The following is a 113,456-nucleotide window of genomic DNA, read 5'->3' on the forward strand; positions in this document are numbered from 1 at the left end:
GAAGATGCCGGCCTCGTCACCCGTGCCAAGGACGCGCACGACGCCCGCGTCGTCTACGTCGAACTCACTCCGGAGGGTGCCGCGCTCGTCGATCGCATCGCCGACGAGCATTTCGCGAAGCTCCAGACGATGCTTGCCGGGTTGTCCGAGGACGAGGCCGTCGAGCTCGCGCAGTTGCTCGGCACGTTGGAGCGTTCGGCGCGTTCGGCGATGCTCGGTGACGGACTGGATCCCGGCGAATCGGACCCGATCACCGCCGGCGGGTAACTTTTCCGCAGAAGAATTTTCGGCGCAGTGATCGCCACCACATGCAGTGTGACCTGCATCTCTACGATTTCCGACGTGTAAATCGCTCGTTACAAACGCCTGTGCAGCCATTTCTGGCCTTGACCTCTTAGCGCTAAGACATTAGAACTGTCTTAGCGCAAAGATAAATGTTTCGGAGCGCGGAACCAGTCGAAGAAGCTTCCCGTCGGAACGGACACCACGCATGTCGCTCGTCGCGAATACCCCGTACGCCTCAGACCTCGCGTCGCAGGGCATCGATACCGGTATCGACCTCGTCGATCGCATCTGCGTCGCCGGCCGTTGGGAGATCGGCACCGGGGACCTGATCGAGTCGGTGGACCCCGCTACCGGCCACATCTTCGCGACCCTGCACGGCGCAACGCCCGAGACCGTCGACACCGCAGTGCGCGAGGGGCTTTCGGCCGCGACCACGAGCGGCTGGGCCACGATGCTCCCGCACGAACGGGCGGCCGTTCTGCATCGGATCGGCAATGCGATCGACGCCTCTCGCGAGCGGATCGCTGCGCTGCAGACCCTCGACACCGGCAAGACCCTCGCGGAGACCCGCGCCCTTGCGTCCAGTGCTGCCAACACCTTTCGCTACATGGCGGCAGCGCTGGAGACGATGGACGGCGCGCTGACGACGCCGCGTGGACCGTGGATGACGATGTCGACGCATCGGCCGATGGGAGTGGTCGGGGCCATCACCCCGTGGAACTCGCCCATCGCCTCCGATGCACAAAAACTCGCACCGGCACTTGCCGCCGGCAACGCCGTGGTCAGCAAGCCTCCGATGTGGGCACCGTGGGTGACGCTGTTGCTGGCCCGACTCTGTGAGGAGGCGGGTCTGCCGCGTGGAGTGCTGTCGGTCCTGCCCGGCCCCGGACGCAGCGTCGGTGAGGCGCTCGTCCGGCATCCGCTGGTCGCCAAGGTCAGCTTCACGGGCGGCACCACCACCGGCCGTCATCTCGCGCACGTCGCCGCGGACAAGCTGATGCCGATCACCCTGGAACTCGGCGGCAAGTCGCCGACCATCGTCTTCGACGACGCCGACATCGAACGAGCCTTGCAGGGTGTGTTGTTCGGCATCTTCTCGTCGAGTGGCCAGAGCTGCATCGCCGGATCCCGGATCTTCGTGCATCGCAGCATCGCCGACGCGTTCACCGACGAGTTGGTGGCGCGTGCCGGGCGACTGCGACTGGGCGTCGGCACCGATCCGGCCACCGATGTGGCGCCGATGATCGCCGCCGCACATCGTGATTCGGTCGCCGCCATGGTCGACGACGCCGTCGCCGCCGGAGCCCGAGTGCGTTGCGGCGGAGCGATTCCCGACGATCCGCGGCTCGCGGCGGGTACTTACTACCCACCCACCATCCTCACCGACGTCACCAACGCCGACACCATCTGTCGCGACGAGGTGTTCGGACCCGTCGCCGTGGTCATCCCGTTCGACGACGAGGCCGACGTCATTGCGCAGGCCAACGACACCGTCTACGGGCTCGCCTGCGGCATCTGGACCGAGGACTACCGGCGAGCACTGCGTGTCGGGGAAGCCATCCATGCCGGGACGGTCTGGGTCAACACCTACAAGCAGTTCTCCATCTCCACCCCGTTCACCGGGCTGCGCGACAGCGGACTCGGCATCGAGAAGGGGCGCGACGCCGTCCGACAGTACGCCGACCAGAAGAGCTTCTATCTCGATCTCAGCGACTCCCCCCTCGCCTGGGGATCGCCCCGGTAGCCACCGGCCCGGACCCGGTAACCGACATCCAGAGCATCCAACCACCCCATCAAATCGAAAGGACGTCACACATGACCATCGCCGTCGACGCGGACCATCGCGCAGCGCATCCCTACAGCCCCGCCTTCGCGGTGGCCGGATTCGGATTCGTTTCCGGCGCACTGTCAGTCGACCAGAGCGGGCACGCCGTGGACGGGGTCGAGCCGGCGTTCGACGCCGCGATCGCCCGGCTCGCCGAGCGTCTCGCGACGATTGACATGACTCTCGCCGACGTCGTCAAGACCACCTACTTCGTGACCGACGTCTCGCTGCGGGACGCGGCAAACCGTCACTACGAGAAAATCTTCGACGATCCGCGGCCGGCTCGGTCGTTCGTCGAGGTCGCAGCGCTCCCGTACGGCGCAACCGTCGAAATCGAAGCCATCGCGCACGCCGCCTGACCCCCGACAGATACAACCCACCCGAAAGGACGTCATCATGACCGCACCGGAGAAGACCACCGTGGACCTCGACCAGCAGATCGACGCCTGCATCGCGAGCCGCGACACCCGCTACGAGGACTGGGACACCCTCGGATTCCAGGCCGCCAAGGGCGGAGATCGATTCAAGCGCGCGCAGATCCGCTATATCGGATCGGGTGCCACCGGCAACCATGACGGCGACAACCGCACGCTGCCGTCCGAGCACTTCACCTTCTCGAACATGCGCCTGCCAGCCGGCGCGGTCGGACCCGAGCACACGCACCACGACGTGGAGGAAGTGTTCTTCGTCCTCGAGGGCGAGCTCGAGGTGGCCGTCCACGACGTCGAGGACGGCACCAAAAAGGCGGTGCGCCGCCTCGGATACCGCGACCTCATCCGCGTGCCGGCCGGTGTGCCGCGCAGTCTCGCCAACGTCGGGGACACCGACGCGCTGTTCTGCGTGATCATCGGCGCCCCGAAGCCCCAGCTGCCCACCTACCCGCCCAGCTCGGAGATGTACGGCGTCACCCGCTGACCCGTCACCCGACCGACCGGAAAGGATCGCCACCGATGTCCGCAGCGCACACGAGCTCAGACACGTCGAGAATCCTTCGCGTCCAGCAGAAGACGTGGGAGGCCGACGGCATCACCAGCGTCACCTTCGTCGATCCGACCGGGGCCCCGCTGCCGAGTTGGGACCCGGGTGCTCATGTCGCGCTACACCTTCCGGGCGGACTGATCCGCGAGTACTCCCTCTGCTCGGACCCGCGCGACACGGCACGCTGGACGGTCGCCGTGCTCCGCGCCGAGCAATCGAGGGGTGGCAGCACGCTCGTCCACGACCGGCTGTCGGTCGGCGCCGAGATCCGGATCGACGGTCCCCGCAACGCATTCGCACTGGAACCTGACGCGACGGAGCATGTGCTGGTCGCCGGCGGTGTCGGCATCACCCCGATCGTGGCGATGATGCGCAGACTGCAGGACAGCGGGAGTCGCTGGCGGATGCTCTACGCCGGCCGGTCACGCCGGACGATGGCCTTCGTCGACGAGGTGACCGCCCACGGTGACGTCGTGACGATCCACGCCGACGACGAGGTGGGCGGCCTACCCGACCTGGAGGCCGCAGTCGGTGTCGCGCAGCCGGGTTCGGTGGTCTATTGCTGCGGCCCGGCGCCGCTGCTGGACGCGGTTGCCTCGGCCGTGCCGGACGGTGTCACAGTCCGTACCGAGCGGTTCTCGGCACCCGTCGCTGTCACACCCGTCGGCGACGATCCGGCCTTCGACGTCGTGCTCGAACGCAGTGGCCAACGGGTCCATGTCGCACCGGACATCTCGGTGCTCGACGCCCTCATCGACGCGGGCGTCGACGTACCGAGCTCCTGCACCGAAGGAATCTGCGGTACCTGCGAGGTGGGTGTCGTCAAAGGCGACGTCGACCACCGGGACTTCCTGCTCAGCGAGACCGAGCACGCCGCGAACACCACGATGTTCCCGTGCGTATCACGCTGCCGCTCCGCCGAACTCGTACTCGATCTCTAGAAGGAACCACCGTGCTCCACGCCCCGATGTCACCGCTCGCCGACGGGCCGGTCTGCCGCCTGCGCAGCCTGCGTTCGGTCGCGCTGACCGTGCCCGATCCGATCGCCTCCCGTGACTTCTACCACGAGGTCTGGGGGCTGTCGACCGTCGATGAGGACGGCGACCGATTCTGGCTGCGCGCCACCGGCACCGAACATCATGTCCTGGATCTGCGGGCCGGTGATGTGAATGCTCTGGGCCGCATCACCTTTGCGGTCGCGACTCCTCGTGAGGTGGACGACGCGGCCCGTGTACTCGAAGCGCTGGGCATCCCGCTGCTCCGTGCGCCCGGGCCGCTCGACGACGCGGGCGGCGGATACGGCCTGCAGCTCGTCGACCCCGAGGGGCGGACGATCGAACTGTCCGCGGACACCTTCGCGGTCCCGACGGATGAGCCGGCCGGACGTCGGGCGGTGCCGCGGAAGATCGCCCACGTCGTCCTGAACACCACCGACATCGAACGCACCGCGTGGTTCTACACCCGTGTCCTCGGCATGCGTGTATCCGACTGGTCCGAACGGCAGATGGCGTTTCTGCGGTGCAACTCCGATCACCACGTCATCGCGCTCAACCAAGCGTCCTGGCCGTCGCTCAACCACATCGCGTACGAGATGACATCGATCGACCACTTCATGCGCGGCATCGGAAGTCTGCGGTCGCACGGCATCTCGCCTCAATGGGGACCCGGGCGACACGGGCCGGGCGACAACACCTTCTCGTACTTCACCGACCCCGCGGGCCTCGTCTGCGAGTACACCTCCGAGGTCGCCCAGATCGACGAGGACGCCTGGCTCTGTCGCACCTGGCGGCGCACCCCCGAGCTCTCCGATACCTGGGGGACGGCCGGGCCGCCGAGCAGCACCATCCGGTCGGCCATGGCCGGAATCCCTGACCTCGGTGCGCGGGCGCTGGTGGCGGCGCACGAGGACTACTTCTACGGGGCGCCCGAGACGGCGGGTGTCTCATGACCGTCGCAGCTTCCGCCGTCGACGGTCTCAACGTCGTCGAGCACCGATCGCACCGCGAGATCCGCACGGATCGGCCGGTGCTCCTACTGCACGGCATCGGCGGCTCGGCGGACTCGTGTGCGCCGCTGGCCGAGCGCCTCGCCGCGGCAGGTGTGCCGTCCTGGTGCCTCGATGCGCCCGGGTACGGCAGGTCCGCCGATCCGATGCCCGGCGTCGACGTGGTCGCCGCGGTCATCGATCTGATCGAGCGCACGTGGCCGGCGCAACCCGTCACTCTCCTCGGTACGTCGTGGGGTGGTGTCGTGGCCATCGCGGTCGCCCTCCGCCGCCCCGAGATCGTTGCCGCACTCGTCCTGGCCGACAGCACCCGCGGGTCAGGCACCACCGCCGGGAAGGCCGACGCCATGCTCGCCCGGATCGCCGAACTCCGCGAACGTGGTGCCGACGCCGTTGCGGCCGAACGCGCCCCGCGGCTGACCGCCCCCGGAGCGGCACCCATCGTGTGCCAAACAGTACGTCGATCGATGGCGGACATCCGGATTCCCGGTTTCACCGCGGCAGCAGAGTTCATGGCGACCACCGACCACGGCCCGGACCTGGCGCGGGTCGACTGCCCGACGCTGGTCCTCGTCGGCGAGCACGACGTGATCACCGGCGTCGACGAGTCGCGGGCGCTCGCGAACGGTATCCGCGGTGCGCAGTTGCACATCATCGGCGCCGCGGGCCACGTGGCCGTCCAGGAGCGGCCCGACACCGTCGCCGATCTCGTCCTCGAGTTCCTCGGTGGTCTGTCATGACCCCCGGCACCATCGTGGTCACCGGCGGCGGACGCGGCCTCGGCCGCAGCATCGCCGAACGCTGTTGCCGCGAGGGACACCGCGTCGTCATCGCCGAGCGCGACCCCGATACCGCCCACGCCGCCGAGCGCGACCTCCTCGTCGCCGGGCACGACGCCACCGCGATCGTCACCGACATCGCCCACATCGGGTCGGTGCGGGCACTCGCGGACCGCCTCGACGCAGACGGCCACCGGGTCGTCGGCCTCGTCAACAACGCCGCCATCGCCGACGGAGTCGGTGGTGCAACCTTCTTCGACCTCGCCGATGACGAGTTCGACCGGCTGTCCACCGTGAACGTCCGCGGCACCTGGTCGGTGACCAAATATCTGTGGCCCATGCTGTCCGCCGCGCAGGGCTCGGTGGTGAACATCGCCTCCGACGTCGCGCTGTACGGGTCACCCCGCCTGGTGCACTACGTGTCGTCGAAGGCTGCGGTCATCGGCATGACACGTTCGATGGCGCGCGACGCGGGCGAGTTCGGCGTGCGCGTCAACGCAGTCGCGCCCGGGCTGATCCGGGTCGAGGCGACCGAATCCGTACCCGACGAGCGGTATCGCACCTACGCCGAGGGCCGGGCTCTCAAACGCGAACAGACACCCGAGGACGTCGCCGGGGTGGTGCGGTTCCTGCTCTCCGACGATGCCGCATTCGTCACCGGCCAGACCATCGTCGTCGACGGCGGCTTCATCTTCCGCTGACCGACTCACGCCACCACCACACACCACCACACGAGGAGAACGCCATGGATCTGCAGCTCGACGGCCGCCGGATTCTGATCACCGGTGCGAGCTCCGGGATCGGACTCGCCACGGCGCGGCTGCTCGCGGAGGAAGGGGCGCGCCTCGCCCTGTGCGCACGCGATGTTCAGCGGCTGCGTTCCGCCACCGAGGAACTGGCCGCAGTCACCGACGTCGTCACGGCGGCGTGCGATGTCACCGACCGGTCCTCGGTGGACGACTTCGTCGACTCGGCGGTCGACCGACTCGGCGGTCTCGACGGCGTGGTCTGCAACGCGGGCCGGTCGCTGATGCGCACCCTCGACGAGACCAGCGACGAGGAGATCCGGGACGAGTTCGACCTCAAGATCTTCGGCGCCCTCAACGTGGTCAGGGCAGCACGCCCCGCGCTGGCCAAGTCCGATGCCGGGTCGATCGTGGTCGTCAACGCAATCCTCTCCCGCCAGCCAGAGCTCCGGCTCGCGATCACCGCTGCCGCACGGGCCGGGCTGCTCAACCTGTCCAGGTCGCTCGCCGGAGACCTCGCCGTCGACGGGATCCGGGTGAACTCGGTCCTGCTCGGGCTCGTCGACACCGGACAGTGGCAGCGGCGCTTCGTGGAGAGCGGTTCGCCCGCCGACTTCGACGAATGGAGCGCGGAGATCGCCCACGACCGCGGAATAGCGTTGGGCCGCTTCGGCACCGCCGACGAACTCGCCTTCCCGGTGACCACACTGCTGTCCCCACGAAACAGCTACATGACCGGCGCAGCCCTCGACGTCGGTGGCGGTGTCCACCGCTACGCCTGACACCGACGACCATCCCTCAGGAGACCACCATGACCACCCAGCCCGAGTCCCACCGCCAGACCGGCGGCGACGTCCTCGTGGAGGTGATGCGCCGCCACGGCATCACCACCGCATTCGGCGTCGTCAGCATCCACAACCTGCCACTGGTCGAGGCTGTCGACCGCGACCTCACCTTTGTCGAGATGCGACACGAGGCCGCCGCGGTCAACGCCGCCGACGGGTTCGCGCGAGCGTCCGGCGGGATCGGGATCGCGTTGACGAGCACCGGAACCGGAGCGGGCAACGCGGCCGGATCGATGGTCGAGGCACTGACCGCAGGGAGTCGCGTCCTGCACATCACCGGACAGATCGAGAGCGAGCACCTGGCACCGGGGCGCCCCGCCGCGAGTCGCGGCGTGATCCACGAGTTCCCGCGCCAACCACAGATGCTCGACGCGATCTCCGCGTACTCCGCGACGATCCGCGACGCGAAAGAAGCCGGGGCCGAACTGGAAGCAGCGATCGCGCGGGTTCTGGCCGCTCCTTCGGGCCCGGCCAGCGTCGAGTGGCCCACCGATCTGCAGTACCTTGCCTCTCCCGATCAGCAGCGCCCATCCGAGTCGGCACCGCGACCCGTCCCGAGCGTCGACGCCGACTCCGTCGCCTGCGCAGCGGATCTCCTCCGTACTGCCAGGTCGCCGCTGATCTGGCTCGGTGGGGGTGCGGCGGGTGCGGGCGTGGCCATCGGCGAACTCGCACACCGTCTGGGCGCGGGCATCCTCACCAGCAACTCCGGCCGGGGCATCGTGGACGAGGACGATCCGCTGGTGATCGGCAACTTCGCCACCACACCCGCCGCCCGCGAACTGATCGCCGACGCCGACGTCCTGCTGGCGATCGGTACGCATTTCCGCTCCAATGAGACGGCCTCGTACAGCCTTCCGTTGCCCGCGAATCTGATCCAGATCGACGTTGTGCCGGCGACCATCGGCCGGGTCTATCCGGCCACCGTCGGTGTCCTCGGCGACGCCGGTGAGTCGGTGCGTGCCATCGCCGCGCACCTCGACACCGGAACCGCCGAACCCGGATGGCGCGACCGGGTCACCGAGGTTCGCGGCGTCGTACGCCGCCAACTGACCTCGTACATCGGCGGCTACGCGGAGATCTGCGAGGCGATCCGCACCGCCGTGCCCGCCCGGTCGGTCATCGCCCGCGACGTCACCATCCCGTCGAGTCAGTGGGGTAACCGCCTGTTGCCCATCCACGAGCAGGCGACCAACGTGTTCCCTCTCGGCGGCGGGATCGGGCAGGGGCTGGCCATGGGTATCGGCGCCGCGCATGCCCGCCCCGACGTTCCGACGCTGGTCATGGCCGGCGACGGCGGCCTGGCCGTCCACCTCGGTGAACTGGCCTCCCTCGCCGGCTCCGGAGCACATGTGATCGTGCTGGTGTTCAACGACGGCGGATACGGAGTTCTGCGAAACATGCAGGAAAAGAACGGATTCCGTCGATCCGGAGTTGACCTGCACACCCCCCGCTTCGATCTGCTCGCGGCGTCGATGGATCTGCCGTACCGACTCGTCCAGGGCCCCGGATCCATATCCGCCGCACTCGACCAGGCCGTCGGTCGGCGGGGGCCATCGGTCATCGAGGTCGACGTCGAAGCGCTGGACCCGGTGCCGGGACCGTTCGTGCCGCCGGTGCACGTGCCCACCGCAGATCACCAGAACGGTGGACGGTCGTGATCGCCCCGAAGCTCTGGTGGGACGACGGCGCCCTCGCCGCCGTGGCGGCGGGCGAGCAGACTCACGTCTTCGCCGCCGGGGACCACGTTGCCGACGCCATCCGGCTCGCGGTAGCGCACCCCGAGGTCGTGTTGAGTCTTGTACTGGCCGAGCCGGTTCCGGTGCCTGACGACGTCGTCCCGTTGCTCGCACAGGTCGTCGTACCGACTCTCGTCCTGGCGTCGGCGCCATCATCTGACGCGGATCTCACTGCCGCCCAAAAGCTCGCGGGTGAGATCGACAACGGCGTGTTCGTCGTCATCGATGGTGCGCCGCGACCGGTCCACACCGAACGGCGGGAGTCGTTCGCCGAGTGGTCCGCATCCTTCGTCGCCATCGCCGAAGGTCTGGCCGCCCGCGACGGGCGCCTGCTCACCCCACCCACCCCACTCATCGAAGGAGCTCTCCGATGAACACTCGCACAGCGAAATTCCCTGTCGATGCGCTCGGCCGGGCGACGTTCCGCGAGCCCTATCTCGAGACGCATCAGACCCACCCGGAACCGATCACACCCTACGAGGACAAGCTCGCCGGCTCGTTGTCCGAGGTGTTCGCCGACGGTGCAACGACTCTCGACGATGTGGTCGACGGCCTGAATGCCCTGGGACTGCACGGACCCGATGGTGGCCCGTGGACCGACGAGACCTTCCGCGCCGAGATGCGCAGATTGGGGAAATGACATGACCACCACCGAAACCCGCACCACGCCCCGGCCGACACCACGAGGACGACCGACCTTCGCCGTGGGCACCCGGCGTCACCTGGACGCCGACGAGATCGCCGCCACCGGTCTGCGCGACCGCTGGTACCCGATCCTGCCGTCGCACATGGTCGAGGCCGGGGCGATGGTCCCGGTCCGGCGTCTCGAGGTCGACTGGGTGCTGTTTCGAGACGCCCATGGCGTTGTGCACATGCTCGAGGACCGCTGCCCGCATCGCAGCGCACCCCTGTCGGTGGGTCAGCACCTCGGCGATCGGATTGCATGCGCCTACCACGGTGTCCAGGTGGATGGCGGCGGCACCGTGGTCTCCGTTCCCGGGATGCCGGGCTGCGCACTCGAAGGGCGGCGCGCGACGGCCTCGCTCGAGGTCGTCGAGGCCGCCGACACCATATTCGCCTATATCCCGCTGACCGCGGACTCGGTGCCCACGCCGTTCGTGCTCCCGGACCGGCTCTCCGATCCGGAGGTCTCGTGGTTTCCCAACTTCGCGGAATGGGCCGGACCGTGGCGGTTCTACATGGACAATGTGCTCGACCCGATGCACGGCGCATTCCTGCATCGCAATTCGCACTCGATGTTCGGAGGTGACACCTCCGCTCGATTCCGCATCCGCGAGACCGACCGCGGGTTCTTCTTCGAGAAGACCGATCAGTGCGGCGTGAACTTCGACTGGGTCGAGTTCGTACGCGGTTCCATGGATTACGTCGATCTGGAGATCCCGTACGGACCCGCCGCCGGTCCCGGCGGGGTGTTCGGCATCGTCGGGATGAGCACACCCATCGACTGCTCGACGTCGGCGATCTTCCACTGGCGTACCCGTCGAGTCAGCGGATGGGAACGCGAGGCCTGGCGGTTCCTCTACCGGACACGGCTCGAGGAGAAGCACTGGGAGGTGCTCGAGCAGGACCGCCTCGTCCTCGAGGTGCTGGCGAACGACGCCGATCGCGAGGAGCACCTGTACCAACACGATCTCGGAGTGTCCCGCATCCGGCGCATCTATCGGGCCGATGCCGTCGCGCAGGCCGCCGCTCTCGCCGCGGCGAACGGTGCGGGGTTGGCGACGTGAGCGGCATCGACGGTGGTATGGACGACACGATGCTGCTGACGGTGGTTCTGCGGCATGACCAGTCGCAGAATCTCGCGCAGCTACAGGGCCGGCTCGACGAGAACGACTGGTGGCACGGCTTCCCTCCCGAGGGCTGCGAGATCGTGTCGTGGGTCGTCGCGATGGGGCTGGGGCAGGTAGTCACGCTGCGCCTGCCCGCCGATCGACTGGCCGCCGTCAACGTGGAACTCGAGCGCCGCGCCTGGGGCACGTTTCAGACGGACTTCTACCCGACGTACGACTTCGCCCCGGTCCGCGTGCGGCTCACCGAGGAGTCCGATGCACGACGCGCTGTGAGGGCGTCATGACCCGGGTGGTCGAGCCCACCGTCGCGGAACCGCCACGACGGGACATGTTCAGCAACGCCCGAATCGTCGGCGGTCAGTTCTTCCTCTCGGGAATGCACGCGGGTGGGCCGTCGGGACCCGGTGCCGCCGCCGACACCCACGCGCAGGCCGTCGAGGCCTTCCGCCGTATGCGGGCGCTCACCGAAGCGTGTGGCGCCACCGTCGACGACATCGTCGTCCTGCGCATCTACCTCACCGACATCGACGACAGATCCGCTGTCGGCCGCGCCCGGAGCGCGGTCTTCTCCGGCGATTTCCCGTGCTCGACCCTCGTCGAGGTGTCGGCCCTGGTGGAGCCGGGCCTCACCGTCGAGGTCGAAGCCCAGGGGTTTCTCCCCACGGCCGATCACCCCGGCCGGCCTTTCACCGCCCAGTAGAATCATCCACACGGCGTCAGCCACGCCGACAACCACAAGGACGCCATCATGAGCGGACCGCGCATGAGTTCCCCTCCCGTCAGCAGCCCGGATGCCATCACCCGGCCCAACTGGCCGGTACTGATCCTGGCCTTCGTCGCCGTCGTGCTCGACGGCTACGACACCATCGCCCTCGGGCTGTCTGTGCCCGCGCTGGCCGACGACTGGGGTGTCCCGGCCTCCCACTTCACTCCTGCCCTCTCGCTGACCAGCCTCGGCGTCGCCCTCGGTTACATCGCGGTCGGGCGCCTCACCGCGCGCTTCGGCTGCCGGCACGTGGTGCTGGTCGCTGTCGCGGTGTTCACCGTCGGCTGCCTGCTCACCGCATGGGCGGGCTCGATCCTCGAGCTGAGCGCGCTGCGGTTGATCACCGGATTCGGGCTCGGCGCGGTGATGCCCGCTGCCGTTGCGCAGGCCACCGCCCTCAATCCGGCGCGGTATCGACAATCGATCGCCGTCTTCGTGACGATGGGTATCTCGCTGGGCGCGCTCATCGCCGGAGTGTTCGGCAGCCAGGTGATCGGGACGTTCGGCTGGCCGGCCGTCTTCATCGTCGGCGCCGCCGCCTCGGCCCTGCTGTTGCCGTTCTTGTGGGTCTGGCTACCCGATGAACGTGCGGTGACCCGGTCGACGATCGCGCCTGCCGACGCCAAACACCATGCCTCGGTTGCGCGACTCTTCGATCCGGCGGTCCGGACCCGCACGATTCTGTTGTGGGGCTTCGCGTTCCTGGTGTTCTCGGTCTACTACATCTTCTCGTCGTGGCTGCCTACGCTGCTCACCAGTTACGGGTTCAGCACCGGCCTCGCCCCACTCGGCTCGGCCGCACTCGGGGTGGGCAGCATCATCGGCGCGGGCGTACTCATGGTGGGGGCGTTGCGCTTCCGGATGACGTCGGTGCTCGCGGGAACCACCGCGGTCGCCATCGTGTTCCTCGTGCTGTCCGCGTTTCTCGGTGCAGACAAGGCCCTGTTACTCCTGGTGTTCGGTGGTGTCGGGCTCGGCCTGCAGGCGGGGATGATCGGGCAGGCCGCCGTCGCGGTGTCGCTCTACCCACAGGCGACCGCGGCCACCGGCGTGGGCTGGACGTCGTCGATGGGCCGTCTGGGATCCGTTGTCGGGCCGATCGTCGGAGGAGCGCTCATCGGCCTCGGGATGTCCACCAGTGCGATCGTGCTGATCGCCTGCGTGCCGGTGGCTGCGGCACTGGTGCTCATCGTCGCGCTCGGACGGACGGCGACCCGACGCAGCCCGTCTCCGGCGGCGGAGCCGGTCCCGGCCGCTTCGTAGCAGATGTCTGCGGCACCTGAACGGCCGCCCGTCGGCGTCGCCTCACTCCAGCAGCTTCTTCTGCACCTTGCCCATGGCGTTGCGGGGGAGTGCGTTGACGAACCGGATTTCCCTGGGCCGCTTGTGATGTGACAGCTCGGCGGTGACGTGGTCGATGAGCTCGCTGTCGGGTATACGCTCGCCGACCACGTAGGCGACGATGCGCTGGCCGAGGTCGTCGTCGGGGATGCCGATGACCGCCACCTCGTCCACCGACGGATGACCCAGCAGCACGGTCTCGATCTCGCCGGCGCCGATACGGAAACCGCCCGACTTGATCAGGTCGGTGGCCCGCCGGCCGACGATGCGGTGCATACCGTCGGGATCGATCACCGCGACGTCGCCGGTCGCGAAAAATCCGTCGTCGAGCCAGGATTCGGCGGTCTTGTCCGGCTGGTTCAGGTAGCCGGCGGCCATCATGGGCCCCCGCACGTGGAGGTCGCCGACCGACTCGCCGTCGTGCGGGAGGTCGGCGTCGCCCTCACGGAGTCGGGTCTGCACGCCTGCCAGCGGGAGGCCCACCCAGCCCGGTCGGCGTTCCCCGTCGGAGCGGGTGCTGACGGTGATCATGGTCTCGGTCATCCCGTAGCGCTCGACGATCTCGTGCCCGGTCAGGTCGCGGATGCTCTCGAACACCGGGACGGGTAGCGGCGCGCTGCCGGACACCAGCAGTCGCGCCGACGACAATGCTTGCGCCGCAGTCGGATCGGCCGCCACGCGGTGCCACACCGTCGGGACACCGAAGAACATGGTCGCGCCACGTTGCATCGCGGCGGCGTAGTTCTCGGCCTTCGGTGTGATGGTGTGGATCAGCCGCCCGCCCCGACGCAGCGGCCCGAGCATGCCGAGGATGAGGCCGTGCACATGGAACAGCGGAAGACCGTGGGTGAGAACGTCATCCGACGACCATTGCCACGCGTCCGCGAGCGCATCGAGGCCGGCGGCGATCGACCGCCGGGTGATGGGTACGCCCTTGGGTAGGCCGGTGGTGCCCGATGTGTACAGGATGAGCGCGATCGACGACTCCGGCGGCTCGGGGTGGCGATGCCACGAGCGGGCATAGCGACGGACCGGGATCACCGGCAGCGTGGCATCGTCGGGCGCCGCGCCCAGCCAGGCCTGCGCGCCGGAATCGGTGAGGATGTGGTCGAGTTCGCGTGACCCGGAGTCGGGTGGCACCGGCACCGCGGCCACGCCGGCGATCAGACATCCGACGATCGCGAGCACAGTGTCGGTGGTCGGGCGGGCGAGCACTGCCACCGTCCGCGCGCCGGCGATCCGTTCCGCCACCGCGGTCGCCGCACCGACGAGATCCTCGCGGGACAGATGATCGTCGCCGACCGAGATCGCGTCGGGCAGATCGGGAGCATTGGGCGTCAGCGTCGGGAACAGCACCTGTCCAGCTTTCCAGACGACGATTCGTCGATCATCACGCCGGCCTGCTACGGTGGGGGTCACGTTCACGCGATGCTGTAACTCGCTTGTTGAACCAGAGGCCGGGGTGATTACAGAAACCCCCGGTCTTGTCCAAACTTCTGATTCCGGATTCCCCTTGTTCTGCCGTGGCCGCGTGGTGCGTGGCCGAGGCCTTGCCGACGTCGGCGTCCGGTGTGGCAACCAATGGCTCCACGGTTCCCGGCCGGCTGGCGAGTGCGGACAGCGACTGAGATCTGCCCCGACACGCCCTTCCGAGGGGATATCCCCTCGCCTGCGCCTCAGGGGGCCGATCTCAGTCGACACCCGAGGTAGACCCGCACCGAAACGCACAACTCCCGCCCAGATCGACGATCGAGGCGGGAGTCCTGGCGGAGGATAGGGGATTCGAACCCCTGAGGGCTGTTAACCCAACCCGCGTTCCAGGCGAGCGCCATAGGCCACTAGGCGAATCCTCCAACCTGGCGATGATAACGGTCGCGGGCCGCCGAACCCAAAACAGGGCTCGGCCGGACCGGCCGGTCCGCCCGGCCGTCGAGCATCCCGACCACCGGTTTGCGGTTCCGGTCAGCCCGCCCGCTACACTTGACGGCGGATCCCGCGCGGCGTGCATCCTGTGAACTCCCCCAGGGCCGGAAGGCAGCAAGGGTCAACGGGCTCTCTCGGGTGCGCGGGGTCCCCTATCTCAGATAGTCACCCAGTTTCTGAGCGTCACCGCCCACCGGCGCGGTGTCACTGGAGAGGTCCCCGCGTTGAACTATCACTCGATGAGTGCCGATCAGCTCCGCGAAACCCGATCCGATCTGCAGAAGCTCTACGACGCGTTGTGCGCGGCAGGTCTGAAGCTGGATCTGACGCGCGGCAAGCCGGCGCCGGAGCAGCTCGATCTGTCGAACGCGCTGCTGTCGATGCCGGGCGAGGACTACCGCGACGCCGCGGGCACCGACACCCGCAACTACGGCGGCATCAGCGGCCTGCCCGAGCTGCGCGAGATCTTCGGTGAGCTGCTCGCCGTCGACCCGAAGAACCTCATCGCCTTCGGCAACTCGAGTCTCGAGCTGATGCACGACCTCACGGTGTTCGGACTGCTCGGTGGGACCGTCGACTCCACCGAGCCGTGGAACTCGGGACGCGTCAAGTTCCTCTGCCCGGCGCCCGGCTACGACCGGCACTTCGCGATCACCGAGTCGTACGGGATCGAGATGATCCCGGTGCCGATGCTGCCCAACGGGCCCGACGTCGACGCCTGCGCCGCCCTCACCGCCGACGACCCGTCCATCAAGGGCATGTGGGCCGTACCGACCTACTCCAACCCGACCGGCGTCACGTTCACCGAAGAGGTGACCCGCGGGCTGCTGGAGATGCCGGCGGCCGACGACTTCCGTATCTATTGGGACAACGCCTACGCGGTGCACACGCTCGTGGAGGCGCCGCCCACCCCGCTGCCGGTGCTGGAGATGGCTGCGGCCGCCGGCAACCCCAACCGGGTCTACGTGCTCGGATCGACGTCGAAGATCACTTTCGCGGGTGCGGGGGTCTCGTTCTTCGGATCGTCGACGGAGAACCTCGACTGGTTCACCGGCCACCTGTCGTTCAAGACCATCGGCCCGGACAAGATCAACCAACTCCGGCACGCCAGGTTCTTCGGCGACGCCGACGGCGTGCGCGCCCACATGGCCAAGCATCGCGAGATCCTCGCACCGAAGTTCCGCCTGGTCCTCGACATCCTCGCCGACCGGCTCGCCGACTCCAAGGTCGCCGCGTGGTCGGAGCCCGAGGGCGGCTATTTCATCAACCTCGACGTCATCGACGGCACGGCTCGCCGGACCATCGAGCTCGCCAAGCAGGCCGGGATCGCGCTGACCGGCGCCGGTTCGGCGTACCCGTATAAGGAGGATCCGTTCGACCGGAACATCCGGTTGGCTCCGACCTTCCCGTCGACCGACGACCTCCGTCAGGCCATGGACGGGGTCGCCACCTGTGTCCTGCTGGCCGCGTCGGAGACCTTGTTGGCGTCGCGCGAATCCTGACGGTGAAGATCCGAACTGCGGGACGCATGACCGTGACAAACAATCGAGCGTGAAGACGAGGCGGGCGGCCCTGGTCGCCGTCGGCTTCGTCCTCGTCGGAATTCTCGCCGTCTGGTTGCAAGACGTCGTGGTGCCGTACACGACCCCGTTCTGGGGACTGTTCGACAATCAGCTCGACCTCGACGTCTATCGGGCGGGCGCGCAGACCGTGCTCGACGGTGGACGGCTCTACGAGGCCAAACTGCTGGGTCAGATGGACTACACGTACGCGCCCATCTCCATCCTGCTGTTCGCCCCGTTCACCTGGGTGTCCTTCGAGACCGCACGGATCATCTGGACCGCGGGGATCTTCGTCGCGCTGTACCTGGTGATCATGCTGAGCTTCAAGAGCCTCGGCCGAGCCGCGTCGTGGCCGCTGCGGGTGATCGCGCTGTCCCTGGTGGCGGTCACGCTGCTGCTGGAGCCCGTGCGCACCACCATCTGGTACGGCCAGATCAACGTGTTCCTGCTGCTGATCATCGTCGCCGACCTGGCCCGACCCGGTCATCGGGGAGTGCGTGGGGTCGGGACCGGCATCGCGGCAGGCATCAAATTGACGCCGCTGATCTTTGTCCTCTACCTCGCGTTGCTACGGCAGTGGCGCACCCTGATGGGTGTGCTGGCCGGCTTCACCGTGACCCTCGTGGTCGGGTTCGCGGTGCTGCCGCGGGAGTCCTGGTCGTACTGGACCGGCAAGTTGTTCGACTCCGATCGGGTGGGTGCACCGCAGACCCCGGGTAATCAGTCGCTGCGCGGTCTGCTCGCCAATCTGCTGCACTCCGACGCCCCCAACGGGATGCTCTGGATGGTCCTCGCGCTGGCCGCGCTGGCGGCGGGGATGTACGCGGCGATGCTCGCGCATCGGCACGGGCAGGAGCTGCTCGCGATCACCATCGTCGGGATGACGTCGTGCGCGGTGTCGCCGATGTCGTGGGGGCATCACTGGGTGTGGTTCGTGCCACTGCTGGTGATCGGGGTGCACATGCTGATGGCACCCGGTCGCCGGGCGATCGACCGCGTGGTCGTCGCGGCGGGTCTGATCGCGTTGCTCCTCATCGCTTTCCCGTGGCGGTCCTACCTCGCGTACCCGATCTGGTTTGTCACCAAGACCGTCCCCGACGCCTACCTCACCGGTTTGTTCTTCAAGAACGGCATCGTCTGGCTCCGCGTGTTCACCTACTACCCGTACAACGTGGTCTTCCTGACCACGATCGTCGCGACGATCGTGGTCTTCCGACGACCGGCCGGCCCGCCGTCGACGGTCGATCCCGAACTCCTCGACTCTCGCCCGGCGTCCTGACCCGGCGACCGCCGGGTCACGCTCTCGCATCGACTCGTATGCGTCGCTAACGGCAGGTGAGTGACCCACGACACACCGGACAGAGGGCGGGCACGGCCCGTGCGCGTGCACCACAGTGAGGAGACGGACATGCGACGTCGAACGATGGTGACCGCGGTGGCGATCGCGACGCTCGCCACGACGATCGGCGCGGCCGGGCCGGCCGACGCCGCGTTCCGCACACAGAACATCGGCATGAACTGCTGGAGCCTCAACCCGAACATCGCCGACGTCCCGTTCTACGCCGGCGTGTCGGTGCGGACCGACACCACCAGACCCGGCCTGTTCAGCATCTGGGCCGACAGCAAGAGCCTCTTCCCGTACACCACGGACTCGACCGTGACGGTCACCAGCCTCGCCACGAACCGGTCGCAGACGTTCCACCGCCGGTGGCAACACGGACTCGCCGACCTACCCGGGTACCGCATCGACGATCTCCGCGGCAGCGGGCCCATCAGGGTCACCGTGCGGTCGGTGAGTCATGGTCTGATCCCGACTCTGCCGGCTCCGGTCTGCAGCGGCACCGCCACCGTCTGAGGCCTCGTCGGGAACTCGCGCCGGGCCTGTGGGGGAGCGCGCCGCGGTGTCGCAGTCCGCCGGTAGTCTCGACGCGTGGCCCTGTATCGCACCTATCGCCCGGCTACCTTCGCCGACGTCGTTGGTCAGGAGCACGTCACCGATCCGTTGAGCCATGCGCTCGACTCCGGCCGGATCAACCACGCCTACCTGTTCTCGGGTCCGCGTGGCTGCGGCAAGACGTCGTCGGCGCGCATCCTCGCCCGCTCGTTGAACTGTGTGGAGGGACCGACCTCGACGCCGTGCGGGGTGTGCAGCTCCTGTGTCGCGCTGGCGCCGGGCGGGCCGGGCAATCTCGACGTGATCGAACTCGACGCGGCCAGCCATGGCGGCGTCGACGACACCCGTGAGCTCCGCGACCGGGCGTTCTACGCACCATCGGAATCCCGCTACCGCGTCTTCATCGTCGACGAGGCGCACATGGTCACCAACGCGGGCTTCAACGCGCTCCTCAAGATCGTCGAGGAGCCGCCGGAGCACCTCATCTTCGTGTTCGCGACGACCGAGCCGGAAAAGGTCCTCCCCACCATCCGCTCGCGGACGCATCACTACCCGTTCCGGCTGCTCGCGCCGCCGGTGATGCGTGCCCTGCTCGAGAAGATCTGTGCGAGTGAGCAGGTCACCGTCGCGGCGGACGTCTATCCCCTCGTGATCCGGGCGGGCGGCGGATCGCCACGTGACTCACTGAGCATTCTCGATCAACTCCTCGCCGGGGCCGGCGACCGGGGCGTCACCTACGACCGTGCGCTGGCACTGCTCGGCGTCACCGACGTCGCCCTGATCGACGAGGCGATCGACGCTCTCGCCGCCGCCGACGGCTCCGCACTGTTCGGGGCGGTGGAGAAGGTGGTCGACGCGGGACACGACCCGCGACGATTCGCGATCGACCTGCTCGAGCGGTTACGCGATCTGATTCTGCTGCAGGCTGTTCCGGATGCGGCCGATCGAGGACTGGTGGAGGCGCCCGGAGATCAGTTGCAGCGCATGCAGTCACAGATCGAGTCGCTCGGTCCCGCCGCACTGACGCGCTTCGCGGAGACGGTGCACGCGGCCCTCGGCGAGATGCGGGGGACCACCTCGCCCCGACTCCTCCTCGAGGTGATGTGCGCGCGCATGTTGCTCCCGGCGGCATCGACCGAGGACGCCGCGCTGCTGCAGCGGCTGGAACGCCTCGAGTCCGGTGTCGTCGTGGCGGGATCGTCACCGGTGAACTCCTCGGCCGCGCCGGGCGCGGCCCCCGAGCCGGAGTCGCCGCCGAAGTTCGTCCGTCCGTCGCAGCGCAAGGCTCAGGAGTCGGCGCCTGCAGCGCCTGCGACGCCTGCGGCACCTGCGGCGCCGCCCGAGCCATCACGTCCGGAACCCGTCGCCGCGACGACGCCGGAACCGGCCGCGCCCGCGACCCCTGAATCGGCACCGGCTGCCACCGCATCGCCGCGGGCCACCTCAGCTGCGCACGACCCCGAACCCGCTGTGTCCGAAGCGGTGTCGCAGCCCAAGTCCGAGTCCAAGTCCGAGCCCGAACCCGAGCCCGAACCGACCCCGACGCCGTCACCTGCGCCGGTCGAGCGTGCGCCGATGACCCCGACGCGGCCCGAGCCGGTCGGACGGGTGGACGCGTACGGTACCGACGACGACATCCCGCTGCCGGACGAGCCGTCGGACGAGTTCGGCGTGCCGGATCCCGAACCCCGCGCTGCCGCACCGGAGGCGGAGCCGGCGCCGCCGACCGTCGACATCGGCGTCGACGCCGACGAGCTGCGAAAGCGGTTCCAGGAGGTGCGCGCGGCCGTCCGCGAACGCTCGAAGAGCCTGGAGCCGATGCTGTCCGCAGCCGTCATCCACGATCTGCAGGACCGGACGGTGGTGCTGTCGCATCCGGTGGAGGTGCTGGTGGGCCGACTCTCCGCGGCGCACGCGACCGACATCATCCGCGCGGCGCTGACCGAGGTCTTCGGCACGGATCTCGACGTGCGAACGGTGCATCAGCCCCCGGGTGCGGCCGCGCCGGCCGCCACCGGCAGAAGCGCCGCGACCGAACAACCGGCACCGCGCCGCCAGACCTTCTCGCGGCCGAGCCGGGCGGGCGCGCCGGGTGGGGAACGGCAGGATCAGCCCGCCTCGGCGGCGTCCGACCTTCCGCCCGAACCCGAGGAGCCTGAGCCGCCACGCGCCGACGAGGAACTGACCGACGCCGAGCGCGACGAGATGGTCGCCGACGCACACTCCGGACCCCCGGAGCGGCGCCTCGATCCCGATCAGGTGGCGTTGGAGTTGCTCAAGTCGGAGCTGGGCGCGCGACCGCTGGAGTAGATCACCGTCGGTCGGGTGGCGGTTCGGCTCAGGCGTTCCACCACGGACGCAGTGGAAGGTCGTTGCCGCCCCTGTCGTCGAGCTTGGTGGCCAGCACATGGTGCAGCTGGATGATGTCGCGCTCGAAGCCGATCCGGCAGCCGGCCATGTAGAGGCCCCACAGGCGTGCGGTGCCCTCGCCGACCTCCGCGACGGCCTCGTCCCAGTGATCCACCAGGTTGACGTTCCAGTCACGCAACGTCAACGCGTAATGATCGCGGAAGTTCTCCTCGTGCACGACCTCCATGCCGCCGATGTCCTGCAGCTTGGAGATGATCTTGCCGGAACCCGTCAGCTCGCCGTCGGGGAACACATAACGGTCGATGAACGACCCGGCCCGGCTGCGGCTCGAGTTGTCCGGCCGGGTGATGCAGTGGTTCAACAACATCCCGCCGACGCGGAGCCGATCCCGGATGAAGCCGAAATAGGCGGGATAGTTGGCCACGCCGATGTGCTCGGTCAACCCGATCGACGAGACAGCATCGAACCCGGTCTCGGTGACATCGCGGTAGTCGCTGTGACGCACCTCCGCCAGGTCACTCAGACCCTCGTCCACGATGGCCTTCTGGGCCCACTCGGCCTGCTCGGCCGACAAGGTCGCACCGATCACCTTGACCCCACGATGTGCGGCGTAGCGGACCATTCCGCCCCAGCCGCAACCGATGTCGAGCAGTCGGTCACCCGGCTTGAGACGCAGCTTGTCGAAGATGAGCCGATACTTGTTCTCCTGCGCGGTCTCCAACGACGCCTCGAGATCCGGATACACCGCGCAGGTGTAGGTCATCGACGGCCCGAGCACCCACTCGTAGAAGGTGTTCGACACGTCGTAGTGGTGATGGATGACCTCGGCGTCGCGAGCCTTGCTGTGCCGGAAGCCTTCCGCGAACCGGCGCCACCGCGGCAGCGCTTCCTGGGGAGGTGGTGCGATCGGCTTGAAATGCTCGATGCCCAGAGATCGCGCGATGGTGGCCAGCGTCAGCGGCGACGGGCGGCTGAAGTTGAGATCCGAGGCGAGGGCCTGCAGCGCACCATAGGGATCGCCGGGATGTGCGCCGACGAGCTCGAGATCGCCTGCGATGTAGGCGCGGGCCAGACCGAGATCGCCGGGGGCGGTCACCAGATAGGTCGTGCCCCGCGGAGTCTTGAGCTTGAGGCCGAACTCGGCGTCCTCCGGGCCGGCCGCACTACCGTCGTAGGCGGTGATGCGGACGGTCAGGTCGCCGCCCATCAGCGATTCGAAGATCTGGGCCAACGTCATCCTGCCCGACGGGGTCTCGCCGCCGGCGTGCAAGGGGCTGTCCTTGAATGTGGTCATTGTCGTTTCACCGCTTTCGCATACAGATCCAGCAGACGGCCGCGGGGGTCGTACCGCTTCTTGAGCAGTCGATAAATCTCGCCCCCGTAGAGTTCGTCGAACTCGTCGGGGGAATAGAAGGATTCGGAATAGAGCGACTTGTGGCCGTCGAGCTCGGCCACCTTGCGTTCGATCACCTTGTTGGTGTGTCCCGGATCGCCCGGGGTGACCGGCACGGCCGACCAGAACCCGACGTTGACGTAGGTGCGGTGTGGCTCGAGCGGATAGAGCGGCCACGGCCGCACCTGATCACTACTCGGATCACTGCCCGCGTGCGTCGTTCCGGTCGAATTCGGCCCGCTCGCTCCGCTCCCGGCGCCGGTCAAATCCGGCCCGCTCGCCGGCTCCCGGAGGCGCAACGGGCACAACCAGATCGGCTCGATCGGAACGTTCTGCAGGAACCACTCCACGTAGGCGGTGGTGTTCTCGATCGGCACCTCGATGTCCTGGACCACGCGCTCGTTGGGTGGCTCACCCTTGCGGGCGCTGAGTTTGTCGCCGATGTTGTACCGGTGGTCGAGGGCGATGATCTTCCAGTAGAAACTGCTGCGCAGCAGTTTCTTCGGCCACAGGCGGCGGATGCGGGGGTTCTGCGCCCCGAATGCTCGGGAACACCAGAACCAGTCGGTGTCCCACCGCCACAGATAGTCGTGGATGGTGAGGCGGTCGGTGGTTCGTCGCTGGATCGACCGGTAGAAGATGTCCATCCCGGTGTAATCACTCGTCGGACCGGGTTCGTCGGTCTGACGCCCCAGCGTCAGGTACGACTCGTCGGCCGTGAACACCACGCCGTCGAGGTAGTCGACCCGCTCGCCGTCGTAGGAAGCGTCGGCGATGATCGTCGCCATCGTCTCCTGCAGGTCGACGATTCGGTCGAAGCGGACATGCCGTAGTGCCACAAACGGTTGTACCGCTTCGAGTTCGATCTTCAGCCGCACCGAATAGCCGAGCGTCCCATACGAATTGGGAAACCCGAAGAAGAGGTCGGCGTATTCGTTGGTCGGGGTCGCGGTGATGATCTCGCCGTCGCCGGTGAGGATGTCGATCTCCAGGACCGACTCGTGCGGCAGGCCGTTGCGGAACGACGTGCTCTCGATACCCAGTCCGGTCACCGCGCCGCCGAGCGTGATGGTCTTCAACTGCGGCACGACCTTCGGTGCGAGGCCGTACGGCAGCGTTGCCGCCACCAGGTTCTCGTACGTGCACATCCCGGCGACATCGGCGGTCTTCGCGTCCTTGTCGACCGAGATCACCCGATCCAGCCCGGAGACGTCGAGTCCGGGAAAGGGATTGTCTGCCCGCTTCCGGAAGAGGTTCGACGTCTTCTTCGACAACCGCACCGTCGCACCCGTGGGGATGGCACGGTAGCTCGCCAGGAGGGTGGCCACACCCTCGTCGAATGCCAGCGGCCCCATCTCCAACCGGTCCGAGCTCACTTGGATAGCCTAGGTCGTGAGTTTGCCCCCCGCCAATCAGTTCTAAGGAGTGCCCGCTGTGGGTCAGGTTTCCGCAACCCAGTCGATCGACATCGCCGCCGAGCCGGACGCCGTCGTCGCGGCACTGGCCGACTACACCGAGGTGCGCCCCGCGATCCTGCCGTCGCAGTACCGCGACTACGCGGTGATCAGCGGCGGAAACGGTGACGGCACCGTCGTGCACTGGATTCTGCAGGCCACCGAGAAGCGCCAGAGGGACGTCAAGGCGACCGTCAGCGTTGTCCCCGACACCGTCACCGAGAACGACGAGAACTCGTCGATGGTGACCACATACACAGTCTCGAAGTCCGGTTCGGGTAGTTCGGTCACCACCACCACGACGTGGACCGGGGCCGGCGGCATCGGCGGATTCTTCGAGAAGACGTTCGCGCCCAAGGGCCTCAACCGCATCCAGGCCGAACTCCTCGGCAACCTCAAGAAGCGTCTGGAGAGCTGAGCCGCCGACGTCGCCGTGACCCGGTCGCGCCGCTCCCACCGCGCGACGGGGTCGATGCCACCCGCGTCGTCCTGAGGTCCGGGCCGGAACGCACGGTCGGGGAGTGCCTGCAGGAGACGCGTTCGCTGGCGGGCCTGACCATCGACGCCCTGGCCGCGCGGGCCGCCCGCGGGGAGATCGTCGACGGTCGGGGCAGTCCCGTCGACCTGGATCGGCCCGCCCGGCGCAACACCTCGGTGTATCTGTACCGGGACCTGCCCGACGAGCCGCCCATCCCGTTCGATCTGCCGATTCTCCATGCCGATGAGCACATCGTCGTCGTGGACAAACCGCACTTCCTGGCGACCATGCCGCGCGGCCGCCACGTCACCCAGACGGCCCTGGTCCGCCTGCGCCGGGAACTGGGTACCGACCTGGTGTCGCCGGCCCATCGGCTCGACCGGCTCACCGCGGGTGTGCTGCTGTTCACGCTGCGGCCGGAGGTGCGCGCCGCGTACCAGTCGCTGTTCGCCGACCGGCTCGCGGTGAAGGAGTACCGCGCGCTGGCGCCGGTCCGCACCGACCTCTCGACGACGACCAGGGTGGCCGATCGCATCGAGAAGACCGCCGGTGACCTGCGCGCCTGCGTCGTCGACGGGGAGGTCAACGCGATCAGCGACATCACCCTCGCCGAGGAGACCGACCGCGGGGGCATCTACCACCTGCGTCCGCACACCGGCCGGACCCACCAGCTGCGCATGCACATGGCGTCGCTGGGCGTCGGGATCGTCGGCGATCCCCTCTATCCCGACGTCCGGCCCGACCTCGCCGAGCGACCCGATCGCGGAGATTTCAGTCGGCCACTGCGGCTGATCGCCCACTCGCTCGCCTTCGACGATCCGCTCACCGGTGAACCGCGACGGTTCATGAGCGGGCGGTCGGTGCTGGACGGGGAGTGAGCCCCACTGGCTACCCTGGCCCAATGGCCATACAGACGACCTACGAGCGTCATCCCGACCTCGGATGTGAGGCCGTCGTCTTCATCGACGACGAGTCGATGGCGTGTTTCCAGATCCAGCGTGACCTCGTCGGCGGACCGCGGGCCCACGAGTACTGCGTGACCACCGGCGCCAGTGCGCCCATCTACGGCGCCATCGTCGAGTGGCGTCGCGTCGACGACAGGTTCGAATTCTCCCTGACCAGGCGCGCCGGCCGGCTGTTCGGCGACGACGTCCTCTCGTTCGTCGTGACCCCCGGGCACGGGGAGACCGTCGACGAGCTCGCCGCGCATGTCGATCGGTTGCTCCGCTGACCTGGCGACTACCCTGGACACCGTGACTCAACCTTTCGACCCCAGCGCACTGTTCGGCGGCGGTGAAGGCGGCGACAACCCGATGGCGGGATTGCTCGCGCAGGCCCAGCAGATGCAGGAGCAGCTGCTCACCGCGCAGAACGAGATCGCGGCGGCCGAGGTGACCGGATCGGCCGGCAACGGCCTGGTGACGGTGACCGGAAACGGGACCGGTGAGGTCACCGCGGTGACCATCGATCCCAAGGTCGTCGACGCCGATGATGTCGAGACGCTGCAGGACCTGGTCCTCGGTGCGCTCGCCGATCTGTCGACCAAGCGTGAGGCGCTTGCTCAGGAGAAGATGGGACCGCTCGCCGGTGGGCTCGGCGGCGGTCTGCCCGGTCTCGGCTGAGTCGACGCCGCCATGTACGAGGGACCGATCCAGGATCTGATCGATGAACTGGCCAAGCAGCCGGGCCTCGGTCCGAAGGGTGCGCAACGGATCGCGTTCCATCTGCTGGGCGTCGAGAACAACGAGATCGATCGGTTGATCGCGGCCCTCGGCCGGGTGCGCGACGACGTCACCTTTTGCGCCGAGTGCGGCAACGTCTCCGCCAACAGGCTGTGCCGGATCTGCTCGGACGCGCGTCGCGATGCGACGAAGATCTGCGTCGTCGAGGAGCCGAAGGACGTCCACGCGATCGAACGCACCAAGGAATTCAACGGCCGGTACCACGTCCTCGGCGGGGCGTTGGACCCGTTGTCGGGGATAGGCCCCGATCAGCTGCGGATTCGCGAACTCCTGCGTCGCCTCGCCAACCAGGAGGACGGTGTCGACGTCACCGAGATCATCGTCGCGACCGACCCCAACACCGAGGGCGAGGCGACCGCCACCTACTTGCTGCGGATGCTCAAGGACTTTCCGGGGCTGTCGGTGACGCGACTCGCATCCGGACTCCCGATGGGTGGCGATCTGGAGTTCGCCGACGAACTGACACTGGGACGGGCGCTCTCCGGCCGGCGGGTGCTCGCGTAGGCGGCGATCGCGCCCGCGAGGGAGCGTCTGCTACAGATTGACCCGTGACCACACCGGGAATGACGCGAATCGGTCGACTGTCCGTGTTGGCGGTGACGCTCGCCGCGGCCGTCGGCATCGTGACGGTGCCGCAGGCCGCCGCGGCGCCGACCGAGACCCGGCCCGCCCATACCGGGCCCACGCAGACCCTGCGGTGGGGCCGTGCCCGGCGATCCACGGAGCCGGTCCGGACGTCCGCTGCGCGACCGTGCACGTGCCGCGCGATCACAGCAAACCCGCGGGTCCGACGATCGAGGTCACGGTCAGCCGTATCCCGGCCCGCGATCCCGCCCGCAGGCGCGGGGTGCTCATCGGCAATCCCGGCGGGCCGGGTGGTGACGGGATCGCCATGTTCTCCGCGTTGCCCGTCCCGCAGGCGATGCGTGACGAGTGGGATCTGGTCGCCGTGCAACCGCGCGGACTGCTGTCGGCCACGCCGGTGAGATGCGCACCGATCACCGAATCCGACACCGTCTCGTCCCTGGTGTCCTTCGGCGGCATGAACCGTGATCGCTGCGACAAGGCCGACCCGGGATACGTGCGCACCATCACCACCGAGAACACCGCACGCGACATCGAATCGGTCCGTCGCGCACTCGGCGTCGACAAGGTGAGTCTGTACGGCATCTCCTATGGCACGCTGCTGATGTCGACGTACGCCACACTCTTCCCGCAGCATACCGACCGCCTGGTACTCGACTCCGGCGTCGATCCGTCATGGGTCTGGAATGATGTGCTGGCCGGGCAGACGTCCTCCTACAAGCGTCGCACCCACGAGATGATGGCGTGGATCGCCCAGCGCGACAACATCTATCACCTCGGACGTACACCGCTCGCGGTGTACCGGTCGTGGAGTGCGAAGGTCACCTCCGAAGCCGGGGTACCGCCCTCGCTCGCCGCACCGCCCGCCCGGGTGGGCGACGTGCCGCCGGGTCTGCGTGCCGTGGCGCAGCAGTACATCGCCGGCGTGGATCTCACCGCGGATGCCCGTGCCCGGGCGGAGAACCTGGTGGCGACACTCCTCGTACCCGGTGGGGTGCAGGCGAACTCGTCGCTCTTGGGCCTGACACGGATGGCCGCACCGGACCGCAACGCCTGGCCGCTGGTGGCCCTGCGCACCGCCGGCCGGGCGCGGCCGCCCGGGCAACTGCCGCCCGACGTCGTGAAGATCCTGACGAATCTGCAGGAGATGCAGAACCTCATCATGTGCAACGAGAACCAGGCGCCGGCGCAGCCGGCGCAGGTCCCCGCGTCGGTGTTCGCCAACTACATCGTCGGCGACATCTTCGACGGTCCGGGCCTGATCTACCAGTCGGGTATGGCGTGCGCCGGCGCCCCGGCGGTCACCCGCCCGGTGGCCGTGTCCAATCGTGGACTCGCGGTGCAGCCCTTGCAGATCCAGAGTGTCGGCGATCCGCAGACGCCGTACCGTGGCTCACTCGAGATGCAACGTCGGATGCGCAGCCACCTGATCACCGTGGGCGGCGGTGACCATGCCCAGCTGGGACGTAAGAACGGTCCCTTGGACGGTGCCCTGGTCGAGTATCTGCGGACCGGCCGGACTTCCGTGCGTGCCGTACCCGAACCGCCGATCACCGCATCCCTCACCACGGCGCCACGCACCGTCCTCGGCCGATGATCGCTGCCACCCTCGACGATCAGCTCGACGAACTGGCCGCCGAGATGGTCTCGGGCATCGTCGCCATCGACGGACCGTCCGGGGCAGGCAAATCGACCGTGGCCGACGAACTGGTGGCGCGCCTTCGGGCCCGCGGCACCGGTGTACAACTCGTCCGCACCGATGATTTCGCCACCTGGGACGACCCCGTCGCCTGGTGGCCGGAGCTGGAAACCGATGTGCTGCAAGCCTTCATCCGCCGGCACGACTACCACTATCGCCCGCGCGTGTGGCGCGGCGGTGTACCCGAACCGGGCAAGCTCGTCTGGCTGCGCTGGGAGCCGTTGCTGATCATCGAGGGTGTGTCGTCGGCGCGGCGGCGGATCGCCGAACGACTCACGTACTCGCTGTGGCTCGACGGCGGTCCGTCGGCCGAACGTCTCGAGCGGGCGGTGGCCCGTGACGGCGAGGAATCCCGGCCGATGCTCGAGCGGTGGCAGCAGTTCGAGCGCGGGTGGTTCGCGGTGGATCGCACACGGGAGCGATGCCGGGTCCTGGGGTGACGGTCGTGCGGATCGTGACCTGATCCCGACGGGGTTACCGTGGGGTGTGGGCTACCACAGCATCGGCGAACTCGACGCCGATCTCATCGAGTGCCGGGCCTGTCCGCGGCTGGTCGCCTGGCGTGAGCAGGTGGCGCGGGAGAAGCGGGCGGCCTTCGCCGACCAGACCTATTGGGGACGCCCGGTGCCCGGCTTCGGCCCCGACGACGCGCGCGTGCTGATCCTCGGACTCGCGCCCGCCGCGCACGGCGCGAACCGGACGAGCCGGATGTTCACCGGCGACCAGAGCGGCGACGTACTGTTCCGCGCGCTCCACGACGTCGGGCTGGCCAATCAGCCGGTGGCGACGTCGGCGGACGACGGTATGGAGTTGTTCGGCGTGCGGATGACCGCACCGGTGCACTGTGCCCCGCCGCAGAACAAACCGACCGTCGCCGAACGTGACCGATGTGCGCACTGGCTCGATGCCGAACTCCATCTGCTCCTGCCGACGTTGCGGTCGGTGGTGGTGCTCGGCGCCTTCGGCTGGCAGGCCGGCCTGCGGTCCTTCGCCGACCTCGGCTGGGCGGTCGACCGGCCGCGGCCCAGGTTCACCCACGGTGCTCGCACGGTGATCCGGCTCGATGACCGGGAACTCGCGGTGTTCGGGAGTTATCACGTGAGCCAACACAATACGTTCACCGGACGGCTGACGCCGCAGATGCTCCGCGACGTACTCGGCGCGGCTGCCGACCACGCCGGCCTGACTTCGCGAACCCGTCGTTGACCAATCCCGACACGGGTAGGCTGCGATGGGCACGGCGATCGACGGGCGATCGGTGCGCGAAGGGAGTGGGAGGCGCCTGATGAGTAGTGCGCTCGCGCAGTGGTTGGGCCGCAGTCCTGATTCCCGATGCCGATGCGGGCACCCACGGGATGCCCATACCCACTACCGTGCGGGTACCGATTGCGCCATCTGCGGGCCCACCGTGTGCGCACGATTCCGGTTCGACCGCTTCCACCGGGGGTGACGTTCAGCCGCGTCGCCCGGCCGCGAGGCGTTCCTTGCGCAGTCGCTCCACCTGTGGAAGATGCAGCGGGGAAAGCGAATCCACACCCATCGCGCGTTGCAGGAGATGATCGGCGAGCTCAGGATTGCGGGCCAGCGCCGGTCCGTGCATGTACGTCCCGAGTGCCGTGCCCTGGATGACACCCTCGGTGCCGTCGCCGACCCCGTTCCCGACACCATGCCGGACGCGGGCCAGTGGCCGCGCGTCGGATCCGAGAGTCGTTCCGCCGCGGTGGTTCTCGAATCCGCTCAAGGGTGCCTGCAGGCCATCGACGGCCGGCTCGGTGACCAGCTCGCCGATGCTGCGCGTCGCCTGGGGTGCGGTGGTGAGGTCGAACAGCGAGATCCCTTCCACGCGTTCGCCGGCCGACGTCTCGTACCAGTGGCCGAGTACCTGGATGGCCGCGCAGATGGCCAGGACCGGCCGGCCAGCGGCGGCGGCCCGCTGGAGTCCTGGGTAGCGGGTGAGATGCCGCGTGGCCAGGCGTTGGGCGTAGTCCTCGGCACCGCCGAGGGTGTACACGTCCAGCGAGTCGGGCACCTCGTCGTCGAGGGTGATCTGCACGATCTCGGCGTCGATGCCGCGCATCAATGCGCGCTGGCGCAGGACCAACGCGTTGCCGCCATCCCCGTAGGTGCCCATGACGTCGGGCAGGACCAGGCCGATCCGGAGGGTCGATTCGCTCACTGCCCCGAACCTCTCTGCAGGTCGGCGCCCCGCGCCCGCTCGGCACGGTCGAGGGCGACGCCGAGGTCGCGAAACGCGGTGTAGTTGGCCAGGACCTCCACCCGCCCCGGTGGACAGGACTCGATCGCCTTCATCGGGTTCGGGATGGTGGTGTGTTCGGCGCCTGCGTAGAGCAGTCGTACAGACAGGTCCGCGGCGCGTTCGCCTGCCGCGATCACCTGCATCGTCTCGAAGGCCTCGAACCGGACGTCCCACAGCCAGGAGAGATCCTCGCCGTCGGGGACCTGCCCGTTCACCGCGATCACCAGGCCGTCGGCGTCCTGGTCGATCATCGACAGTGCCTCCTGCCATCCGGCGGGGTTCTTGGCGAGCAGGGTACGCACGGAGTGGTTGCCGACCTGATGGATGCCGTAGCGGCCGGCGACCTCCCCGACGGTGCCGACCGCGGCGACCGCCTTCGCGGGATCGGCGCCCATCGCGACCGCTGCGGCCACTGCCTGCGCGGCATTGCCCCGGTTCGCGCGTCCGGGTACCGACAGGGTCATCGGCGACACGAAACCATCTGGTCCATAGAGATTCTCGTCGTCGAACCACCAATCGGGGGCCGGCCTGCGGAACTGCTCGTCGCCGCTGGAGTGCCAGTCGTCGCCGTTGCGGATGATCGGTTCGCCGGTGCGTGGGCAACTCACCGAGTCGCCGACCCAGCCGGCGCCCGCGGCCACCCAGACGACCTTGGGTGCGTCGAAGGCGGCCGAGGTGATGAGCACATCGTCACAGTTGGCCACGACCGTCGTCGCCGGGTGCCGGGCGATGCCATCTCGCAGGCGCCGTTCGATCATGTTGATCTCGCCGACCCGGTCGAGCTGGTCGCGCGAGAGGTTGAGCATCACAAGGACTTCGGGGTCGACGGCATCGCTGACGTGGGGCACGTGCAGCTCGTCGACCTCGAGCGCGCAGATGGATGCGGGGCGATGCAGGGTGAGGGTCGCGATGATGCCGGCGTCCATGTTGGCGCCGTCGGCCTGGGTGGCGACCTCGCCCAACTCGGACAGCGCCGCCGCGGTCATCCGTGTCGTCGTCGACTTGCCGTTGGTGCCGGTCACCAGCGCGGTACGTTTGCCCGCGGCGAGGCGGCCCATGATCTTCGGGTCGATCTTCGCGGCGACCAGGCCACCGATCATCGAACCCTTGCCGCGGCCTGCGGTTCGTGACGCCCAGCGTGCCGCGGATGCGGCGGCCAGTGCGACGTTGGTGCGCATCGGTGTTCTCACGCGGTCGGGCATGGCATCGAGTCTGACACAGGCGGTCGGGGCCGGCGCGACCGTCTTCTTGGGTACGCTCACGTCGTGAGTCAGGCCACAGCGATGTCGCTCGAGTTCCCCGCCCGCGTGCAGCGGGCCCTGATGCGCGGGGCGGGTCACCTTCCGCCCGGGCTGCTGCGCTTCGTCGGTCAGTGGGGACGCGTGAACGCCGACGGGGACCGGTTGGCGCCGGAGATGGCGTTGACCGGCTGGGTGGCCGAGCGTCTGCCCGCCTTCGCGCTCGCCGGGAAGTCGGTGGAGCAGGCCCGCGCCGATGTGCGGGCGAACGCGTCCACGATGGCGGAGAAGCTGCCGCCGATGGCGGTCGAGGAGGATCTCGTCATCGACGGCCCCGGCGGTCCGATCCCGGCGACGCGATATCGGGCGGAGGTCGATTCGGCCGGCATCGTCGTGTTCTTCCACGGTGGTGGCTGGGTGGAGGGCGACCGCGTCAGCCACGACAACCTCGTGCGTCGTCTCGCGATCTCCACCGGCGCGGACATCGTGTCGGTGGATTACCGGTTGGCGCCCGAGCACCGATTCCCCGCCGCGGTGGACGACGCGCTGGCCGCCTGGCGTCACGCCGTCGCCACGGCACCTGCCTGGGGTGTGCCGACCGATCGCATCGCCGTCGCCGGGGACAGCGCGGGCGGCAACCTCGCGGCGGTGGTCGCCCAACAGGTCCGCGGCGACGACGTCACGCCGTGTCTGCAGATGCTCATCTATCCGGTCACCGATGCCTCGACGAAGCGGCCGTCGCGGCTCGAGTTCGCGACCGGGCTCTACCTGACCGACGAGCACATGGACTGGTTCCTGGACAACTACGTTCCCGACGTCGAACAGCGGACCGATCCGCGGGTGTCGCCGCTACTTGCCGACGACCTCGCCGGCCTCGCACCCGCCTATGTGATCGTCGCCGGCTTCGACCCGCTCCGCGACGAGGGCATCGCCTACGCCGACCGATTGAAGGAGGCGGACGTCCCGGTGACCCTCGACCGGGCGGGCAGTCTCATGCACGCCTTCGCGAACATGACCCTGATCAGCCCGGACGCCCGGGCGGCCGTCGATCGGATCGGTGCGGCGCTCGCCTTCGCCCTGCGCTGAGGCCGGCGTCGGCGGCATCGGCCGCGAACGTGGGGCGGCGAGGACACCCGCAGCGCAGCCCGCGATCACCGTGGCCGCGCCGAGGATCTCCAGCACGCCCGGGGTCTCGCCGAGCACCAGCCACGCGGCGGTGATCCCGACGACGGGTACCAGCAGCGACAGCGGCGCGACGCGGCTGGCCTCGTACCGGGACATCAGCATCGTCCAGAGTCCGGAACCCGCGACGGTGCCGAGGATCACGGTGTAGGCGAGTCCTGCGAGCGCCAGCGCTCCGGTGTGCGAACCGAGGGTCGTCAGCGATTCGATGCCGGCGGTCGGACCGTCGAACGCCAAGCTCATCAGCAGGAACGGGATCGGTGGGACCACCGACATCCAGAGGGTCATGCGGAGTGGATCACCCGGCCGTGCGGGCTGGACGCTCACCGCGAGTCTGCTACCGATGTTGCCGAAGGCCCAGCCCAGGCCGCCCAGGACGGTCAGGATCATCGGAATGATCGCCGCGACCCCGAGTGAACTGTGGGTGGCGCGATCGATCCCGATCAGGATCATGCCGATCACGGCCACCGCGATACCGATGACCTGGAGCGGGCTCATCCGTTCGCGCAAGAACAGCACACCGAGCAGCACCGTGAACGGGGCGGAGGTCTGGAGCACCAGCGACGCGAGTCCGGTCGGCATCCCGAGGTCCATCGCGAGGAAGAGGAACGAGAACTGCAGGACGCCGAAGCCGACCGCGTACAGCAGGAACCATCTGACTTGGACCCTGGGGAAGCGTACGAACAGCACCACCGGGATCGCCATCACCGAGAAACGGAGCGCGGCGCAGAAGAACGGCGGGAACTGATCGAGGCTGAATCGGATCGCGATGAAGTTCAGTCCCCACAGCACGACCACGCTCAGTCCGAGGAGCCGATCGCGAGTAGTCATGACGACCATCGTCGTGGCGGTTTTCGTACAGCACAATCGAAATAAATCGCATCAATGATGTAGCTGAACTACACAATCTCGGCGGTGCGGCCGACGTTGTCGTCGGCGGACCGGTGTCAGCGCCAGCCGAGCTCCGGTGCGACGTGCGTCAGGATCGACTCGATGACGTGCGCGTTGTACTCGACGCCCAGCTGGTTCGGCACCGTGAGCAGCAGGGTGTCGGCGGCGGCGATGGCCTCGTCCTCGCGGAGCTGCTCGATCAGCTTGTCCGGCTCGTCGGCGTAGCTGCGTCCGAACCGCGCGACGGTGTTGTCGATCACGCCGACCTGATCGTCCTCCGTTCCGCCCCGGCCGAAGTAGGCGCGGTCGCGGTCGTCGACGATCGCGAAGATGCTGCGGCTCACCGACACCCGCGGTTCACGGGCATGTCCTGCCTCTGCCCACGCGTCGCGGAAGCGCTGGATCTGCTCGGCCTGCAACTTGTGGAACGGCACCCCGGTGTCCTCGGTGAGCAAGGTGGAACTCATCAGGTTCATCCCCTGCTGCGCCGTCCATTCGGCGGTTGCGCGTGAACCCGCACCCCACCAGATGCGCTCCCGGAGACCGGGGGACCGGGGCTCGATGGGCAGTGGTCCGGGTGGATTCGGGAACATCGGACGCGGATTGGGCTGGGCGAATCCGCCGCCCTCGATGACCTGTAGGAACACATCCGCGTGCCGTCGGGCCATCTCGGCGTCCGATGAATCGTCCTCCGGCACATAGCCGAAGTACTTGTAGCCGTCGATGACCTGCTCCGGCGAGCCGCGGCTGATGCCGAGCTGCAAGCGCCCGCCCGAGATCAGGTCGGCGGCACCGGCATCCTCCGCCATGTACAGCGGGTTCTCGTAGCGCATGTCGATGACGCCGGTGCCGAGTTCGATGCGACTGGTCTTGGCGCCCGCGGCGGCCAGCAGCGGGAAGGGTGATGCCAGTTGCCGGGCGAAATGATGCACCCGGAAGTAGGCACCGTCGGCGCCGAGTTCCTCGGCGGCCACGGCCAGGTCGACGGACTGCAACAGCGCGTCCGATCCGGACCGGACCTGCGAGCCCGGCGCGTCCGACCAATGGCCGAACGACAGGAAACCGATCTTCTTCATACCGGGTTAAATGGAACTCGGGTCCGGTTAATTCCCGGGCATGGTCACACCAGGGCCGCGCGACCCTCCACGGCCGAACTCACCAGATTGCTCTTGGGGAGTGCGCTGCCCGAATCGAGCGCCGCCCGCCAGTCCGCGGTGGTCGCGACCGCGGCGAAGTTCGACTGCAGCAGCACCATCAGAGTCTGGTGCAGAGCTTCGGCGGACACCGTCCCGGCCTCGTTGGCGAGGTGGATCGCGCCGGTCGCATCCGACAGGATCTCGCTGGTCAGGCCGAGTCCCTCGGCCTCCACCGCGGTCGCGATGTCGCAGTTGTTGGCCATGAACCCGACGATGGTGATGGTGTCGACGTCGTGTCCGGCGAGCCAGGCGGCGACCTCGGTGCCGGCGAACACCGACCCGAACTGCTTGCGCACGTACTCAGCGGAGGTCGGGGCGGCCTCGACGATCGCCGGGTGCAGTTGCCACCCGGCGGTTCCCTCGGCGAACACCGGCGTCCCGTCGGGGTAGGTGTGCTGGACCACGGCGACCGGGATGCCCGCCGATGTCGCGGCGTCGAGCGCGGTCACGATGTTCGCGAGCGCGTCGTCGCGCGGCGGGTACTGGATCTGCAGCGGCCCGTCGAAATACTCCTGCTGGACGTCGACGACGATCAGTGCGCGGCGTGGTGTGGTCATGCTCGGTCTCCTCGGGTGTGCGGAACGGGTATGGCCAAGCCTGCGCCGGTGTGGTTCCGTTGGGGAGTGGCCCGCAGGCGTACCTGCGATGAGATCGGGCCACATTCGGTGCTCGAGGTGCCCACCGCTGACGGAGGATCATGCGTACCGCCATTCATGTCTTCGACGATGCCTCGCTCTTTCACGTAGCCGCCCCGCAGATGGTGTTCGGTGAGGTGGCGCGACTCGGTCTCGCCGAGGACTGGACCACGGCGCTGTGGTCGCTCGACGGCGGTGCGGTACGCACCGCCGAGGGCAACACGCTGTCGGACATCGCGGGCCCGTCGGCGACCGACGACGCCGACATCGTGGTCATCCCCACCTGGCCGGCCGAGTTGCCGCCGATCAGCGACGACCTCCGGACGGTGATCCGCGATGCGCACGCGCGAGGCGCGGTCATCGTCGGTCTGTGCCTGGGCGCGGTGGCCGTCGCGGACACCGGTCTCATCGCCGGTCGGTCCGCGGTCACCCACTGGCAGTGGATGTCCCGCCTAGCCCGACGTGATCCGAGCCTGCAGATGGACTCATCGGTGCTCTACATCGACCACGGCGATGTGATCACGTCGGCCGGTACGGCGGCGTCCATCGACGCCTGTCTGCACATCGTCCGGCGGTTCCTCGGTGCATCGACCGCCAATCGGGTGGCGCGCAGTCTGGTCGTTGCGCCGCATCGCGACGGCGGGCAGGCACAGTACATCGAACGACCCGTCGCCGATCATCCCGCCGGTGACCCGGTCTCGGAGGTGTGTGCCTGGGCGTTGGCGCACCTCGACCACGACCTCTCGGTCGACGAACTCGCCGTGCGGGCGCGGATGAGCCGTCGGAGCTTTGTCCGGAACTTCCGGGGAGCGACGGGGGTGTCGCCGGCGAAATGGGTTCTGGAACAACGTCTCGGCGAGGTCCGCGTGCTGCTCGAGCGGACATCCTGGGGCATGGATCGCATCGCGCACGCCTGCGGATTCGGCAGTGCGGTGACGATGCGGCAGAACTTCGTGAAGGAGTACGCGACCACGCCGTCGGCATACCGCGCGTCCTTCGGGGTCGGGGTCGCCGCGACGTCCCCCGCGTGAGACGGGATCTCGCCCGGTGACGATGTAGCCCATCTACATCGTTGTCACCCTTCGATAGAGTTCGTCCTCATGGATGTGAAGCGTCTGCGGTTGCTGCGCGAGTTCGCCGACCGCGGATCGGTCGGCGCGGTCGCCGATGCCATGCACATGACGCCATCGGCGGTGTCGCAGCAGCTCAAGGTGCTCGCCCGGGAGTCCGGCGTCGAACTCCTCGAGCAGGATGGCCGTCGCATCCGACTCACCGACGCGGGGCGGGCACTGGTGCTGCGTGCCGACGAGGTCATCGCCGCCGTGGATCGGGCGCAGGAGGAGATGGACGGCTATCGGTCCGGCCATCCCTCGGTGCGCCTGGCGATGTTCCCCTCCGGTGCCGCACTGCTGCTGCCCGGTGTGCTCGATCGGGCCGTACGGTCGGGAATCGACGTCCACGCTTCCGAACTCGACGTCGGCTACCCGGATGCGGCGCCGGCCCTCGCCGATTTCGACATCGTGGTGACTCATCGGGACGAGCGAACCGCGCCGGTGCGGGTGCCGCGCGTGGAGGTGACCGAACTCATGCGTGAGCCGGTCGACGTGGTGGTGGCGCGGGATTCGGCGCTGGCGGCACGCGACACCGTGGAGGTCCGGGAACTGGCCGAGCACGACTGGATCAGCGTGGAGGGTGGATTCCCGGTCGATGATGTGCTGCTGTCGATCTCGGCGGTGACCGGTGTCGCGGCCCGGGTCACGCAACGCATGCTCGATTTCTCGACGATCCAGGCCATCGTCGCCGCCGACCACGGGATCGCGCTGATCCCGCGGTTCGCGGTCCGCCACCCGGGTGTGAAACGGCTGGAGCTCAGAGGCGTTCGCGCGGCACGCGTCTATGAGGCGCTGACGCGACCACAATCACGAAACGCCATCACCCGCGTCGTGGGGGACCTGGTCGACGCGGCGGCGACAGTCCTACGCTCCTGAGTACCCGTACCTTGTACCGGCAGAAGGCGTGCAGGTCGTCGCGGTGCTGTGACGGAACGCGTGAAAGGAGCTCCGGCCGTTCCAGTTCCGACAGGATGCGGCGATAGAAGGTCGCGGGGGCAGTACCGAACTCGACGAAGATCTGGTCGTCGGCGCCGCCGAAGGGCATCCATGCCACCGCGTGGTCGATCATGTCGGACAAGTACCTGTCCGACGATTCCGGTGCCATCGATCGCGCCGGTTGCGCTGTGCCGGATTCACCGATGCTCATGCCGGGCTCCACCGTCGCAGTCCCAATGACCCGAAACCGACGACGTAGATCAGTGTCCACAGGACCAGCCAGTCGACGAATCCGAGTGCGTTGCCGCTGATGCCGGCCGCAACCGAGGGCTCGTGCAGGATGTGCTCGGCCGCGAAACGGTAGTAGAACAAGAATGTGCCGATGGCGAGTGCAAACGTGAGCACCGCGCGGACCGCTGGGCCGAATCGATTCCCGAAACCATTGGCCCAGAAGATCATCCAGAACGCCCAGCACACCCCGATCTGGGCCGGGAACTGGTTGATCACGCCACCGATCTCGGCGGGCGCGGTCGATCCGATCAGGATCCTGGCAAGTGGCAGCATCGCGAAGTAGATCGCGGTACCGAGGACGACGTTGCCGACTGTCGCGGCAAGGGCGGTACGTCCACCGCCGCCGAACATCCGCCACGGCCAGTTGTCCAGCGTCTGGCCGGTGAGGATGACCGCGACGACCATCGAATAGAACCAGCCGAGCACGGTGTCGACCGTCATCAAGGAGTGTGTTGCCGTGAGCGACACCGACGGCAGTCCGAACACGAAGTACAACGCAAGCGTCGGTACCGCCACGAAGGCGATCTCACACAACCCGACGAGGGGTTGCGTCAACTTCAACGCCGTCCACGGCCAGTGTTGCCAGTTCAGGACCACCATGACCCAGGTGGCGAAGCCGAAGAGCACGAACAACGCACCGGCGAAGTAGCCGAGGCCGCCCTCTCGCGAACCGGCGAAGTCGGGGTAGATGGACCCGAGGCCGCTGCCGAGCAACCAGGTGACCGCGACGGCGAACACGGCCGTCGAGGCCAGGATCGCGATGCCGCGCATCGGTTGTGCCAGTTTGTCGAATCCGGCGAACTCGCAGTTGAAACCGATGAACACGACGAACAGGATCGCCCAGAAGAGCGCGGCGTTGAACGGTAGCGGATAGAAGCTCCATGGACTGGTCGTGGGGTCCGCCAGCAGATACCAGGTGGCCAGCGAGAGTGCCACGACCACGACGAGGTTCGCGAGCCCGACGGCGAGCCATCGGCCACTCCGCGTGGCCGGCGGCGAAACATCTTGGAGCGCGGTCGGTTCCACGCCTGCGGTGGCGGTCATGGGCAATCTCCTCCGGTCGGGTCGATGGGGCGCTGTAACTATGGTCTGGATCACATCCGGCCGTCAGGGTTGCGGAGGGTTGCATCCTTCGGCGACAGGGTTGCAACGGATTGCAACCCTGTCGGATGTGCTCCGGGTCACATAGACATGGCGTATCGGCACGACGCCGAGGAATCAGGAGCAAAGACCATGTGTGCAACTGCGTACCGTCCGACCACCAGAAACTGTGGGATCGATCCGTCGGAGGTGCGCGCATGAGCGTCGCACTCGTCACCGGCGGTGGGCAGGGGATCGGGCGCGGGATCGCGCTGCGGCTGGCAAGGGACGGACACGACATCGCCCTGGTCGACGTCAACGAGGCGGGTATCGAGTCGGTGGCCGCGGAGGTCCGCGAGATCGGCACCAAGGCAACGGCCTTCGTCGCCGACGTGAGCGATCGGGACCAGGTGTTCGCCGCGGTCGATCACGCGGCGGAGGCGCTCGGCGGATTCGACGTGATGATCAACAACGCCGGCATCGCCCAGGTGGCCCCGATCGACGATGTCCGACCCGACGACGTCCAGAAGATCTGGGCGGTCAACGTCGACGGGGTGCTCTGGGGAATCCAGGCTGCCGCAGCGAAGTTCACGTCGGCGGGCCGGCCGGGCAAGATCATCAACGCATCGTCCATCGCCGGACACGATGGCTTCGCCATGCTGGGCGTGTACAGCGCGACGAAATTCGCCGTCCGCGCGTTGACCCAGGCCGCCGCGAAAGAGTATGCAGCCCGGGGGATCACGGTGAATGCCTACTGTCCGGGAGTGGTCGGCACCGACATGTGGGTCAGCATCGACAAACGCTTCGCAGAGCTCACCGGTGCCGGCGAGGGCGAGACCTACGACAAGTTCGTCGGCGGCATCGCGCTGGGTCGTGCGCAGACGCCCGACGACGTTGCCGCGTTCGTCTCATACCTCGCGGGCCCGGACTCCGATTACATGACGGGGCAGGCGGTCCTGATCGACGGAGGGCTGGTCTTCCGCTGATACCGGTCCGGGGTGTTCACTCCCGCGTCGGGATCACCACGCCGGCCTCATCGAGTGCCTGTTTCACGAGAGCCTGGAGAACCCACGCGAAAGTGTCTGGTGCCCGGTGTGTTCCGCTCTCGTATCCGACCAGGAGGTACATCGCCGCGGTCGCATAGCGGTCGGCGACCTCGCGGTCACCGAACACCGCGAAGTAGCTGTCGGAGATGAAGCGATGCCGCTCCTCGTCGGCCTCGATCTGCACGACCCGCACGTCCGCGTCGTGCTCGGCCCACACGCGGATCGCCGCCTCGGAATCGTGCGGAAGACGCAGGGCGATGTCGATCAGGAACTGCAGCCGTTCGACGGGATCGGTGACCGCGGAGGCCTCGGCGATGGGACGATCGCTCTCCTCCTCGCGCCAGTAGCGGATGAGCGCGGTCGTGTACTCACCCCAACTCGCGAAGGCGTGATAGAAGGAGCCGGTGGTGGCGCCGACGGTGGCACACACCGTCGCCAACTTGAGCCCCGCATGCCCCTTCTCTGCGAGCACCTGGAGTCCGGCCTCCAGGTATCGCTCCTTGGCCGTGCGGGAGGCCGTGGTGCGCTTCTTCGCGGGCGGGGTCACCTGTTCATAGTAGGTTGTGACCCCTTGCACAAGAACATAAGTAGACTTATGCTGACCTCCTACTCGCCGAGGAGGGTGACGTGCGCAAGCCGAACCGTAATGCCGGGCTCGATCCGGAGACCCACTACCCGGAGATCTACCGGAACCTGGCGACCTATGAGTTCCCCTGGGACATCAACCAGGCGCTGAGTTTCGCGTTGTTCCGGACGTATGCGGTGCCGACCATCGGTCGACTCCTCGACGACACGGGCGCGTTCACCGAGGCCACGCAGAAGCGGTACGACGACACCGCCATCCTGCTCGAGACCCCCCTCGTCGACGGAATCGACAGCGCCAGCGGCAAGGCCGCCATCCGCCGGATCAACCAGATGCACAAGATGTACGACATCTCCAACGAGGACTTCGTCTACGTGTTGTCGACGTTCGTCGTGGTGCCGGTCCGATGGCTTGCCGACTACGGATGGCGTCCGCTGGCCGACAACGAACTCGTGGCCATCGTCCGTTACTACCAGGACCTCGGGCGGCACATGGCCATCAAGGACATCCCGGAGACCTACGACGAGTTCGCGACGCTGATGGACAGCTACGAGGCGGCGAACTTCGCCTTCGATCCGGGGTCCCGCCGGGTGGCCGACGCGACGCTCGACCTGCTCGCCTCGTTCTACCCGGGTTTCGCCAAGCGGGGCGTCGACGTGTTCAGTCGCGCACTGATGGACGAGCCGCTGATCAACGCCTTCAAGCTCGACGATCCGGGACCCGTGGCCCGTACGATCTCGAGCGGCGCCCTCAAGGCGCGCGCTCGTCTGCTCGCCGTGTTGCCGCCTCGGCGCAAACCGGCGCTTGTACAGAACATGCCCCGGATCCGTTCCTATCCCGACGGTTTCGACATCGAACGGATGGGTACGTTCGCCGGTGGTTGCCCGGTGCACCACGTGACTGACGCCCAAGAACCGACGACGGCGACGTCGGTCGCTCCGAGCTGATCCCGCGCGGGAACCGGTTCGGCTACGAGGCAGACTTCGCGCGCGTGCGCGGCGCTGACTTCTTGGCGGGTGCCTTGGTGGCGCGGGTTCGCTTCGCGGGCTTGGACGTCTGCTTCTGCTCGTCGATCAGTCGGCTGGTGTGGTCGAGGATGCAGGTGAGTCCGTACTCGAAGATCTGCTCATCGGGCGCGCCACCGACGCGTCCCTTGCTCGCGGCCTCGGCGAGCAACGGGGTCTGCGCGGTCGTGATGATCAGGTTCCCGTGGTGGGCCTGCGCGCCGGCGTCCTCGGCCTTGTTCTTGTCGTAGAGGCGCTCGAGCACCACCGAACCCCGCACATGGAGTTGCACGGCCGAGTAACTGTCATACGCGTCCTCGAGTGAGAGGCCTTCTCGCATGAGGTCCTCCAGCGCGTGCTCGATCTCCGACGCGCCGAGTTGGGCGTTGCGCGGCCCGCGGGAGGAACGGATGAGGATGAGGTCGCAGAGGATCGGGTTCGTCAGGAAGGCACCGCGCATCGCGTGCGCGTGTTCGTAGAGTCGCTCACGCCAGTCGTCACTCGAGTACGTCAGTGCCGTGGCGAGGTTGTAGCGCTCGATGGCCCGGTCGGTCATCGCGCTGAGCAGGTCGTCCTTCTTGCGGAAGTACCAGTAGATGCTGGTGACTCCGACGCCGAGATGCCGGCCGAGCACCGGCATGCTGAGATTGTCGACACCGACCTCTTCGGCCAATTCGAAGGCGCCGTTGATGATCTCCTCGGGATCGATCGAACCGCGTTCGCGCCGCTCACGCTTCGGGGGATTCTCCTTGCGCGGCATGCTCGACCAACCTTCCTCACCGGTATGGGTGCGCGACCCCCGGACAGCCGCAACGCGGTCACCGTATCGCATCCGGAGTCGCCCATGCGGTATGCCCAACTGTAGCCATGCCGCGACGTCAGCCGGGGGAAGGGACGAATCGTCCCGGTCAGTACGCCATGAACAGGATCTCGTCCCGGCTGTACTCGTGGTCGGGGTGGTTTTCTGCCAGGTGCTCCTGGACCTTCTGCACGAGTTCGTCCTCGTCGGCGCCCTTCATCTGGTCACCGCAGGGGCAGGTCAACCTCGTCTTCATCGGCGCGCACTCCTCGTCGTCGGTACGTGGACGTCGGTCCCGGTCACCGATCGAGGGTACCGCCGCGGTGCGGCAGCCGGAAGGACTCGGGTCGCGTCGGGGCACACCCGCGCGGACGATCACCGGACGGCGTCGAACTCCACATCGGCGAATTTCACGTCGGCGAATGTCGCATCGGTGTCGTCGATGCGTACGGGCACGCGGTGGGCGTCGGCACGCGCGATGATCCCGATCAGGGTCCCGACTCCGACGGTGGCGAGGGTGAGCACCGCCACCAGGGCAAAGACGTAGGTCATCTGTAATGTATCCATGTCATTCCATTGTCCGGACGGAGGCACCCGTTGGCACGTCAACCGCAGGTGAACGTCGGCAGCCTCACAGTCGACGCGGTGATGTGATCCAGTGTCGACATCGTTGCGGCCCGGCCGGTCCGCCATCGTTCGCGGCCTCGTGGCAGGGGCCCTCGCGGCAACTCTGATCGCAGTATCCGCACTGGTCAGTGCGCCTGCGTCGGCAGGTTCACAGCAAACCGGACTGGCGACGGCGGTCTCCCAGATCGGTGGCGAATGGGGCGGCCTGACGGGCGTCTATCGCATCTCGTACCGAACCATAGACGCCCGTGGTGAGGACGTCGCGGCCTCCGGCATCGTGCGTCTGCCCAGCGGGCCCCGCCCGCCCGGCGGGTGGCGGATCGTCTCGTGGGCCCACGGCACATCGGGACTCGGTCCCGACTGCGGGCTGACCGGTTCCGCGGACCTGATCCGGGGGACCGCACCGGCGATCGCCGCGCTGAACCGTGCGGGCTACGCGGTGGTCGCAACCGATTACATCGGGCTGGGTCCGGGTTCGACGACCCCGCACCCCTATCTGCAGACGTGGTCGGAGGCCACCGCCGTGGTCGACATCGTGCGCGCGGCGCGGTCGGTGTTCGCCGGGCTGTCCCGCACGTGGGCGGTCGGCGGATCGTCGCAGGGCGGGCACGCAGCGCTCGGGGCCGGGCACATCGCCGCGCAGTACGCGCCCGACCTCGATTTCCGCGGTACCGCGGCCCTCGCGCCGGCCTCGAACTTCGAGAGCATCATCCCCCTCATGCGGCCGGGTATCCCGGCGCTGCCCAAGGGTATGTCCGGGCCGTTCGCCGCCATCCTGGCCGGCATGTCCGCCAACCAGGACGACGTCGACGTCGAGGCGTACCTGTCACCACTCGGCAAGCGGGTGGTCGACGAGGTCTCGCGTTCCTGCGGGCCGCAGTGGGAGGGCATCCTCGCCGGCGCCCGACCCGACAGCCTGCTGTCCAAACCGCTCGGCGACAATGCTTTCCGGTCCGCGCTGCGCGACTACATGAGTGTGCCGACCGCCGACTACGGGCGGCCCATCCTGGTCGTGCACGGGTTTCGCGACACCACCGTGCCGATCCCGCTCACCTACCGTCTGCTGGCCGGATTCCGTTCGGCAGGAACCGGTTACGAGTTCGAGACGATCAACGCGAACCACACCGATCTGCGAGCAAAGGGTGGCATGGACGACGCGGTGACGTTCTTCGAACGGGTCATGCCGGCGCAGTGAGCGCCGCTCTCACGCGAGCGCTTTGGCCTTGAGCGCCGCGAACTCCTGCTCGGTGATGGTGCCGCTGTCCAGCAGGGACTTGGCATCGGCGATCTGGTCCGCGGAGGATTTGCCCGCGACCGATTTGATGTAGTCGTCGGTCTGTTGCTGCGCCTCCGATCGCGCCTCGGCCGCGCGACGGGACATGCCGTGGCCGCGTGCGATCAGGTAGATCAATGCCGTTATCCAGGGCACGAAGATCAGGAACACGATCCACACCGCCTTCCACCATCCGGACAGCGCCCGGTCGCGGAACAGGTCGGAGATGACCCAGAACAGGATCATCAGATAGGCCAGGAACGAGAAGATCACCAGGGTGTACCAGATGAAGTCCCAGAATGAATCCCACATGTACGTCTCCTCGGGTGCTGCGGCACCATCGGTCGGTGCGCATGTTCGGTGTCCGGTCACATCATGCGTGTGGCCGGGTGCGGCGCGGATCATCCGGATCGGGTGACTTGCGCCGCGACGCCGCGACATTCATACCGTCCGGATGATGCTCCCGGCGAGGCCCGGTGACACTGTCATAGGCATGGAGACCGGAGTCGTGACCGACGGTGACGGGACGCGTGCCGCGGCCCGATACCCCTATCGGACCCATGTCGATCGTCTGGAGACCGGGCGCGCGGCCCGCAACCGGGTGTCGCCGGCCGACCTCGGTGAATTACCCGACGGACTGCTCGCCGGTACATCCGATCGCGATGCGACCGGATTGTTGCTGCAACAGGCCCACTCGCGTGTCGCCGACCTGGTGCCGATCCGCCACGGACGGATGGCACGGACGCCGTTCACGTTCTACCGTGGCGCCGCGTTGGTGATGGCCGATGACCTGTCCCGGTCCCCGCACAGCGGGTTGACCGTCCAACTGTGTGGTGACGCGCATCTGAGCAACTTCGGTTTCTTCGCGAGCCCGGAGCGACGACTGGTCTTCGACGTCAACGATTTCGACGAGACCTATCCGGGCCCCTTCGAGTGGGACGTCAAACGCCTCGCGGCGAGTCTCGCGGTGGCCGCATTCGACAACGGATTCGACCGCAAGGAGGCGAAGAAGGTCGCCCGGGCGTGTGCCCGTGAGTATCGGGAAACCATGGGGAACCAGGCCGGTCTGGGTACCTTGGCGAGCTGGTACACGCACGCCGAGCCGACCGACAAACTCGACGAGATGCGGCGCATCGTCGACGCCCCGACCTCCGACAGCATCCGCCGGCAGATCAAGAAGGCCTGGCGTCGCGACAGTCTGCAGGCGTTGTCCAAGCTGACCACGGTGGTCGACGGTGAACTCCAGTTCATCAGTACGCCACCGCTGATCGTGCCCGTCGAGGAACTCGCGGTGGACCGGGACGTCTCGGCGATCTACGGCGAACTGCTCGAGCGACTGCCGGCGTTCCGCGCCACGATGTCCCCGCACCACCGCGTGCTGCTCGACAAGTTCGAGTTCCTGCGTATGGCGCGCAAGGTGGTCGGTGTGGGCAGCGTCGGCACGCAGGCGTGGGTTCTGCTCTTCCGTGGCAAGGACAACGGCGACCCGTTGTTGTTGCAGGCGAAGGAGGCCCAGGAGTCGGTGCTGGCCCGCTACCTCGACGGTCCCGAGTACGCGGACCAGGGGGAGCGGGTGGTCAACGGGCAGCGACTCACCCAGGCGGTCAGCGACGTGTTCCTCGGATGGAACTCCGGGCCCGGTTTCGACGGGATCAGGCGCGACTTCTACCTCCGGCAGTTGCGCGACGGCAAGGGGTCGGTGCTGATCGAGGCGCTCGATGCGGCCGCGTTGTCCGCGTACGGCCGCGTGTGCGGACGCGTGCTGGCCTACGGCCACGCCCGGTCCGGCGACGCCGTGTCGATCAGCGAGTATCTCGGGACGGCCGACGAGTTCGACCGCGCCATGGGACGATTCGCGGTGTCGTATGCCGAACGCAACCTCGCCGACCACACCGAGTTCGTCGCGGCGATCGACCGCGGCGCGGTCGCCGCGGTCGACGACTATTAGGTAGCCGACTACCAGGTAGCCACCCGCCAGCCGACCGACCCACCTACCGCCAGGAGCATCCGTGACGGAACCGATTCCGGAGACCGCCCGTCCACTCGACGCGGACGAACGTGCCGAACTCGAGCGCCTGCGTGCGCAGGTCGCCGAGCAGGCGTCGACCCGTGCCGAGCGGTCGGGAAATCGTATGCTGTGGCGCCGGATCGGCGCGGGAGTGCTCGTTCTCCTCGTCGCGCTGCTGACGCTGGCGTCGGTGACCACGAGATATGTGCGCAGTGAGATCCTCGACTCCGACCACTATCTCGCCACCGTGACGCCGTTGGCGTCCGATCCGGCGGTGCAGCGCGAGGTCTCGGACACGGTGGCCGAACAGATCGATGCCCAGGTCGACATCCAGGGGATCACCGCGTCGGCGTTGCAACAACTCGTCGACCTCACGCCTGCCGAACGTCCCCGCCTGGACCAGGCCGTCGTCGGGTTGGCGCCGGTCATCGCCGCGCAAGCACAGTCCCTGATCCATCAGACCGTCACCGAGTTCGTGCAATCGGATGCGTTCAAGGATCTGTGGGTGACCGCGAATCGTGGCGCGCACCAGGCGATGGTCGCGGCGGTCACCGGTGATACCCAGCGCGGTGCAGTGCAGGTCGACACGAACAGCGGCACGGTCAGCATCCAGTTGGGCCCCGTCATCGCACAGGTCAAACAGCGGCTCGTCGACCGCGGGCTGAGTTTTGCCGACAACATCCCGCAGGTGAACAAGGAGTTTGTCGTCTTCGAGTCGGCCGATCTGGCCAAGGCGCAGCGCGCGGTGAACGCGCTGGACAAGATCGCGAGCATCCTGCCGTGGCTCGCCATCGCCGCCGCGCTCGGGGCCATCGGGATCATCGGACGGGGCCGGCGTCTGCGGATGCTGTCGATCGTCGGTGTCGCGATCGTGCTGAGCATGCTGCTGCTGGCCATCGCCATCCTCATCGGCCGCGCCGTCTATCTGAATCAGCTGCCTCCCGACGTGCTGGCACCCGATGCGGCGCAGGCGATCTTCGACACCATCATCGGCCCGCTGCGATTCGCGTTGCGTGCGGTCGCCGTCCTCGGGCTGGTGATCGCACTGGTCGCCTTCTTCGCCGGCGGGTCGAGATCCGCGACGGCCGTGCGTCGCGGATTCGGGCGAGGTGTCGGGGCCCTCGATGCCCGTCGCTCGCAGCGCCTGCCGAACGCGTTCGAGCGGGTGCTGTGGCAGGCACGGATACCGGCTCGGATCGCGGTCGTCGCGGTCGCCGCCATCGTGCTGATGTTCTGGCCCTACCCGACCGGTCTCGTCGTCATCTGGATCGTCGTCCTGTGCTGCCTGGTGCTGGTCGCGATGGAGATCGCGATGCGACCGGCCAGGCGTGAACCCGGGTCCCCGGACGAGGCGCCCGACGAACCGGCAGCGGAACACGCTGCCGTGCCGTCCGGCGACTCGGGAGAGCAGCACACGCCCGCCTGAGTGCGGGTGCCGTCCGCTCTCAGCCGCCGGAGCGCCCCGCAGAGCCGTCGTCGCGGCGCTCACGTCGCCGCGCGATCCCCCGGGTGATGACCTCGTCGGATTCGGGGTGTGCGCTGCTGCGGACGACGGGGTGTCCGATGACAGCCCGTCGGTGCACGCGTCCGCCGCGATGGGGCATCTGCCGACCTCCTGTCGTTCGGTCGACGTGCTACGTCGCACGTCGGATCCTGGGGTTCTGCTGATCGTGCCCGACGGCGAGTCGTCTGTCGTCATACCCGCCGGATGAACGACATGCGGATGCCGCCGGATCGCCTACTATTCTCGCAGGTGCCCCGAACCCGCTTCGGGGTGTAGAGATGGGTTCAGCAGTGAGCGCGTCGGTCGGCCACCTTTCGCCGGGTTCCCGCCTGCGCATTTCCCGCCCCGATGTTCCTCCCGGCTATGTGCGCCTCCAACGCGTCGACGACGCGCTCGCGAGCTGCCGTCCCGGCGACGTCACCGTGCTGACCGCAGGTCCCGGGTACGGAAAAACACTGGCAGTCGCCGCCTGGACCCGATTCGGTCGACTCGGCGGTCCCGTCGCCTGGCTCGCGGCCGAGGAGGCGAGCGGCCTCCGGTCGTTCTGGGCGGACATGCTGGGTGCGCTGGCGGTCGCCGACGCGATCCCGCCGAACAGCGCGTTGCGGGAGATCGTTCCCGGCGCCGGCTTCGATTACCCCGAGGTCGAACTCATCATCGCGGGATTCGCGGATTCGCCCTCCCCGATCACGATGGTCGTCGACGATCTGCACCTGGTCTCCGACCGCGCGGTTCTCGACTCCATCCGCCACCTGATCGAACATCAACCCGCTCAGCTGCGGTTGATCCTGATCACCCGGACCGCGGCCGATCTGCGGCTGGAGAAGCTGAGACTGGACGGGCGGCTGACCGAGATCACCGCCGATCAGCTGGTGTTGACCCGCGACGAGACGAACGAGCTCTGCACCAGGGCCGGGGCCACTGTCACCGACGGTGAACTCGACGGCCTCCTCGAGCGAACCCAGGGGTGGCCTGCCGGAGTCCGTCTGGCCCTGCTGAGTGCGCGCGATGGTGACGTCCATCGCGGTCTGCACCGGTTCGGTGGCCGCAACGAACATGTCGCGGCCTACCTCCTGGAGGAGGTGCTGGAGAATCTGGCGCCGACCGACCGAAAGTTCCTGCTGTCCACCAGCATCGTCGATCTGGTGACGCCGGGACTCGCCCGCGCGCTGACGGGCCGCTCGGACAGCCGGCAGGTACTGGACGACCTCGTGGTGAACAACGCACTGACGGTGCGGCTGTCCGACCGGCCCGACTGGTACGCCTTCCACCCCTTGCTGCGCGAACTGCTGGTCGATCGGCTCAGTGCCGAGAGCCCGGATGCGCCAAGCGATCTCCACTGTCGGGCGGCGGCATGGTTCGCCGATACCGGCGATCCCATCTCCGCACTGCGGCATTACGGCTGTGCGGGTGAGTGGACGAAGGTCGTCGAACTGCTCACCACGGTCGCTCTTCCGCTGGTGCTGTCGACACAGGCCCCGGCCCTGGCCACCGCCCTGGCGCCGACCGATGCGCAGACGGCGCGCAGGCCGACCGCCGACACCATGCTCGCCTCCGCCATCGTCGCGTTCCACAACAGCGACTACGACGGCATGTTCCGCAACGCAGGCGATGCCGAACGGGTGCTCGGAGCGGGCTCGTCACCCCCACCGCTCGCCACTCGGATCGTGCTCGTCTTGACGAAGATGGTCCGGGCGCGACAGCGGGATCTCGCCGGCCTCGTCGAGTGGTGTGACGAGATCATCGCACTCGCTGCCGAGGCATCCCGGACGGAGATCCCGGCGGCGGTGGCGTACACACTGATCGCGCGGAACAACCGTGCGATCGGACTCTTCCATCGTGGTGAGATCTCCTCGGCAGCAATAGAACTGGACTCCAGTCGCCAGAGTGCGGAGAGTCTCGGCCTGCCGCTGATGGCCATGGCGGCCGGCACGTACCTGGCGCTCGTCGACCTCACCGAGGGCGCGCTCCCCGACGTCCGGCGGCGTACCGCAGCCATCGCCGAGCTCGCCGAACGCCGCGGCTGGGCTCGTCAGCCGCAGGCGATGGCGCTCTACGCCGCCGCGGCACTCATGCATGTCGAGTGCCACGAACTCGAGGCGGCCGAGCGCGCGATCGCCGCCGGCCGCAAGGCAGTCGAGCTGGGCTCCGACACCGGGGCGTGGCTGATCGTCGAGATCGCGGCCGTCGGAGTCGCTGTCGTGCGTGGAGATGTGTTCGCCGCGCGTGCCGCCCGCAGCCGGCTCGAAGCAGCGCGTCAGGTGAGTGGACCGCTTCCGGCACTGCTGGACACCTGGTATCGCGTCGCCTGTACCGAGGTGCGCATCCTGGGCGGTGACGCCGACGACGTCATCGCCGAGTCGGGTGAGGACGATGTCGGCGACACCTACTCGCTCGCACTGATGCGGGTCAGCCTGGCGAAGGCGTACCTCGCCGCCGGCCGGCCGGCCGATGCGATCGACGTGCTGGGACGCGCGAGTACGTTCGCGCCCTATCGATTGCAGGCCGTCGAGGCGGCGATCCTGTCGGCGGTCGCGGCGGCCAGGTTGCACCGCGAGTCGGTAGCCCTCGAACGTCTGCACGACGCGGTGCGGCTGGCGGCCCCGATCGGGCACATCCGGCCGTTCGTCACCGCCGGACCGTCGGTCAGCGGGTTGCTCGTCCGCCATCAGCAGGTGTCGGAGGAGCACCGGGCGTTCGTCCAGCAGGTGTTCGAGGCCTGCGGCGGCCCGCCCGCCGCGGAGGACTGGGCACCGGTGGACCCGCTCACGGATCGTGAGCTGGTGGTCCTGCGCTACCTACCGACGATGTACAAGGCGTCGGAGATCGCCGCCGACCTGTTCGTGTCGGTCAACACGATCAAGACCCATCAGCAGTCGATCTATCGGAAGCTCGGCGTATCCACGCGCCGCGATGCGGTGGACCGGGCACGCGAACACAATTTGATCTGAGGTGGCGGATCGCCGGCAGTGACGTCGATCGATCAGTGGTCGTCGGCCTCGAGGGTCGCCACGATGGCCTGCGTCGGGATGCGACCCTGCGCCACCAGGCGCGCCCCCGATGATGCGGCCGCGCAGGCAAATCGTCGGGCGCACAGGTATTCCCAGATGATCACCACCGCCGACCGGCCGGGCGCGACGGCTGCTGCCACATTCTCGATGTCCTCGAGGGCCAGGATCTCGGCCACCGAACCGCGGAGCGCGTCGAGTCCCGGATCGCCGATCTCCTCGAGCTCTGTCACGGCAACCGCCCCCGAATCGTCCCGGCGGACGATGAGCAGATCGAGGACACGCACGGTGCCGCCGTCCACCAGTCCGGTGAGCTCGGCGCACATGACATCGGTGAGAGACGTTGTGCCGTCCGGCAGCTCGACGACGAGGTAGTCGATGGGACCAGGTTCGGTCGCGTCGGCCATCCCGACCTCCTCGCCGGTGAAGTGATCCATCGTCGTCGCCTTCCACTGTCGTGTGACAGCGCGACGATGTCCTCATCCGGAAAGGGTGATTGCGTTGTCGACGTGTGGGCGTGCCCTTACCCGAGACAGGGGAATGGGCCGGGACCAGGCCGCGAGGATCACCCGCAGAACTCTGGTACCCGGCCCACACCTGAACACGGTGCATCGGGGGTCACCCGACCATCGTGGGTCTACCGGCGCGGCCGCCTGTGACGGGCTGTTCGCGCCGAGTGGTTTTGGCGCACTGAATAGTGGTGGTGCGCAGGAAGGTTGGTGCTACGGCGCCCAGGTGCGTGGTGCCGCGCCGGCCTCGACCTGATCGGCCGGGGCCGCGACGCGGGATGCACGGTTGACCGCCGAGACGACCGCCCGCAGGCTGGCCGTGGTGATCGACGACGCGATGCCGACTCCCCACACCGTCTCGCCGTTCACCTCGGTCTCGACGTAGGCCGCGGCACTCGCGTCACCGCCGGCCGTGAGGGCGTGCTCGCTGTAGTCGAGGACACGGACCTCGTAGCCGACCGTCGACAGCGCATCGACGAACGCCGCGAGCGGACCGTTGCCGCTCCCACCGATCTCGCGCTCGACACCGTCGACCTTCACGACCGCGGTGATGTGGTCCTCGCCGCCGTCCACCTCGGCGGCGTCCACCTTCTGGCGCATGCGCTCGAGCGGTCGGATCGGGTTCAGGTACTCGTCGGCGAACACGTCCCACATGTCCTTGGGCGACACCTCGCCACCCTCGCCGTCGGTGATCTTCTGGATCTCGCGGCTGAATTCGATCTGCAGGCGTCGCGGCAGGTTCATGCCGTGGTCGGCCTTCATGATGTAGGCGACCCCGCCCTTGCCGGACTGGCTGTTGACCCGGATGACGGCCTCGTAGTTGCGGCCGACGTCCTTGGGGTCGATGGGCAGGTATGGGACCTGCCAGACGATGTCGTCGACGTCCGAATCCGATGCATCCGCGTCGAACTTCATCTGGTCGAGTCCCTTGTTGATCGCATCCTGGTGGCTGCCGGAGAACGCGGTGTAGACCAGGTCGCCGCCGTAGGGGTGACGCTCCGGGACGTTCAGCTGGTTGCAGTACTCCACCGTGCGACGGATCTCGTCGATGTCGGAGAAGCTGATCTGCGGGTCCACGCCACGGCTGAAGAGGTTCATACCCAGGGTCACCAGGCAGACGTTGCCGGTGCGCTCGCCGTTGCCGAAGAGGCAACCCTCGATGCGGTCGGCGCCGGCCTGGTAGCCGAGTTCGGCTGCGGCCACGGCGGTTCCGCGATCGTTGTGCGGGTGCAGGCTCAGGATGATCGAGTCGCGGCGCGCCAGGTTGCGGTGCATCCACTCGATCGAGTCGGCGTACACGTTCGGCGTCGCCATCTCGACTGTCGCGGGCAGGTTGATGATCATCGGGTTGTCCGGTGTGGGAGCGATGATCTCGGTGACCGCGTCGCAGACGTGCTTGGCGTAGCTCAGCTCGGTGCCGGTGTAGGACTCCGGCGAGTACTCGTAACGCCACTGCGTATCCGGGTACTTCGCCTGCTCGACGAGGACCTTGTGTGCGGCGTCGGTGGCGATCTTCGTGATCGCGTCCTTGTCGGCGCGGAACACGACGCGGCGTTGGAGCACCGACGTCGAGTTGTAGAAGTGCACGATCACGCGGTTGGCGCCCCGGCACGAGTCGAAGGTGCGCTCGATCAGCTCGTCGCGACACTGGGTGAGGACCTGGATGGTGACGTCGTCGGGGATCGCGCCGTCCTCGATGATCTCGCGGACGAAGTCGTAGTCGGTCTGACTGGCCGACGGGAAGCCGACCTCGATCTCCTTGTAGCCCATGCGGACCAGGAGGTCGAACATGCGACGCTTGCGGGCCGGACTCATCGGGTCGATCAGGGCCTGGTTGCCGTCACGCAGGTCGACCGCACCCCACATGGGGGCGCTGGTGATGATCTTGTCGGGCCAGGTGCGGTCGGGGACCGAGACGGTCTCGACCTCGTCGGCGAACTGGCGGTAACGGTGTACCGGCATCGCCGAACTGCGTTGGGTGTTCCACGAGGGCTGGCCGGGAGGGATCGGGCCGGACGGCTCTACGATGCGGCTCGCGCCCGAGGTGAAGGTGTCTGCTGGTGCCATGAGAGGTCATTCTCCGGGGTCGAAAGATGTCGATGGAAGAAGATGACCGGCGCGTGAAAAGGCCCCGCGACGGAGAGCCGGTCGATCAGACCCCGCCGCGGCAACCGAGAAGGAGCGCACGCTGCATGCCCTGGACTGTACCCCCGCGCATATCGGGGATCAAATGCCTCTCGGCTGCTGCTCACGGCGTGTAGCGCAACCAATCGACGGTCATCGTCGCCGGACTGGGGGTACCGCCGTCGGTGGCGCCGGGCCAGTTCCCGCCGACCGCGAGGTTCAGCAGCACGTACATCGGCTTGGCGAACACCCACTGTTCGGTGGCGGCGAGTGATGACCGGTTCAGGGTATAGACGCGGGCTCCGTTGAACGAGAAGGAGATCGACGTCGGGGTCTTGGTCACCGAGTACGTGTGGAACTGTGCGGGGTCGATCGGCGAGATGTCGTGACCGTATTTCCATCGACCGTTCAGTCCGTCCGGCAGGGGGATCATGCCGGGCAGGATGTCGCGCAGGGAACCGAGGTCGGCGGAACCGTTGCCCGCCCCGGTGGGGCCGTGCACGCCGACGTGGACGAAGTCCGTGGAGTTGAGGGATTCGGCGATGTCGACCTCGCCGGAGGCCGGGAAGCCCACCGAATCGATGTCGGTGCCGAGGAGCCAGAAACCGGCGTGCATGCCCTGCCCGCGCGGCATGGCGATCCTCGCCGACAGCGTGCCGTAGGTGAACGCGAACGTGCCCTTGGTGGTCAGTCGTGCGGATGTCCAGCCGCTGTCCGCGCCGCGTCGGGCCTCGATCAGCAGATTGCCGTTGCCGTCCAGTCGTGAGTTGGCGCGCTGGTTGGTGTAGACCTGCTGCTCGTTGTTGCCCCACCCTCCGCCGCCGACCTCGTGTTGCCACACGCCGCCGATCGACCCCGCGGCGCGGTTGAACTCGTCGCTGAAGGCGGTGTCCGCGGCACGTGCGGGTCCGGGTGCGGTGAGCGCGACGGCGATGCCGGACGCGATGGTGACGGCGACGGCGACCCTGAACAACCGGCCCCGATGGCGGAATATCTGCACGTCAACGGTGTAGCACAGCGCATACCCTCGGGTACATGCCGCGGCGGCGCGGCCTGGCGGCCTCCCTGGGCGATTCGTCGCGAATGTGAGGAAATTCTCAGTTCTGCACCAGCATGGACGTCCCGTGCAGGCTGGCCCCGATGTGGGTCAGATGATCCAATGGACACATGGGTCACGGGGAATCCACGCCGGCCGTCGCAGTGGTGGTACCGGCATTCAACGAGGAGAACTACATCGGGGCGACGCTCGACGCGTTGCGCGAACAGGAGTTCGACGACGTCGTCCATCGCGAGGTCCTGTGCGGATTCCGCGTCATCGTCGTCGACAACAACAGCACGGATCGGACCGCGGAGATCGTCCGCACCGTCGGTGCCCGGTCGCCGGTGCCGATCGAGGTGATCGACGAGACCGAGGCGGGTACCGGTTGTGCCGCGGACACCGGTTTCCGCCACGCCATCGATGCGGGCGCGGTCTACGTGGCGCGCACCGACGCCGACACTGTGCCCGCATCGGATTGGCTGGCGAATCTGCTGGTGCCGTTGCTCGCCGGGAAGCGCCTGGTGGGTGGCCGGGTCCGCGCGCGAACCGAGCAGGGGGCATCCGCGCGGGTGTTCAACGCGGCGGGGCACCTGTGGCGGCTGGGTCATGCGGCCGAGTGGTGGCGCACACGGCATGAGCCCGACGAGCTGCGGCGCAGTTTCGCCGTCGTCGGCAACAACCTCGCGATCGACGCCGAGATGTACGAGCAGTGCGGCGGCTTTCCCCGGACGGCGATCGGGGAGGCCGACGAGGATCAGGTTCTCCAGCAACGGGTGCGCGCGATCGCCGGCGCCCGTGCCATCACGCTGCGCAAGCAGGCGATCGTCCACACGTCGTTGCGTCGCCTCGAGGCCTACGGGACCACGGGATTCGTGAATTGGTACCGGTCCGACGACCGGTCCGCGCTGGGCCGGCAGGCCGACGTTCGCTGAGTGGTGCCGACACCGGCTCCGGAGATTCGGGCATGCGTGTACATTTCCGGCAAAATGGTCGCTGACCTGCATCAATGGCTGGTGAAATATTGGGCTGATTCTCAGTCGGTTCACATCTGCGGTGGATAGCTTTCCCGGGGTGTCGGCGTGGTCGGCACGTTCGGTATCGCGGCGGCAGTCGCCGTCCGACGGTCAGAAAGGTATGTCCATGGACTTCACCGCCCGCTTCACCCGCAGGGTCGTCTGCAGCATCGCCGGTGCCGGGATCGCGTCGGCGATCGCCGTCGGCGGCGTCGCCACCGCTGCCCCCGCCCCGGCGCCCCATGCGCAGGTTCCGGGCACCCAGTGCTCGGTCGCCCAGGTCGAACGCGCGCTCGCCAAGGAGGATCCCGCGCTCGCCAAGCGGATCGAGCAGAACCCGAAGATGAAGAAGCACTTCGAGTCCGCGCTGACGATGACCAGGGCGCAGAAACAGGCCAAGCGCGCCGAGTTCCGCAAGAATCACCCGGCCGAGGCGGCGATCGTCCGGTTCGCCCGGGACCATCACCTCACCAAGCCGGAGATGGCCCACGCGCGCGACGCGGTCAAGAAGGCCAAGATGACCTGCGAACAGTACTGAGATCGGTCAGGTCTGCTCGAACGGCCGGCCCCAGCTCCCGCTGAACGCGACCTCGTCCAGCGGGAGCCGGGTACGGGGGCGTTCGTCGCGTTCACGGATCTCCGGCGCAACGGCGGCCGGGTCCGCGAGCACACCAACACCCAGTAGCACCAGTGGGCGTCGGTCGTCGGGGACGGCGAACAACTCGCGTGCCCGATCCGGATCGAATCCGGCCATCGGATGCCCGTTGAAGCCCAGCGCCTGCGCCTGCAGGATCATCTGGGCCGTGGCGAGCCCGGTGTCGACGGCCGCGTAGGTACGGGCCTTCTCGTCGTCGGGTTCGCTTGCGGTGCACAGCAGGACGAGGGCGGCCGATGCCGGCGCCCACCCCGCGTTGCCGCGGGTGAGCGTTCGTGTCAGCGCGCCGAAGGTGTCGTCGCCGCGCAGCCCCACGATGAATCGGACCGGTTGGACCCGACCCCACGTGGGTGCCCAGCGGCCCGCATCCAGGATGCTGACGAGGTCGGCTCGATCGATGGTGGCGGCGGGGTCGTAGCCGCGTGCGCTCCAGCGCTGTTCGATGAGTTCATGCACAGGGTCAACGTTAGTGGTGGACGTCCTGGTGGCGGACTCCGTCGGCGGGCCGGTCCCGCATCACGAATGTCAGCACCACCGCGAGCACCGCGAGCGTGATCACCGCAGCGAGGGATGCGGCGTGCATTCCGTCGACGAACGCCGTTCGCGCGGCATCCGCCAATCCGGTTCCGCCGTCGCCCATCTCGAGTGCGCGATGCAGCGTCTCACCGAGTGTGTCCCCGAACGTCCAGCCGCCGTTGCTCTCCCGGAACACCAGTGTGGCGAGCGATCCGAGCAACGCCAGACCCAGCGCGGTGCCGAGTTCGAAGCTCGTCTCGGAGATGCCCGATGCGGCACCCGACCGTTCCACCGGGACCGATCCGACGACGACGTCGGAGACCAGGCTGAACTGGATGCCGTAGCCGATGCCCGCGATCGAGGTGAAGACGAGATAGACCCACAGCGGGCTCGACGTGGTGAGTGCCAGCAACCCCAGGTTGCCCACGGCGGCGAGCAGGACCGATCCGACGAAGGACGCGCGCAGCCCGATCGCGCCGACGACGCGGGACGCGCCGATGGAGAAGGCGGCGACGGCGATGGCCATCGGCAGACCGGCGAGCGCGGCCGAGAGCACGTCGAAGCCGCGGACCGACTGCAGGTAGACGCCGGTGAGGTACGACATCCCGCCGAGCGCCATCATGCCGACGAGTGCCACCGTGACAGCGGCGCTGAACTGCGGATTCCGGAAGAGCGCGAGGTCGAGGAGCGGGGCGGTCGCCCGGCGTTGATGTGCCAGGAACGCCGCGAGCATCACCACACCGAAGACGCCGATCGCGGCGACCGACCCGGTGACGCCCTCCGACGCCATCGTCTTGACGGCGTAGACCAGCGGCAGGATGCCCGCCATCGAGAGGACCACGCCGACGACGTCGAAGCGTGAGGTGTTCGGAGCCCGGTACTCGGGGACCAGGCGTGGGCCGGCGATGAACAGCACGGCCAGCACGGGCACGTTGATGAGGAACACGACACCCCACCAGAAGTGGTGCAGCAGAACGCCACCGATCACCGGGCCGAGCGCGCTGCCGCCGGCGAAGGCCGCCGTCCAGACGCCGATCGCCTTGGCGCGATCGCGAGCGTCGGGGAACATGTTGGCGATCAGCGACAGGCTCGACGGCATGAGCGTCGCGCCGCCGACACCCATCAGGGCGCGCGCGGCGATGAGGATCGCGGCGTTCGGCGCGAACGCGGCGATGACCGAGGCGATGCCGAAGAGTGCGGCACCGGCGAGCAGGATGCGCCGACGTCCGACGCGGTCGCCGACGTTGCCCATCGTGATGAGCAGACCCGCGATGAGGAAGCCGTAGATGTCGAGGATCCACAGTTGCTGGGCCGCCGACGGCGCCAGCGCGTCGGTGATCGCCGGGATCGCCAGATAGAGGACCGAGAAGTCCATCGACACCAGCAGCACCGGCAGTGTCAGGACGGCGAGTCCCCACCACATGCGTCGGTCGGCGCCCGAGGAGTTCTCGGAACGCTGATCGGACGACGGGGTGAGGGTGGACATGACGGACTCTCCTGAAGCGCTGGTGCGAACGACGACGTCGGCGCGGCGGCTCCCGGGCCGCGTACGCCGTACGCGTTTGACGGTACGAGAATGGGTACGCTGTACGCAACCGAATTATTCCCGCTGCTCAGCCGCCGCGGGTCGGACGGATTCGTGGAATCCGGGAGGGAGGGGCCGTTGTCTCCGGCCGAGAAACCTGCCGAGGGTGCCCGGCTCACCCTCGCCGCGATCGTCGACGCGGCCATCGAGGTCGCCGACCGCGACGGCATCGGTGCACTCTCCATGCGCCGGATCGCCGACGAACTCGGCGTCGGGGCCATGTCGCTGTATCGGCACGTCGATGACAAGGACGCCCTGCTCCAGGAGATGTCGGAGGAGATCGGCCGACGGTTCCCCTACCCGGTCGACGACCCGGAACCGATGTCGTGGCGTGACCGCGTGCGGGTCATCGTCGACATCGACTGGGAGCTCTACCGGCGGCATCCGTGGGTGGTGCTGGCCTACTCGTCGCCGCGGCACAGCTTCGGTGACGAATCGCTGCGGTGTCTGGACTGGTTCGCCGCGGGCTTCCTGGAACTCGGGGTCGACCTCGAGGAGGCGACCGGTATGGCACTCACGGTCTGGAGTCATGTGCACGGCGTCGCGCTGGTCGCGGTCAGCGACGACCTGCTCCGCGCCGAGAAGCCGTCGGAGCGGCCGGACGGGCTCGAAGACCTGATCGAGGGTCGCGGAAAGGCGTTCGCGCCACACCTCTCACAGCTCGCCGGCAGCGCCCGCGCGACCCGGCTGGTGGATCCCCGGGCCCGCCTCGACGACGGGATCGGCTACCTGTGTGCGGGCTTCGCGGCCTCACTCGACCAGCGGCGGCTCACATCGCGTGCGGATACACCGTGAGCATGTGTGCGCCGAACCATGCGCTCCCGACGACGACCGGGACCAACGTCGCGAGGGCCACCGATCGTCGCCATCGGGCCAGCACCATCGCCACCGGGATCAGCAGGACGAATGCCGGCAGCAGTAGACGAGCGCGGCTCATCATCAGTCCGCTGGACAGCACGATCGACGCGACCACCAGCGTCCCGTAGAGCAGCACCGGCCACGGCAGTCGCGACCACACCGCGAGACCCAACATCACCAGCGTGGACAGGATGATCCAGGCCGAGGCGACCGGCGCCACCTCGCCCGAATGCACCAGGGCCTCGTTGACGAAGGTGAAGGTCGCCCGACCCCAGTCGAACTCGGTGCCCCAGCCTTCGGTCTGGATGCGGAACCAACCGGTCGGTGAGCCGGTGTGCGCCCACACCACGGCGAGGTATCCGAGGTAGCCGAGGGGACTGAGCACCACCGCGGCCCACGCGCGCCACCCGTCGCGACGGGCGAGGATCGCCGCCAGCATCACCACCGCGATCAGGACCACCGCCGTCGGCCGGCTCGCTCCGGCCAGCAATGCGCAGAACCCGGCGAGCAGCCAGTTCCGCTCCAGGATGCCGACCAGTGCCCACACCGCGAGCGTGCAGAACAGCGCCTCGGTGTAGGCCATGTTGAGCACGATCGACATCGGCGTGGCGGCGAACAGGGCCACCAGGTACAGGCCGGTTCGATGGGGATCGACCCGGCCGATGGGAGAACGCTGCGCCATCAGGCGCGCGCACAATGCGCCCAGCCGCGCCGCACCGACGGCCGCGATGCAGCCCAGCACGAGGTTCACCGTGAGCGCCGCGCCATACGGCGTGATCAGGGGGAGTTTCGCGACCGCACCGACGAGCAGGGGATAGCCGGGGAAGAAGGCGTAGGCGGTGTCGGCGGTGTGCAGACCGCGGGCGTCGGTCTGGGTGAACGGGACGTCGGCGTACCCGTATTCGGCGATGGCGACCATCCACTTGCCGTCCCAGAGCCAGAGTGCGTCGCCGACGGTGGTGTCGCGCAGCTGGGCGAAACGGGCCAGGACCAGGATGCCGACCGCGCGGATGGCCAGGAAGACGAGGATCGGCTCGAGCCAGGGGCGCAGTCGGTGCCCGAGGCCGGTGGGGGTGGTCGATGGCCTGGCCGATGCGGTGGCGGAGTCGCGGACCGCGTCGCGCTCACCGGGTCGGCGGGTGCGGCGTCGCGGCACGCGATCGTCGTCGTGTGCGGTCGCGCCGACGTCGGTTCCGGTGGCCACCTGAGCGATGGTAGGTCGCGTCGGGGGTCGCGACCACCACATCGGTCGGCCGCGGCGGCCCGCGTCACTGCTTGTCGATGTGACTTGTCATCGAATGCCGGGAAAAGGCGTCGCAGATTGTGCGCGATGTCACGTCCGTCGAGGCCGTCGATTCGGGCAGCCAGGGCGCCGACGGTAAGGTGATGCGGCGAAGGTCGCCCCGCACTCGTTCACACTGTGGTGCCGGGAACTGGGGCGATGCGAATCAGACAACCCCGGAAGGTGGTTCGACGTGGCACTCGTGGTGCAGAAGTACGGCGGTTCGTCGGTCGGCACGGCCGAGCGGATTCGTCGTGTCGCCGAGCGCATCGTCGAGACCAAGAAGCAGGGCAACGACGTGGTCGTGGTGGTGTCGGCGATGGGTGACACCACCGACGAACTGCTCGACCTGGCTCAGCAGGTCAACCCGACGCCGCCGCCGCGCGAGATGGACATGCTGCTGACGTCGGGCGAACGGATCTCCAACGCCCTGGTCGCGATGGCCATCAGCTCGCTCGGCGCCCAGGCGCAGTCGTTCACCGGCTCGCAGGCCGGCGTGATCACGACCAGCAGTCACGGCAAGGCCAAGATCATCGACGTGACGCCCGGACGTGTCCGCAGCGCCCTCGACGACGGGAAGATCGTGCTGGTCGCCGGTTTCCAGGGCGTGGCACAGGACACCAAGGACATCACGACCCTCGGCCGTGGTGGTTCCGACACCACCGCCGTCGCGCTCGCCGCAGCGCTCAAGGCCGACGTCTGCGAGATCTACACCGACGTCGACGGCATCTACAGTGCCGACCCGCGCATCGTGCCCGACGCGAAGCGCCTCGAGACCGTCTCCTTCGAGGAGATGCTGGAGATGGCGGCCTGCGGCGCGAAGGTGCTCATGCTGCGGTGCGTCGAATACGCACGCCGCTACAACGTTCCCGTTCACGTGCGCTCGTCGTACTCGACCAAGCCCGGCACCATGGTGGCCGGATCGATGGAGGACATCCCCGTGGAAGAAGCCATTCTCACCGGAGTCGCACACGATCGCAGCGAGGCCAAGATCACCGTCGTCGGCCTCTCCGATCAGCCGGGTTACGCCGCCAAGGTGTTCCGCGCGGTCGCCGACGCCGAGATCAACATCGACATGGTGCTGCAGAACATCTCCAAGGTGGAGACCGGCAAGACCGACATCACCTTCACCCTGCCGCGCGAACTCGGCCCGGTCGGCATGGAGAAGCTCGCCAAGCTGCAGACCGAGATCGGCTTCACCGATCTGCTGTACGACGACCACATCGGCAAGGTGTCGCTCGTCGGCGCCGGTATGAAGAGCCATCCGGGCGTCACCGCGACGTTCTGTGAGGCGCTGAGCGAGGCGGGCATCAACATCGAACTCATCTCCACCTCGGAGATCCGGATCTCGGTGCTGTGCCGCGACAGCGAACTCGACGACGCGGTGCGCGCACTGCACCAGGCATTCGATCTCGGTGGCGACGAAGAAGCCGTTGTCTATGCGGGAACGGGGCGATAGACCATGGGTGTGCGAATCGGAGTGGTGGGGGCGACCGGGCAGGTCGGCGGTGTCATGCGGAACCTGTTGGCCGAACGCAAGTTCCCCGCCGACGAGGTGCGGTTCTTCGCGTCGTCGCGCTCGGCGGGTCGCAAGCTGCCGTGGGGTGATGGCGAGATCGTCGTCGAGGATGCCGCCACCGCAGATCCCAGCGGTCTCGACATCGCGCTGTTCTCCGCGGGCGGAACCATGTCCAAGGAGCAGGCCCCGCGGTTCGCCGCGGCAGGCGTGACGGTCATCGACAACTCGTCGGCGTGGCGCAAGGACCCCGACGTCCCGCTGGTCGTCTCCGAGGTCAACGGCGAGCTCGCGCAGAATCCGCCCAAGGGCATCATCGCGAACCCCAACTGCACCACCATGGCCGCGATGCCGGTGCTCAAGCCGCTGCACGACGAGGCCGGACTGGTGCGTCTCATCGTGTCGAGCTATCAGGCGGTGTCGGGCAGTGGGCTCGCCGGCGTCGAGGAACTCGCAAGCGAGGTGCGTGCCGGGATCGACGACGCCGAGAAGCTCGTCTACGACGGCTCGGCCGTGACCTTCCCGCCGCCCGACAAGTATGTCGCGCCGATCGCGTTCAACGTGCTGCCGCTGGCCGGTGCGCTCGTCGACGACGGCTCCGGTGAGACCGACGAAGATCAGAAGCTGCGCAACGAATCCCGCAAGATCCTCGGGTTGCCCGAGCTGCTGGTGAGTGGCACCTGTGTGCGCGTGCCGGTGTTCACCGGGCACTCGCTGTCGATCAACGCCGAGTTCGCGAACCCGTTGTCGGTGCAGCGCGCACAGGAGATCCTCGCCGCCGCTGCCGGGGTCGAACTGACCGACGTGCCGACCCCGCTCGCCGCGGCTGGCCAGGACAACTCGCTCGTGGGCCGCATCCGGCAGGATCCGGGTGTGCCCGACGGCCATGGACTCGCACTCTTCGTGTCGGGGGACAACCTCCGAAAGGGCGCTGCGCTCAACACGATTCAGATTGCCGAACTGATCGCCCGGTGACAAGCGCGATTGCTGACCGGGTCGGCCACTACTACCGGATCGACGACACCTACCGGGTGGGTCGTGAGAAGGTCCGCGAATACGCCCGTGCGGTTCAGGACCATCATCCCGCGCACCGGGACGAATCGGCTGCGACGGCGCTGGGGCACTCGGGTCTGGTTGCGCCACTGACGTTCACGGCGATTCCGGCGATGGCGGCCAACCGTGTGCTGTTCGAGTCGGTCGTGGTGGGATACGAGACGTTCGTACAGACCGAGCAGGTCTTCGAGCAACACCGCCCGATCGTCGCCGGCGACGAACTGAGCGCCGACGTGGAACTCTCCTCGGTGCGGCGGGTGGCGGGCCGGGACCTGATCACGGTCACCAACACGTTCACCGATGCGCAGGGCGAGGTCGTGCATGCCATGCACACGACCGTCGTCGGGGTCACCGCCGACGAGGTGGATCCGTCGATCGCGGCGGCGGTGCGAAACGTCATGGTGCACGATGTGAACGTCATGTCCCCGGACGAGGCCCATGCGGACTACCGCAAGACCGTCCGTCCCGCGGACGCCCCACAGGCCACCGGCGGCACCGTTCGACAGTCCGCCACGACAGTGCGTTTCGACGATCTGTCGGTCGGCGACGAGTTGCCGGTCCGACATGCCCGGCTGTCCCGGGGTGACCTCGTCAACTACGCGGGGGTCTCCGGCGACGGCAACCCGATCCACTGGGACGAGTCGCTCGCCAAGCTGGCGGGGCTGCCCGATGTGATCGCACACGGCATGCTCACCATGGGTCTCGGCGCCGGTTTCGTCTCGGCGTGGTCGGGCGACCCGGGTGCCGTCACCCGCTATTCGGTGCGGCTCTCGCAGGTGGCCGTGGTTTCCGCGGCAGAGGGCGGCGACATCGAGTTCAGCGGCCGGATCAAGTCGCTGGATCCCGAGACACGTAGCGGCACCGTCATCATCGTCGCGAAGTCGGGTGGCCGAAAGATCTTCGGTCTCGCCACGATGCACATTCGCTTCAGCTGACCGCCGGCCGGGCGCCGGGGCTACTCCTCGGCGACTGCGGTCGCGGCCTCCGCGATGATCGCCCGCATCGCCGTCTCCGCGGCGACGGGATCCCCCAGCCGTATCGCACGGGCGACATCATCGTGCAGCGCAATCGCTTTCGGGTTGGGCCGATCCGGCATCATGCCGTGATGGGTGCGGCCCGCGAGCACCTCGTGGACCACCTCGGCCAGCGCCCGGAACATCTCGTTGCCGCTCGACTCGAGTAGCGTGCGGTGGAACACCTTGTCGGCCAACAGATATGCCTCCAGGTCCACGCTACGTCCGTGTACGGCCATGTCCGACACCGCGGCTGCGAGGATGCGGCACTGATGCTCGTCGGCGCGTTCGGCGGCCAGGGCCGCCGCGACCGGTTCGAATCCGCGCCGCAGCTCGGACAACGTGAGCAGGAATTCGGTGCGGCCGTCGCCGTCGAGTCGCCACCGGATCAGTCGGGGGTCGAAGACGCTCCATTTCGTGCGCGGCTGGATCGTGATGCCGACGCGCCGTCGTGAGGCGACCAATCCCATCGACTCCAGCACGCGGATCACCTCGCGGGCCACGGTGCGGGACACCCCGTGTTCGGTGCAGATGCCGTCGAGCGTCAGCACGCTGCCGACGGGTTGCTCCCCGGAGACGATGCGCCGTCCGATCGTGCTGAGGACCTGGTCGTGCAGCTCGCCCACCGCCGGTGTGTCCTGACTCACCCATTCATCTTCTCATTGATGCGCGAATCTGCCGAATAAACGTATGTATGACAACGGAGCCTTGCAAAAGTATGACTATTGAGGCACTCTGTGTGACCAGCAGCACAGAAGGGTAAGGAAGTCTCATGAGCTCACCAGCCACAAACCCCGTCGCTTCGCCCGCCCCGGTGGTCGTGATGGGCGTGTCGGGATCCGGGAAGTCGACGGTGGGCGCAGCGCTGGCCCAGCGTCTGCGCGTCCCGTTCGCCGATGCCGACGATTTTCATTCTGCGGAGAACATCGCCAAGATGTCCGCCGGTCAGCCGCTCGACGACGACGATCGTCGTCCCTGGCTGGACTCGATCGGTGCCTGGCTCGCCGGCCATGCCGACGGCGGGGTGGTGAGTTGCTCGGCCCTCAAGCACATGTATCGCGATCAGCTGCGTGCCCACGCCCCGACGGTGCGGTTCGCCCACCTCGACGGACCGATGGAGGTGATCGCCCGACGGCAGGCCTCGCGACCCGGCCATTTCATGCCGACGGCGCTGCTCGAGTCGCAGTTCGAGACCCTCGAGCGGCTGGCTCCGGATGAGCACGGTGTGGTGGTCGACGTGGACCAGAGCATCGACGCGATCGTCGACGAGGTCGCTCGTGCGCTCGGAGAGGTGAAGTGATGACCTTCTCGACCGCTCCGACGGTGGCGATGCTCGCCGCCGACACCGAACTCCCCGAACCCGTCGCCGGCGGCGGTCAGCTCGTCCTGGCAGCGCTCGCCGGTATCGCGGTCATCGTTCTCGCGATCACCGTCGCCAAGGTCCACCCCTTCCTCGCCCTCATCGGCGGTGGCGCGACGGTGGGCATCGTTGCGGGCGAATCGATCCCGACGGTGCTCGAGTCGTTCACCGAGGGCTTCGGCGCCACCGCGGCGGGCGTCGGCATCCTCATCGCGCTCGGTGCGATGTTCGCCAAATTACTCGCGGACTCCGGCGGTGCCGACGAGATCGTCGACACCATCGTCGGGCACGCCTCGCCGCGGATGTTGCCGTGGGCGATGGCCCTGGTCGGCGCGATCATCGGCCTACCGATGTTCTTCGAGATCGGCCTCGTCCTGCTGATGCCGGTCATCTACCTCGTCGCGCGACGATCGGGTCTCGGCCTCATCACCATCGGTATCCCGGCGCTCGCCGGGCTCTCCGCGATGCACGGCTTCGTGCCGCCGCACCCGGGGCCGTTGGTGGCCATCGACGCGCTCGGCGCCGACCTCGGCACCACACTCGCTCTCGGTGTGCTCGTGGCGATCCCGACGATCGTCGTCTCCGGCCCGTTGTTCGGCAAGCTCGCCGGCAAGTGGGTCACCGTGCCGATCCCGGACACCTTCGACGCCGATCCCGCGGACGGAACCACCACCCGCCGCCCGAGTTTCGCGATCACGATGTTCAGCGTGCTGCTCCCGGTGGTGCTCATGCTGGGCAAGGCGCTCGCCGAGATCTTCATCGACGACGAGGACGCCGCGGTGCGACGGGTGCTGGACATCCTCGGCACCCCGCTGATCGCGCTGCTGATCGCGGTCGTCGTCGCCATGTTCACCCTGGGCCGCGGGTCCGGTATGGACCGCGCGACGATCTCCAAGTGCACCGGCGCCGCACTCCCGGCGATCGCGGGCATCCTGCTGATCGTCGCGGCCGGTGGCGGGTTCAAGCAGGTCCTGGTGGACACCGGCATCGGCACGCTGCTCGCCGACTGGGCCAGCGATGCCAACATCTCGGTGCTCCTGCTGGCCTGGGTACTGGCCGCCCTGATCCGTCTGGCCACCGGATCGGCAACGGTCGCCACCATCACGGCGTCGTCGCTGATGCTCGGCCTCGTCGACGGTCTGAGTTCCGGCGAGATCTCGCTGGTGGTCCTGGCGATCGGCGCCGGCTCGGTGTTCCTCTCGCACGTCAACGACGCCGGGTTCTGGCTGGTCAAGGAGTATTTCGGCATGAGTGTCGGGCAGACCTTCAAGACCTGGTCGGCGATGGAGACGGTGTTGTCGGTGAGCGGACTGGTGGTGGTTCTGCTACTGGGCCTGGTCATCTGACGAGCCCGCAGAGATGACCCCGGTCACCTGACCAAGTTACTGTGCGGTAGCTTACCTCTGCATGAGACAAAGTTGGGGGATCCTCTCAATCGATTCGGCGCGCTGGGGCAGGTCAGCGCGCCGGATCACCGCCATGGTGACCAGCAGCGTGGTCGTCGGAGCCGGCCTCGCCCTCGCGGCGCCGTCGGCGTCGGCGGCCGGCGACTTCTACACGCCGCCGTCGACGTTCGCGGCACAGCCGGGCTCGATCATCAAGAGCGAGCCGAGTCCGCTGCTGCTGCAGATCCCGGGGGTCGCGAATCAGTGGCCGGGTACGGCCAAGCGGCTGATGTACACCTCGAGCTACCAGGACGGGAAACCTGCCGCCACGACGGGCACGGTGATCGAACCCACCGCGCCGTGGCGCGGCAAGGGATCGCGGCCGACCGTCGTGGTCGGACCGGGCACCATCGGTCAGGCCGACCAGTGCGCCGCATCGCGGTTGATGGCCTTCCCGATGTCCGTCGACATCACCAAACCCAGTGTCGCGGTGAACTACACCGCGCCGGAGATGTACTACCTGCTGACGAACGGTGTGCGGGTCTTCGTGGCCGACTACATCGGCATGGGCACGCCGGGCATCCACACCTACGTCAACCGCCGCGAGACCGGCTACGCGATGCTCGATGGTGCGCGGGCCGCGCTGAGGAGTTCGGGTGCTCCCGCGGACGCGCCGGTCGGGTTCGCCGGCTACTCACAGGGCGGTGGGGCCGCCGCGTCGGCCGCCGAACTCGCGCAGACCTACGCGCCCGACCTGAACGTCCGGGCGACCTATGCCGGTGCGCCGCCCGCGGACCTGTCCAAGGTGATCGACGCGATCGACGGGACCACCATCGCGGGGGCGATCGGATTCGCGATCAACGGGCTGACCGCGCGCTATCCCGTCGTGCAGAAGGTGGTGCAGACCGAGACCAACGCGGCGGGCAAGGCCGCGCTGCGGAAAATCTCCCAGCAATGCATCGGCGACATCATCCTGAGCTTCGCATTCCAGAACACCCGCAACTGGACGAGGACCGGTGAGTCGCTCTCCGCGGTCATCAACCGGCATCCCGAGGTGCAGGAGGTGGTCGCCGAACAGCGGATCGGGCACCTGAAGCCCAACGCACCGGTGTTCCTCGAAGGTGGACTCCACGACGACGTGATCCCGTACGGCCAGGTCGCCCAGCTCGCCACGGACTGGCGCGCGCAGGGCGCCGACGTCCGGTTCGTGACCAACCCGACGCCACCGATCCTCACCAAGACGATCGTGAACCACGTCGTGCCGATGCTCGCGACCCTGCTCCCGGGTATGGAATTCCTTCTGGCCGAGTTCAACCGCTGACCTCGAGGCCGATGTCGAAGTCGACCCATCCCGACCGGATCGCCATCCGAATCTGCGATCCTGTCGGGATGGTGCGCGTGTGGGCGGGGATCGTCGCGGCAGTGGTGGGTATGACCGTGTGGGGAGCGGGCGGCGCGGTGGCCGCGCCCGCCGCGCAGTCCCCGGCGACCGGCGTCGGGCCGACCGGAACGTCGCTGATGCACGGAGACCTGTGGTCCACCGATTCCACCCCGTTTCCCGGGCCCGGACGGACCGCCCGCCTGTCGGCGTCGTCGGTGCCGGGTGGTGCGTGTGCCGCCACGTTCATCGGCCGCGACGGCATGCCGATCTCCCTCTGCACGCAGTTCGTGGGCGGGTCACCCGTCAACGTGGCCGTCCCGACCGTCACCCTCTTCGATCCCCGTACCGCGGCACCGGTCGCGCGCCTGCAACTCGCCAAGGGCGGCCTCCTGGGCGGCGTCTACGGCTACCTCGACGACCGGGATCGGGTGGTGGTCGCCGATGGCTCGGGCGCGATCCTGCGTGTCGCGCACCGTCGGTCGGGGAGTGGCCACCGGCTCTACGTCGACGACCGGGTCGACGTGTCGCGGCACATCCCGGCGGATGACGCGATCACCGGTCTGGCCCCCGACTTCGACGGTCGGACCTGGTTCGCGACGACACGCGGGGTGGTCGGCACCGTCGGTTCCGACGGGGGTGTCCGCTCGACCCACCTGCCGCAGGGCGAGGAGCTGGGCAACGGGTTGTCGGTCCGGGCGGCGGGAGCGTCGATCATCACCACCCACGCGTTGTACGAGATGCGGGCCGGCGCCGACGGCACGCCCGAGGTGGTGTGGCGGCGGACCTACGATCGCGGGTCCGCGCGGCGTCCCGGCCAGCTGACCGGGGGCTCCGGCACCACGCCGACCTACTTTGGTCCCGGTGGCGACGGCTGGGTGGCCATCGTGGACAACGCGACGCGACCACATCTGATCGTGTACGACAGCGATACCGGGTCGACGGTCTGCCGGATGCCGGCATTCGTGCGGTCCGGTCAGGGCACCGAGAACTCGCCGATGGCGTGGGGGAGCTCGCTGGTCATCCCCAGCACCTACGGCTACCAGTACCCGCCGATGGCGGTGTCCGGACCGAGCGTGCCGGCCGACGCGCCGTTCGTCGGTGGCGCGACCCGGATCGATGTGTCCGGCCAGGGTTGCCGGCGGGTGTGGGAGAACGGCGACCGCATCGCCACCCTTCCGCGAATGTCCCGCGCCGACGGGCTCATCCATGCTCTCGGCTACGGACCGTATGTGCCCGGAGCGATCCAGCAGGCCGGTCCGATCTATTACGTGGCAACCGATTTCGCCACCGGAGAACGTGTGCGCACCCTGCGCGTGGGGACCGGACCGGTGGACGAACCACTGGAGCTGACCGGCACGATCGCCCGCGACGGCACGCTGTGGCAGGCCACCGTCGGCCGGATGCTGAAGATCGGTCGATGAGGGGTTCGGCAGTCCGGCGGAGCACCGGGCACAGCGTGGGAGAATCGGCACCATGACCGACCCCGACGACCCGGATCGCATCCCGACGCAGGCCGAGTTGGACGCGGAGGACCTCGCGGCCATCGCGCGGAGTTCGCAGGATCGGGAGCACGCGACCCTCTATCCGCCCCGACCGGGCGACCCGACCCCGCCGCCGGCGGCGCTGGCGGTGCACGCCCGTGTCGCGTGGTGGGGTGCGGCGGTCGCCGGACTGGTGAGCGTGGTCTACGGCTTCGTCAATCTGGGGATGATCACCGATCTGCTGCGCGCGCGACTGCTCGAGGGCGTGGTGAACGATCCGCGCAACGCGAGCCCGGAGGATCGGGTCGACTCGCTGGCGGGATTCTTCCCGCCGTTCATGCTCGTGATGATCGTGGTGTTCCTGGCCATCGAATACGCGTTGCTCGTGGCCGCCGCGAATCATCACAGTCGTAACTGCCGCAACTTCTTCCTCGCCGCCGTCGTGGTGAACCTGCTGTGCATCCCGATCGGCATCGATCTGCTCTTCGACTATCCGGATGTGTGGTCGGCGATGTCGGTGATCGGATGGATTCAGTTCGCGCTGCTGGTCATCTCCCTCCTCTGCACGGTGCGCGGCAGCGTCAACCAGTGGCTGCCCTCCTCGACGCGGATGCGCCCGACGAAGATGTTGCGGGGCAGGTGAATCAGGAAGTGGACTGGTCCAGCGCCAGCAACTCCTTGATGAACTCGTCCTCGTCGATCCGGGTGCTGCGACCGTCGTCGATGACGATCTGTCCGTCCACCATCACGGTGTCGACGACCGACCGTGAGCCGGTGGTGAGCAGGGACGAGCCCGGATCGCGGACGGGCAGCGTCGCGTAGTCCCGGTCGAACCGGATGAGCGTCAGATCGGCGGGGGCGCCGACGCTGACCCCACCGATCACCTCCGGCAGGCCGAGTGCGACATTGGCTCCGCCGCAAGCGATGTCGAGCATCTCGCCGAAACCCAGCAGGTCCGCACGCTTGTGCACGGCGCGCTGCACGTAGGCGGCGATGCGGAACGTCTCGAGCATGTCCTGGGTGTCGTTGCTGGCCGCGCCGTCGACGCCGAGTCCCACGGCGAGCCCACGATCGAGCATCGCGGGAACGGGGGCCACGCCGCTGCCCAACCGCATGTTCGACAGCGGGTTGTGCGACACCGCGACCCCGCGTGCGGCGAGGATCGCCTGCCCGACGTCGTCGAGTTCCACACAGTGCACGGCGAGGACCCGATTCCACAGGAATCCGTTGCCGTCCAGGTACTCCACGGCGCCGACCCCGGCATGCTCGAGACACATCCGGTCGTCGGTCGGCGTCTCGAGCAGGTGGATCGAGACGGGCAGATCGCGCGCCTGGGCGAACTCGCGCAGCGCGACCATCCCCCTCTCGGTCACCGACCGCGGGTTGGGCACGGCGAGCGCCATGGTGATCGGTGATCCGGCCACCTGGTGACGGAGGTGGTCGATGTGATCGAGGACGTCGCCCAACGGCTGCATGAGTCGCGGCTCGAATCCCCACTTGCGTGTCGCGTCCGGACGATCGGCCACCCCGCGGCCGAGTACCGCGCGAATCCCGGTGTCGCGCAGGGCTTGGATGACTGCGCCGTGCACCTCGTCGGACGGGTGCGGCCACATGTGTTCGACGACGGTGGTGGTGCCCGATCGCAGCGATTCCAGACAGGCGGCCACCGCGGCGAGGTAGGCGCGTCGCGGCGTGATCGTGACGGATTCCTCGCCGACGGCGAGCAACCACTCGAGCAGCGGTGTGCACTCGGCGATGCCGCGCATCAGGGACTGCTGCAGGTGGGTGTGGGTGTTGACGAAGCCGGGGATCAGGTATCCGCCCGACCTCTCGCCGGGGCCGGCGGTGTCGCCGATCTGCGAGACCACACCATCGGTGATGCGCACATCCTGATGCGCCAGCCAGCGTCCGCCCGTGTAGACGGTGACGTCGGAGAACATGACGTGGCCTACTTCGCGAAGTTCGCGGCGATGCGCTGCGCGATGTAGTCGGCAGCGGTGATGGGTGGGTGGGTGCCACCCGCACTCTCGATGACGACGTCGGTGTTCGCCTGGGCGAAATAGGCGATCGTGTAGCGCGGTCCGGTGTACTCGCCACGTCGCGGGGCCCGAACCCGATGGAAGTTCGACGGCAGGCGGTCGTCGGACCAGCGCATCAGCATGTCCCCGATGTTGCAGGTGATCGCGTCGTCGGACGGCTCGACCGGGGTCCAGGCCTGGCCCTGCGTCTCGGCACCCGGCAGCACCTGCAGCCCGCCCTGTCCGGAACGCTGGAACAACAGGGTCAGCGCGTCGAAATCCGTGTGCGCCCCGGCTCGCCAGACGTTCTCGGCGTCGAGCTGGTCGTCGGGGAACGCGTAGTAGTGCAGCAGCCGCAGGGTGCTCTGGTAGGTGCTCGACGCCGGGTCGTGCGCGCGGGTGAAGAAGTCGCGGTCGAGGTCGAGCCGTTCGGCGAAGCAGCTCAGCAGGTCCATCGCGAGCTGCCAGCACTTGTGCTCGAAACCCTCGATGGTGGACCGGAATCCGGCGAGCTCGTCCTCGCCGGGCCAGAGTCCGTCCATCCGCGGGCGGGTGAACTGGAACGACTCCTTCTGATCCGGTGTGCCCACCGACGGGCGCACCTGGGTCATGTACTCCCAGCCCGCGTTCTGCCCCTTCTGCAGCGGGAAGCGCTCCTTGACCTCGCGCGGGAGCTCGAAGAATCTGGCCGACATCTCGAACGCGTGCGACACCTCGGCGAGGTCGATGCCGTGGTCGATCACCTGGAAGAACCCGATATCGGTTGCCGCGGACCAGAGTTCGTCGGCGATCTGGGCGCGGCGTGAATCGAAGTCGGCGAGACTGATGCGGCGGACCTCACGGTCGGTCGTCTCGGTGCCGAGCCCGCCCATCGAGGCCTCACGATTGAGTTCGGTCATCGCGTAGGGCGCGGCGCCGGGTGGGGTCGAGCGGGCGGCGGAAGCGGTGCTGATGTCAGACATGGGTGTTCTCTCTGTGTGGCGGAAACCGCATGCGCTTTTCGACGCGACGCCTGAGAGGGGGGTCGTCGCGGACGCGAACAGCGGGACTCCGGCCCGTTGCTACACACGATCTCGTGGTGTCGAGGATAGGGCACCGGCCGGTGGCACGCGACCCGAGAGCGGCGGTGATCTTAGGGTTCCCTCATTTTCTGGACTTCCTCCAAAAACTGGAACTTATCCAGAAACGGCGCTACGGTGGTGTCATGTCGGATCGCATCGAGCTTCACCGCCAGCTCCGGGAGGCGGGCCTGCGGGTCACCGCGCCCCGGGTCGCGGTGCTGGAGATCCTGCATGCCCATCCGCACTCGACGGCCGATTTCGTGGCGTCCGGCGTGCGGGAGCACCTCGGCGGTGTCTCGACGCAGACCGTCTACGACGTGTTGCGCACGTGTGCCGACCGCGGGTTGTTACGCCGGATCGAGCCGGCCGGATCGCCCGTGCGCTACGAGACCCGAACGGCGGACAACCATCACCACCTGATCTGCCGACGCTGTGGCGAGATCATCGACATCGACTGTGTGGTGGGCGATTCCCCGTGTCTGGTCCCGGATCGGGATCATGGCTATCGAATCGACGAAGCCGAGGTCATCTTCTGGGGCGCGTGCCCGGCTTGCCGGGATGTGCATTGATGAGGCGGAAGGTGTTGTACCGCGGAATGTGTTGTACAACAGCCAGATCCGTCGGTGAGGGTGACCTGCGCGATGGGCATCACACCGATTGCAGGAATGAGTGTCAACCGAGAATCGTTGGAACGGGCGAGAGTTCGCCGGAACCGACACCGAACAGTGGAGGATCACAAATATGGCAATCGATACGGTCTACACCATTTCGTCCAAGGCCGCGGGCGGCGGTCGTGACGGAGAGGTCGTCTCCGCCACCGGCCAGATCGACCTGGCGCTGCAACCGCCGAAGGAGATGGGCGGCAGCGGCGAGGGCAGCAACCCGGAGGAGCTGTTCTCCGCGGGTTATGCCGCATGCTTCCTGGGAGCGCTGCGGGCCACGTCCAAGCAGGCCGGCACACCGGTGTCGGACGATTCGACGGTCACCGTGACCATCGGCATCGGCAAGGACCCGGAGGACGGCGGCTTCGGACTGACCGCCGCCATCGAGGCCTACATCCCGGGCGTCGATCAGGCCAAGGCGCAAGAGCTGGCCGAGGGCGCGCACGCCTTCTGCCCGTACTCCAAGGCCACCCGCGGCAACATCGCGCAGACCGTCACCGCGACGGTCTGAGGCGCCCGCAAACCGTAGTCGGCCCAGAAACCATAGTCAGCACGGCGAGCCCGTGCCAGGAAAGGAGTGGTAGCAATGGCCACCAAGACCCCGATCACCAGCACGTTGACCGAGGAGCAGAAGACCGTCACCGGTCAGGCTCTGCAGGACACCCTGGTCGACCTGATCGATCTGTCGTTGATCGCCAAGCAGGCGCACTGGAACGTGGTGGGACGGCAGTTCCGTTCGGTCCACCTCGAACTCGACGAATTGGTCGCGGTGAGCCGTGAGTTCACCGACGCCGCCGCCGAGCGGGCCACCGCCATCGGCGTGAGCCCCGACGGTCGTGCGGAGACGGTTGCGAAGACCGCACACACCAAGGGCTTCGGTGAGGGCTGGACCGCCGACTCCGACGTCGTCGACGCCGTCGTCGAGAACCTGAAGGCGGTCATCGCAGGTCTGCGCGAGCGGATCGACACCACCGAGAAGACCGATCCGGTGACGCAGGACCTGCTCATCGGATTCGCCTCCAAGCTCGAGCAGTTGCACTGGATGTGGCAGGCGCAGGTCGCCTGACCTCTCCCGCGAGTCGCGCCGTCCGCTTCTCCCACACACTCTGTGGTGAGGCGGGCGGCGCGCCGTCATCTACGCAGGTGTGACCGGGCGCACTCCGGCTCCCCGGGCAGAGGTAGCGTGGCCCCGTGGACAGTTGGGGAGCAAGTGTGGGGCTGGGATTACTCGCGGCGGCGCTGGGCGTGATCGCCTTCGTGCGATACCGCGAACGCGAGACCGCATCGATGCAGCGCGACGTGACGCTGGCACGGGAACTGCGGGAACTGGCCGGGGGCGATGACGTGCGGCTGGCCGCCGTGGACGAGTTCGAACTGGCCATCTACCAGCGACTCTTCTATGCGAGCGTCGTCGCGCCGCGTATCCGCAGTGCGGCGTGGGCACTCCTCGGGACCGCGCTCGCGGTGACCGCGACGCTCGCGACCGCGGCGGGCGACGGTCTGCTGTACACGGTCGTCCACGTGTCGACGATCGTCCTCGCTGCGGTGTTCGGGGTGGCGACCCTCGTCTTCACCGCACTCGCGCTCTTCCACACCGCGACGACTCCGCGGGTCTCGTTCGAGGACTCCTACGGCCAGTCCTGAGCCGGGGTCCCCATGCGCGTCGCCCTCGCCGGGTCAGCGGGCGAAGCGTCGCCGATAGATCGTCGGCGAGACGCCGACGGCGGCGTTGAAGTGGTGGCGCAGGAGCGTCGCGGACGCGAAGCCGACCTGTTCGGCGACCACGTCGACCGGTAGCCCGGTCGATTCCAGGAGGCGTCGGGCATGCAGGACGCGCTGCTCGGTGAGCCATTTGTGCGGGGACACCCCGACCTCGTCGACGAACCGGCGCGCGAAGGTGCGGGTGGACATGTGCATCCGTTCGGCCAGGTCGTCCACGGCGATGTCGGTGTCGAGGTGTTCGATCATCCACTGCAGCACCGCGGCGAACCCGTCCGACTCGCACTCGGGCACGGGTGCCTCGACGAATTGTCGCTGCCCACCGTCACGGTGCGGCGGCACCACCATGCGGCGGGCGATGCGATTGGCCACCTCTGGTCCGAACTCCGCGCGGACCAGATGCAGTGATGCGTCGATGCCGGCCGCGGTGCCCGCACTCGTGGTGACCGGTCCGTCGTCGACGAACAGGACGTCGGTGTCGACGATGGCCTTCGGGTACTGCTGGGCGAGCTCGGCGCCGTAGCGCCAGTGCGTGGTGCACCGCCTGCCGTCGAGGAGTCCTGCCGCACCGGCCGCGAACGCGCCCGAGCACACCGTCAACACGCGACCACCGTTGTCGACGACGGTGCGCAGGGTGTCGAGGATCTCCGGTGGGAAGTCGGGCTCGGTGCTGCCGCCGGGGATGGCGACCAGGTCGGCGTCCAGACATTCCTCGAGGGCGTGTGGTGGGACGACGAAGGCGCCGTTGCCGATGCTCAGCGGGACCCCGGGTTCGGGTGAGCCGATGAGGAATTCAAAGGGTGGGACGCCGTCGTCGGTGCGGTCGAGGCCGAACACCTCGTTGACGACCCCGAACTCGAAGAGGGCGACCCGTCGGAAGAGCAGTACGGCGACCTTGTTGAGCACGTCACCAGTATGGCAGAAAATTTGCGAACAATGTCATTCGAGCCACTGTTGGCGGGATATTGACGGGAGAATACTTTCTGTCATGAACACCATGATCCTGATCATGCTCCTGATCGCCTTCGTCGCGCCCGCGGCGGTGATGGTCTACCGCTCTGAGCGGCGGACGGACCACATCTCCCGGGTCCCGTTCGGCTTCGGCGCCGACAGCGACCGCATCCACGACGAACTGGTGGTACTGAACCTGCGTCGGCGCGACTGCTCGTGAGGGTTTGCGTCGCGGGGCTCCGCGGCGCGGGCACGAGGTCGGCCCCGGCTGTTATGTTGGGGCCGTTCCGGGCAGTGGGGTGCTGCCGACAGTCGAGATCCTTTGGGGGGCGTTCGGTCGTATGCCGCGTATCCGCGTGTGGTCGGTCGCCGTCCTGCTCGTCGTGATCGCCGTGATCACCGCGGCATCCGCGGTGGTCAGAACCTCGAGTCCGAGCGCGGCAGCCCAGCTCCCGCAGGGTTCCGCGAGCGTGGCCGGCGGCACCGACGCCGCCGACGGCGTGCTGGTCAGCCGCACCCTCTTCCGTGAGTCCACCGCCGCGATCGTCGTCGCCCCGGGCGTCGCCCCGGACAGCTGGCGAGGTGTCGCGGACCTCGCACGAACGCATCGCGTGCCGGTCTTCGCGCTCGACGACACCAACCGAGCCGCCGTGGCCGCGGAACTCTCCCGGCTCGGCACGACGACCGTCTACGCCGTCGGAGATCCGTCCGTGGCCCGCGACGTGGGTGTCGGTGCGGTGACCACCGACACCCACGACCTGTCCGGAAACCGGCCGCCGGAACCGACGACGTCGTTGGTCTACCTCGACCGCGCCGGCCCGGATGCCGAGATCACCGCCGCCGCGGCCGGCGCCCGGGTGGTGCGGGTCCCGGTCGCCGATCCGCGCTCCACCGGCGAATCCGTGCGTGCGCTGCGGGAGAATCCGGGCGCCGCGGTCCGGGCATTCGGTGCGGACTTCGGCAGCAGTGCCGACTTCGCCGCGCGCGTGCAGACGGCGCGGTCGCAGACCGAACTGCCCGGTGGTGGTCAGCTCGTGTTCCCGGGCCGCCGGTTGGTCGCCCTCTACGGTTCGCCGGGGTCACCGTCGCTGGGTCCGCTGGGCGCCCAGGACCTGCCGGCCTCCGTCGATCGGGTGAAAAGGCTTGCCGCCCAATATCAGCCGGTCAGCCGGGAGCCGGTGGTGCCGGCGTTCGAGATCATCGTCTCGGTCGCGTCGTCGGAACCCGGCCCCGACAACTCGTACAGCAGCATGATCGATCCCGGCGAGATCCGACGGTGGGTGCAGGCCGCGCGGGCCGCCGGGATCTACGTGACCCTCGATCTCCAGCCCGGCCGGACCGACTTCCTGACGCAGGCCAAGCGATACGCCGACCTGCTGGCCGAACCGAACGTCGGGTTGGCCCTCGATCCCGAGTGGCGCCTCAAGCCCGACCAGGTGCATCTGAGTCAGATCGGCTCGGTGTCCGCGGACGAGGTCAATCGGACGTCCGAATGGCTTGCCGGATTGGTCCGCGCCCGCGGGTTGCCACAGAAGACGTTCGTACTGCATCAGTTCGACAGCGCATCGCTGGAGAACCGCGACCGCATCATCACGTCGCGGCCCGAACTGCAGGTGGTGCTCCACGCCGACGGGCACGGGACGCCGCCGGTGAAACTCGGGACCTGGCAGCGCCTGATCTCCGGTTTGCCCCCGAACATCTGGATGGGGTGGAAGAATTTCTACACCGAGGACCATCCGACGTTCCCGCCGTCGCGCACCATGCAGATCCAGCCGACGCCCTGGTTCGTCTCATATCAGTAGGAGACGCTCATGGCCGCGACGATCGACGAATTGGCCGCGTGCCCCGATCCGTCGAGCCGACCCGATCCGATCGCCGTCCTGACGGCGCAGGCGACCTCGCGGGTGGCCGACCTGATCCCGGTGCGCAACGCGCGCATGGCGGCGACACCGTTCACCTTCTATCGGGGGGCGGCGGCAGTGATGGCCGGCGACCTCGCCGCGACGCCGGACTCCGGGGTGACCACGCAGTTGTGCGGTGACGCGCATCTGAGCAACTTCGGTGTCTTCAACACGCCGGAGCGGCGGATGATCTTCGACCTCAACGACTTCGACGAGACGAGCCCCGGACCGTTCGAATGGGATCTGAAGCGGCTGGCGGCCAGCTTCGTGGTGGCCGGACGCGGCAACGGCTTCGATGCCGTCACCACCCGCGACTGTGCCCGCGAGGTGGCCAAGTCCTACCGTCGGTGGATCCTGGCCAGTGTGCAGCAGTCCACGATGGAGTGCTGGTACGCGCGCATCGACGTCGAGGAGATGATCGCCGCCGTCGGCAAGATGTTGGACACCTCGACCGAGGCGCGGACCGTGAAGGGTCTGAAGAAGGCGCGCCATCGCAACAGTCTCCAGGCGCTCGGCAAGCTCTGCGTCTTCGACGAGCACGGCGATCCGCACATCCGCAGCGATCCGCCGCTGTTGGTGCCGGTCCACGAGTTGTTCGGAGACCACCACGCCGACATGGTCGCCGAGCGGATCGGCGAGCGGATCGAGGAGTACCGGGCCAACCTGCCCGACTACATCCGCGCCCTGTTCGATCAGTTCACCCCGGTCGACTTCGCGCGCAAGGTCGTCGGTGTGGGAAGCGTCGGAACCCGCGCGTGGATCGTGCTGATGCGTGGACAGCGCGGCGAGGACCCGCTGTTCCTCCAGCTGAAAGAGGCGCAGCGCTCGGTCCTCGTCGACCACGTGCCCACCGCGCCCTACCCGAACCAGGGTCAGCGGGTGGTGGAGGGGCAGCGGCTGCTGCAGGCGGCGAGCGATCTGTTCCTCGGCTGGACCTCGGGGTTCGACGAGAACGGGGAGAAACGCGACTTCTATGTCCGTCAACTGCGCGACGGCAAGGGGTCGGTCGTCGTCGAGGCGCTGAACCCGGCAGAACTCACGCTCTATGCCCGGCTGTGCGGACGGGCGTTGGCGCAGGCACACGCGCGGACGGCGAGCCGGCACGACATCGCCGACTATCTGCAGAGCGGAAAGGGTTTCGCCCGGGCGATCGCGGACTTCGCCGAGACCTACGCAGATCTCAACGCCGGTGACCACAGCGCGATGACCACCGAGATCGCCGAGGGGCGGCTCGAGGTACACGAACTGGCCTGACGGATGAGAAGGCTCAGCGGTTGCGCGTGAACCGCCTGCTCACCGCCGGTGCGCCGAAACCGATCACCGCGGCGACGACGAGGCCGAGGGCTGTCTCGCCGGTGCGTTCGGCGAAGCGTCCGGGGGCCGACGCCACGTCGTCGGCGGTCAGCATCAGGATGACCAGGAACGTCGTGAACGCGGGCAGGATGTACCACCGGCTGCCACGGGTGCCGCCGGCCGCGGCGAGGACCACGCCCACCGCGACCGCGAACACCCAGGAATCCGGTGCCGACTCCACCAACAGTGCGGCGGCCGCGGCACCGACGAGTACCGACACGAACCGTCCGATGGTGCGCCATTGCTGGAGGGCCGCATCCGGCCGCATGACCAGCAGCGCCGCCGCGCACGCCCAGCCGACGTGGTCGAGGTCGAACGCGAACCCGATGCCCGCGGTGATCACGCCGACCACACCGAGGGTGAGCCCGTAGGCGACACCGGGGAGTCGAGGCGGTGGACTCCCGGCGTTGCCGTCGGACCCGGGGAGCCGACTTTCGGGGATCGCGACCGCCACGATGAACGTGATGATCGCACCGACGATGAACAGTCCGGTGAGCCGTAATCCGGCGGAGAGACCGTCGAGGCTGAGGCCGATGCCGACCATCGGCGGGGCGAGCACGATGAGCAGCGTCGACAGTCGGGGTCGATCGAGCCGCTGAGCACCCCAGGTCGCCAGGACGGGCAGGATGAGCAATGTCGCGAGCGCGAGGGCGGGCCACGGTGACACCGCCGCGCCCAGGGTGATGGGCACCCCCAGGATCGCGGACGCCGCGAGGATGATCACGCGCCGACGTCGTGGCCTGGGTATACCGATCGCCAACGCCGGAATCATTCCCAAGGCCAGCGCGGCGCCCGATTCGACATCGACGAGAGCGGTGATCAGCACCGCCGGGATCGCCGCCACCAAAGCGGCGGCGGCCGGCAACCACCGCCACACCAGTACGGGCGGCGGCGATGCATCGGTCACATCGGGGTCGGTCACCCCCGAACAATAGGGCAGGCCGTGTGCGTCGATGGCCTCGTGGGGAGCGTGGCCCGCTCCCCCGACACCGAGTCGGTGGTGATGGACTCCGCCCGCGCCGAGTGCCAAGCTTCGATGAGCCGTGCCGCGTGTGCACGTCATCGGTCCTGAAGGGGGCGCGAATGGCCGGTTCCCGACGATGGATCTCTCTGGCGGCCACCTGTACCGCCGCCGGCCTGGTGTGGCTGGCGTTCGCCGACTTCGGTGTCGCCACCCCGACGATCGCCGACGAGATGCACGCCGATCTCGGTGGGCTGCAATGGGCGAACAACGCCTTCAGCCTGATGGCGGGGGCACTGGTGATCGCGGCCGGCAGGTTCGGCGACATCTTCGGGCAGCGACGGATACTCCAGATCGGCATCCTGGTGTTCGCCGCCTGCTCGGTGGTCGCCGCCCTCGCACCCGGTGTCGGCACGCTCATCGTCGGCCGCGGGCTGATGGGAATCGGTGCGGCACTGATTCTTCCGGCTACCCTGGCGCTGATCCCCAAGCAGTTCTCCGGCGCCGCACAGTTGACCGCCTTCGGCGTCTGGCAGGCCGTGGCCTGGGGTGGACAGGCGCTCGCACCCGCCATCGGTGGCGTGATCACCGACGGTCCCGGGTGGCGCTGGCTCTTCTGGATCAATCTGCCACTCGCCCTGGTCGCCTTCCTCGTGATCCGCGCCATGACACCGGAATCCGTCGAGGAGGACGCGGATCGCCGAATCGACTGGTTCGGTCTCGCGACCATCGGGCTCGCCGTGTTCGCGTTGCTCTACGCACTGACCGACGGTCCGACGGCCGGGTGGTCGAGCCCATTGGTGGTGTCACTGTTCGTCGCGGCGGTGGTGCTCGCGGTGGCCTGGGTGCTGATCGAGCGCAGGGTCGCCGCGCCCCTGGTGGACCTGTCGCTGTTCCGGCTGCGCGCCTATGACGGTGCGCTGACGGCGAATCTGATGATGAACCTCGCCTATGCCGGGTTGAGTTATCTGCTGGTGCTGTGGCTGCAGAACGCCCGTGGGTACAGCGCGGTGGAGGCGGGTCTGCTGATGCTGCCGGCGACCATCGGCATCTTCGCGCTCATCCCGGTCGGCGGCAGATTGGACAGCCGACTGGGCGGACGCGTCCCGGTGCTGATCGGTCTGGTGGTGCTCGCGATCGGCATGGCCGTACTCGGACCGCTACACGCGGACAGCTCGATGTGGCTGGTGGCGGTCGCGCTGGTGGCGATCGGGTGTGGGCTGGGTCTGCTGTCGACACCCATCTCGAACACCGCGGTCGGCGACGTCCCGGGCCGGCTGTCCGGTACCGCTGCCGGCGTGTTCAAGATGTCGAGCATGGTCGGCGGCGCACTCGGCGTCGCGCTGCTGACGGCGATCACGCGGGGCCTGACCATCGCGGATTCGGATCGCGCCATCCAGGATTCGGGCCTGACGGGCAGCGAGGTCGATCAGGCGCGCGGGGCGCTGGTGAACTCGTCGTCCTTCGCCGACGCGTTGTCCCGGCTGCCGGCCGAGCTGCAGAAGAAGGTGACGGATGCCGTCGTCATCGCGTTCTCTCACGGACTCGGGATGACGATGGTGGTCACCGCGTTCCTGATCGTCGTCGCCACTGCAGCGGTGTGGTGGTTGTGGCCGCGACGCGGAGCAGTTGTCGAGACCGCGGACGCCGACTCCGCACCGTGACACTCTGAGAGAACCGAGAACGGGATCGAGGAATGCTGATGACTGACGATGCGCTACGCGAGCGGGTACGCGGACTGATGCCGCGTGCACAGGAGGACCTCACCGCGATGGTGGGCTTTCGTTCGGTGCACGACGCCGAGCAGGCGCCGCCGGAAGAGTGCGACAAGATGGTCGAGTGGCTGCAGGAGGCCTTCACCGAGGTCGGTCTGTCGCAGGTGGATTCGCATGTGACCGCCGACGGCAGCAAGGCCGTGACCGGCAGCCTCGCCGGACCCGACGACGCGCCGACCGTGCTGCTGTACTTCCATCACGACGTCCAGCCACCTCTCGGCGAGGACGAATGGGACTCCCCGGTCTGGTCGCTCACCGAACGCGGCGGCCGGTGGTACGGGCGCGGCGCCGCGGACTGCAAGGGCAACATCGCCGTGCACCTGGCCGCGTTGCGCGCGCTCGACGGCGACATCCCGGTCAACATCAAGATCGTGGGTGAGGGTTCCGAGGAACAGGGCACCGGCGGCATGGAGGACTTCGTGCCGAAGAACCCCGAGTTGCTGCGCGCCGACGCGATCCTGGTGTGCGATTCGGGCAACTTCGCCGTCGGGAAGCCGAGTCTGACAACGAGTCTGCGGGGTATCGCCAATGTCGTCGTCAGCGTCGAGACCCTGTCGTCGGCCATGCATTCCGGCATGTTCGGTGGTGCCGCGCCGGATGCGCTCGCGGCGCTGATCGCGATGCTGGCGTCGCTGCGGGACGACGAGGGCAACACCACCGTCGCCGGTCTCGATGCATCGGCCACGTGGCCCGGCGTCGACTATCCGGCCGATGCGTTCCGGACCGACGCGAACGTGCTCGACGGCGTCGATCTACTCGGTTCCGGTCGGGTGTCGGACATGGTGTGGGCGCGTCCCGCCGCGACCGTGTTGGGCATCGACTGCCCGCCGGTGGTCGGGTCGTCGGCGTCGATCGTGCCGAAGGCCCGGGCGCGCATCAACCTGCGGGTGCCGCCGGGCATGAACGCGCGGCACGCCCAGGACGCGCTGATCGAGCACCTCACCGCGGCTGCGCCGTGGGATGTGAAGGTGTCGTTCGAGCGTGAGGCCGACGGGTCGCCGTTCACCGGCGCGACGTCGGGCCCGGGCTACGACACCATGGTCGATGCGATGAAGTCCGCTTATGGCACCGACGTGCTGCTGATGGGTCAGGGCGGCTCGATCCCGCTGTGCAACGTCTTTCAGGAGACCTTCCCCGACGCCGAGATCATGCTGCTCGGCGTCGAGGAACCGCAATGCCTGATCCATGCGCCCAACGAGAGCGTCGACCCGACCGAGATCGAGAACATGGCGATCGTCGAGGCGACCTTCCTGCGGGAGTATGCGAGACGGGCTGGCCTCACCCCTCGCTGAAGCGTTCCACCAGAAGATCCTTGAGCTGCGGGCGACTCGCCGCGACGAGGGTGAAGGCGGCTTCACGGGCCAGTCGCTCGGGGTGATTGCCGCGCAACAGGCCGCGGCCGCCGTCGGCGGCGATGAGTGCGGCCGCGGCCTCGAGGGCGAGTTGTGCGCCGTCGGCGCGAGCCGAGATAAGCGTATCCGCGTCGGTCACACCGGAATCGAGCCGAGCGCGCACCGCGCTGCCGCGTTCGCGTAGGGCACGCGCGGCCGGAGTGTGGCCGGAGATGTCGAGCAGGGCGGCGCAGCGACGGAGCAGGCCCAGTGGCAGTGTGCCGTTGATGCGCACCCCGATGTTCTGGGATGCGAAGAAGTCGTCGAGGCTCACCCGGCTCACGACGCGGTCGTCCGGGATGACGAGGTTCTCCACGGCGAGCGCCACGGTCCGGGTGCCATCCGCGACGCTCAGGTGCAGCGGCGTGACGGTGATCGCTGCGGGTGCCGGAGCGAGCGGGATCACCGCAGCGAGTACGTCATCTGTGTCGACGTCGCGTGCGGAGATCTGCAACAGATCGACTATGCCCCAACCACTCACGAACGGCGCCTGGCCGTCGAAGCGCCATCCGCCCGGGATGCGGGTCGCGCGCATTCGTGGCGGGGTGGGCACGACACCCGCGTAGGCGACACCCGCGCGAAGCCGCCCGGCCGCTGTCGCCTCGAAGAGTTCGTCGCGGAGTGTGTCGTTCGAGGTGCCGGTGAGTGTGATGACCACGCCGTGATGCTGGAGCCAGGTGAACGCGGTGGTGAGGCATCCGCTCGCCATCACCTCCATGATCTCGATGACGTGCGCGAAATCCAGTCCGGGACCGCCGGATTCCTCTGGCGCGGCGATCCCGAACAGCCCGGCCTCCGCGATGGCGGTCCAATGCGACGAGGGGATCTCGCCGGTCCGGTCGACGTCGGACGCGGCCGGGAACAACACATCGTCGGCGATCCGATAGGCATCTTCGATCAGTCGGGTGCGCCGCGTCTCCGGATCGGTGGTCACGGGCCCAGCCTACGGCGGGTCCCGGTCCCGCTGGTCGAGTAGGTCGCGAGGCGCTAGCCGAGTGGGCGTATCGAGACCACACCCGCCCCCGCTGGTCGAGTAGGTCGCGAGGCGCCTCCCCCGCTGGTCGAGTAGCTTGCGAGGCGCTAGCCGAGTGGGCGTATCGAGACCACACCCGCGCACCGGACTCTGTTGTCGGTGGCCGGTGACAGACTGTCTTCGGTTCACGCGGAGAGCGTCGACACCGCGGACCGATCCCCCGGGGTGGGGGTTTGGGTTTCGGTGTCTGTCGGACCCGCTGAATATGCTGTTGGTGAGTTTGGTTGTGGTGTGGGCGTGCGCTGTGTGATGACGGGCAGTTGATGAGGGTGTCCCTGTCGGTCGCGAGTGTGAAGGCCTGTGCTGGTGTTCTCTTGTTCGGATTCTGTCGCCGCGGATGCGGCGATCACCTGCGCGTCGGCAGCTGATGCTGCGGTGGCTGCGGGTGAGCATCTACGGGTCAGCCGCCAACACGAAGCCCGTGCCCTGCTGGCGGCGTACCGGTTGGGGCAGTCGGTGTATGACGACATGCTGGTATCGCTGAACGCCACCGGGCAGATGCGGGCCCGCAGCACCGCCGACAAAGCCGCGGTCGGGGAGGTCTCGTTGGCGTTGGGCTTATCGCGCACCAAAGCCGGTTCCTGGTTCAACCTGGGTGAAGCGCTGCAACGACTCCCCAAGATCCGGATGCGATATCTGGCCGGCGAGTTCAGCACCCCCCGAATGGCAACCATGGTCCATGCCGCCCAAGCCGCACCCGAAGGCATCATCACCGACCCGAGCACAGGCGACACCCCCGACACCGATCCCAGCGATCCCCTCGACCACGATGATCCGGTCGACCACGATGATCCGGTCGATCCGAGCACCGGCGACGACCCCACCGATCCGGCTGATCCGGTCGATCCCGATGATGCCGACGTCGCTGACCCGGTCACCGAGGACGCCTCTCCCGATGACGCGTCGTCGGTGTGGACGTTTGAGGATTTGGCGTTGGAGTTGGGGTCGCGTCCGACGACCGATCCGGTGTTGCGTGATCAGTTGGCCGAGGCGGTGATCAGTCTCGATCCCGAGGGTGCCGCACAAACGCGTGAGGAGTTCGGGCAGGCGTGGCAAAACCTGACCGTCACCGCCGACTCGTCGGGACACATGAATATTGATGGGTGTGTGCCCGCCGAAGACGGTGTCTACCTCGCTCAACGCATCGCCGCGTTGATCGCCGCACGGGTGTGTCGCCGCGATCCGCGCCGTATCGGGCAACAACGGGTGATGGCGTTGGCCGAGATTACCGGCGTGCCCGGCAAAACACTGACCTGCGGCTGCGGCCGTACCGACTGCCCCCACAACCCCACCCCCAACGGCCCCAACGGCCCCAACGACCCGACCGACCCGCCCGGCCCGAGCGATCCCAGCGATCCCACCGGGAGGAGCGGCCCGAACCGTCCGGACACTCCCGAGGTTCCCGCCGACCCGACAGAGCCGCCCGACGCGAACAGTTATGGCGCCGAGGAGACTCCGTCGGAATCCGACGCCGGCGACACCGATGGTCCAGCCGACGATGCCGCACTGAGCGTAGATGCTGCATCCGCCGACGACTCCCGTGTTACCGAAGGCGCTGCGGTGAGCGATGATTCGGCACCACCATCCCCACCCGCCTGGACACTGCTGCTCGACCCCACCACCACCGAGGTCCCCCGACTCCGCGGATACGGGGCGATCGACCCTGCCCTCGCCACAAAACTGGCGCACAAGTCCACACTCATCCCCGCACCCACCCACGCGCAGCGCCGCCGCCCTTCCGGACTGATCATCGTCGGCGACCACGACCCACCGGCCCCACCGGCGCCGCCGGTCGATCCGACCGGGCACGGCGGGTACGAGCATCCACCACCGGGAGCACTGACCTACGCCCCATCGCAGCGGTTACGCCGACAGATCCTGTACACGGATCTGACGTGTCGATACCCGTGGTGCAGCAGACCCTCCCACGACTGCGAGTTGGATCATCTCGTCAAGTTCCACCACGCCGACCCCCACGCCGGCGGCTGGACCGTGCACGCCAACCTGGCACCCATCTGCACACCCGATCACCACCGCAAACACCTCGGCATCTGGCTACCCACCATGCACACCGACCGCACCATCACCTGGCGCAACCCGACCACCGGACAGGACGTGATCACCCACCCACGGTGACCGGGTGCGGCTTCTACACGGTGCAGAGCGGTGAGTAGTCGGTACGTCCGCCGGTGGTCGGGGAGACGAGGAAGGTGCACGAGTTGAAGCCGACCTTCTCGATCTCACCGCGCAGCATTCGCAGCGTCGAGGTGCTGACGACCTTGTCGCGCGACAGCAGGAAACCCGAGGTGCGGGTGGGGTCGCCGACGATGGCGAAACGGTAGGGATCTGTCGGGGTCTTGCCGTCGGCGATCCAGGCGACGATGTAATTCGGCGCATTTCCTGGATCGATGCTCGCGGGAACCTGGGGGAACTTCACCGACAGTTGGGCGTTGGTGACCGGGTCGACGACGGTCGCGCGTCCCTGCACGCGGTTGCTCGGCCCGACGAAGGTGGAGCAGGTGTTCACCACACCGATGGTCTTCGCGTCGATCGGGGTGTACGTGGCCTTCGTGTCCTTGGCGCAGTTCAGGTTGAAGAACGCCGGTACCGCGGCGAGCTGCCACCACGACCCCAGATACCTCTCGGTGTCGAGTTTGGGGATCGGCATGAGGGGAGCGGCCGACGCCGTCGCCGAGGTGCCGACGAGTGCTGCGCACACCATCGCAACAGCGGCGAACACGGTGACAAGGGGGCGGATCGTGCGTGTGCTGGACATCTCGGTCGGCTCCGTTCCTCGAGGTATGTGACGACGAGCCATTCGGCACCGAATACCCCGCGGATGGGTGGGTAAACGGGATTCGCACCGTCACAGACGTCCTGGCGAGGATGTCCGTGACGGTGCGAATCAGGAGTGCGAATCAGGAGATCGCGGGCCGACGATGCCGGCTCAGGCGATGTTCGACGGCTTCCAGGTGGCGACGGCCCAGATGACCACGAGGTCGAGCGCGATGATCAAGATGGCCCACAGCGGGTAGTACGGCAGCCAGAGGAACTGCGCGATGATCGAGATCGACGCGATGATGATCGCGGAGATGCGGGCCCAGTCGGCCCCCACCGCGAGTCCGCCGGCGATGATGATCGCCAGGACGCCGATGATCAGGTGGATCCAGCCCCAGGTGGTGAGATCGAACTCGTAGACGTACTTCGGGCCCGCGACGAACAGGTCGTCGTTGGCGATAGCCGAGATGCCCTGGAAGACGGCGACCAGGCCGGCCACGAACAGCAATGCGGCCGCGACGATGGAGATGCCGAAAGCGAAACCTTCCTTGGCTCCGACGTTGGCGTCATGGTCTGGGGAGGTCATGTGCGGTGTCCTTTCGAAAGGCGATACCAAGCTGGACGATCGTGCAGGAAAGTTGTGCAGAAATAGATTAGGTTGCCGACGCAACCCGAGCCCGGTAATCGCCCGTACTGGGCGTAACGGTTTCGTGGTGATCCGCCTTCAGTTCGGTGAACGGCATCTGACCTGGCGATTTAGTCCTGTGGGGGCGGTGGGGGTAAGCTATCGCAGGTTGCACACGGGGTGTGGCGCAGCTTGGTAGCGCGCTTCGTTCGGGACGAAGAGGTCGTGGGTTCGAATCCCGCCACCCCGACTCGGAGGACGAGAATTGGTTCTCGTCCGACCAGAGCCTTCTTGTGGTTGAGAAGTAGATGAGGCCCTGACCAGTTCACCTGGTCAGGGCTTCCTCGTTTCCCATCTCGTCCGCCCAGCGCCCCGCGATGTGTGACGATGGCCACATGCCAACGCTTCTCACATCGGATGAGCTGGAGATCCAGATCCTTTTCACCGAGCCCGCGCCGGACGTCATCGCCTTCGTCCGCGAGGTGATCGAGAAGCAGCAACCGCTGGTGCTGACGACCGGCGGCGACCACACGACCTACGTCGTCAACCTCGCGACCGTCGGGCAGCTCACCCTCGTCGAACACGGCTCGGACGATCCACTCGACGAGGACCGGGTCACCGTCCTCATGTCACTCGCGGAAGTGCGCCAGTAGCGCGAGTCGGGCGTTCCCTCTCTCGCTCTCTCTCCGCCACGCCGGCTCACGCGGGAACCGACTCGGCTCCCCATTCACGAGTCACCGCCGCCGGGGTGTACTTCTCCCGGTGGATGTTGCGGCCCGGCATCCGACGCCGTTTGCAGGCCCTCACGCCCGCATCGACCATCGCCGGCGGGCCGCACAGATAGGCGACGTGGCCGCGCAGCGAGTCGAAGTCCTCGACCAGGGCGTCACCCACGTAGCCCCGACGATCCGCTCCGTCCTCCCGACTCAGGCACGGCACGTAGCGGACACCGGAGTGGCGCCGCGTCACGGACTCCCAGAAGTCGACGTCGTAGAGATCCCGGCTATGCCGGACGCCGTGATAGAGATGGATCTCGCGCTCGGGATCGGCGGAGAGTGCTTCCAGCGCTATCGATTTCAACGGCGCCAGGCCCGTCCCACCCGCCAGCAGGATCATCGGCGCGTCGACGTCCCGATCATGGACGAAATCGCCCCACGGACCACGCATCTCGATCGGATGCCCGTGCTGCAGGGAATCGAAGATCCATCCGTCGGTCGCACGACCGCCGGCGACCCGCCGGATGTGGAACTCCAGGCGGTCCGACCGGCTCGGCGGATTGGCCATCGAATACTGCCGCACATCGCCGGTGCCGGGCACCCGGAACTCGATGTACTGGCCGGCCGAGAAGTCCAGTGGCTCATCGATACCCACGGCGAGCGCGACGGTGTCGTCGGCGAGTTCCCGGATCTCGTGCACAGTGCCGCACAGGTCCCGCAGGACATGTCGGGGCCCGGTGCCGGCATCCAGCGGGACCTCGATGCGTACATCCGACGTCGGGGTCGACTGACAGGCGAGGACATGACCGGCCGCCTGATCGTCGGCGGACACCACGGTCTCCGACGGCGCCGGCTGATCCACACTCCCGGACAGCACCTTCACCTTGCAGGTCCCGCAGGTGCCCTGATTGCAGGAGTTCGGCAGGTAGACGCCACTGCGCAGGAAGGCGTCGAGCAGACGCTGATCCTCACCACACGTGACGGTGCGCGGGTCGGAGCCCGATACCTCGACCGAGTACGACACCATCCTCACACCTCCCAGGTCACGTGCAGCGACGTCGGGCCGCGGAAACCCCAGCCCCAGAACTCGACGTCGTTGTCGGTGTCGCGCTCCAGATTCGGGATGGAGTCGAAGAGCTCCTCGAGGCCGATCCGGCAGACATGGTTGGCGAAATAGATTCCGGCACAAGCATGATTGCCGGCACCGAACGCGAGGTGCGGCAGGGGCGGCCGGGACAGGTCGTACTCCGACGGGGCCTCGTAGACGCTGTGGTCATGGTTGGCCGAACCATACGACATCAACACCACCGAGCCGGCCGGCAGCGCGACGCCGGCCACCTCGACGTCCGTGGTGCTGACCCGTGCGGTCGCCGACCAGATCGGCGACGTCCAGCGCATGCCCTCGGAGATCGCCCGGGGGATCAGACCGGCCTCGTCGACGACGGACTCCAACTGGTCGGGCCGCGTGAACAAGCCGACCAGCGTCGACGCCATCGCGTGTCCGGGTTCCTGCATCGCACCCAGTAGGTAGACGTACAGGGTGGGGTAGATGTAGTCGCGCTCGCGCGTCTTGCCGTCGGGCATCCCGTCGTGCAGCCAGTGGCTGATCGCACTGTCGTCGGGGTGGTCGATCCAGCGGTCGATCAACGGATCGACGATGGCGCGGATCTCCGCCTTCGCCTCGTCGCCCTCGTCGAAGCCTTCGGGATTGGTGAACTCGCCGTCCTCGTCGACGCCGGCGTTGGTGAACGATCGGGACAGCTTGTGGAACCAGTCGCGAAGCTTGTCGGAGCTCACCGACTGCAGCCCGAGCAGGTCGCCCAGCGCCCGCACCGAGACGGGCTCGCAGTACTGCCCGACGAGTTCGGCGCGGCCGACGTCCTCGAAGGTCTCCAGATAGCGCCGGGCGATCGGCCGGACCAGGTCGTCGATCCAGCGGTCCACCTCCTGCGGTTGCAGCGCCGGGTCGACCATGGAGCGCAGGTCGGCGTGGATCGGCCCGTTGACACCGATCACCGCCGGATGCCCGAAGGTGCGCCCACCGGCCTTGGTGATGATGGCCTCGAAGTCGTCGCTGGTGGCGATCTCGCGGCAGATCTCGGCAGTGCTGGCCACATATGAGCCGAGGACGGGGACGTAGGCGAGGGGGACCTCGGCGCGCAGGCGCTCGTAGATCGGATACGGATTGCGCTCGAGTTGGGTCATGGTGATGTCGTCGAGCCAGGAAACGGTGGTGGTCACGGGCTGTGCTCCTCGGTCGGGTGACTGGTGGTCGGATCGGGCGGTGATGCCCGGTGCCGACAGACGCTAGGTGCCGCCGCAGCGCCGATCGATACCGTTTGCGCGGGCGCGAGACGGATCGCGCGAACAATCTGTGATGTGGATCGCATAGCCATGCCGAGATGCGGTAGAACACAAAGACCATGTCCGCATCCGAGCAGCTCGTGGGTACACGGGATTGGGAGACAGCACATCAGGCCGTCGCCGATGTGTACTTCCCGCACGAGCTGGCCGCACTCGACGGCCGCGACGACATCGACCTGTCGTTGCGCACGGTCGAGCTCGGCGGGGTCACCATCGGCCGCCTCACCTGGGGGACGGCGGTGTCCATCGCGTGCGACTACCCGGGTGCCTATGAGGTCAACATCCCGCTGTCGGGACGGCTGCACTCCCGCAGCGGTCACGACGAACTCGTCTCGACACCCGGCCAGGGCACGATCTTCGCCGCCGACACACCGTCGCTCATCACCCGCTGGACCGCGGATTGCCACGTCCTGGGCGTGAAGTTCGACGCCGAGCATCTCGAACGGGAGGCCGATCGGATTCATCTCGCGCCCATCCGCCGACGGCTGTCGCTGCCCGACCGCGTCGACGTGTCTACGGATGCGGGCGCATCGTGGCTCGGTCTGGTCACCGCACTGTCCGCGCAGACGCGCGAGCCGGTCGACCTGCTGGCCAATCCGCTGGTCGGGCCCCAGCTCGCGAGTGCGGTGACCACCGCGTTCCTCCTCGCCGTCACCGGTGCGGACGTCGAGTCGGAGCGGCCGATGCGACCCGGAATGGTGAAACGGGTCCTCGATGCCCTGCACGACGACCCGGGGCGACCATGGACGCTGGCGGAGATGGCTGCCGTCGGCGGCACCAGCGTGCGCCGACTGCAGGAGGCGTTCGCCGAGTACGTGGGAACCACACCCACCCGGGCGCTCGCCGACATCCGCCTCGAGCGGGCCCACGCCGACCTCGACAGCGGCGACGTCACCGTCGCCGATGCCGCGGCCCGGTGGGGATTCAGCAGTCCGAGCCGGTTCGCCTCGGCCCACCGCCGGCGATACGGGGTGAACCCGTCGCAGGTCGTGCGCGGGCACGTGACGGATCGCGCGCAGCGGCCGCCGGGATAGCATCGCGCCATGCCCCGTACGTCCGGACCGCAGCGCCTCCCCGCACGGTCGGCCATCCTCAGCACACTGCTGGGTGCCCATCCCGCGCAGGCGTCGTCGGCCGGAATCCTCGCCATCGCAACCGAACTCGGGATCGGTGAGTCCGCGGTACGCGTGGCCCTGACCCGGATGGTCGCCGGCGGCGACCTCGACCGTACCGACGGCATCTATCGGCTCACTGACCGGTTGTCGGAACGGCAACGTCGGCAGGACGAGTCGATCCGGCCAGCCGTGCGTCCATGGAACGGCCGTTGGCGGCTCGCGGTGATCAGTGTGCCGTCCGACGACGCAGCCATACGGAACGCGACGCGAACCGCGCTGGCCGGGATGCGCTTCGGTGAGCTCCGTGAGGGGGTGTGGACGCGGCCGGCGAACCTCGATGTGGCACTGGATGATCCGGCGGTGGCGGAGCGGGTGACAATGTTCGACGCAGAACCGGATGAACCCGCCGACGAGCTCGCCGAGAGATTGTTCGCGCCGACGGCCTGGGCAGATGAGGCGCGCCGGCTGGTCACGGCGCTCGATCGTGGCGCGGATCTGCGGGACCGGTTCGAGGTCGCCGCACGGGTGGTTCGGCACATCATGCGGGATCCGCTGTTGCCCGACGAGCTGTGCCCGGGGCCATGGCCGGGCGTGCTGATCCGCGAGCGCTACCAGGGTTTTCGGGTCGAGTTCGCGGAGCATGTGGGACGCGTACTCGGTCGGGAGTCTCATTACACTTTCGATTCTCACGATCAGAATATGTAATAGTGGTATCGCGGCGCTGGAACGGCGCCGTCGGACCCACCCGAGGAGACCCCGTCATGGCAACGCACACGGTCACCAACCAGGTACCGCCACTCGTGGATCACGATCTCGCCGACCAGCCGGTCATCCTCGAGGCCCTTGCTCGGGCCCGCGCCGACCATGCACTCGACGACCTGCACTCGACGACCTGCATGAGATCGGACGGCAGGCGGGATCCGCGGAGGTCCTCGATCTCGCCGACCGCGCCGAAGCGCATCCGCCGGTCCTCCGGACGCACGACAGGTACGGCAACCGGATCGACGAGGTCGACTACGACCCGGCGTATCACGAACTCATGCGTCGCGCAGTCGGATTCGGCCTGCACGGAGCGCCATGGGTGGATTCGGGACCGAGTCCGCACCTGGTGCGGGCGGCGAAGATGAGTGTGTGGGGCCCGACCGATGCCGGCCACCTGTGCCCGATCTCGATGACCTACGCGGTGGTGCCGGCGCTACGGGCGAACCCGGAACTCGCGGCACGCTACGAACCGTTGCTGACCACGTCCGTGTACGAGCCGGGCCTGCGTCCGCCGCTGACGAAGGCGGGCCTCACGGCCGGCATGTCGATGACCGAGAAGCAGGGCGGATCCGACGTGCGGTCCAACACCACCACAGCGAAACCGTTGGGCGATGGCGTCTATCGCATCACCGGGCACAAGTGGTTCACCTCCGCGCCGATGTCGGATGTGTTCCTGGTCCTGGCCCAGGCGCCCGGCGGGCTGTCCTGCTTTTTCGTTCCGCGGGTACTGCCCGACGGCACACGCAATCCGTTTGCGCTCCAACGACTCAAGGACAAACTCGGCAACCGGTCCAACGCGAGCAGTGAGGTGGAGTACGACGGCACCGTCGGTTGGCTGATCGGTGAGGAGGGGCGGGGCGTGCGGACCATCGTCGAGATGGTCAATCTGACGCGGCTCGACTGCACGCTCGGGACCGCCACGTCGATGCGGACGGGAGTCATGAACGCGGCGCATCATGCCTCCCATCGCCGCGCATTCGGGGCGGCGCTGATCGATCAACCGTTGATGCGCAACGTGATCGCGGATCTCGCCGTCGAGGCCGAGGCGTCGACCGCCGCAGCCCTGTGGCTCGCGGAGGTGACCGACCGTGCCGTAGCAGGCGATACCCGTGCGGACGCCATACGACGCATCGGGCTCGCGGTCAGCAAGTACTACGTGTGCAAACGCGGACCGATCCATGCGGCCGAGTCGCTGGAATGCCTTGGCGGCAACGGCTATGTGGAGGAATCGCGCATGCCGCGGCTGTACCGGGAGGCCCCGTTGATGTCGGTGTGGGAGGGCTCCGGGAACGTCGCCGCACTAGACGTGCTGCGCGCCATCGCCCGACAGCCGGAGACCCTGGAGGTGTTCTTCGACGAGGTCGAGGTCGTCCGCGGTCAGTCCCCGGCGCTCGACCGCGCGGTGACCGCGCTCCGCGGCCGATTCGCCGACGTCTCCGATCCCGCCGACATCCAGTTCGCGGCGCGGCAGATCGTCGGCGACATGGCGCTGGTATTGCAGGGTTCACTGCTGCTGCGATTCGGTCATCCGGCGGTGGCCGAGGCCTTCGCCGTCAGCCGCCTGGGACCTGGACGTGGCGACGTGTTCGGCTGTCTGCCAGCCGGTCTCGACATCGCGACCATCGTCGACCGCGTCACGCCGAAGGTCGGGTGATCTCGCCGTGGACAGTACCGATCAATCCGGCGCAGCGCCCTGGTACCGGAGTCAGACCGACGGCGACGGCAGCCTGTTCCGCGGACGCCACCGCGCCGAGACAGATCGCACGTATCGGACCCTGACCTACGAGGTGACCGGACGCATCGCCCGGATCACCTTCAACCGGGCGCAACGGGGCAACGCGATCACCGCCGACACCCCGATCGACCTCGCCGCGGCCGTCGAACGCGCCGACCTCGATCCGCACGTCCATGTGATCCTGCTGTCCGGCCGGGGGAAGGGATTCTGCGGCGGCTACGACCTCTCCATCTTCGCGGAGGGCGCGGCCGCCGACGATGATACCGAGTCGCCGGACGGCACCGTCGTCGACCCGATCGTCCAAGCGCGCAACCACGATCCGGCAGCGGTGTGGGATCCGATGATCGACTACGCGATGATGAGCCGCTTCAACCGGGGTTTCGCCAGTCTGATGCACGCGAACAAACCGACCGTCGCCAAACTCCACGGTTTCGCGATCGCCGGCGGCACCGACATCGCCTTGTTCGCCGATCAGATCATCTGCGCCGACGACACCAAGATCGGCTATCCACCGACACGGGTGTGGGGTGTACCGGCGGCGGGGATGTGGGCGCATCGTCTCGGCGACCAGCGCGCGAAAAGGCTCCTGCTGACCGGGGATTGCATTACGGGCCGCCAGGCCGCCGAGTGGGGGCTGGCCGTCGAGTCGGTGCCCGCCGACGAACTGGACGCCCGCACCGAGGAGCTCGTCGCGCGGATCGCGCGGATGCCGGTCAACCAGCTGATGATGGTGAAGCTCGCGCTCAATTCCGCACTCCACAGCCAGGGAGTGGCCAACTCCGGCATGATCAGTACTGTGTTCGACGGGATCTCACGGCATACGCGCGAGGGCTACGCATTCCAGAATCGGGCGGCCGAGAAAGGGTTTCGCGAGGCGGTACGCGAACGGGACGAGCCGTTCGGTGACTGGAAACGGGGGCGTGACGGATGACTCACACCACGGTCAGCGAGAGATCCGAGGGGGCCGTCCGGATCATCGGGATCAATCGGCCGCAGGTGCGCAACGCGGTCGATCGACACACCGCCGACGCGCTCGCCGAGGCGTTCCGCCGGTTCGACGCCGACGACGCGGCATCGGTGGCCGTGCTCCACGGCGAGGGCGGAACCTTTTGTGCCGGTGCCGACCTCAAGGCCATCGCCGACGGCGACCCGAATCGGGTCGCGGACGACGGGGATGGGCCGATGGGGCCGACCCGGATGCGATTGTCCAAACCGGTGATCGCGGCGATCTCCGGCCATGCGGTGGCCGGTGGGCTCGAACTGGCGCTGTGGGCGGATCTCCGGGTGGTCGACGACGACGCGATCCTCGGCGTGTTCTGCCGCCGGTGGGGTGTCCCGCTGATCGACGGCGGGACCGTCCGCCTGCCGCGGCTCATCGGTGCGAGTCGGGCGATGGATCTCATCCTCACCGGCCGGGCGGTCGATGCGGCCGAGGCGCTCGACATCGGTCTCGCCAATCGTGTTGTGCCATCAGGGGAATCCCTCACCGCGGCGATCCGGCTGGCGGGCGAGATGTCCCGGTTGCCCCAGACCTGCCTACGTCACGACCGGTTGTCCCTACTCGAACAGGAAGGCCTCGACGAGACCGCCGCGATCGCGAACGAACTCCGGCACGGCATGGTGTCGCTGGCCGCGGACACCCTGACGGGCGCTACCCGATTCGCCGACGGCGCGGGACGGCACGGGGCCTGATCCACGCCGCCGGCGAACCGGTGCGCCGCCGCCTCAGGCGGTCTTCCAGGTCGATACTGCCCAGATGATGACGATGTCGATGGCGATCACCAGGATCGACCACCACGGGTAGTAGGGCAGCCACAGGAAGTTCACGATGATCGACAGCGACGCGATGATGATCGCGGCCACCCGGGACCAGGTGGCTCCGGTGAACAATCCGATCGCGATGGCGATGGCCACCAGCGAGACGATGATGTGAATCCAGCCCCAGCCGGTGAGGCTCAACTTGTAGACGTACTCGGGACCCGCGACGAAGACATCGTCCTTCGCGACGGCCGAGATGCCCTGCAGGAGTCCGAGGATACCGCCGACGAGCAACAGTGCGCCGGCCCCGATGGTCCCGGCAGCGGCGAAACCCTGTTGAACGCGGTGATCTCCGTGCTGTGTGGTCATGGCAACCCTTCTCTGACGATGGGTGTCGGGAGTGATTTCGCGTCACCTCTACCGCATCGTCGCGCGGCCGACATACGGCGGGCATCCTCCGTTGTGGGTGATTCGGCCTCCGGCCGACCGGGACCGCGACGGCCACCGCCGACTCAGCGGCAGCCGAGCTGGTTCGCCAGATCGTCGAGATCGGTTGCGTGGATGTCGTTCGCGGGAGAGCCGGTGTCGTCCTTCGGGTCGCCGCCCCACTCGTGTGGTCGTTCGATGAATGCCGTGCGCAGGCCGAAGGAGCGGGCGGAGTCGAGGTCGTTCTGGTGCGTGGCCACCATCATCACCTGGCGGGGCGGTACCTCGAGGAGATCGGCCAGACCGCAGTAGGTTTCGCGAGCCGGCTTGTAATGCCGCCACAGGTCGGATCCACCGATCACGTCCCAGTCGAAGCCGTTGTGCTTGGCCATGTCGCTGAGCAGCGCGACCGTTCCGTTGCTGAGCGCGCACACGGTGAAACGGTGCTTGAGCCTGCGGATCCCGGGGGCGGCGTCCGGCCAGCCGGGAATCGTCCGCCACGCCCGGACCAGCCGGTTCGTCTGGTCCGTCGTCAACGTGACGTCGAGGAGGGCGGCGACCTCGTGCACGGTCCGGGTCTGCAGATCGTCGAGCCGGGTCCACGGGAGTTCTCCGGACTCCACGCGCGCCAGGATCGGGGAGTAGTGCCGTCGCCACTCGCGGGCGAATCCGGCGGCGTCGACCCCGGGAACGGTGTCGGCCACGGCACCGGAGATGCCGGTGAACCAGTCGGTGACCGTGCCGAACGTGTCGAACGCGAGCACCCGGACGTTGTCGAGCGGGTCGTCGTCGATCGGTCAGCCGATCTCGGATGCCAGCTGCGGCAGTGAGTGCTCCTCGTCGAACTCCGCGTCACCGTGCGACACCGGTGTCAACGTCAGGAGGCTGGCCTCCGGCCGGCAGCAGAAGCGTGCCGGTGCGAACGGCGACGTGCCGAGACCGGCGCTGACGTGCAACTTCATCGTCGAGCCCCAGTTGGACACGCCCTTGACGCGCGAGCGGTCGATCTCGCAGTTGGTCACCAGCGCCCCGACGACCGGCAGGCAGAGCTGACCACCGTGCGTGTGCCCGGCCATCACCAGGTCGTAGCCGTCCTCGGCGAAACGGTCCAGAACGCGTGGCTCCGGTGAATGGGTCAGCCCCAGACGCAGGTGGGCGAGCGGGTTCGGTCGGCCGGCGACGGTCTCGTAGCGATCACGTTCGATGTGTGGATCGTCGACACCCGCGGCGACCACGCGAACGCCGCTCACCTCGAGTTCGCGGACCGTGTGGGTGGCGTCGAGCCAGCCGCGCTCGGAGAAGGCGGCACGCAGATCCTGCCAGGGCAGCGGGTCGCCGAACGTGCGGGTGTGGTCGGTCTTGAAGTACTGGAACGGATTCTTCAGGCGCGGTCCGAAGTAGTCGTTCGACCCGAACACGAACAGTCCCGGACGCGACAGCAGACCGCCGAGCGACTGGATGACCGCGGGCACCGCCTGCGGGTGCGCGAGATTGTCGCCGGTGTTGATGACCAGGTCCGGCTCCAGTGACTCGAGCTCGGAGACCCACGCCTGCTTGAGGCGCTGATGCGGCATCATGTGCAGGTCACTGATGTGCAGCACCCGCAGCGGCGCCGCACCCGGCTCCAGCACCGCGAGCGTGCTGTGCCGCAACGTGAACGCGTTGCGCTCGATCACCGTCGAATAGAAGAGTCCGGCCGCGGCCAGACCCGCGAGGCCCCCGACCGCCCGGGCCGCGGTCGAGTTCAGGCCGGGAATGACCCGGGCGATTGCGCTGTCGACGTCAACCATTCATTCAGGATACGCAGACAATGCGCTGCCACGCCCACGGGTTTTCCGTTCCCCGCGCGTCGGGATCAGCCGGGGAGCTGGATCACCACCGGCCCCACCCCGGGCACCTGCACCGTCGTCTCGGTGGGTCCCGACGAGTCGTCGGATCGTCGGCCGTTGCTGACGTAGATGGTCACCACGCTGCCCGGCATCGCCGAATCAGACGGTGCGGTGAACACCACCGTGCCCTGCGGGCGGTTGCTGTCGACGTCGAGCTGGTTCACCTTGAACCCGGCCGCCTGCAGGCGGGACGTCGCGGCGCTCGCGGGAAGGCCGCTCACGGACGGGATGCGTCCACGGTCGCTGCCGGCCATGTAGCGCGGGTCGGTCGGGGGCAGCCGGACCGGACCGAACTTGGTGGCCACCGGCTTGATCGCCTGATACCAGGTGCGGGCCGGTTCCATACCGCCGTAGAGGTTGCCGTCGTAGCACTGCCGCAGCGGGCTGCTGCAGATGCCGGTCGGGTTGGGGCCGTCGTTGTAGACGTAGGCGGCGCCGGCGATGTTGTTGGTGAAGCCGACGAAGGCCGACGACCGGTGAGCCTCGGTGGTGCCGGTCTTACCCGACATCGGCAGGGTCCAGCCGACCGAACCGGCGGCACCGGCGGAGGTGCCGCCGCCCTTGTCGTCCTGGCTCATCGCGTTCGCGAGGCTGTTGGCCAATCCCTCTTCCACGACCTGCTCGCACTTGGGTGCGTTGAACGGGACGGCGGTCAGCGCCGGCCGCCCGTCCGGACCCATCACCGGGTTGCCGTACTGGTCCCGCTTGATCCGGCTGATCGAGGCGATGGGGTTGGGCGGACACCAGGTGCCGCCGGACGCGATCGTCGCCGCCACATTGGACAACTCGAGACCGTTGATCGGCAGGGGACCGAGGGTGAAGGAGCCGAAGTTCCCGTCCTTCACGTACTGCGCCATGCTCTTCTCGCCGTAGCCCGACGATCCCGGCACGGTGTAGGACCGCAGCCCCAGTCGCACGGCCATGTCGACGGCCGGCTTCACCCCGGTCTGTTGCAGCAGCTTGACGAACGCGGTGTTGGGGGACTGGGCGAGGGCCTGGGTCACCGACATCGACGCCGGATACTTGCCGTCGTTCTTCACGCAGTACGCGTTCTCCGGACATCCGTAGGTGCCGCCGCTGTTACCCATCCCGTAGACGGCGACCGAACCCGGTACGGGGATGTTCGACGAGACGCCGAGCCCCTTCTCCATGGCTGCGGCGGTGGTGAAGATCTTGAAGACCGAGCCCGCGCCGTCGCCGACCATGGAGAACGGCTGGGGCTGCATGGTCTGCCCGGCGCGGAGGTTGAGCCCGTAGTTGCGGCTCGATGCCATCGCCAGCACGTCGTGCGACTTCTTGCCCGGCCGGATGGCACTCATCACGTCCGCGACGCCGTCGGAGTCCGGGCTGGCCTGGGTCTGCACCGCGCGGACCGTGGAGCGCTGCACCTCGGGATCGAGGGTGGTGCGGATGATGTAGCCGCCACGCATCACCGAGTCACGGGACATGCCGTTCTCCGCGAGGAACTGCAATGCGTAGTCACAGAAGAAGCCGTTGTTGTTGGCCGCGATACACCCCTGCATCGGTGTGCGCGGACTCGGCACCACGCCGAGAGGCTTGGCCTTCGCGGCGACGAGTTCCGCCCGACGGTCCGGGAAGTTGTCGATCATGGTGTCGATCACCGTGTTGCGCCGCTTCATCGCCGCTTCGGGGTTGGTGTACGGATCCAGCGCCGAACTCGACTGGACCATGCCGGCGAGCAGTGCCGCCTGCTCGACGGCCAGCTCGTTGGCGTGGCGTCCGAAGTAGGTCTGTGCGGCGGCCTCGATGCCGTAGGCGTTGTTGCCGTACGGGACCACGTTCAGGTAGCGCGTGACGATCTGCTTCTTCGCCTCCTGCTTGGCGGCGGCGTCGTCGAGCCCCTTGTCACGCTTGGCCTGATCGATCAGCGACTGTTCCATCGTCAGCGCCATCCGGACCTCACGCAGCTTGCGCGCCGGGGTGGTCTCGATCGCGGCCTGGCGATCTGCCTCGGTCCGTGCCAGGACGAGGAGCTGATAGTTCTTGATGTACTGCTGGTCGAGCGTCGAGGCGCCCTGCTGCACCTCGCCCGACGACGAGTTCTTCAGCGCGGCGCGGATGGTGCCCTTCCAGTCGACGCCGTCGTGTTCCAGGAACCGGCGGTCCTCGATGGAGATGATCGCGCGGATCATGTCCGGCGAGATGTCGTTGTAGCCGACCTGATACCGGTACTGGTCGTAGAGCAACGCGATCGGCGTCCCCGCGGAGTCGGTCATCGTGGTGACCTCGGGCAGGGTGCCGTTCAGCAGCTCCGACGACACGTTCTCCACGGCGGCGGCCGCGCGATTGGACACCACGCCCAACCCGCTGGCCACTGGGTACAGCAATCCGGCGACGAGCACACCGGCCAACAGACAGGCACCGCCCAGCGGCAGCAGTTTCTTCGAGATCGGCACACGCACAGGATACGTGTGATGAGCGGGACATCGTCCGACCGTGACCTGCGGGGGGTCGCGATCCCATCTCGGTGGGCTGACCTGCGCAGATCGCATTTGTTTGCACGATGGTGCCATTTTCTTGGCTCCAGGGGTTGCGCTCCCATGCACAGATCCTTAAATTGAGTGCAGAATGTGACTCACCTAACAATCCGCAGGGAATGTGAACCGCCCCGAGCAGGTGGGACGCGTGACCAGCATGAATGGGTGATCGGGTGGGGCATTCACGGTCAAGAACGTCGGGCGATGTGGGAGCACACGACCGGCGCGACACAACGACAGATTGGGGTCGGCGGATGGCGATTGCGGCAGTTTCCACCGGAGATGACGCTCGGTTGATGTGGGTGTCACAAGCGCGATGCCGGGGAGGAAACCCCGACGACCTGTTCGTTCGAGGAGCGGCGCAGCGGAAGGCCGCGACGATCTGCCGGCACTGCCCGGTGCAGCTCGAATGTGGTGCCGATGCCCTCGACAACCGGGTGGAGTTCGGGGTCTGGGGCGGCATGACCGAGCGGCAGCGGCGAGCACTTCTCCGGCAGCATCCGGAGGTCACGTCGTGGGCGCAGTTCTTCGACGCCCAGCGACGACGGCAGCGCGCCGACGCTGTGTGAGTGCCCGACAGGACACGGGCGACACGCGTACGAGACAGGATGGCCGACCCGAGGGGGTCGGCCATCGTGCTGTCCGGGGTCTCAGCCCCGGCTGGTGATCTGCTCGGCGACCGCGCGCAGGGCCACCGCGTCGGCGACCTCGAACGGCAGCGACGGGACCCCGACGATCGGCACCGCCGGATGGGCCGCGGTGAACCGCTGCAGGAGGTGCAGTTCCCGTTTTCCGGTGGTGGCCCGGTCGGCGTGGATCTCCAGGACGCCGCGCGTGAGTTCGTCGTCGACGCTCTCGAGCGCCGCCCGCGCCGACGACTCGGAGATCGTCGTCAGATTCGGATGCGTGCGGTTGAGGATCAGTCCGGCCAGCGGCATGGATTCCTCGGAGAGCCGGTCGACGAAGAACGCGGCCTCACGTAGCGCGTCCGGCTCGGCCGCCGCGACGACGGCGAACCGGGTACCCGGCTGCTTGAGCAGCTCGTAGGTCTTGAGTGCGCGGTCCTGGAAACCGCCGAACATCGAGTCCAGCGACTGCACGAACATCGCGACGTCACGCAGCATGTCGCCGCCGATGATGGTCGACACGCCGCGCATCGCGAGGCTCATCGCGCCGGTGACCATCCGGCCCACGCCACGACCGCCGCCGACGAGCACCTTCATCAACCGGCCGGACAGGAACGACCCGAGACGCTGTGGGGCGTCGAGGAAGTCGAGGGCGTTGCGCGACGGCGGCGTGTCCACGACGATCAGATCCCAGCGATCCTGCTCGAGCAGCTTGCCGAGCTTCTCCATCGCCATGTACTCCTGCGTGCCGGAGAACGACGACGCCATCGTCTGATAGAAGGAGTTCTCCATGATCGCGGCCGCGCGTTCGGGCGTCGAGTACTCGATCACCATCTCGTCGAAGGTGCGCCGCATGTCGAGCATCATCGCGTCGAGCGAGCCCGCGCCTGCGACATCGCTCCCGCTCCCCAGATCCACCGGCTGCGGGTCATTGGTGAGTTCCGACATCCCCAGCGATTGGGCGAGCCTGCGTGCGGGGTCGATGGTCAGCACCGCGACGGTCCGACCGTGCTCGGCCGCATAGATCGCCATGGCCGCGGCGGTGGTGGTCTTGCCGACGCCGCCCGCACCGCAGCAGATGATCACACGTGTGGCGGGATCCGTGAGCACCGAGCCCATCTTGAGATCGAGGGGCATCACGCACCCGCTTTCTGGAGGAGGTTCGCCAGCTCGTAGATCGATCCGAGGTCGATGCCGTCACCGAGGGCCGGCAGCTCCAGCGTCGGGAGTTCGACGTCGTCGAGCTGGGCCTTGGCCACCTGCTGCGCCTGCAGACGGGTCGCGTGCTCGATGGTCTCGGTGAGCAGGCCGGCCAGATCCTCCTCGGACACGGTCAGTCCCGCCGCGGTCAGGTTCTCGAGGACTCGTGGAGCGTCGACGACGCCCTCCGCGATGTCGTCGATGGAATCGGCGGGCAGATGGGTCGGGTTGACCCGGTTGATGATGAGGGTGCCGATGGTGAGGTTCTTGGCGCGCAGCTCGTCGACGGCCTCGACCGTCTCCTGGATCGGCATCGCCTCCAGCAGCGTCACCAGATGGATCACCGTGTCGGGGGAGTGCAGCAGCTTGACGACGCCGTCGCTCTGGTTGCGGATCGGGCCGGTCTTGGCGAGATCGGCCATCGCCTTGGTGACGTCGAGGAAGCTGCCGATCCGCCCGGTCGGCGGGGCGTCGACCACGACGGCGTCGTAGACCCGCCGGCCCTGCTTGTCGGTATGGATGATCCGTTCCTTGATCTTCCCGGTGATCAGGACGTCGCGCAGACCCGGGGCGACCGTCGTGACGAAGTCGATCGCGCCGATGCGCTTCATCGCCCGGCCGGCGAAGCCGAGGTTGTAGAACATGTCCAGGTACTCGAGCAGGGCGTGCTCGATGTCGAGGGCCAGTGCCGACACCTCGCCGCCACCCGACGCGGTGGCGATCTTCGTGTCGGTCGGAGGCAGGGGCGGGATGTCGAAGAGCTGTGCGATGCCCTGGCGGCCTTCACATTCGACGAGCAGCACCTTCTTGCCGTCGGCGGCCAGCGCCAGCGCGAGCGCGGCGGCGATGGTCGTCTTGCCGGTGCCGCCCTTGCCGGAGACGAAGTGCAGGCGGGCACGTCCCGCAGCATCGGGCCATTCGTTGGCGTGCCCGGTGTTATCGAGCGGTGTCTCGTTCCCCACCGCATCACCATATCGACAAGGTGGTACCGGTTAGGGTGGGTCCATGAGTGAAGTGACCGCGTGGGAGTACGTGACGGTACCGCTGCTGACACACGCAACCAAGCAGATTCTCGATCAGTGGGGTTCCGACGGCTGGGAGCTGGTGAGTGTTCTGCCTGGTCCGACCGGTGAGCAGCACGTCGCGTACCTGAAACGACCGAAGGGCTGACGCGATGGCAACGACGTGGTCGCAACGACTCGACGAGCTGGGCATCGCGCTCCCGGCCGTGGTCGCCCCGGTCGCCAGTTACGTCCCGGCCGTGCGAACCGGGAATCTCGTGTACACCGCCGGCCAGTTGCCCATCGTGAACGGGAAGCTCGACGTCACCGGCAAGGTGCACGAGGGTGCCGAGGGCGTGGTGGACCCGGATCAGGCGAACGCCGCCGCCCGCACATGCGCACTGAACGCACTGGCCGCCGTCGACGCGCTCGTCGGGATCGACTCGGTGGTCCGTGTCGTCAAGGTGGTCGGGTTCGTCGCGTCCGCGCACGGGTTCACCGGACAACCCGCCGTCATCAACGGGGCATCCGATCTGCTCGGCGAGATCTTCGGCGACGCGGGCGTCCACGCACGTTCCGCGGTCGGCGTCGCCGAACTGCCGCTGGGGGCTCCGGTCGAGGTCGAACTGATCGTCGAGGTCGCCTGACCGATGTCGCCTGACCGCTAGTGGACGTCGCCCTCCTCATCGCGGCGGCCGCCGCGGCGGGATGGGTCGACGCGGTGGTCGGCGGCGGCGGACTCGTCCTCATCCCCGCGCTGCTGATCGCATTTCCGGGACTGGCGCCGGCGACCGCACTCGGCACCAACAAGCTCGCCGCGGTCTTCGGCACCGCGTCGGCGGCCGTCGCCTATGCGCGCCGGCTGACGGTCGACTTCCGGCGGCTGGTTCCGGTGTTCATCAGTGCGGTGCTGTTCTCCGGCCTCGGCGCATACGTCGCGAGTCGACTGCCGGCCGGCGTGTTCACCCCCATCGTGCTGTGTCTGCTGGTCGCGGTGGGTCTGTTCGTCGCGTTGAACCGGATTCGGTTCGGGCGCAGCGGTTTCCCGGCCACGGTGGTCGATCGTCCTCGGGCTTGTGGTGGCCGGGGTGGTGATCGCCTTCTACGACGGCGTGATGGGTCCGGGTACGGGCACCTTCCTCATCATCAGTCTGACCGCGCTGGTCGGCACCGGATTCCTGGAGAGTTCGGCGATGGCCAAGGTGATCAACACCGGTACCAACCTCGGCGCGCTCGCGGTTTTCGCCTGGCAGGGAAACATCTTGTGGCTGTTGGGGATCGGTCTCGCGGTCGCCAACGTGGCGGGCGCCCAACTCGGCGCGCACATGGCCATCGGACGGGGTAGTGGTTTCGTCCGGTGGGTGCTGCTGGTCGTCGTGGTGGTGATGGTCGGGAAGTTGGGCTACGACCTGGTGTCCGGGTGATCGGCGGCGACGTCGGGACTGGTGCCGGGCGGACTGTGGCGCAACACTGACTGGGTGAGCAATCGACCGAGTCCCGGACCGAGCGATACCGTCCTGTCCACGTCCGACGACGGCTTCCGGCGCCGGGTGCAGCGTCGGACCGTCGCGCTGCTCTGTTTCGCGCAGGTGTTGGGCGGACTGGCGATGGGCTCGTCGCTGGCCCTCGGTGCGATTCTCGGCGAACAACTCTCCGGGGCGGAGTCGCTGGCCGGCTTGCCCACCACGGTCCTCACCCTCGGCGCGGCGGCGGCCGGACTGCCGCTGGCGGCGCTGGCCCAACGGTCCGGCCGACGTCCCGCACTGGCCACCGGTTTCCTGATCGCGACCGCCGGTGCCGCGGTGGTGGCGTCGGCGGTGGACCTCGGATGGTTCCCGCTGCTCCTGCTGGGTATGGCCGGCATCGGCTCGGGCACTGCGGTGAGTCTGCAATCACGTTTTGCTGCAACCGATCTCGCGACACCGCGGACCCGCGGTCGCGACCTTTCGCTGGTCGTGTGGACGACCATGGTGGGTGCCGTCGCGGGGCCCGCGGTCCTGCCGCTCGGCGCGGATCTGGCGAGTCTGCTGCACGTCGACGAACTGGCCGGACCGTTCATCATCGGCGCCGCGGGCACCGCCGCCGCGGCAGCCGTGCTGTGGATCGGTCTCCGTCCCGATCCGCTGCACGTCGCGGCCGATCGTGCGCCGGCGGCCGCGGTGTCGAAACCCTCTCTGGCGCAGGGCTTCGAGACGATCCGACGCCACGCCGGCGCGCGCAACGCGGTGGTGTCGGTGGTATCCGCGCACGCGGTGATGGTGGCGGTGATGGCGTTGACGCCGGTGCACATGTCACACGGCGGGGCGAGTCTCACGGTGGTCGGTCTCTCCATCAGCGCACACGTCGCGGGGATGTATGCGCTCGCGCCGGTGATGGGCATCCTGACCGATCGGCTCGGCCGCGTGCCGACGGTGCTGATCGGGCAGGCGCTGCTGCTGGCCGGTTGCGTCACCGGCTTCGCGCTGAACGAGTCGCAAGCGGGGCTGGTGGTCGCGCTCGTCCTGCTCGGCCTGGGGTGGTCGGCCGCGACCGTCGCCGGCTCCACGATGCTGACCGACAGTGTCGACGTCGCGATGCGACCCCGCGTGCAGGGCATCAGCGATACCTCGATGAGCCTGGCCGGCGCGATCGCCGGGGCGACGGCCGGTGTCGTCGTCGGCCTGTTCGGTTACCCGGTTCTGGTCCTGGCGGCAGGCGCGGTCAGCGTGGCCGCCGCGGCCTACCTCGTGGTGGACCGGGCGCGGTGAGGGGATGAAGGAGTCGAGGTGACGATCGCGGCCGGCCCCGTCTACGGTTGTGCCACAACGGCGACCGCCGGCGGGCATCTGGGACGGGGGCGGACATGATCGGGACGACCGGTGTGGTGACCCTCGCCATCGGCGGCGGCGACGCCCTCGGTGAGGTGGAACTCGCCCTGGCCGGCGGCAGCGAGCGGTTCCTCGCCCTCGCGGCCGAGCCGATCGCCGTCGACGCCACCGTCCTGGTCATCGGTGTCCGAACCGGCCGGATCGTCGACGTCGAGCCCTGGGTGCCGCTACCGAGGTGAGCGGCACGCGCCCGCACCCGGGCACTGACGTGTCGTGCGACCGAAGACACTGTCGTCCGACCGAACGACGGGGTGGAACCGCGCCGTAGCATGGCCCGTCGAACAGGTGATCGCGTCAGCACATCGTCGAATCGTCGTGTGCGGCGCACCGACTGAGGAGGGGCCCAATGCTCGGCTACTACGTTCCCGAACCCGACGAGGCGATGTTGATCTCGGGCAAGAAAGGCCCGGAGGGCGCGCCGTTCGACGTCGTGGTCGGCCACGGAAAGTGGGTGATGCCCTTCTTCCGGAAGGTGCGCTTCCTGTCGATGGCGTTGCACGAGGCGCAGATTCGCGAGGTCTGTGTGACCACGCAGGGCATCCAGCTCAACGTGCGTGCGGTCATCGCGCACAAGGTCGGCGGCGACGTCATGTCGATCGTCAACGCGGGTCAGCGTTTCATCTCCGAGCAGGAGAGCGAGATGAATCAGCTCACCGGCCAGGTCTTCTCCGGACACCTGCGGTCGATCGTCGGCTCGATGACGGTCGAGCAGATCATCCGCGAGCGCGACACCCTCGCCCGCCAGGTGCTCGAGGCGTCGAAGCGGGAGATGGGGTCGATCGGCCTGATGGTCGACTCGTTCCAGATCCAGTCCATCGACGACATGGATTCCGGCTACATCAACGCCCTCGCGGCCCCGAACATCGCGAAGGTGCAGCGGGAGGCGGCCGTGGAACGCGCCCGCGCCGACCAGGAGGCCTCGAAGGCGCAGCAGGAGTCGTTGCGAAACCAGGCCGACTACGAGCGCGAGACCGCGATCAAGCGCGCCGAGATCAAGTCCGAGACCGACAAGGCCAATGCCGAGGCCGCGCAGGCCGGGCCGCTCGCCGAGGCCCGGGTGAACCAGGAGATCACCCGCGAGCAGTCGTTGCTGGCGCAGGCGCAGGCCGACCTCCGGGAGCAGCAGCTGATCTCCGAGGTCGTCAAGCCGGCCGAGGCCGAGGCACGCCGAACCCAGATCATCGCCGAGGCCGATGCGCGGGCCGTCGAGATCCAGTCCGCGGCCGCCGCGCAGCACAACCGCATCGCGCTCGATCAGCAGATCATCGAACAGTTGCCTGCGCTCGTCGGTGAGGTCGCCAAGGGTCTCGGGTCGTCGAACCTCACCGTGTTCAACGGTGCCGAAGGCGTCAACGAGTTGATGACCGGCGTGGTGACCCAGGGTGCGGCGCTGCTGAAGACGCTGCAGACCGAGTTCGCGCCGCGGGTGGTCGACGACGTCGTGGAGGACATCGGTCGGTAGTGTCGGATGACATGACCGACAACGGAAGTGACGCAACCGACGCGGCGCCGGGGCACCCGGCATACGGGGTCGTCCGCGAGGTGACCCCGTACGCGTCGGTATTGCTGTGCAACAACCCGGGGAAGATGTCGCTCGACGGCACCAACACCTGGATCCTGCGGGCCCCGGGGCATGCCGAATGCGTCATCGTCGATCCGGGTCCGCCGAAGAAGAAGGCCCATGTCAGGCGGATCGCGGAACAGCCGGGTATCGCGCTGGTCCTGATCAGCCACCGCCACTACGACCACACCGGCGCCATCACACGGCTCCGCAAGGCGGTCGGCGCACCCGTCCGGGCGCGCCTGTCCAAATACACGCACGGCGCTCCGACCCTCACCGACCGTGAGGTCATCGAGGTCGCCGGCCTGCGGATCACCGTCCTGCACACACCGGGTCACACCGGGGATTCGGTCAGTTTCCTGGTCGACTGGGAGGGGCAGCGCGCACTGCTCACCGGTGACACGATCCTCGGCAGCGGGACCACGGTCATCGATCCGTCCGACGGTACGTTGCGCGACTACCTGAACTCCCTGAACCGCATCATCGTCGAGGGTGAGGACGCGGTGTTGCTGCCCGCCCACGGCCCCGAGCACCCGCAGGTCGGTCCGGTGGCGCGCTACTACAAGGCGCACCGCGAGGAACGGATCGATCAGATCGTGGCCGCGCTCGACGATCTCGGGGTGTCCGCCGCGGAGGCCAAACCGATGAAGGTGGTGCGCAAGGTCTACGCCGACGTCGACAAGAAGCTGTGGCCCGCCGCTCGGATGTCGGTCAAGGCGCAGCTGGAGTACCTGCGGGAGGGCTGACGAACAGACCTGACGAAACACAAAGGACTCCCACCGACATCGGATGCGATCCGGGTCGGTGGGAGTCCTTTGTGGTCTGTGGTGTCCGCGAAACCTAGCGGGCCCGGCGGGCCAGTCGCTCCGAGTCGGCGATCAGCACACTCTTGCCCTCGAGCCGCAACCAACCGCGCTGTGCGAAGTCGGCGAGCGCCTTGTTCACGGTCTCGCGCGAGGCGCCCACGAGCTGGGCGATCTCTTCCTGCGTCAGGTCGTGGGTGACCCGCAGGGCGCCGCCCTCCTGGGTGCCGAAGCGCTGGGCCAGCTGCAGCAGCTGCTTGGCCACACGACCGGGGACATCGGTGAAGATGAGGTCCGCGAGGTTGTTGTTGGTCCGGCGCAGGCGGCGGGCGAGAACTCGCAGCAGCTGCTCGGCGATCTCCGGGCGATCCTTGATCCACGCCCGCAGCGCGTCCCGGTCCATCGAGACCGCGCGCACCTCGGTGACCGTCGTCGCCGACGACGTGCGGGGGCCCGGATCGAAGATCGAGAGCTCGCCGAACATGTCCGACGGGCCCATGATCGTCAGCAGGTTCTCACGGCCGTCAGGGGAACGGCGTCCGACCTTCACCTTCCCGGACAGGATGATGTAGAGCCGATCACCGGGCTCCCCCTCATGGAAGATCACATGCCCGCGAGGGAAATCGACCGGTTGAAGCTGTTTGGTCAGCGCCGCGACGGCCGAGGGCTCGACACCCTGGAATATGCCCGCCCGCGCCAGTACGTCCTCCACCTAAGGAACCTTTCTCATCCTGATCACACCCGCATGACAACCGCACACCAGGAATTTCGTGCATGCGTGTGCCGCCGGCTGCCCTGTTGCCTCGTGCAACGCTACTCTCGCCCCCAGCATAAGTGTTGAATGGGTCACTGGCCGGACCATTGCGGCGAGTCGAAATGTCCGTCGTGGGGGATGTGACGCGTCAGCTCGCGCGCTGCGGCGACGTCGGAAACGTGGTCTCGGAGGTCGGCACGGCCGGTTCGCCCTTCGTCCGGCGGCTGCGGAACTCGTCCAGCGCGGCGGGGAAACCCTCCTTGGCCAGCGTGTCCACGTGCGCGGCGTCGGCCGACTCGAGGAACTCCTCCACGTGGTCGCGGGAGACAGACAGGCGGTCCGTCTTGGCCTGCACCTTCTCCATCGCGAGGGCGAAAAGCATGAGCACAGCCGGGAAGAGCAGCGCGGCGAGACCTTGCATGGGGACCAGTAAACACAATGCGATCGGTCCGGGGCCAACCAGATCGGCCGGATTCACTGACTTGTTACCAATGCGTCGCCGAAGCCGGATCCCGCCGATTCTCGTCCGCCGGGGCGGTCTGGATGGGTCCGATGTCCGGAGACCTGGCTAACCTGAATCAGGTGAGCGCACGGAAGACCACGGATACCCCGGTCCCGGGATCGGGGACCCGACTCCCCGCCGCCGGATCGCCCGCGCGTGGGACGGAGACACACCTCGGGCTGGTGCGGCGCGCCCGGCGGATGAACAGGAAGCTGCAGATCGCCTTCCCGCACGTCTACTGCGAGCTCGACTTCACCACCCCGCTCGAACTGTCCGTCGCCACGATCCTGTCGGCGCAGTGCACCGACGTCCGGGTCAACATGGTCACCCCCGCGTTGTTCGCCAAGTACCCGACGGCCCGGTCGTACGCCGAGGCCGACCGCACGGAACTGGAGGAGATGATCCGGTCCACCGGCTTCTACCGGAACAAGGCGAACTCGATCATCGGTCTCGGCCAGGCGCTGGTCGAGCGGTTCGACGGCGAGGTGCCGAACACCCTCAAGAATCTGGTCACCCTGCCGGGGTTCGGCCGCAAGACTGCCAACGTCGTGCTCGGGAACGCCTTCGGAATCCCCGGCATCACCGTCGACACCCACTTCTCCCGCCTCGTGCAGCGCTGGCAGTGGACCACCGAGACCGACCCGGTCAAGATCGAGAAGGCCGTCGGCGAGCTCATCGAACGCAAGGAGTGGACCGACCTCTCGCACCGGGTCATCTTCCACGGGCGCCGGGTGTGCCACTCGCGTAAGCCCGCGTGTGGTGTGTGCATCCTGGCCAAGGACTGCCCGTCGGTCGGCCTCGGCCCGATGGACAAGGCGGAGGCGGCGAAGCTCGTCAAGGGACCCGAGACCGAGCATCTCCTCGACCTGGCGGGACTGTCGACGCAGTGAACGAATCTTCCGCAGGGGCGAGCGCAGCGACGGGGGACACAGGGGCGAGCACAGCGACGGGGGACACAGAGGCGAGCGCAGCGACCAACGCCGACTCGAGCGCCGCCCCCGGCGCGCCCCGGCCTCCGCGACGTCCCCGATTCTCCTCGTCGGCACGCTGGACGGTCGTGTTCATCGTCGTGATGATCGCGCTGATCGTGGCGATCTGGCCTCGCGACGACGGCACGGGCACCGGGCCCGACGCCACCGCACCGAGCGTGTCCGGCCCCAACGCCACCGACGCGCAGGTCGGTGACGCGCAACTCGCGCAGGCACGTCGGGACGCGGCGCTGGAGCCCTGCCCGGTGACCGGGCAGCCGGTGGGGCCGCAGTCGGTGCTCGCCGGTGTGACGGTGCCCTGCCTCGCCGACGGCCGACCCTACGACGTCGGTGCCGGGACCGCGGGCAAGCCGATGCTGGTGAACATGTGGGCCGTCTGGTGCCTGCCGTGTCGTCGGGAGTTGCCGGAAGTGGCCGCCTACGCACAGCGCGCCGGCGACAAGGTCACCGTCCTGGCCGTGCATGCGCAGGAAGGTGCCCAGAACCCGTACATGGCCCTGCAGTTCCTGACCGAGAACGACGTGCACCTCCCGTCCGTCCTCGACACCGATGCGCGGGTCGCCGCCGCGTTGGGTGCGCCTCGCGTCTTCCCGTCGACGATCCTCGTGCGTCCCGACGGCACGGTCGCCAAGGTGCTGCCGCAGGTCTTCGAGAACCCGGATCAGATCGCCGACGCCGTGCAGCAGTACCTGGGGGTGGCGACGTGAGCCGCCACGACGGCGACCGTCCGGCCGGCGAACCACACATCGGCTCGTTGGTCCCGACCGCGCAGATCCCACCGTGGATGCACCGGCTGACCGACAACGTCACGGCGGTCACCGAGTCGGTGCTCAACCGTGGCGGTGACCGCACCCGATGGGCGTCGATGATCGGTCGCAACAAACGCGACGCCGCGGTGCTGGTGCTGATCTCGGGCAGCTGGGACGCGGCCGCCGACCATCCGGGTGGGCTGCCCGCCGACGCGGACATCCTGCTCACCGAACGCGCCTCGACGTTGCGTCAGCACAGCGGACAGGTCGCCTTCCCGGGCGGCGTCGTGGACCCGGGCGACGATCACCCGGTCGGGACGGCGCTGCGCGAGGCGAACGAGGAGACCGGCCTGGTCGCCGACGGTGTCGACGTCCTGGCCAATCTGCCCTCGTTCCCGGTGCCGGTGTCCGGCTTCGACGTCACGCCGGTTCTCGCGCACTGGCGGGCCCCGGGTCCGGTGCACGTCGTGGACACCGCGGAGACGGCGCGCGTCGCGCGGGTCAACCTGCGCACCATGCTCGCCCCGGAGAGCCGATTCCAGGTGCAGCGCAACGTCCTCGGCGCGCGCGCCTACCGCGGTCCGGCGTTTCTGGTCGACGGCCTGCTGGTGTGGGGTTTCACCGGCGGCCTGATCGCGGCCATCAGCGAGGTGGCGGGCTGGGATGTGCCGTGGGACAAGGACGACGTGCGGCCGCTCGACGAGGCGATCGCGGCGGCCGGTCCGGACACCGCGCAGACGGTGGGTGACGCGGCCGTGATGTCGGACGCGATGCGGCAGGCGCTCCTCGACGACGAGCGCGAAGGCGGACGCCGGTGACGGGATCCGGGTGGGTCGACATCATCGTCCTGATCATCGCCCTGTTGGCCGCCGCCAGTGGCTTCCGGCAGGGTGCGGTCGCGTCCGCGCTGGCGTTCCTGGGCGTGATCCTGGGCGCGGTGGCCGGAATTCTCCTTGCCCCACATGTCATCTCGAACTTCGACGACCGCACGGTCCGGTTGCTGGTCGGTGTCGTCCTGCTGGTCGGACTGATCATCGTCGGCGAGGTGTCCGGGATGGTCCTCGGTCGTGCGGCCCGCAGCGGCATCCGGTCGCGAGGGGTCCGGCGGGTCGACAGCGTGATCGGGTCGGTGCTGCAGGTGATCGCCGTGCTGGTGGCCGCGTGGCTGCTCGCGATCCCGCTCAGCAGTTCCACCGAGGCCCAGCTCTCGACCGCGGTCCGCGGGTCCAAGGTGCTCGGCGGGGTCGACGTGC

At 68.0% G+C, this 113,456-nt stretch carries 112 protein-coding genes, 2 tRNA genes, 1 other RNA gene and 3 pseudogenes (2 of these 118 only partly in view); 78 read left to right on the forward strand and 40 right to left on the reverse strand.

The genetic code is table 11. The features are described 5' to 3' along the window. From D7316_RS19325 to D7316_RS19400, 16 genes are all read left to right on the forward strand, one after another. Positions 1–267, forward strand: the 3' end of a protein-coding gene (locus tag D7316_RS19325) for a MarR family winged helix-turn-helix transcriptional regulator (protein WP_124709701.1). The gene continues 276 nt to the left of window position 1, outside the view; 267 of the gene's 543 nt are visible here — the last part of the coding sequence; its start codon lies off the left edge, out of view; the stop codon is at positions 265–267. A gap of 223 nt (positions 268–490) precedes the next feature. Next, entirely contained in the window at positions 491–2,029 is a 1,539-nt protein-coding gene (locus D7316_RS19330; protein WP_124709702.1) for an aldehyde dehydrogenase, read from the forward strand. 71 nt (positions 2,030–2,100) lie between these two features. Beyond that, a complete protein-coding gene (locus D7316_RS19335) occupies positions 2,101–2,469 on the forward strand; it encodes a RidA family protein (protein ID WP_124709703.1) in 369 nt (122 codons plus the stop codon). 37 nt (positions 2,470–2,506) lie between these two features. Next, positions 2,507–3,025: a cupin domain-containing protein gene (locus D7316_RS19340; protein ID WP_124709704.1), complete on the forward strand. Its 519-nt coding sequence runs from the start codon at positions 2,507–2,509 to the stop codon at positions 3,023–3,025. Positions 3,026–3,060: 35 nt separating this feature from the next. Beyond that, positions 3,061–4,029 (forward strand): PDR/VanB family oxidoreductase, encoded by a 969-nt coding sequence (locus D7316_RS19345; protein ID WP_124709705.1) that lies wholly within the window; start codon positions 3,061–3,063, stop codon positions 4,027–4,029. 26 nt (positions 4,030–4,055) lie between these two features. Further along, positions 4,056–5,036 (forward strand): VOC family protein, encoded by a 981-nt coding sequence (locus tag D7316_RS19350; protein WP_197718380.1) that lies wholly within the window; start codon positions 4,056–4,058, stop codon positions 5,034–5,036. Then, positions 5,033–5,833, forward strand: a complete 801-nt coding sequence (locus tag D7316_RS19355; protein WP_124709707.1) for an alpha/beta fold hydrolase — start codon at positions 5,033–5,035, stop codon at positions 5,831–5,833. The genes D7316_RS19350 and D7316_RS19355 overlap by 4 nt, the downstream gene beginning before the upstream one ends. Next, entirely contained in the window at positions 5,830–6,573 is a 744-nt protein-coding gene (locus tag D7316_RS19360) for an SDR family oxidoreductase (protein ID WP_124709708.1), read from the forward strand. The genes D7316_RS19355 and D7316_RS19360 overlap by 4 nt, the downstream gene beginning before the upstream one ends. A 44-nt stretch (positions 6,574–6,617) precedes the next feature. Beyond that, the gene (locus tag D7316_RS19365) at positions 6,618–7,400 is read left to right on the forward strand and encodes an SDR family oxidoreductase (RefSeq protein WP_124709709.1); all 783 of its coding nucleotides are present in this window, start codon (positions 6,618–6,620) and stop codon (positions 7,398–7,400) included. A gap of 29 nt (positions 7,401–7,429) precedes the next feature. Further along, complete coding sequence (locus tag D7316_RS19370) at positions 7,430–9,124, forward strand: thiamine pyrophosphate-binding protein (protein WP_124709710.1); 1,695 nt, start codon at positions 7,430–7,432, stop codon at positions 9,122–9,124. Next, positions 9,121–9,576 (forward strand): hydrolase, encoded by a 456-nt coding sequence (locus tag D7316_RS19375; RefSeq protein ID WP_124709711.1) that lies wholly within the window; start codon positions 9,121–9,123, stop codon positions 9,574–9,576. Before D7316_RS19370 ends, D7316_RS19375 begins: the two co-directional genes overlap by 4 nt. Beyond that, complete coding sequence (locus tag D7316_RS19380) at positions 9,573–9,842, forward strand: recombinase-like helix-turn-helix domain-containing protein (RefSeq protein WP_124709712.1); 270 nt, start codon at positions 9,573–9,575, stop codon at positions 9,840–9,842. The genes D7316_RS19375 and D7316_RS19380 overlap by 4 nt, the downstream gene beginning before the upstream one ends. Position 9,843: 1 nt before the next feature. Further along, positions 9,844–10,950 (forward strand): Rieske 2Fe-2S domain-containing protein, encoded by a 1,107-nt coding sequence (locus tag D7316_RS19385; protein ID WP_124709713.1) that lies wholly within the window; start codon positions 9,844–9,846, stop codon positions 10,948–10,950. Positions 10,951–10,979: 29 nt separating this feature from the next. After that, positions 10,980–11,297 carry a hypothetical protein gene (locus D7316_RS19390; RefSeq protein WP_124711444.1) on the forward strand — a complete coding sequence of 106 codons (318 nt, stop codon included), beginning with the start codon at positions 10,980–10,982 and terminating at the stop codon, positions 11,295–11,297. Next, entirely contained in the window at positions 11,294–11,713 is a 420-nt protein-coding gene (locus D7316_RS19395; protein ID WP_124709714.1) for a RidA family protein, read from the forward strand. Before D7316_RS19390 ends, D7316_RS19395 begins: the two co-directional genes overlap by 4 nt. Positions 11,714–11,761: 48 nt before the next feature. Next, entirely contained in the window at positions 11,762–13,042 is a 1,281-nt protein-coding gene (locus tag D7316_RS19400; protein ID WP_124709715.1) for an MFS transporter, read from the forward strand. Positions 13,043–13,084: 42 nt separating this feature from the next. Here D7316_RS19400 and D7316_RS19405 read toward each other — a convergent pair whose 3' ends face one another. Both D7316_RS19405 and D7316_RS19410 read right to left on the reverse strand, forming a co-directional pair. Beyond that, positions 13,085–14,476 carry an acyl-CoA synthetase gene (locus D7316_RS19405; RefSeq protein ID WP_124711445.1) on the reverse strand — a complete coding sequence of 464 codons (1,392 nt, stop codon included), beginning with the start codon at positions 14,474–14,476 and terminating at the stop codon, positions 13,085–13,087. 408 nt (positions 14,477–14,884) lie between these two features. Next, a tRNA-Ser gene (locus tag D7316_RS19410) sits at positions 14,885–14,973 on the reverse strand. A gap of 132 nt (positions 14,974–15,105) precedes the next feature. On the opposite strand from D7316_RS19410, the gene ffs reads away from it, so the two are divergent. From ffs to D7316_RS19435, 5 genes are all read left to right on the forward strand, one after another. Continuing rightward, positions 15,106–15,200: signal recognition particle sRNA small type (gene ffs, locus D7316_RS19415), an RNA gene on the forward strand. A 67-nt stretch (positions 15,201–15,267) separates the two neighbouring features. Continuing rightward, positions 15,268–16,545: an aminotransferase class I/II-fold pyridoxal phosphate-dependent enzyme gene (locus D7316_RS19420; protein ID WP_124709716.1), complete on the forward strand. Its 1,278-nt coding sequence runs from the start codon at positions 15,268–15,270 to the stop codon at positions 16,543–16,545. Positions 16,546–16,594: 49 nt separating this feature from the next. Next, positions 16,595–17,884 (forward strand): glycosyltransferase 87 family protein, encoded by a 1,290-nt coding sequence (locus tag D7316_RS19425; protein WP_124709717.1) that lies wholly within the window; start codon positions 16,595–16,597, stop codon positions 17,882–17,884. Positions 17,885–18,013: 129 nt separating this feature from the next. Then, positions 18,014–18,460 carry a hypothetical protein gene (locus D7316_RS19430; RefSeq protein WP_124709718.1) on the forward strand — a complete coding sequence of 149 codons (447 nt, stop codon included), beginning with the start codon at positions 18,014–18,016 and terminating at the stop codon, positions 18,458–18,460. A 75-nt stretch (positions 18,461–18,535) separates the two neighbouring features. After that, the gene (locus tag D7316_RS19435) at positions 18,536–20,809 is read left to right on the forward strand and encodes a DNA polymerase III subunit gamma and tau (protein ID WP_124709719.1); all 2,274 of its coding nucleotides are present in this window, start codon (positions 18,536–18,538) and stop codon (positions 20,807–20,809) included. A 28-nt stretch (positions 20,810–20,837) separates the two neighbouring features. Here the strand turns inward: D7316_RS19435 and D7316_RS19440 are convergent, their stop codons facing one another. Together D7316_RS19440 and D7316_RS19445 are read right to left on the reverse strand one after the other, a co-directional pair. Then, entirely contained in the window at positions 20,838–22,163 is a 1,326-nt protein-coding gene (locus tag D7316_RS19440; RefSeq protein ID WP_124709720.1) for a class I SAM-dependent methyltransferase, read from the reverse strand. Further along, positions 22,160–23,617 carry an FAD-binding oxidoreductase gene (locus D7316_RS19445; RefSeq protein WP_124711446.1) on the reverse strand — a complete coding sequence of 486 codons (1,458 nt, stop codon included), beginning with the start codon at positions 23,615–23,617 and terminating at the stop codon, positions 22,160–22,162. Before D7316_RS19445 ends, D7316_RS19440 begins: the two co-directional genes overlap by 4 nt. Positions 23,618–23,696: 79 nt before the next feature. Here D7316_RS19445 and D7316_RS19450 point away from each other — a divergent pair, with 79 nt between their 5' ends. The 8 genes from D7316_RS19450 (at position 23,697) to D7316_RS19485 (ending at position 29,426) form a co-directional block, all read left to right on the forward strand. Continuing rightward, the gene (locus D7316_RS19450; RefSeq protein WP_124709721.1) at positions 23,697–24,134 is read left to right on the forward strand and encodes an SRPBCC family protein; all 438 of its coding nucleotides are present in this window, start codon (positions 23,697–23,699) and stop codon (positions 24,132–24,134) included. Further along, a complete protein-coding gene (locus tag D7316_RS19455) occupies positions 24,131–25,072 on the forward strand; it encodes a pseudouridine synthase (RefSeq protein WP_124711447.1) in 942 nt (313 codons plus the stop codon). Before D7316_RS19450 ends, D7316_RS19455 begins: the two co-directional genes overlap by 4 nt. A 23-nt stretch (positions 25,073–25,095) precedes the next feature. Next, positions 25,096–25,425 (forward strand): hypothetical protein, encoded by a 330-nt coding sequence (locus D7316_RS19460; RefSeq protein ID WP_124709722.1) that lies wholly within the window; start codon positions 25,096–25,098, stop codon positions 25,423–25,425. Next, entirely contained in the window at positions 25,403–25,816 is a 414-nt protein-coding gene (locus D7316_RS19465; protein WP_197718269.1) for a YbaB/EbfC family nucleoid-associated protein, read from the forward strand. Before D7316_RS19460 ends, D7316_RS19465 begins: the two co-directional genes overlap by 23 nt. A gap of 12 nt (positions 25,817–25,828) precedes the next feature. Then, positions 25,829–26,440 carry a recombination mediator RecR gene (gene recR / locus D7316_RS19470; RefSeq protein WP_124709724.1) on the forward strand — a complete coding sequence of 204 codons (612 nt, stop codon included), beginning with the start codon at positions 25,829–25,831 and terminating at the stop codon, positions 26,438–26,440. 253 nt (positions 26,441–26,693) lie between these two features. Then, positions 26,694–28,118 carry an alpha/beta fold hydrolase gene (locus tag D7316_RS19475; RefSeq protein WP_408610026.1) on the forward strand — a complete coding sequence of 475 codons (1,425 nt, stop codon included), beginning with the start codon at positions 26,694–26,696 and terminating at the stop codon, positions 28,116–28,118. Beyond that, positions 28,115–28,660 (forward strand): uridine kinase family protein, encoded by a 546-nt coding sequence (locus D7316_RS19480; protein ID WP_124709725.1) that lies wholly within the window; start codon positions 28,115–28,117, stop codon positions 28,658–28,660. The genes D7316_RS19475 and D7316_RS19480 overlap by 4 nt, the downstream gene beginning before the upstream one ends. A gap of 46 nt (positions 28,661–28,706) precedes the next feature. Further along, a complete protein-coding gene (locus tag D7316_RS19485) occupies positions 28,707–29,426 on the forward strand; it encodes a uracil-DNA glycosylase (RefSeq protein ID WP_124709726.1) in 720 nt (239 codons plus the stop codon). A gap of 247 nt (positions 29,427–29,673) precedes the next feature. On the opposite strand, the gene D7316_RS19490 is transcribed toward D7316_RS19485, so the two are convergent. Beyond that, the gene (locus D7316_RS19490) at positions 29,674–30,396 is read right to left on the reverse strand and encodes a type 1 glutamine amidotransferase (protein WP_124709727.1); all 723 of its coding nucleotides are present in this window, start codon (positions 30,394–30,396) and stop codon (positions 29,674–29,676) included. After that, on the reverse strand, positions 30,393–31,679 hold the full coding sequence (locus tag D7316_RS19495; RefSeq protein WP_124709728.1) for a MurT ligase domain-containing protein: 1,287 nt from the start codon (positions 31,677–31,679) through the stop codon (positions 30,393–30,395). The genes D7316_RS19490 and D7316_RS19495 overlap by 4 nt, the downstream gene beginning before the upstream one ends. 63 nt (positions 31,680–31,742) lie before the next feature. On the opposite strand from D7316_RS19495, the gene D7316_RS27520 reads away from it, so the two are divergent. Next, positions 31,743–32,801, forward strand: a complete 1,059-nt coding sequence (locus D7316_RS27520; RefSeq protein WP_124709729.1) for an alpha/beta hydrolase — start codon at positions 31,743–31,745, stop codon at positions 32,799–32,801. A 111-nt stretch (positions 32,802–32,912) separates the two neighbouring features. On the opposite strand, the pseudogene D7316_RS19505 reads toward D7316_RS27520, so the two are convergent. The 3 genes and pseudogenes from D7316_RS19505 to D7316_RS19515 all read right to left on the reverse strand — a co-directional run. Continuing rightward, a pseudogene (locus D7316_RS19505) lies at positions 32,913–33,737 on the reverse strand (EamA family transporter); the annotation flags it as partial. Between the two features lie 107 nt (positions 33,738–33,844). Further along, positions 33,845–34,864 (reverse strand): LLM class flavin-dependent oxidoreductase, encoded by a 1,020-nt coding sequence (locus D7316_RS19510; protein ID WP_124709730.1) that lies wholly within the window; start codon positions 34,862–34,864, stop codon positions 33,845–33,847. A gap of 44 nt (positions 34,865–34,908) precedes the next feature. After that, entirely contained in the window at positions 34,909–35,541 is a 633-nt protein-coding gene (locus D7316_RS19515; RefSeq protein WP_124709731.1) for an isochorismatase family protein, read from the reverse strand. Positions 35,542–35,681: 140 nt separating this feature from the next. Between D7316_RS19515 and D7316_RS19520 the strand changes: the two genes are divergently transcribed. Together D7316_RS19520 and D7316_RS19525 are read left to right on the forward strand one after the other, a co-directional pair. Continuing rightward, complete coding sequence (locus tag D7316_RS19520) at positions 35,682–36,650, forward strand: GlxA family transcriptional regulator (RefSeq protein ID WP_124709732.1); 969 nt, start codon at positions 35,682–35,684, stop codon at positions 36,648–36,650. A 69-nt stretch (positions 36,651–36,719) separates the two neighbouring features. Beyond that, positions 36,720–37,607, forward strand: a complete 888-nt coding sequence (locus D7316_RS19525; RefSeq protein ID WP_124709733.1) for a LysR family transcriptional regulator — start codon at positions 36,720–36,722, stop codon at positions 37,605–37,607. A gap of 267 nt (positions 37,608–37,874) precedes the next feature. Here D7316_RS19525 and D7316_RS19530 read toward each other — a convergent pair whose 3' ends face one another. After that, entirely contained in the window at positions 37,875–39,002 is a 1,128-nt protein-coding gene (locus D7316_RS19530; RefSeq protein ID WP_232016984.1) for a hypothetical protein, read from the reverse strand. Between the two features lie 254 nt (positions 39,003–39,256). On the opposite strand from D7316_RS19530, the gene D7316_RS19535 reads away from it, so the two are divergent. Next, positions 39,257–40,024 (forward strand): acetoin reductase, encoded by a 768-nt coding sequence (locus tag D7316_RS19535; protein ID WP_124709734.1) that lies wholly within the window; start codon positions 39,257–39,259, stop codon positions 40,022–40,024. A 16-nt stretch (positions 40,025–40,040) separates the two neighbouring features. Here the strand turns inward: D7316_RS19535 and D7316_RS19540 are convergent, their stop codons facing one another. Next, positions 40,041–40,631: a TetR/AcrR family transcriptional regulator gene (locus tag D7316_RS19540; RefSeq protein ID WP_124709735.1), complete on the reverse strand. Its 591-nt coding sequence runs from the start codon at positions 40,629–40,631 to the stop codon at positions 40,041–40,043. An 80-nt stretch (positions 40,632–40,711) separates the two neighbouring features. Here D7316_RS19540 and D7316_RS19545 point away from each other — a divergent pair, with 80 nt between their 5' ends. Beyond that, complete coding sequence (locus D7316_RS19545) at positions 40,712–41,614, forward strand: oxygenase MpaB family protein (protein ID WP_124709736.1); 903 nt, start codon at positions 40,712–40,714, stop codon at positions 41,612–41,614. 22 nt (positions 41,615–41,636) lie between these two features. Here the strand turns inward: D7316_RS19545 and D7316_RS19550 are convergent, their stop codons facing one another. The 3 genes from D7316_RS19550 to D7316_RS19560 form a co-directional block, all read right to left on the reverse strand. Beyond that, positions 41,637–42,431, reverse strand: a complete 795-nt coding sequence (locus D7316_RS19550) for a TetR/AcrR family transcriptional regulator (RefSeq protein ID WP_124709737.1) — start codon at positions 42,429–42,431, stop codon at positions 41,637–41,639. A 148-nt stretch (positions 42,432–42,579) separates the two neighbouring features. Beyond that, positions 42,580–42,726 carry a DUF1059 domain-containing protein gene (locus tag D7316_RS19555; protein ID WP_124709738.1) on the reverse strand — a complete coding sequence of 49 codons (147 nt, stop codon included), beginning with the start codon at positions 42,724–42,726 and terminating at the stop codon, positions 42,580–42,582. 119 nt (positions 42,727–42,845) lie between these two features. After that, a complete protein-coding gene (locus tag D7316_RS19560; RefSeq protein WP_124709739.1) occupies positions 42,846–43,037 on the reverse strand; it encodes a hypothetical protein in 192 nt (63 codons plus the stop codon). Between the two features lie 91 nt (positions 43,038–43,128). Between D7316_RS19560 and D7316_RS19565 the strand changes: the two genes are divergently transcribed. Beyond that, positions 43,129–44,292, forward strand: a complete 1,164-nt coding sequence (locus tag D7316_RS19565; RefSeq protein ID WP_232016985.1) for an alpha/beta fold hydrolase — start codon at positions 43,129–43,131, stop codon at positions 44,290–44,292. Between the two features lie 9 nt (positions 44,293–44,301). Here D7316_RS19565 and D7316_RS19570 read toward each other — a convergent pair whose 3' ends face one another. Then, positions 44,302–44,682 (reverse strand): SHOCT domain-containing protein, encoded by a 381-nt coding sequence (locus D7316_RS19570; protein ID WP_124709740.1) that lies wholly within the window; start codon positions 44,680–44,682, stop codon positions 44,302–44,304. 181 nt (positions 44,683–44,863) lie between these two features. Between D7316_RS19570 and D7316_RS19575 the strand changes: the two genes are divergently transcribed. Both D7316_RS19575 and D7316_RS19580 read left to right on the forward strand, forming a co-directional pair. Next, complete coding sequence (locus D7316_RS19575; protein ID WP_124709741.1) at positions 44,864–46,318, forward strand: DUF2252 domain-containing protein; 1,455 nt, start codon at positions 44,864–44,866, stop codon at positions 46,316–46,318. Between the two features lie 61 nt (positions 46,319–46,379). After that, positions 46,380–47,804 (forward strand): hypothetical protein, encoded by a 1,425-nt coding sequence (locus tag D7316_RS19580; RefSeq protein WP_124709742.1) that lies wholly within the window; start codon positions 46,380–46,382, stop codon positions 47,802–47,804. Positions 47,805–47,823: 19 nt separating this feature from the next. Here the strand turns inward: D7316_RS19580 and D7316_RS27195 are convergent, their stop codons facing one another. Continuing rightward, entirely contained in the window at positions 47,824–47,982 is a 159-nt protein-coding gene (locus D7316_RS27195) for a hypothetical protein (protein WP_164473821.1), read from the reverse strand. A 178-nt stretch (positions 47,983–48,160) separates the two neighbouring features. On the opposite strand from D7316_RS27195, the gene D7316_RS19585 reads away from it, so the two are divergent. Next, positions 48,161–50,833 (forward strand): LuxR C-terminal-related transcriptional regulator, encoded by a 2,673-nt coding sequence (locus tag D7316_RS19585; protein WP_124709743.1) that lies wholly within the window; start codon positions 48,161–48,163, stop codon positions 50,831–50,833. 32 nt (positions 50,834–50,865) lie between these two features. Here D7316_RS19585 and D7316_RS19590 read toward each other — a convergent pair whose 3' ends face one another. The 3 genes from D7316_RS19590 to D7316_RS19600 form a co-directional block, all read right to left on the reverse strand. Next, entirely contained in the window at positions 50,866–51,327 is a 462-nt protein-coding gene (locus D7316_RS19590) for a DUF6325 family protein (protein WP_124709744.1), read from the reverse strand. 285 nt (positions 51,328–51,612) lie between these two features. Next, entirely contained in the window at positions 51,613–53,466 is a 1,854-nt protein-coding gene (leuA, locus tag D7316_RS19595; protein ID WP_124709745.1) for a 2-isopropylmalate synthase, read from the reverse strand. Positions 53,467–53,647: 181 nt separating this feature from the next. Beyond that, positions 53,648–54,523, reverse strand: coding sequence for a glycoside hydrolase family 16 protein (locus tag D7316_RS19600; protein ID WP_232016986.1), 876 nt, complete (start codon positions 54,521–54,523; stop codon positions 53,648–53,650). Positions 54,524–54,690: 167 nt separating this feature from the next. Here D7316_RS19600 and D7316_RS19605 point away from each other — a divergent pair, with 167 nt between their 5' ends. Beyond that, positions 54,691–55,494 carry a glycosyltransferase gene (locus tag D7316_RS19605; protein WP_124709747.1) on the forward strand — a complete coding sequence of 268 codons (804 nt, stop codon included), beginning with the start codon at positions 54,691–54,693 and terminating at the stop codon, positions 55,492–55,494. Positions 55,495–55,702: 208 nt separating this feature from the next. After that, the gene (locus D7316_RS19610; RefSeq protein WP_232016987.1) at positions 55,703–56,113 is read left to right on the forward strand and encodes a hemophore-related protein; all 411 of its coding nucleotides are present in this window, start codon (positions 55,703–55,705) and stop codon (positions 56,111–56,113) included. Positions 56,114–56,119: 6 nt separating this feature from the next. On the opposite strand, the gene D7316_RS19615 is transcribed toward D7316_RS19610, so the two are convergent. After that, positions 56,120–56,686 (reverse strand): nitroreductase family protein, encoded by a 567-nt coding sequence (locus D7316_RS19615; protein WP_124709749.1) that lies wholly within the window; start codon positions 56,684–56,686, stop codon positions 56,120–56,122. 10 nt (positions 56,687–56,696) lie between these two features. Beyond that, positions 56,697–58,232 (reverse strand): MFS transporter, encoded by a 1,536-nt coding sequence (locus tag D7316_RS19620; protein WP_124709750.1) that lies wholly within the window; start codon positions 58,230–58,232, stop codon positions 56,697–56,699. Between the two features lie 90 nt (positions 58,233–58,322). Between D7316_RS19620 and D7316_RS19625 the strand changes: the two genes are divergently transcribed. Next, positions 58,323–59,126 carry a TetR/AcrR family transcriptional regulator gene (locus D7316_RS19625; RefSeq protein WP_124709751.1) on the forward strand — a complete coding sequence of 268 codons (804 nt, stop codon included), beginning with the start codon at positions 58,323–58,325 and terminating at the stop codon, positions 59,124–59,126. Here the strand turns inward: D7316_RS19625 and D7316_RS19630 are convergent. Continuing rightward, complete coding sequence (locus D7316_RS19630; RefSeq protein WP_232016988.1) at positions 59,101–60,393, reverse strand: hypothetical protein; 1,293 nt, start codon at positions 60,391–60,393, stop codon at positions 59,101–59,103. The two genes, D7316_RS19625 and D7316_RS19630, sit on opposite strands and share 26 nt — an antisense overlap. 271 nt (positions 60,394–60,664) lie before the next feature. On the opposite strand from D7316_RS19630, the gene D7316_RS19635 reads away from it, so the two are divergent. From D7316_RS19635 to D7316_RS19645, 3 genes are read left to right on the forward strand one after another with little or no spacing between them, the layout of a single operon-like run. Then, entirely contained in the window at positions 60,665–61,930 is a 1,266-nt protein-coding gene (locus D7316_RS19635) for an aspartate kinase (RefSeq protein WP_124709752.1), read from the forward strand. 3 nt (positions 61,931–61,933) lie between these two features. Further along, positions 61,934–62,962: an aspartate-semialdehyde dehydrogenase gene (locus tag D7316_RS19640; protein ID WP_124709753.1), complete on the forward strand. Its 1,029-nt coding sequence runs from the start codon at positions 61,934–61,936 to the stop codon at positions 62,960–62,962. Continuing rightward, on the forward strand, positions 62,959–63,975 hold the full coding sequence (locus D7316_RS19645; RefSeq protein ID WP_124709754.1) for a fused (3R)-hydroxyacyl-ACP dehydratase subunits HadA/HadB: 1,017 nt from the start codon (positions 62,959–62,961) through the stop codon (positions 63,973–63,975). Before D7316_RS19640 ends, D7316_RS19645 begins: the two co-directional genes overlap by 4 nt. A 20-nt stretch (positions 63,976–63,995) precedes the next feature. Here D7316_RS19645 and D7316_RS19650 read toward each other — a convergent pair whose 3' ends face one another. Beyond that, positions 63,996–64,700, reverse strand: a complete 705-nt coding sequence (locus D7316_RS19650; RefSeq protein ID WP_124709755.1) for a FadR/GntR family transcriptional regulator — start codon at positions 64,698–64,700, stop codon at positions 63,996–63,998. A gap of 125 nt (positions 64,701–64,825) precedes the next feature. Here D7316_RS19650 and D7316_RS19655 point away from each other — a divergent pair, with 125 nt between their 5' ends. The 5 genes from D7316_RS19655 to D7316_RS19675 all read left to right on the forward strand — a co-directional run bounded on the left by D7316_RS19655 (position 64,826) and on the right by D7316_RS19675 (position 70,303). Continuing rightward, positions 64,826–65,353 (forward strand): gluconokinase, encoded by a 528-nt coding sequence (locus tag D7316_RS19655; RefSeq protein ID WP_124709756.1) that lies wholly within the window; start codon positions 64,826–64,828, stop codon positions 65,351–65,353. After that, positions 65,353–66,759 (forward strand): GntP family permease, encoded by a 1,407-nt coding sequence (locus D7316_RS19660; protein WP_164473822.1) that lies wholly within the window; start codon positions 65,353–65,355, stop codon positions 66,757–66,759. Before D7316_RS19655 ends, D7316_RS19660 begins: the two co-directional genes overlap by 1 nt. 133 nt (positions 66,760–66,892) lie before the next feature. After that, positions 66,893–68,119, forward strand: a complete 1,227-nt coding sequence (locus tag D7316_RS19665; protein WP_124709757.1) for a lipase family protein — start codon at positions 66,893–66,895, stop codon at positions 68,117–68,119. Between the two features lie 110 nt (positions 68,120–68,229). After that, positions 68,230–69,600: a hypothetical protein gene (locus D7316_RS19670; protein WP_232017206.1), complete on the forward strand. Its 1,371-nt coding sequence runs from the start codon at positions 68,230–68,232 to the stop codon at positions 69,598–69,600. Positions 69,601–69,652: 52 nt separating this feature from the next. Next, complete coding sequence (locus tag D7316_RS19675; RefSeq protein ID WP_124709758.1) at positions 69,653–70,303, forward strand: hypothetical protein; 651 nt, start codon at positions 69,653–69,655, stop codon at positions 70,301–70,303. A gap of 1 nt (position 70,304) precedes the next feature. Here the strand turns inward: D7316_RS19675 and D7316_RS19680 are convergent, their stop codons facing one another. Further along, positions 70,305–71,600 carry an amidohydrolase family protein gene (locus tag D7316_RS19680; protein WP_124709759.1) on the reverse strand — a complete coding sequence of 432 codons (1,296 nt, stop codon included), beginning with the start codon at positions 71,598–71,600 and terminating at the stop codon, positions 70,305–70,307. Between the two features lie 8 nt (positions 71,601–71,608). Continuing rightward, positions 71,609–72,640 carry an isopenicillin N synthase family dioxygenase gene (locus D7316_RS19685; RefSeq protein ID WP_124709760.1) on the reverse strand — a complete coding sequence of 344 codons (1,032 nt, stop codon included), beginning with the start codon at positions 72,638–72,640 and terminating at the stop codon, positions 71,609–71,611. Between the two features lie 242 nt (positions 72,641–72,882). Between D7316_RS19685 and D7316_RS19690 the strand changes: the two genes are divergently transcribed. The 4 genes from D7316_RS19690 (at position 72,883) to D7316_RS19705 (ending at position 75,045) form a co-directional block, all read left to right on the forward strand. Next, positions 72,883–73,308, forward strand: a complete 426-nt coding sequence (locus tag D7316_RS19690; RefSeq protein ID WP_124711453.1) for a Fur family transcriptional regulator — start codon at positions 72,883–72,885, stop codon at positions 73,306–73,308. Between the two features lie 172 nt (positions 73,309–73,480). Then, positions 73,481–73,912 carry an organic hydroperoxide resistance protein gene (locus D7316_RS19695; RefSeq protein ID WP_124709761.1) on the forward strand — a complete coding sequence of 144 codons (432 nt, stop codon included), beginning with the start codon at positions 73,481–73,483 and terminating at the stop codon, positions 73,910–73,912. 75 nt (positions 73,913–73,987) lie between these two features. Further along, entirely contained in the window at positions 73,988–74,467 is a 480-nt protein-coding gene (locus D7316_RS19700; RefSeq protein WP_124709762.1) for a Dps family protein, read from the forward strand. Positions 74,468–74,592: 125 nt separating this feature from the next. Then, entirely contained in the window at positions 74,593–75,045 is a 453-nt protein-coding gene (locus D7316_RS19705) for a hypothetical protein (protein WP_124709763.1), read from the forward strand. A gap of 33 nt (positions 75,046–75,078) precedes the next feature. Here the strand turns inward: D7316_RS19705 and D7316_RS19710 are convergent, their stop codons facing one another. Further along, the gene (locus D7316_RS19710) at positions 75,079–76,026 is read right to left on the reverse strand and encodes a helix-turn-helix domain-containing protein (RefSeq protein ID WP_124709764.1); all 948 of its coding nucleotides are present in this window, start codon (positions 76,024–76,026) and stop codon (positions 75,079–75,081) included. Positions 76,027–76,108: 82 nt separating this feature from the next. Between D7316_RS19710 and D7316_RS19715 the strand changes: the two genes are divergently transcribed. The 3 genes from D7316_RS19715 to D7316_RS19725 all read left to right on the forward strand — a co-directional run bounded on the left by D7316_RS19715 (position 76,109) and on the right by D7316_RS19725 (position 79,226). Then, entirely contained in the window at positions 76,109–76,291 is a 183-nt protein-coding gene (locus D7316_RS19715) for a hypothetical protein (protein WP_124709765.1), read from the forward strand. 121 nt (positions 76,292–76,412) lie between these two features. Beyond that, on the forward strand, positions 76,413–77,873 hold the full coding sequence (locus D7316_RS19720) for a hypothetical protein (RefSeq protein ID WP_124709766.1): 1,461 nt from the start codon (positions 76,413–76,415) through the stop codon (positions 77,871–77,873). A gap of 9 nt (positions 77,874–77,882) precedes the next feature. Next, complete coding sequence (locus tag D7316_RS19725; protein ID WP_124709767.1) at positions 77,883–79,226, forward strand: DUF2252 domain-containing protein; 1,344 nt, start codon at positions 77,883–77,885, stop codon at positions 79,224–79,226. A gap of 13 nt (positions 79,227–79,239) precedes the next feature. On the opposite strand, the gene D7316_RS19730 is transcribed toward D7316_RS19725, so the two are convergent. Beyond that, on the reverse strand, positions 79,240–80,247 hold the full coding sequence (locus D7316_RS19730; RefSeq protein ID WP_232016989.1) for an FUSC family protein: 1,008 nt from the start codon (positions 80,245–80,247) through the stop codon (positions 79,240–79,242). 161 nt (positions 80,248–80,408) lie between these two features. On the opposite strand from D7316_RS19730, the gene D7316_RS19735 reads away from it, so the two are divergent. Both D7316_RS19735 and D7316_RS19740 read left to right on the forward strand, forming a co-directional pair. After that, on the forward strand, positions 80,409–81,950 hold the full coding sequence (locus tag D7316_RS19735; RefSeq protein WP_124709769.1) for an MFS transporter: 1,542 nt from the start codon (positions 80,409–80,411) through the stop codon (positions 81,948–81,950). 38 nt (positions 81,951–81,988) lie between these two features. Beyond that, a complete protein-coding gene (locus D7316_RS19740; RefSeq protein WP_124709770.1) occupies positions 81,989–83,353 on the forward strand; it encodes a dipeptidase in 1,365 nt (454 codons plus the stop codon). On the opposite strand, the gene D7316_RS19745 is transcribed toward D7316_RS19740, so the two are convergent. Next, positions 83,340–84,386, reverse strand: coding sequence for an acyl-CoA dehydrogenase family protein (locus tag D7316_RS19745; RefSeq protein ID WP_124709771.1), 1,047 nt, complete (start codon positions 84,384–84,386; stop codon positions 83,340–83,342). The two genes, D7316_RS19740 and D7316_RS19745, sit on opposite strands and share 14 nt — an antisense overlap. A 405-nt stretch (positions 84,387–84,791) precedes the next feature. On the opposite strand from D7316_RS19745, the gene D7316_RS19750 reads away from it, so the two are divergent. After that, positions 84,792–86,621, forward strand: a complete 1,830-nt coding sequence (locus D7316_RS19750) for an HNH endonuclease signature motif containing protein (RefSeq protein ID WP_124709772.1) — start codon at positions 84,792–84,794, stop codon at positions 86,619–86,621. A 13-nt stretch (positions 86,622–86,634) separates the two neighbouring features. Here the strand turns inward: D7316_RS19750 and D7316_RS19755 are convergent, their stop codons facing one another. After that, the gene (locus D7316_RS19755; protein ID WP_124709773.1) at positions 86,635–87,261 is read right to left on the reverse strand and encodes a lipocalin family protein; all 627 of its coding nucleotides are present in this window, start codon (positions 87,259–87,261) and stop codon (positions 86,635–86,637) included. 171 nt (positions 87,262–87,432) lie between these two features. Beyond that, positions 87,433–87,849, reverse strand: a complete 417-nt coding sequence (locus tag D7316_RS19760; RefSeq protein ID WP_124709774.1) for a DUF7144 family membrane protein — start codon at positions 87,847–87,849, stop codon at positions 87,433–87,435. A gap of 215 nt (positions 87,850–88,064) precedes the next feature. Here D7316_RS19760 and D7316_RS19765 point away from each other — a divergent pair. Further along, positions 88,065–88,138: transfer RNA gene (locus D7316_RS19765), tRNA-Pro, on the forward strand. A gap of 145 nt (positions 88,139–88,283) precedes the next feature. Beyond that, a complete protein-coding gene (locus D7316_RS19770; RefSeq protein WP_124709775.1) occupies positions 88,284–88,541 on the forward strand; it encodes a hypothetical protein in 258 nt (85 codons plus the stop codon). Positions 88,542–88,587: 46 nt separating this feature from the next. On the opposite strand, the gene D7316_RS19775 is transcribed toward D7316_RS19770, so the two are convergent. Further along, entirely contained in the window at positions 88,588–89,631 is a 1,044-nt protein-coding gene (locus tag D7316_RS19775; RefSeq protein WP_124709776.1) for a 2Fe-2S iron-sulfur cluster-binding protein, read from the reverse strand. A 2-nt stretch (positions 89,632–89,633) separates the two neighbouring features. Beyond that, complete coding sequence (locus D7316_RS19780; protein WP_124709777.1) at positions 89,634–90,845, reverse strand: cytochrome P450; 1,212 nt, start codon at positions 90,843–90,845, stop codon at positions 89,634–89,636. Between the two features lie 182 nt (positions 90,846–91,027). On the opposite strand from D7316_RS19780, the gene D7316_RS19785 reads away from it, so the two are divergent. From D7316_RS19785 to D7316_RS19805, 5 genes and pseudogenes are all read left to right on the forward strand, one after another. Next, positions 91,028–92,002: an AraC family transcriptional regulator gene (locus tag D7316_RS19785; protein ID WP_124709778.1), complete on the forward strand. Its 975-nt coding sequence runs from the start codon at positions 91,028–91,030 to the stop codon at positions 92,000–92,002. Between the two features lie 9 nt (positions 92,003–92,011). Further along, positions 92,012–92,788 (forward strand): PaaX domain-containing protein, C- domain protein, encoded by a 777-nt coding sequence (locus D7316_RS19790; RefSeq protein ID WP_124709779.1) that lies wholly within the window; start codon positions 92,012–92,014, stop codon positions 92,786–92,788. Positions 92,789–92,844: 56 nt separating this feature from the next. Next, positions 92,845–94,499: pseudogene (locus tag D7316_RS19795) on the forward strand (acyl-CoA dehydrogenase family protein). A 7-nt stretch (positions 94,500–94,506) separates the two neighbouring features. Further along, positions 94,507–95,511, forward strand: coding sequence for a crotonase/enoyl-CoA hydratase family protein (locus D7316_RS19800; RefSeq protein WP_124709780.1), 1,005 nt, complete (start codon positions 94,507–94,509; stop codon positions 95,509–95,511). Continuing rightward, entirely contained in the window at positions 95,508–96,272 is a 765-nt protein-coding gene (locus D7316_RS19805; protein WP_124709781.1) for a crotonase/enoyl-CoA hydratase family protein, read from the forward strand. The genes D7316_RS19800 and D7316_RS19805 overlap by 4 nt, the downstream gene beginning before the upstream one ends. 33 nt (positions 96,273–96,305) lie before the next feature. Here the strand turns inward: D7316_RS19805 and D7316_RS19810 are convergent, their stop codons facing one another. The 4 genes from D7316_RS19810 to D7316_RS19825 form a co-directional block, all read right to left on the reverse strand. Continuing rightward, positions 96,306–96,707: a DUF7144 family membrane protein gene (locus D7316_RS19810; RefSeq protein WP_124709782.1), complete on the reverse strand. Its 402-nt coding sequence runs from the start codon at positions 96,705–96,707 to the stop codon at positions 96,306–96,308. Positions 96,708–96,850: 143 nt separating this feature from the next. Beyond that, a complete protein-coding gene (locus D7316_RS19815; protein WP_232016990.1) occupies positions 96,851–97,528 on the reverse strand; it encodes a haloacid dehalogenase type II in 678 nt (225 codons plus the stop codon). A 33-nt stretch (positions 97,529–97,561) separates the two neighbouring features. Then, on the reverse strand, positions 97,562–98,554 hold the full coding sequence (locus D7316_RS19820; RefSeq protein WP_124709784.1) for a metallophosphoesterase: 993 nt from the start codon (positions 98,552–98,554) through the stop codon (positions 97,562–97,564). Between the two features lie 65 nt (positions 98,555–98,619). Beyond that, complete coding sequence (locus D7316_RS19825) at positions 98,620–101,064, reverse strand: penicillin-binding protein (RefSeq protein WP_124711454.1); 2,445 nt, start codon at positions 101,062–101,064, stop codon at positions 98,620–98,622. Between the two features lie 341 nt (positions 101,065–101,405). Between D7316_RS19825 and D7316_RS19830 the strand changes: the two genes are divergently transcribed. Then, positions 101,406–101,720 carry a WhiB family transcriptional regulator gene (locus tag D7316_RS19830; RefSeq protein WP_124709785.1) on the forward strand — a complete coding sequence of 105 codons (315 nt, stop codon included), beginning with the start codon at positions 101,406–101,408 and terminating at the stop codon, positions 101,718–101,720. Positions 101,721–101,801: 81 nt separating this feature from the next. Here D7316_RS19830 and D7316_RS19835 read toward each other — a convergent pair whose 3' ends face one another. Beyond that, positions 101,802–102,914 carry an ArsA family ATPase gene (locus D7316_RS19835; RefSeq protein WP_124709786.1) on the reverse strand — a complete coding sequence of 371 codons (1,113 nt, stop codon included), beginning with the start codon at positions 102,912–102,914 and terminating at the stop codon, positions 101,802–101,804. Continuing rightward, the gene (locus tag D7316_RS19840) at positions 102,914–103,939 is read right to left on the reverse strand and encodes an ArsA family ATPase (protein ID WP_124709787.1); all 1,026 of its coding nucleotides are present in this window, start codon (positions 103,937–103,939) and stop codon (positions 102,914–102,916) included. Before D7316_RS19840 ends, D7316_RS19835 begins: the two co-directional genes overlap by 1 nt. A gap of 43 nt (positions 103,940–103,982) precedes the next feature. On the opposite strand from D7316_RS19840, the gene D7316_RS19845 reads away from it, so the two are divergent. From D7316_RS19845 to D7316_RS19875, 7 genes and pseudogenes are all read left to right on the forward strand, one after another. After that, the gene (locus tag D7316_RS19845; protein WP_007619014.1) at positions 103,983–104,147 is read left to right on the forward strand and encodes a DUF4177 domain-containing protein; all 165 of its coding nucleotides are present in this window, start codon (positions 103,983–103,985) and stop codon (positions 104,145–104,147) included. A 4-nt stretch (positions 104,148–104,151) separates the two neighbouring features. Next, a complete protein-coding gene (locus tag D7316_RS19850; protein WP_124709788.1) occupies positions 104,152–104,625 on the forward strand; it encodes a RidA family protein in 474 nt (157 codons plus the stop codon). A gap of 20 nt (positions 104,626–104,645) precedes the next feature. Then, a pseudogene (locus D7316_RS19855) lies at positions 104,646–105,402 on the forward strand (sulfite exporter TauE/SafE family protein). Between the two features lie 93 nt (positions 105,403–105,495). Then, positions 105,496–106,725, forward strand: a complete 1,230-nt coding sequence (locus D7316_RS19860) for an MFS transporter (RefSeq protein WP_232017207.1) — start codon at positions 105,496–105,498, stop codon at positions 106,723–106,725. Positions 106,726–106,820: 95 nt separating this feature from the next. Beyond that, positions 106,821–107,024, forward strand: a complete 204-nt coding sequence (locus D7316_RS19865; RefSeq protein ID WP_124709789.1) for a hypothetical protein — start codon at positions 106,821–106,823, stop codon at positions 107,022–107,024. Between the two features lie 167 nt (positions 107,025–107,191). Continuing rightward, positions 107,192–108,307 (forward strand): flotillin family protein, encoded by a 1,116-nt coding sequence (locus tag D7316_RS19870; protein WP_124709790.1) that lies wholly within the window; start codon positions 107,192–107,194, stop codon positions 108,305–108,307. 11 nt (positions 108,308–108,318) lie between these two features. Beyond that, entirely contained in the window at positions 108,319–109,152 is an 834-nt protein-coding gene (locus D7316_RS19875) for an MBL fold metallo-hydrolase (RefSeq protein ID WP_124709791.1), read from the forward strand. Between the two features lie 94 nt (positions 109,153–109,246). On the opposite strand, the gene D7316_RS19880 is transcribed toward D7316_RS19875, so the two are convergent. Then, positions 109,247–109,921: a Crp/Fnr family transcriptional regulator gene (locus D7316_RS19880; RefSeq protein ID WP_006330855.1), complete on the reverse strand. Its 675-nt coding sequence runs from the start codon at positions 109,919–109,921 to the stop codon at positions 109,247–109,249. A 190-nt stretch (positions 109,922–110,111) separates the two neighbouring features. After that, complete coding sequence (locus D7316_RS19885; RefSeq protein ID WP_124709792.1) at positions 110,112–110,384, reverse strand: hypothetical protein; 273 nt, start codon at positions 110,382–110,384, stop codon at positions 110,112–110,114. A 161-nt stretch (positions 110,385–110,545) separates the two neighbouring features. Between D7316_RS19885 and nth the strand changes: the two genes are divergently transcribed. From nth to D7316_RS19905, 4 genes are all read left to right on the forward strand, one after another. Continuing rightward, positions 110,546–111,355 carry an endonuclease III gene (gene nth / locus D7316_RS19890; protein ID WP_408610027.1) on the forward strand — a complete coding sequence of 270 codons (810 nt, stop codon included), beginning with the start codon at positions 110,546–110,548 and terminating at the stop codon, positions 111,353–111,355. Further along, positions 111,352–112,161, forward strand: a complete 810-nt coding sequence (locus D7316_RS19895; RefSeq protein ID WP_408610028.1) for a TlpA family protein disulfide reductase — start codon at positions 111,352–111,354, stop codon at positions 112,159–112,161. Before nth ends, D7316_RS19895 begins: the two co-directional genes overlap by 4 nt. A 77-nt stretch (positions 112,162–112,238) precedes the next feature. Next, positions 112,239–113,021 (forward strand): NUDIX hydrolase, encoded by a 783-nt coding sequence (locus tag D7316_RS19900; RefSeq protein WP_124711457.1) that lies wholly within the window; start codon positions 112,239–112,241, stop codon positions 113,019–113,021. Beyond that, on the forward strand, positions 113,018–113,456 hold the start of the coding sequence (locus tag D7316_RS19905; protein WP_124709794.1) for a MarP family serine protease. It continues 761 nt past the right edge of the window; only the first 439 of its 1,200 coding nucleotides appear in the window; its start codon is at positions 113,018–113,020; its stop codon lies off the right edge, out of view. Before D7316_RS19900 ends, D7316_RS19905 begins: the two co-directional genes overlap by 4 nt.

Source organism: Gordonia insulae, from assembly GCF_003855095.1.
In the GTDB taxonomy this organism is placed as follows: Bacteria; Actinomycetota; Actinomycetes; order Mycobacteriales; family Mycobacteriaceae; genus Gordonia; species Gordonia insulae.

Bases quoted from the DNA above. Each gene is read 5' to 3' on its own strand.
- D7316_RS19330 (WP_124709702.1), top strand. From the start codon at position 491: ATGTCGCTCGTCGCGAATACCCCGTACGCCTCAGACCTCGCGTCGCAG.
- D7316_RS19335 (WP_124709703.1), top strand. From the start codon at position 2,101: ATGACCATCGCCGTCGACGCGGACCATCGCGCAGCGCATCCCTACAGC.
- D7316_RS19340 (WP_124709704.1), top strand. From the start codon at position 2,507: ATGACCGCACCGGAGAAGACCACCGTGGACCTCGACCAGCAGATCGAC.
- D7316_RS19345 (WP_124709705.1), top strand. From the start codon at position 3,061: ATGTCCGCAGCGCACACGAGCTCAGACACGTCGAGAATCCTTCGCGTC.
- D7316_RS19350 (WP_197718380.1), top strand. From the start codon at position 4,056: ATGTCACCGCTCGCCGACGGGCCGGTCTGCCGCCTGCGCAGCCTGCGT.
- D7316_RS19355 (WP_124709707.1), top strand. From the start codon at position 5,033: ATGACCGTCGCAGCTTCCGCCGTCGACGGTCTCAACGTCGTCGAGCAC.
- D7316_RS19360 (WP_124709708.1), top strand. From the start codon at position 5,830: ATGACCCCCGGCACCATCGTGGTCACCGGCGGCGGACGCGGCCTCGGC.
- D7316_RS19365 (WP_124709709.1), top strand. From the start codon at position 6,618: ATGGATCTGCAGCTCGACGGCCGCCGGATTCTGATCACCGGTGCGAGC.
- D7316_RS19370 (WP_124709710.1), top strand. From the start codon at position 7,430: ATGACCACCCAGCCCGAGTCCCACCGCCAGACCGGCGGCGACGTCCTC.
- D7316_RS19380 (WP_124709712.1), top strand. From the start codon at position 9,573: ATGAACACTCGCACAGCGAAATTCCCTGTCGATGCGCTCGGCCGGGCG.
- D7316_RS19385 (WP_124709713.1), top strand. From the start codon at position 9,844: ATGACCACCACCGAAACCCGCACCACGCCCCGGCCGACACCACGAGGA.
- D7316_RS19390 (WP_124711444.1), top strand. From the start codon at position 10,980: ATGCTGCTGACGGTGGTTCTGCGGCATGACCAGTCGCAGAATCTCGCG.
- D7316_RS19395 (WP_124709714.1), top strand. From the start codon at position 11,294: ATGACCCGGGTGGTCGAGCCCACCGTCGCGGAACCGCCACGACGGGAC.
- D7316_RS19400 (WP_124709715.1), top strand. From the start codon at position 11,762: ATGAGCGGACCGCGCATGAGTTCCCCTCCCGTCAGCAGCCCGGATGCC.
- D7316_RS19430 (WP_124709718.1), top strand. From the start codon at position 18,014: ATGCGACGTCGAACGATGGTGACCGCGGTGGCGATCGCGACGCTCGCC.
- D7316_RS19440 (WP_124709720.1), bottom strand. From the start codon at position 22,163: ATGACCACATTCAAGGACAGCCCCTTGCACGCCGGCGGCGAGACCCCG.
- D7316_RS19445 (WP_124711446.1), bottom strand. From the start codon at position 23,617: ATGGGGCCGCTGGCATTCGACGAGGGTGTGGCCACCCTCCTGGCGAGC.
- D7316_RS19460 (WP_124709722.1), top strand. From the start codon at position 25,096: ATGGCCATACAGACGACCTACGAGCGTCATCCCGACCTCGGATGTGAG.
- D7316_RS19465 (WP_197718269.1), top strand. From the start codon at position 25,403: ATGTCGATCGGTTGCTCCGCTGACCTGGCGACTACCCTGGACACCGTG.
- recR (WP_124709724.1), top strand. From the start codon at position 25,829: ATGTACGAGGGACCGATCCAGGATCTGATCGATGAACTGGCCAAGCAG.
- D7316_RS19480 (WP_124709725.1), top strand. From the start codon at position 28,115: ATGATCGCTGCCACCCTCGACGATCAGCTCGACGAACTGGCCGCCGAG.
- D7316_RS19495 (WP_124709728.1), bottom strand. From the start codon at position 31,679: ATGCCCGACCGCGTGAGAACACCGATGCGCACCAACGTCGCACTGGCC.
- D7316_RS19510 (WP_124709730.1), bottom strand. From the start codon at position 34,864: ATGAAGAAGATCGGTTTCCTGTCGTTCGGCCATTGGTCGGACGCGCCG.
- D7316_RS19515 (WP_124709731.1), bottom strand. From the start codon at position 35,541: ATGACCACACCACGCCGCGCACTGATCGTCGTCGACGTCCAGCAGGAG.
- D7316_RS19520 (WP_124709732.1), top strand. From the start codon at position 35,682: ATGCGTACCGCCATTCATGTCTTCGACGATGCCTCGCTCTTTCACGTA.
- D7316_RS19525 (WP_124709733.1), top strand. From the start codon at position 36,720: ATGGATGTGAAGCGTCTGCGGTTGCTGCGCGAGTTCGCCGACCGCGGA.
- D7316_RS19530 (WP_232016984.1), bottom strand. From the start codon at position 39,002: ATGACCGCCACCGCAGGCGTGGAACCGACCGCGCTCCAAGATGTTTCG.
- D7316_RS19535 (WP_124709734.1), top strand. From the start codon at position 39,257: ATGAGCGTCGCACTCGTCACCGGCGGTGGGCAGGGGATCGGGCGCGGG.
- D7316_RS19550 (WP_124709737.1), bottom strand. From the start codon at position 42,431: ATGCCGCGCAAGGAGAATCCCCCGAAGCGTGAGCGGCGCGAACGCGGT.
- D7316_RS19555 (WP_124709738.1), bottom strand. From the start codon at position 42,726: ATGAAGACGAGGTTGACCTGCCCCTGCGGTGACCAGATGAAGGGCGCC.
- D7316_RS19560 (WP_124709739.1), bottom strand. From the start codon at position 43,037: ATGGATACATTACAGATGACCTACGTCTTTGCCCTGGTGGCGGTGCTC.
- D7316_RS19570 (WP_124709740.1), bottom strand. From the start codon at position 44,682: ATGTGGGATTCATTCTGGGACTTCATCTGGTACACCCTGGTGATCTTC.
- D7316_RS19575 (WP_124709741.1), top strand. From the start codon at position 44,864: ATGGAGACCGGAGTCGTGACCGACGGTGACGGGACGCGTGCCGCGGCC.
- D7316_RS27195 (WP_164473821.1), bottom strand. From the start codon at position 47,982: ATGCCCCATCGCGGCGGACGCGTGCACCGACGGGCTGTCATCGGACAC.
- D7316_RS19585 (WP_124709743.1), top strand. From the start codon at position 48,161: ATGGGTTCAGCAGTGAGCGCGTCGGTCGGCCACCTTTCGCCGGGTTCC.
- D7316_RS19590 (WP_124709744.1), bottom strand. From the start codon at position 51,327: ATGGATCACTTCACCGGCGAGGAGGTCGGGATGGCCGACGCGACCGAA.
- leuA (WP_124709745.1), bottom strand. From the start codon at position 53,466: ATGGCACCAGCAGACACCTTCACCTCGGGCGCGAGCCGCATCGTAGAG.
- D7316_RS19605 (WP_124709747.1), top strand. From the start codon at position 54,691: ATGGGTCACGGGGAATCCACGCCGGCCGTCGCAGTGGTGGTACCGGCA.
- D7316_RS19610 (WP_232016987.1), top strand. From the start codon at position 55,703: ATGGACTTCACCGCCCGCTTCACCCGCAGGGTCGTCTGCAGCATCGCC.
- D7316_RS19620 (WP_124709750.1), bottom strand. From the start codon at position 58,232: ATGTCCACCCTCACCCCGTCGTCCGATCAGCGTTCCGAGAACTCCTCG.
- D7316_RS19625 (WP_124709751.1), top strand. From the start codon at position 58,323: ATGGGTACGCTGTACGCAACCGAATTATTCCCGCTGCTCAGCCGCCGC.
- D7316_RS19640 (WP_124709753.1), top strand. From the start codon at position 61,934: ATGGGTGTGCGAATCGGAGTGGTGGGGGCGACCGGGCAGGTCGGCGGT.
- D7316_RS19655 (WP_124709756.1), top strand. From the start codon at position 64,826: ATGAGCTCACCAGCCACAAACCCCGTCGCTTCGCCCGCCCCGGTGGTC.
- D7316_RS19660 (WP_164473822.1), top strand. From the start codon at position 65,353: ATGACCTTCTCGACCGCTCCGACGGTGGCGATGCTCGCCGCCGACACC.
- D7316_RS19665 (WP_124709757.1), top strand. From the start codon at position 66,893: ATGGTGACCAGCAGCGTGGTCGTCGGAGCCGGCCTCGCCCTCGCGGCG.
- D7316_RS19670 (WP_232017206.1), top strand. From the start codon at position 68,230: ATGACCGTGTGGGGAGCGGGCGGCGCGGTGGCCGCGCCCGCCGCGCAG.
- D7316_RS19675 (WP_124709758.1), top strand. From the start codon at position 69,653: ATGACCGACCCCGACGACCCGGATCGCATCCCGACGCAGGCCGAGTTG.
- D7316_RS19680 (WP_124709759.1), bottom strand. From the start codon at position 71,600: ATGTTCTCCGACGTCACCGTCTACACGGGCGGACGCTGGCTGGCGCAT.
- D7316_RS19685 (WP_124709760.1), bottom strand. From the start codon at position 72,640: ATGTCTGACATCAGCACCGCTTCCGCCGCCCGCTCGACCCCACCCGGC.
- D7316_RS19690 (WP_124711453.1), top strand. From the start codon at position 72,883: ATGTCGGATCGCATCGAGCTTCACCGCCAGCTCCGGGAGGCGGGCCTG.
- D7316_RS19695 (WP_124709761.1), top strand. From the start codon at position 73,481: ATGGCAATCGATACGGTCTACACCATTTCGTCCAAGGCCGCGGGCGGC.
- D7316_RS19700 (WP_124709762.1), top strand. From the start codon at position 73,988: ATGGCCACCAAGACCCCGATCACCAGCACGTTGACCGAGGAGCAGAAG.
- D7316_RS19715 (WP_124709765.1), top strand. From the start codon at position 76,109: ATGAACACCATGATCCTGATCATGCTCCTGATCGCCTTCGTCGCGCCC.
- D7316_RS19720 (WP_124709766.1), top strand. From the start codon at position 76,413: ATGCCGCGTATCCGCGTGTGGTCGGTCGCCGTCCTGCTCGTCGTGATC.
- D7316_RS19725 (WP_124709767.1), top strand. From the start codon at position 77,883: ATGGCCGCGACGATCGACGAATTGGCCGCGTGCCCCGATCCGTCGAGC.
- D7316_RS19735 (WP_124709769.1), top strand. From the start codon at position 80,409: ATGGCCGGTTCCCGACGATGGATCTCTCTGGCGGCCACCTGTACCGCC.
- D7316_RS19740 (WP_124709770.1), top strand. From the start codon at position 81,989: ATGACTGACGATGCGCTACGCGAGCGGGTACGCGGACTGATGCCGCGT.
- D7316_RS19755 (WP_124709773.1), bottom strand. From the start codon at position 87,261: ATGTCCAGCACACGCACGATCCGCCCCCTTGTCACCGTGTTCGCCGCT.
- D7316_RS19760 (WP_124709774.1), bottom strand. From the start codon at position 87,849: ATGACCTCCCCAGACCATGACGCCAACGTCGGAGCCAAGGAAGGTTTC.
- D7316_RS19770 (WP_124709775.1), top strand. From the start codon at position 88,284: ATGCCAACGCTTCTCACATCGGATGAGCTGGAGATCCAGATCCTTTTC.
- D7316_RS19775 (WP_124709776.1), bottom strand. From the start codon at position 89,631: ATGGTGTCGTACTCGGTCGAGGTATCGGGCTCCGACCCGCGCACCGTC.
- D7316_RS19785 (WP_124709778.1), top strand. From the start codon at position 91,028: ATGTCCGCATCCGAGCAGCTCGTGGGTACACGGGATTGGGAGACAGCA.
- D7316_RS19790 (WP_124709779.1), top strand. From the start codon at position 92,012: ATGCCCCGTACGTCCGGACCGCAGCGCCTCCCCGCACGGTCGGCCATC.
- D7316_RS19805 (WP_124709781.1), top strand. From the start codon at position 95,508: ATGACTCACACCACGGTCAGCGAGAGATCCGAGGGGGCCGTCCGGATC.
- D7316_RS19810 (WP_124709782.1), bottom strand. From the start codon at position 96,707: ATGACCACACAGCACGGAGATCACCGCGTTCAACAGGGTTTCGCCGCT.
- D7316_RS19820 (WP_124709784.1), bottom strand. From the start codon at position 98,554: ATGGTTGACGTCGACAGCGCAATCGCCCGGGTCATTCCCGGCCTGAAC.
- D7316_RS19830 (WP_124709785.1), top strand. From the start codon at position 101,406: ATGGCGATTGCGGCAGTTTCCACCGGAGATGACGCTCGGTTGATGTGG.
- D7316_RS19835 (WP_124709786.1), bottom strand. From the start codon at position 102,914: ATGCCCCTCGATCTCAAGATGGGCTCGGTGCTCACGGATCCCGCCACA.
- D7316_RS19845 (WP_007619014.1), top strand. From the start codon at position 103,983: ATGAGTGAAGTGACCGCGTGGGAGTACGTGACGGTACCGCTGCTGACA.
- D7316_RS19850 (WP_124709788.1), top strand. From the start codon at position 104,152: ATGGCAACGACGTGGTCGCAACGACTCGACGAGCTGGGCATCGCGCTC.
- D7316_RS19865 (WP_124709789.1), top strand. From the start codon at position 106,821: ATGATCGGGACGACCGGTGTGGTGACCCTCGCCATCGGCGGCGGCGAC.
- D7316_RS19870 (WP_124709790.1), top strand. From the start codon at position 107,192: ATGCTCGGCTACTACGTTCCCGAACCCGACGAGGCGATGTTGATCTCG.
- D7316_RS19875 (WP_124709791.1), top strand. From the start codon at position 108,319: ATGACCGACAACGGAAGTGACGCAACCGACGCGGCGCCGGGGCACCCG.
- D7316_RS19885 (WP_124709792.1), bottom strand. From the start codon at position 110,384: ATGCAAGGTCTCGCCGCGCTGCTCTTCCCGGCTGTGCTCATGCTTTTC.
- D7316_RS19900 (WP_124711457.1), top strand. From the start codon at position 112,239: ATGCACCGGCTGACCGACAACGTCACGGCGGTCACCGAGTCGGTGCTC.